The organism is Methylobacterium sp. WL1 (assembly GCF_008000895.1).
Lineage (GTDB): Bacteria > Pseudomonadota > Alphaproteobacteria > Rhizobiales > Beijerinckiaceae > Methylobacterium.
The window spans coordinates 3,642,146-3,753,935 of record NZ_CP042823.1 but is presented as its reverse complement, the minus strand read 5'-3'; the positions used below and the strand labels follow the sequence as shown (position 1 = coordinate 3,753,935).

Here is a 111,790-nt window from a genome sequence, read left to right as displayed (position 1 = left end):
GCCGGGCTCCTCGCTTTCGCCGACAGCGAGGCGGCGTTCCGGACCTTCTTCGGCCTCGTCGGCCGCGATATTCAGATCCGACTTCTGCTCGGCGAGGCGCTCGACCTCGATGCAGATGAGATCCGGCGCGATGCGGAGCGCGCCGTGGAGCAGTTCCTGGCCCTGTACGGCCAGGCCAAAGCCTAACCTCACCCGAAACCAGCACCTGAAGAGGAAACCGACATGCGGGTTTATTACGATCGCGACGCCGACCTGAACCTGATCAAGGGCAAGAAGGTCGCCATCGTCGGCTACGGCAGCCAGGGCCACGCCCACGCGCTCAACCTGCGCGATTCCGGCGTGAAGGACATCGTCATCGCGTTGCGCGAGGGCTCCGCCACGGCCAAGAAGGCCGAGCACGAGGGCTTCAAGGTCCTGTCGGTCGCCGAGGCCGCCAAGTGGGCCGACGTCGTGATGATGCTCACCCCCGACGAGTTGCAGGGCGACATCTACCGCGAGTCCCTCGAAGGCAACATGAAGCAGGGCGCCGCCCTCCTGTTCGCCCACGGCCTCAACGTCCACTTCAACCTGATCGAGCCGCGCAAGGACCTCGACGTCCTGATGGTCGCCCCGAAGGGCCCCGGCCACACCGTCCGCTCCGAGTACCTGCGCGGCGGCGGCGTGCCGACCTTGATCGCCATCGCCCAGGACGCTTCCGGCAACGCCCACGATCTCGGCCTGTCCTACGCCTCGGCCAACGGCGGCGGCCGCGCCGGCATCATCGAGACCACCTTCAAGGAAGAGTGCGAGACCGACCTGTTCGGCGAGCAGGCCGTGCTCTGCGGTGGCCTTGTCGAGTTGATCAAGGCCGGCTTCGAGACCCTGGTCGAGGCGGGCTACGCCCCCGAGATGGCCTATTTCGAGTGCCTGCACGAGGTGAAGCTGATCGTCGACCTCATCTACGAGGGCGGCATCGCCAACATGAACTACTCGATCTCCAACACGGCCGAGTACGGCGAGTACGTCACCGGCCCGCGCATCGTCACCCCTGAGACCAAGGCCGAGATGAAGCGCGTGCTCAACGACATCCAATCGGGCACCTTCACCCGGAACTGGATGCTGGAAAACAAGGTCAACCAGACCTCGTTCAAGGCGACCCGCGCCAAGCTCGCCACCCACCCGATCGAGGAGGTCGGCACCAAGCTCCGCGCCATGATGCCGTGGATCTCCGAGAAGGCGCTGGTCGACAAGACCCGCAATTGATTTGGGATTTGGCGGCCGGGCTTTGCCCGGCCGCATCTCGGGGGCCGGTCACGCGAAAGCGAGGCCGGCCTTTTCTATTGGCGGTTGCCGAACGCGACCCTTCCCGACAATAACCGCCCCAGCGGTCCCGGCTGCATGAGGACCGGACAGGGTTGGAGAGGACACGCCATGGCATCGCTCTATTCGGACGCCCACCGGGCGCTGCAGACCGAGTTCGGCACCACCAAGCTCGCCGTGCGCCTCGACGAGGATTGGGTCCACGAGAGCATCCAGCCGGACGAGGGCGCCTTCATCGCCTCCCGGGATATGTTCTTCCTGTCCACGGTCGATCCCGACGGGATGCCGACCGTCTCGTACAAGGGCGGACCCCCGGGTGTGGTGAAGGTGCTCGATGAGAACACGCTCGCCTTCCCGGGCTTCGACGGCAACGGCATGTTCTACTCGATGGGCAACATCGAGGGTCAGGCTAAGGTCGGCCTGCTGTTCATCGACTTCGAGACGCCGCACCGGATCCGCGTCCAGGGCCACGCCACGCTGCTGCGCGACGACGCCCTGATGGCCGAGTACACCGAGGCCAAGTACCTGGTGAAGGTCGCGGTGAAGAAGATCTGGGTCAACTGCCCGCGCTACATCCACAAGTACCAGAAGCTCGAGCAGAACAAGTACGTCCCGACCCCCGGCCGCGAGACCCCGCTGGCCTCCTGGAAGCGCCTTGACCTCGCCGGTGACGTGATCAGCGATGCGGACAAGGCCCGGGTCGCTCAAGAGGGCAAACTTGAAGTCGCCGAGTACGAGGCGCTCGTCGCCCGCGGCGAGGCCTGAACGAACACCCCACGCACGGCTCACCGTCATTGCGAGCGTGAGCGAAGCGACCCAGGGCAACGCACGATCGCCGGAAGGGGTGTATCGCTGGGCAAGGCGCGCAATGACGGTGCGGGACGATCCGATGGCGCGCGCGATGTCAGCCGTGCCCGCCGAAGCCGGAGCCGCTACCCGCCTTTGCGGGCCACGATGAACACCCGCGGAAAGGCCAGCAGGCGTCGCCCGTCGCTGCGGCGCGGGTAGCCGGTGTCGATGGCGGTCTCGTAGGCGGCCAGGAACCCGGCTGCCTGGTCCGGATCCAGCGGATCGAGGAACGGCCGCAGCCCTGTGGCGAGGACCCAATCCACGATGGCGGCGGCATCCGCCATCGGGTGGTGATAGGCGGTGCGCCAGACATCCACGTCGGCCGCCAGCGGCGCCAGCAGGTCGTAATAGCCGGCCGGGTCCAGCATCCGGCCGAGGCGCCCGGCCACAGCCGGATCTCCGATCGCCGCAGCCCAGGGGCCGGCGGAGGCGGTCTCGCGCATCAGGCGGTGCGACGGCTCGGCGAGGTTGTCGGGCATCTGCACCGCCAGCACGCCGCCGGGCCCTAGAAGGCCGAACAGCCGGGGCAGCAGCGCCGGATGGTCGGGCAGCCATTGCAGCACCGCGTTGGCGTAGATCAGGTCCGGCGCCCGCTCCGGTGTCCAGGTGGCGGCGTCGGCGAGCGCGAAGCCGAGGCCGGGCAGGCGGGCCCGGGCGCTCTCCAGCATCGCCGGAGATGTATCGAGCCCGATGACCTCCGCATCGGGAAAGCGCGCCGCGATCAACGCGGTGGAATTACCCGGGCCGCAGCCGAGATCGTAGGCGAGGCGCGGCCGGTCGAGGGGCACCTGGGCCAGCAACTCGGCCGCCGGCCGGGTGCGCTCGTCCTCGAAGCGGGTGTAGAGGGCGGGGTTCCAATCGGCCATCCTGCTCCCCCTCGTGTTCCGCCGTCAGCAGCCGAGTTGATTGGCCAGGTCCGCGAGGTCGCGGGCCGCGTACGTGACCGGGACAGTCGGCGCGGTCTCGCCGCTGGCCGGCCCGTGCTCGTGGGGCCGGGCGATGTGGGCGGTGGATAGGCCGTAGCTGGCCGCCGCCACGAGGTCGTTCGAATGGGCCGCGACCATCAGGGTCTCGCCCGGCGCGAAGCCGAACGCCGCCACCGCGTCGCGGTAGAGCGCGGGCTTGGGCTTGTAGTCGCGGGAATAGCCGGCGCCCAGGATCGCGTCGAAGATCAGGCCGTTGCGCCGGGCGAGGTCGGCCATGAGCCGGACATGGCCGTTGGAGTTGGGCGCCAGGAGGTAACGCTCCCGCAGCCGGCGCATCGCGTCCGGCACCTCGGGCCAAGCGTCGAGCCGGTGCCAGGCCTGGACCAGCTCCCGCTGCACGTCGTCCGGCACACCCGCGATGCCGAACTGCGCCAGCACGCCGGGGAGCGATTCCGCCTGCAGGGTATCGAGATCGACGTAAGCACGCGCGCCGGAGCGCACGGTCTCCATCGACGGGCCGTAACATCCGCGCCAGGCATCGGCGAAGGCGCCGGCATCGAGCGCCGGCGCTTGAGCGTTGAGCAGGCGCCCGGCCTCCCGGGCGACCCCGGAGCGCCAGTCGACGAGCGTCCCGAAGACGTCGAAGACGAGCGCCCGGACCGTCATCGCACCGCCTGAAGGTTCGGGCTCCGGCGTACGAAGCCGACGATGTCCTTGACCGCGTCCAGCGTTTGCGCCGCGATCGTTTCGGCCCGCCCGGCGCCGTCGGCCAGCACGGCGTCGATATGGCCCGGATCGGCGGTCAGCCGGCGCATCTCGCCGGCGATCGGCGCGAGGTTCGTCACCGCGAGGTCGGCCAGAGCCGGCTTGAAGGTCGAGAACTGCGCCCCGCCGAAATCGCGCAGCACCTCCTCGCGGGTGATGCCGGCGAGTGCGGCGTAGATCCCCACGAGGTTGTCCGCCTCCGGCCGCTCCTTGAGCCCCGCGATTTCAGAAGGCAGCGGATCGGAATCCGTTTTTGCCCGGCGGATTTTCTGGGCGATGGTGTCGGCCTCGTCGGTGAGGTTGATCCGCGCGTTGTCGGACGGGTCCGACTTGGACATTTTTTTGGACCCATCCCGCAGCGACATCACTCGCGCGGCTGGCCCGCCGATCAACGGCTCGGTCAGCGGGAAGAACGCCTCACCGTGGCCATGCGCTGCGATCGAGCCCGAAAAATCGGTGTTGAACTTCTGGGCGATGTCCCGGGTCAGCTCCAAGTGCTGCTTCTGGTCCTCGCCCACGGGCACGTGGGTGGCACGGTAGGCCAGGATGTCGGCCGCCATCAGCACCGGGTAATCGTAGAGCCCGATCGAGGCGTTCTCCCGGTCCTTGCCGGCCTTCTCCTTGAACTGGGTCATGCGGTTCAGCCAACCCAGCCGCGCGACGCAGTTGAACACCCAGGCGAGTTCGGCGTGCTGAGGCACTTGGCTTTGGTTGAACACGATCGCGCGCTTGGGATCGATGCCGGCGGCCAGGAACGCGGCCGTGACTTCGCGGATCTGGCCGCGCAGGGCCTCGGGGTCCTGCCAGACGGTGATCGCGTGCATATCCACAACGCAGTACAGGCACTGCGCGTCGCGCGCCTGCATCTCCACGAAGCGTTTCACCGCCCCGAGGTAGTTCCCGAGATGCAGGTTGCCGGTGGGCTGGACGCCCGAGAAGACCAATTCGGTGAACGCGGCCATCGGCGCCGATCCTGAGCAGTACATAGCCGGGGCTGCGCGCCTGCCGGGCGCGGGGTTACTCGCACCCGCGGCCGGGACCGGTCAAGGATGCGCTCACGGCTCCCGGGCCGCCAGCGCCGCACTCGGGCATAGATCGACCAGGACGCAGCGCCCGCAGGCCGGACGGCGATGATGGCAGACCTGCTGGCCGTGCAGCATCAGGATCTCGTGATTGTCGTAGAGGTCCTGCGCGCTCCAGTCCGCGGGCAGTTGCGCCCGAAGGATGGCATGCGAGGGTCCGACATCGATCCGCGGACCGATCAGCCCGAGGCGCTGGGCGACGCGGTGGTGGTGGCTGTCCACCGGCAGGGCCGGCATCCGCAGGGTCGAGAACGACAGTACCGCCGCGCTGGTCTTCGGGCCGATTCCCGGGATCGCCTCCAGCCAGGCCCGGGCCGCCGCGACGTCCATACCCGCCAGGAACGCCAGATCGAGGCTGCCGCAGCGATCGCGCACCGCCACCAGCACGTCGCGGATCCGGGGCGCCTTCAGCTCCGGCCAGGTCACGCCGGCGATCGCAGCCTGGATCTCCGCCATATCGGCGTCGATCACCGCCTCCCAGTCCGGGAACCGAGCGCGCAAGGCCTTGAAGGCCCGCCCGGATTCGGCGTTGCGGGTCCGGTGCGAGAGCAGCGACGAGATCAGCTCGCTCGCTGGATCGAGGCTGTGGAAGTACGGGATCGGGCAGCCGTAGACCGGGCAGAGTCTGGCATGGACCGCGCGCGCCTTGTCGGTGACCGCCGGGTCGGCCGGCGCGGCGACGGACTTACGACGCGGCGCGGACGCAGTGGCGGTCGGGAAGAGGGAGGTCGGCATGCACGGGGAATCCCCAAGCCGCCATCACTGTTCCGGGGTGCCAAATACAGCGGCGATCTGTCCATCGACCAAGGCTGCGAGATATTCGTAGGCGGTTACTGGGTCATCGTGCCGAGGAAGCGATTTCTGACAGATCGCGGCATCGCCGAAGCCCATTCGTCCTTCGGCGATTTTTCGATGACCGGATAAGGCGCATTGTCATTCCGGGACGCCGCAGGCGAGCCCGGAACCCCGAGCCGCCGACGGCGCGAGATCTTGAACGGTCATCGATCCCGGGTTCCGCTTCGCGGCCCCGGGATGACAGGGCTGCTGAGAGAGTCCCGGCCAGATCGCGCTCGCCGAAAGAAACAAGAATTCTTTTTGTGACCGCCTCTCGAAACCTACTTCACCAATGCAAAAATATTCACATCGAGGTTGTCGTCGGTGCCGTCCTTGAGGTCGGTGGCGTATTCCTCGATGAAGCGGTCTTGGACGACGATGTCCTTAGCGTCGAGATAGGCCGTCAGGGTCTCGTAGGTGCCGTCGATCGACTCGTAGGAGCCCTTGTGCGGGAAGCGCAGGGCCTTGCCGGATGGGGTCGTGCCGAAACGCAGGCCGTCGGCCTCCGCGGGTGCCGGGCTCGGGGGCGCGGCCACCGGGATCATCGCCTCGAACTCGAAGCCGTCGTCGTCGGTGCGGGTGAACACCGCCAGCGGCCGGCCCGCGGGGGCGATGCCGGCCTTGGCGAGATCCGCCTCGATCCGCGCGAAGGCCTGCCGCAGGTTGACGATGGCCTCCTCCCACTTGGTCTTGCCCGAGAGGATCGCGGCGGGCTTGGCCGGCAGGGTCACCTCGTCGACGTCGCCGGGCTCGCCGGGCTTCTCGATGAGGGTCGGGCGCCGGCGTGCCGACGGCCGCCTGGCCGGCGGGGGCGGAGCGATCGCCTGCTGCGGCGCCGGGGCGGCGCTCTTGGTCGGGTCGGCGACCGGGTTGGGCGCCGTGGTGGTCGGCAGCGGATTGGTCTGGGCCGGGGACGGGGCTGTGGAGGGTGGCGGCGCGGGTTGCTGCTGCGCTGCGACCGGTCCGGTGGCGAAGACCAGGGCGGTCGAGACGGCGACGAGGGAACGAAGGCGGATCACGGGGGCGCTCCGGTCGGGTCCCGGCGGATCGTCGCGTGGGCTCCCGCCGGCTAACCTAATGGCGATCCGGCCCGCCCGCGAGGGCATGGGTCACGAGAGTCGCGGGTGCGGCGCATCTGCCACGCCGCGCGCGCCCCTCGCGTCGGGCAGAGCGTTTTGCCATATAGCTGGCCGATCCCCTCAAACCCTCTGGCCGCATGAGCGCACTCGCCCATAGACGCTTCCTGAAGATGCACGGCGCCGGCAACGCGATCGTGGTGCTGGACCTGCGCGGCTCGGCGACCCAGGTCCGCCCGGAGGAGGCCCGGGCGATCGCGCAGGATCCCGGCTCGCGCTTCGACCAGCTGATGGTCCTGCACGATCCCGTGAGCGCCGGCACCGACGCGTTCATGCGGATCTACAACACCGACGGCTCGGAATCCGGCGCCTGCGGCAACGGCACCCGCTGCGTCGCCTACGCGATGCTCGACGACCCGGCCATGGCCCGCCCCGCCGAGGGCGGCCGCCTGGTCCTGGAGACCGCGGCCGGGCGCGTCGGCGTGCGCCGGATCTCGGAGCGCGCCTTCACGGTGGACATGGGCAGGCCCAAGCTCGCCTGGGACGAGATCCCGCTCTCCGAGCCGTTCCCCGACACGCGGCGGATCGAATTGCAGATCGGCCCGATCGACGATCCGATCCTGCATTCGCCGGGGGTCGTGAACATGGGCAACCCGCACGCGGTGTTCTTCGTCGACCGGGATCCCGCGTCTTACGATCTGGCCCGGATCGGGCCGATGCTGGAAAACCACCCGCTGTTTCCTGAGCGGGCCAACATCTCCGTGGCGCAGGTGACCGAGCGTGAGGCGATCACCCTGCGGGTCTGGGAGCGCGGCGCCGGGCTGACGCTGGCCTGCGGCACGGCCGCCTGCGCCACCGTGGTGGCGGCCTCCCGCCTGCGCATGATCGGCCGGCAGGCCAATGTCCGTCTCCCCGGGGGCGAGCTGTTCGTGGAATGGCGCGCCGACGACCATGTCCTGATGACCGGCCCGGTCGCGCTCGTCGCCGAGGGCAATCTGGCGCCGGAGCTGTTCTCCGGCATCGCCTGATGGCCATCGAGACCCTCACCTTCGGCTGCCGGCTCAACACGGTGGAGTCGGAGGCCCTGCGCGTCCACGCGGCGGCGGACGGGCGCGACCGGGTGGTGGTCAACACCTGCGCGGTCACCCAGGAGGCCGGCCGGCAGGCCCGCAAGGCGATCCGCCGGATCGCCCGCGAGCGGCCCGGGACCGAGATCGTGGTCACCGGCTGCGGCGCCGAGGTCGAGACCGAAGCCTATGCGGCGATGCCCGAGGTGTCGCGCCTCGTCGGCAACGCCGAGAAGCTGAGTCCCGCCGGCTGGTCGCCCACCGGCACCGGCCCCGGTGCCGTGATGGCAGCCCGCACGATCGCGCCGACGCGGATCGACTCCGTCACCGGCCACACGCGGGCGTTCGTGCCGGTGCAGAACGGCTGCGACCACCGCTGCACCTTCTGCATAATCCCGTTCGGCCGGGGCGCCTCGCGCTCGGTGCCGGTGCCCGACGTGGTCGCGCAGGTCCAGACGATCGTGGCCCATGGCGGCCGCGAAGTCGTGCTCACCGGCGTCGACCTCACCGCCTATGGCCGCGACCTGCCCGGACCGTCGGTCTCCCTCGGGACGCTGGCGCGGGCGATCCTGCGGGCGGTGCCGGACTTGGCGCGCCTGCGTATCTCCTCGATCGACTCCGTGGAGGTGGACGACGCGCTGCTGGCGGTGCTCGCCGAGGAGGAGCGGCTGATGCCGCACCTGCACCTCTCGCTGCAGGCCGGCGACGACCTGATCCTCAAGCGGATGAAGCGCCGGCACAGCCGCGCCGACGCCATCCGCTTCTGCGAGACCGTCCGCGACCTGCGTCCCGACGTGGTGTTCGGCGCCGACCTGATCGCCGGCTTCCCCACCGAGACAGAGGATCAATTCACCCGCTCGCTGGACCTCGTGATGGAATGCGGGCTGACGCACCTGCACGTCTTCCCGTACTCGCCGCGCCCGGGCACGCCCGCCGCCCGCATGCCCCCGGTGGCGGCCGACGTGATCCGCGACCGGGCCGCCCGCCTGCGCGAAGCCGGCGCCCACGCGCTGCGCCGGCATCTCGACGGGCAGGTCGGACGCGCGCTGACGGTGCTAGCCGAGCGCGGCGGGACGGGCCGCAGCGCGGATTTCACGGTCGTGCGGTTGGGTGGGGAGTTCGAGGCGGGGACGTTTCACACGGTCTCGATCGCGGGACATGACGGAGCGCGGCTGATCGCTGCCTGAAGCGTCAAAACCGCTCTTCCCACCCGCAATGATGGATCGCGCTTGGCCGAAAACGATCGGCTGCCTTACGTGCCCATTCCCGCCACGGCGTCCGCGATATGCCTCGGCGGCGGCGCCTCGACGGTGATCGCCTCCCGCTTCGGATAGAGCGGGATCGTGAGCGTCCGCGCGTGCAGGTACAGGCTGCCGCCGCGCGGGCCGATGCCGTAGATCGAGTCGCCCAAAATCGGCCAGCCTGAGGCGGCGCAATGGACCCGGAGCTGGTGCGTGCGGCCGGTGACCGGCTTCAGCTCCAGCCAGGTCCGGCCGCCGGCCCGGCCGAGCACCCGCCAGTGGGTGAGGGCCGGGTCGCCCGCCGGGTCGGCCTTCATCCACCAGGAGCGCGGATCGTCGGAGCGGCGCGCCAGCGGCAGGTCGATCCGGCCGGAATCCGTGTCAGGGCCGCCCTCCACCACCGCCCAGTAGGTCTTGTCCACGGCGCTGCCGGAGAACAGCTTTCCGAGCCGGGCCAGCGCCTTGGCGTGTCGGCCGAGCGCCAGGCAGCCGGAGGTGTCGCGGTCCAGCCGGTGGGCCGCCTCGGGGCGGCGCGGCAGGCCGAAGCGGAGGCCGTCGAGATGGTCGGTCAGGGTCTCGCCGCCGCGCGGACCGGGATGGACCGGAAGGCCCGGCGGCTTGTCGATGACGAGCAGCAGGGCATCCCGGTAGAGGAGGCGGGCACCTATATCGAAGGTGAAGGACATCCGGTCGGGCCAGGGCGCGCGCCGCCGGAGCGGCGGCCGGTCCGGTGCAGGCGGGCGCAGCGAACCGAGGACTTGAAACGAAGGGCTTGGAGTCGTTGCCGTTTGCAACGCGGTCGACATCGGCTCTAGGGGTTCGGCATCGGGTCGGCAAGCTGGGGCGAGGACGAGGTTTCATGGCGAGCGAGGATAAGCCCGGCTGGTTCGGGCGCCTGTTCGGGCGCAAGGGCCAGGGCTCTGGCGACGGCACGGCCGAGGACATTGCGGAGACGGAGCTGCCCGCGGATGCCCCGGCCTCGCCCGCCGAGGGTCAGCCCGACTATGCGAGCGGGGCCGAGGACGTCGCCCACATCCCGCTGCCGCCCGAGGAAACGGACGCGCCCGTCGCAGACGTGGTCGAAGGGGCGGATCTGCTGCCGATCGAGGGGGAGCCCGAGCGGCCGCCCGCCGGCACGGCCGGCGACGATCCCGCGCACGGCGCCGCCCCGGTCGATACCGGAGACGTGAACCGGGACCCGGTGGTCGAGCCGGCGCCCGACATCCAGCCGGTCGATGCCGCCGCCGCGCTCGCCCACGATGCCGGCGCGGGACCCGACCGGGAGCCCGAGGCCAAGGGCTGGTGGACCCGGCTCACCTCCGGAATGAAGCGGACCTCGTCGGCCCTGACCGACCGGGTCACCGGCCTGTTCACCAAGCGCAAGCTCGACGCCAACACCTTGGAGGATCTGGAGGACGCCCTGATCCAGGCCGATTTCGGCCTGGAGACCGCGACGCGGATCTCGGACGCGGTCGGCAAGGGCCGCTACGAGAAGGGCATCTCGCCCGACGAGGTCCGGGCGATCCTGGCCACCGAGGTCGAACGGGCGCTGGAGCCCGTGGCGGTGCCGCTGTCGATCGACGCGACGAAGAAGCCGTTCGTGATCCTCACCGTCGGCGTCAACGGCGCCGGCAAGACGACAACGCTGGGTAAGCTCGCCTCGAAGCTGCGCGCGGAGGGCCGGACCGTGATGCTGGCGGCCGGCGACACGTTCCGGGCGGCGGCGGTGGAGCAGCTCAAGGTCTGGGGGGCGCGCACCGGCACCCCGGTGGTGAGCGGCGGCGAGGGTGCCGACGCGGCCGGCCTCGCCTTCGATGCGCTGAAGCAGGCAACCGCCGCCGGGACCGACGTGCTGCTGATCGACACCGCCGGCCGGCTCCAGAACAAGGTCGGGCTGATGGCCGAGCTGGAGAAGATCGTGCGCGTGCTGCGCAAGCAGGACCCGGAGGCGCCGCACGCCACGATCCTCGTCCTGGACGCTACCGTCGGCCAGAACGCGATCTCGCAGGTGGAGTTGTTCTCCCAGGCGGCGCCGGTTTCGGGCCTGGTCATGACCAAGCTCGACGGCACGGCGCGCGGCGGCATCCTGGTCGCGCTGGCGGCCAAGTTCGGCATGCCCGTGCACTTCATCGGCGTCGGCGAGGGCGTGGAGGATCTGGAGCCGTTCGCGGCCCGGGATTTCGCCCGTGCGATCGCCGGATTGGAGAAGGATTAGAGCGCGCGCCGCCGAAGGGGATACCGGCTCGGCGTCAGCGAGCGCGTTGTATCAAGGATTGAGAGCCGTTCGAGATTGCAACGTGATCGGGAACGGCTCCAGGCGGCGATACGTAGGACATCAGTCCTGGCTACGTCGTCGCCCTTGAACAGGACCGGCGCATTCAGGGTCCGGGCCTGGGCGTAGGCGAAGCAATCGCCGAAGTTGAGCCCGGCCGGATGCCGGCCCTTGACATAGGGCGCGAAGGCGTCGGCCGCGACCTGCGAGGGCGTGGTCGACGGGAATGACTTTGCTCGGCTCGCGCAACAGCCAGTCGTCGAGTTCGACCCGACCGACCACCCAGCGCAAAATCACGATCGGACGTTCGAGATAAGACGCTGCCGCCAGGGAGCGGTAGCGGTAGTTGCGAATCGCTACGCTGAAGCGGCTCGCATCCGGCTCTTGGTCGAGGATCGCGATGAAGTACGGAGCTGTCGACGACAACGGCGGTTAAACCGGCAAACCGTTCTCGTCGTACGCCAGGATCTCGTCGATCGGCCGGGAAGCAATGAGCGGGCTCGCGTAGGTTCGCTCGTGCAGCAACCGTCCAGACGCAATGGCGTCGGCGCAGTCGCGCTCCCGATCCTCGGCCACCCGCGCGCGCTCCCGCCGGAGCAGCTCCAAGAGCAAATCCGGCGCTGCGCGATGGGTCGTTGCCGCGAGGTCGGCGAGGAGCGCCGCGACTTCGGCGTTGTCGATCGTGATGGACATCGCAAGCCCCCCGTTCCACACAGCCCCGAATCCGCCAGCCCGGCCTCCAGCCTAGTGCGGGTGCCGCATCCGAGCCAACTGACGCGCATGCAGATCGAATCCGTTCCTCCCCGCCGCCACCTGCCGCCGCTCGTGAAGCTGGCGCTGGAGCTTGGACCGCTCGTCATCTTCTTCCTGGGCAATGCCTATTCGGAAAGACTCGGCGTCGCGCCGGACCAGAAGCTGTTCGTGGCCACCGGGGTGTTCATCGCGGCGACCGTGGTGGCGCTGGCGGTTCATTTCGCGCTGGTGCGGCGGCTGCCGATCATGCCGCTCGTGTCCGGCGTGGTCGTGGTGGTGTTCGGCGGTCTGACGCTGGCGCTGCAGGACAAGACCTTCATCATGGTCAAGCCGACCATCGTGAACGCGCTGTTCGGCACCGTGTTGCTCGGCGGCCTGGTGTTCGGTCGCTCGCTCCTGTCGGTGGTGCTCGATTCGATGTTCAGCCTCACCGAGGAGGGCTGGCGCAAGCTCACCTTCCGCTGGGGTCTCTTCTTCTTCGTCCTGGCCGCGCTCAACGAGATCGTGTGGCGCACCCAGACCGAGGATTTCTGGGTCAACTTCAAGGTGTTCGGCATCATGCCGATCACCGTGCTGTTCGCCCTGGCACAGACGCCGCTGCTGACCCGCTACGAGCGCAAAGAGCCTCAACCGGGCGAATAAGCCTCTTGATGGCGTATCATCCTGTTCCGAGAGCCGGCGGCGACCTTTCGGGATGATACGTTAGCGCGCCTCCGCGACCTTCCCGGCCGCCCGGATCCGCGCCAGCACGCTGGCGTAGTTCTCCGGCGTGAGGATGCCGACGAGCTTGTCGCGGATCACCCCGTCGGGCCCGATCACGAAGGTCTCGGGTACGCCGTAGACGCCGAAATCGATCGCCGCGCGCCCGTCGGCATCGGCCCCGACCGCCCGGAACGGCACGCCGTGCCGGGCCAGGAAGCGCTGGCCGGCGGCGGGAGTCGGCTCCTTGTAGTCGATGCCGACCAGCTGGATCCCGGGCTCCCGGGCGAGCCGCATCAGCATCGGGTGCTCGACCTGGCAGGGTGCGCACCACGAGGCGAACACGTTGATCACCGTGATCTGGCCCTTCAGGTCGGCGCTGGAGAGGCCCGGCACCGGGGCGTCGCCGGCCTTGAGGCCCGGCACCGCCGGCAGGATGAAGCTCGGCACCGGCTTGCCGATCATCGCGGAGGGGAGGGCGGCCGGGTCGGCGCCCGAGCGCAGGCGCAGGAACAGCACCGCCGCCAGCGCGGCAAACGCCAGGACCGGCAGGACCAGCAGCAGAGAGCGGCGGACCGGGGGCGGCCGATCCAGGGGTTCGTCGACGCTCACCGCCGCTCCTCCCCGAAGCCCTTCAGGGCGCGCAGCTGCGCCCGCCGGTCGCGCAGGGCGTTGCCGATCAGCCCGGCCATGACCAGGGCCGTGAAGGCGTAGGCGGCGACGATGAAGCCGCCGTGAGACCCGAGATCCATCGATAAGGTCCTAGACCGGCTGCCCGACCGGCATCCCGGCGGGCTTCGGCGTGAGGCGCGGCTGCGCACGGTCCAGGCGCTCGGCCTCGCGGATCGTCAGCGTCCGCACCCGGCGGCGCATGATCTCGGTGCGCATCGCGTAGAGGTGGAGGGTGATCCCGCCCAACGTCGCGGCGCCGATCATGATCAGCAGCGGGTAGAGCATCGACGGGTCGATAGATGAGCCGCCCATGCGCAGGATCGAGGCCGGCTGGTGCAGGGTCGACCACCAGTTCACCGAGAACTTGATGATCGGCAGGTTCACCGCGCCGACGAGGGTCATGATCGCCACCGCGCGGGCGGCCCGGTTCGGCTCCTCGAGGGTGCGCCACAGGGCGATGATGCCGCAATAGATCAGCAGCAGGACCAGCATCGAGGTCAGCCGCGCGTCCCAGACCCAGTAGGTCCCCCACATCGGCTTGCCCCAGAGCGAGCCGGTGACCAGGCAGATCAGCGTGAACGCCGCCCCGATCGGCGCGGCGGCGCGCTGCGCCACGTCGGCCAGCGGATGGCGCCAGACCAGGGTCCCGATCGCCGACACGCTCATGGCGCCGTAGAAGAACACCCCGAGCCAGGCCGCCGGGACGTGGATGTACATGATCCGCACGGTCTCGCCCTGTTGATAGTCCGGCGGCACGGCGAAGAAGGTCAGGTACAGGCCGACCGCCAGCACGCCGAGCGACAGGGCGGTGAGCCACGGCACCAGCGCGCCCGACCACCGCATGAAGTGGCTCGGGTTCGACAGGCGGGTCCAGAGGGAGGGCGTCATGGCGTCTGTCTCGGACATCGTTCCGGCGGTCTAGCCCAGGGTGCGGTGCAGCAACAATGCGGCCTTTGTCCGTCGATACTGCATCGGCGTGCAGGCCATGTGCCGCCGGAAGGCGGTGCGGAACGCCGTCTCCGACTCGTAGCCGACGGAATACGCGATCGCGGCGACGCAATCGCCGGAGCGTCGCAGCCGGTCGGCGGCGCACTGCATCCGCCAGCTGGCGAGGTAAGCAAGCGGCGGCCGGCCGACCACGGCGCGGAACGTGTCCGCGAAGGTCGTGCGCGACATGCCTGCGCACGCCGCGAGGTCCGCCAGGGTCCAGCGCCGCGCCGGCTCCGCGTGCAGGGCCGTCAGCGCCCGCGCCAGCCGCGGATCGGCCAGCGCCCCGAGCCAGCCGGTCGGCCGCCCCGACGCGAGCCAGAGCCGCAGCACCTGGAGCAGCATGATCTGCGCGAGGTGGTCGGCCATCAGGGCGCCGCCAGGCGCGCCCTGGCGCAGTTCCGCGGCCAGCTGGTCCAGCGCCCAGCGCAGGATCGCGGCTTGGTTCGAGGCATCCCGGACCGGCACGATCGCCGGCAGCGCGTCGAGCAGCAGCCCGGCCGCGTCGCCTGCGAAGAAGAACCGCCCGCCGACCAGGAAGAAGCCGCCGCCGCCATTGCAGGTCGCGACCGCGTCGGCCGCGTGGTCGTAGATCGCGGCGGACTCGATCGCCGGGAGGGCCAGGTCGGTCGCGAGGTGGAACGGGCGGCCCCGGGTCAGCAGGAAGCAGTCGCCGGCTGCCATCCGAATGGGCTCGGGCTCGCCTTCGACCGCAACCCAGCAGGCGCCTCGCATCACGGCGTTGAACTTGATCCCGTCATGGGCGGGAAAGCGGATCGCCCAGGCGCCGCCGGCATCAAGGCCCGCACTGAGGGCGCTTCGGGGCCTGAGCAACGCGAGAACGTCGGAGAGCGGATCCATGGCGCGAACCGGACGCCCGCGCCGGATTCGCGGACGCTGCAGCATAGAGCGTCCGGCATCCCGGGGCCGTCGCCCTGACCGAGACCGCGGTCATCTGAGTGGTACGGTCGTCCCGCCGTCCGCTCGCGCGTCATCGCGGGTTCCGGGGTGACCACGCCACGGTTTGGAAAGCGCTCACCGCACGACCACCGGCATGCGATCCGCTTGACCGTGCCGAGGTCCGAAACGGCGCGCGGCGCTCGCCTCTCGGTCTCCGAACTCACAAACGCTGACGGACGGTGGCGGCGAGGAAGACAGCTAGCGAGCCGACGATGGCCATCCACCGGACTCCCAAACGGGTTCAAGCTTGCACGAAGCCGCAGTATAAATTACGGTCAGCATGAATAGGCGGTCGCGTTGATCGGCTTTGGCGCTGGCACGGCACGTGTCCGCATGCCGGGCGGTCGGCCACTCCAAGAGGTCCATCGATGGCCGAAGAAACGCCTGGCCCGCTGACCGCCTTCGGCCTGGTCTTCCATGCCAGAGGTCGGCACACCGGGTCCGAGGACCGCACCCGCGACGCGGCAGGCTGCCTCGTCGCGACCGCGCGCACGACCGGCCTTCCGTTCGATCGGTCCGGTGCCGGGACGCCACCCGCCGCCGGTCAAGCGACCGCGCCGTTCTCGACGGCGATCCGCCGGCCGGTGGCGTATCGGCCATCGTGCCCGCGCTGAAATCCGTGAGGCCGTGAGGGTTCTGCCATGGACATCCGAACGCGTCGCCTGCTCGAAGCGCCGCTCGTGCCGACCCTGGCTCGGATGGCCGGGCCGAACGTCGTGGTGATGGTCGTCCAGACCTCCATCGGCCTGATCGAGACCTACTTCGTCGCGAAGCTCGGCACCGACGCCCTGGCCGGCATGGCCCTCGTCTTCCCGGTCGTCATGCTCGTCCAGATGCTGTCGGCCGGCGGCATGGGCGGCGGCATCCAGTCGGCGGTCTCGCGTACCCTGGGCGCCGGCCGGAAGGCGGAGGCCAGCCTCGTCGCTTGGCACGCTGTCGCCATCGGCCTCGGACTTGGTCTCGTGACCAGTCTGCTCGCGGTGCCGCTGGGACCGCGGCTCTACGCCGCGATGGGCGGCACGGGGGAATCGCTCCGGGCTGCGACGGCCTACGCGAACGTCGTGCTCGGCGGAGCGGTCCTGATCTGGCTGTTCAACGCGCTGGCGGCCGTGATCCGCGGTACCGGCAACATGGCCCTCCCGGCCGGCGTCACCTGCGCCGGCGCCATCGTGCTGATCCCTCTCTCGCCGGCGCTGATCTTCGGCTGGGGGCCGTTCCCGAAGCTCGGGGTCGTGGGCGGCGGAGTCGCTTTCGCGGCCTACTACGCCGCCGGCACCGCCGTCTTCGCCGCCTCGATTTGGTCTGGCCGCGGCGTCCTGCACCCGAGCCGGCGCCTCCCGAGGCTTACCTGGGCGCCGTCCCGCGAGATCCTGCGCGTCGGCCTGCTCTCCGGCATCGCCAGTATCACGTCGAACGTCACGGTCATCGCCGCGACGGGCTTCGTGGGGACGGCGGGGCCGGCCGCGGTTGCCGGGTATGGAACCGGCGCCCGGCTGGAATACCTGCTGGTCCCCCTCGTGTTCGGGCTCGGTTCGCCCATTGCCGCCATCGTCGGCACCGCCCTCGGCGCCGGACTGCAGGCCCGCGCCCGTCAGGCTGCGCTCACCGGCGCCATCGTGGCCGGTCTTCTGACGGAGGCCATCGGCGTTGCGGCCGCCCTGTATCCTGAAGCTTGGCTCGGTCTGTTCGGGGGTGATCCGGCCATGTTGGCTACGGGCTCCTCCTATCTCCGCATCGTCGGACCGTTCTACGGGTTCTTCGGGGCCGGCCTTGCTCTCTACTTCGCGGCCCAAGGTGCAGGCCGTGTCGGCTGGCCGCTCACAGCCAGCGTCTTCCGAATGGGGGTGGCGCTGGGGGGCGCCTGGATCGCGGCTATCCTCGGGCTCGGCCCCGCGTGGATGTTTGTTGCCCTCGCGGCTGGGCTCTTCACCATGGGCATCGTCAACGCGGCTGCTTTTGCCACGGGCAAGATGTTCGTGGCCCAGCCCGCGCCGGAACCGGCTGTCCCGCCCCAAGTCCTCACGACGGCCGTTGAGTGACCTCGAAAGGCGTAGAGCCGCCGAACCTGCCGCTCGATGGATGGCCATCAGGGGCCGGCATCGACCCGCCAATACGGCGTGGCTGAGCGGATTTCCGCCTGTCTGCTTTTGGACCAAAGAGGCGTCGAAGTGGATATCACCGAGGCGCTCCCTCCTCGCCCCTTGCAAGCGGCCGTGAGAGTCAAGCGATGCGACCCGATCGCTACACTTACCGTCTTGGATCGATGACTACCCTGTAGTTGCTGGCCGATCCCCATACGTCTACCGGTAGGTTGCCGTCCCGAGCCCGGCCACGCGCGACTGGTGCGCCATCGAAGCCCTGTGCAACGTTTGTCGAATGGCCGGTCAGGTCGACCCGCCTGACCGACGATGCGCCGTTGTCGATGACGAAGGCGGCGTCAGGCCCCTGGGTCACAAGGCTCGGCTGTCGAACGCGCCGCGAACACTTCTTTGGCTGAGAATAATCCGTTTAATGCTGCTGGAAAGCTTGCATAAACGGCCATCTGCATGATGACTTCAGTGATCTCTTCACACGAGAGGCCGACGTTCAAGCCTGCCTCTATGTGTACCTTAAGTTGTGGTGCTGCATTGCCCATCGCCGTTAGTGCCGCGATAGTGGCTATCTCGCGGGAACGTAGTTCTAGGCCGGGGCGGCTGTAAATATCGCCGAAAGGGAACTCGATAAGGTAGGTCGCAAAGTCAGGGGCGATCTCTGCGAGCGAGGCGACGACCTTCTCTCCTGCTTGGCCGTCGATCTCAGCGAGTGCTCGCTGCCCGCGCTCTAGCCGGCTTTCGTCGCCGTTGCGGTGTTGTCGTGTCATACGCCTGCGTCCTCCCGTCAGAGCCGGCGTAGCCGGCGATCTTGGTGTCGAGGACGAGAAGGCAGGCTTGCAGATCGGCCACATGCGCGCGGACGCACTCGCGGTGCTCCCACAGCAAATCACAGCGCTCAGCCTCAGTGATGACGCCACGCTCGCGCAATGCTGCGTATCGCAGCATGTCCCGGATCGGCATACCGGTCGTCTTGAGACGATCTAAGAATGCGATCCACGCTAGGATAGACGCGTCGTAATCACGCTGGTTTGACTGATCTCGGTCAGCATAGGGGAGTAGCCCGATCCGCTCATAGTAACGAATCGTATGGGCAGACAATCCCGAACGCCTCGCGAGTTCTCCGATCTTCACGAATATCTTCTCATCACGACGCTAAGAATGCTGCGGGTTTGAGCGCACTCTAAGTCAAGAAAAAAATCTGGTCGGGCTACGACAGTCTGGTCCTCACCCCGAACTCGAGTTGCCGGGCGGCCAGAAGAGGGCCGCTGACCAGAAGGGCCGGCGGCCATCCAAAGGCCGGCACGGGTCGAAAGCATTGGTCCCATACATGATCGGATCAGATCCGGGCCCGTACTTGCTAGGCTGGTCTTGCGATGATGGCGAGGATCATCGCGAACCCGAACGTTCTCCCGCCTAACCCCGCATCCTGACGCGGGCGCTCCGAGATGAGGCGGTTGGATTGGCACAGGGTGATGGAGGCCGGACCCGTCGCCATCCTGAGCCGCGAAACGAAATCCGAAACGCCCGCGCCATCACCGCCTCCGCGGCAAACCGAGCCCCTGGATGCGTCCTGAGACGCCCCCGCACGCACTGACGCAGCCCCGTCTGATTTCCGCGGACAGCAGACCCCGACCCTTGCGCACGCCGCCGCGATCCCGCATATACGATGAAACAAAACAGGAACAAAAGAGCGTCGCCGTAGAAAACTGTGGATGACGCGGTTGCCTCTCACCGGAACGAGCCCCGCATGCGAACCGCCGACAAGCAGATCGCCGACATCCTGGTGCGTTACGGGGAGCCCTTCGGGGGCAACGTCTGGCGCGTGCAGGGCACGGCGGTCATCTACCACAAGACGTTGGAGCGGATCGCCGCCCAGGCCGGGATCGTGTTCGAGCCGCCGACGATCATCCGCGCCGAGCGCGACGAGGCCGTGCTGCTGGTCACCGGGCGCCTGCCCGGTGCCAAATCCGGTGCGAAGCCAGCCGCCGACCGGGTCGAGTGGTCGATGGGCGAGGCGCTGGTCAACGTGAACTACCGCGTCTCGGGCAAGCAGGCGGCCTACGTCTACGCCATGGCGGAGAAGCGCGGGAAGGACCGCGTCATCCTCAAGCTGATCGAACTGCACGGCCTGGTCTACTCGGAGGAGGAGGCCGACGAGTTCCGCGCCCACCTGCCCACGGTCCGGGCCGTGGACGAGGATTTCGAGGAGGCCCAGCCCTTCGACGAGGTCACCGAGGCCGAGGGCGACCTCAAGCGCCGCATCGACGGTGCCGAGACGATCAACGACGTGACCGACCTGATGCTCGACGGGGCCACCCAAGCGATCCTGGCGGCGATGCCGCCCGGCACCCGCGACGAGGTCCGCGACTACGCCAAGGCGCGCCTCGTGGCGCTCGGCTGGCCCAAGCGCACCGGCCGCCGCAGCGCCGCCTGAAGTTTCGAACGCTCAAACCCGCAGGAGACCGCCATGCATCGCACGACGCGCCGCCGTACCCTGAAGGCCCGCCGGGACCATCATCGGGGCTGGAGCATCGAGACCCTGTCGTACAGCCCGACCCGGATCGTGCGCCTGGGCGACGAGAAAGTCGCGATCCTGTTCCCGCCGGTCGAGCCCGGGGCTGAGTGGCAGCTCTACCCGCATCCCGACACGTTCCCGGGGCTCAACTTCGACGGGCTGCCCGAGCCGCTGCGCCCAGAGTTTCTGGGATTCTTGGATCTGCCGGCCGTCGAGCGGTTTCTCGGCATCGACGACGCGGTGCCGACGGCCCTCGCGGCCTGACCGGACGGCCCTTCACGCCCGAGGCCAGGGCGCGCCCCGGTGGAGCGCCTCGGCCTCGGGCGTGAAGCCTTGGGGGCCGTGCAGCACCAGCGGCGGCAGCAGGCTCGGAGCCGCGCGGCTGCCCCGGATGCCGGCGATCAGCACCCGGATCGCCGGCGCCTCGGCCCGGGCGTGGACCGGGCGGATCGCGATCCCGCCGTAGCGGCCCTTCATGGCGTCGAGGCAGGCCGGCAGGGCGTCTGCCCGGTGGATCAGCCCGAGCCGGCCCCCCGGTCGCAGGACCGCCGTGCAGGCGCGGATCCAGAGGTCCAGGCCGCTCTCGGGAAACGTGTGTGCCGTCGCCTTGCCGGGATGCGGGGAGGGGCGGTGGCGGCCCGCGGTGAAGAACGGCGGGTTGGTCAGGACGAGGTCGACGCTGTCGGGCTCCAGCCCGGCGGCGCGGCGCTCGGCCGCCGGCGCCAGAACGTCGGCCTCGATCACCGAAGCCGCGATGCCGTTGAGGACGGCGTTGGCCCGGGCCAGCCCGGCCAGTTCGGGGTCGCGCTCCACCAGGGTCGGGCAGGTTCCGGGATGAAGCGCCGCGCAGGCCAGACCCACCGCGCCGGTCCCGGCGCCGACATCGCACAACCGCTCCCCCGGCGCCGGGACCAGCAGCCGGGCGAGCAGCACCGCATCGGTCCCGGCCCGGTGCGCTCCGCGGGGCGGCTGGTGCAGGCGCAAAATCCCGCCCAGGAAGGCATCGGGCTCCGGGCTCACGGGTCACGCAACTCGTGCGCGAGCCCGGCATCCTTGAGCAACCGGCGGGCCTGGGGCGCCCAATCGCCCGGAACCATCAGGCGCTGACCGAACGCCCCGATCGAGCCTTCCATCACGCTCATATGGGTGTCGGCCACCAGGACCGGGATCTCGGCCGCCTCGAGCACCGTGCGGGCAAAGCCGATCAGCACGGGATCATTCGCGGAAATCAGCACGATCATCGCAATTCTTCGAAGGATGCCGGTCGTCCGGCGCATTCGTCGCGTTCGCTGCGCATTCCCTTCGCACCATATCCTCTCTGCGCCGATGTTGCGGCGCCGCGAGGCGCGTGCGAAGGGATCGCCCGCCCCCTGCGGGGGAACCGGACTGGAGGTCGCGGATCTTGGGTATGGCCCTCTCCATCGAGAATCCGAAGCCCGAGACCGAGGCGGGGTTGAACGACCTCGTCGCGCTGGTGGCGGACGGCATGGCGCGGGTCAACACCACGATCCTGTCGCGCACCGGATCCGACGTGGCGATGATCCCGGAGGTGGCCAACCACCTGATCGCCAGCGGCGGCAAGCGGCTGCGCCCGATCCTGACGCTCGCCTGCGCGCAGCTCTGCGGTTACGCCGACCCGTCGGACGGCGACGTGAAGCTCGCCGCCAGCGTCGAGTTCATGCACACCGCGACCCTGCTTCACGACGACGTGGTCGATGAGAGCGACATGCGTCGCGGCCGCGTCGCCGCCCGGATCAAGTGGGGCAACGAGGCCTCGGTGCTGGTCGGCGACTTCCTGCTCGGCCAGGCCTTCCGGATGATGGTCGAGGTCGGCTCCCTGCGGGCGCTCGACATCCTGTCCGCCGCCGCCACGGTGATCGCCGAGGGCGAGGTGATGCAGCTCACCAACGCCAAGAACCTCGAAACCGACGAAGCCGCCTACCTGGCGGTGATCCGCGGCAAGACCGCCGAGCTGTTCGCCGCCGCCTGCGAGGTCGGGCCGGTGCTCGCCGGCCGGCCGGAGGCCGAGCAGGTCGCGGCCCGCGCCTACGGGATGAACCTCGGCATCGCCTTCCAGCTGATCGACGACGTGCTCGATTACGGCGGTACCTCGGCTGCCCTCGGCAAGAATGTCGGCGACGATTTTCGCGAGGGCAAGATCACCCTTCCGATCGTGCTGGCCCACCGCCGGGCCAGCGAGGGCGAGCGCGGCTTCTGGCGGCGGACCCTGCAGCAGGGTGAGATCGGCGAGGACGACCTCGGCACCGCCCTCGACCTGCTGCAGCGGCACGGCGCCCTGGAGGAGACGGTGGCCCGCGCCCACGAGTATGGCGCCCAAGCCCGCGCCGCCCTCGACGTCTTCCCGGACGGTCCGGTCAAGGCCGCCCTCAACGGAGCCGTGGATTTCTGCGTGGCCCGGGCGCGCTGAAGGGCGCCCCTTTCGATCCGCGTGCCCCGGGGCTTTCGCCTACTATCGAGCAGGACGCCGACCATGACGCTGGCGCGCGTCTTTACTGGGCTCTGCACGAACTGAGCTTGGACGTCGTTCCGGTGAGCGAAAGGCGCCAAGCGGTCTGCATCCGTGTCGGAGATCTGCGCGCCGAGAGCTATTCGCGCCACGCTGAGGCAAAGATCGGGACCGGCCGCGTTGCCGGCCAGTTAGCCGTGCTCGCCTAATTAGAGCGTCATCCTAAAAGCCTGCACGTTGTGCCAGGTCCGATATGGAGCACGAGGCACCAGCCGCGGGACGCTTCATGGGTCGAGAGGCACCAATCGCCGCCATCGTGCCAGCAGCTTGCATCGGGCGGCGCGTCGAAGTGGATTGAACGAACCGCCGCGAGGGGACCCTGGGCGAAAGCATTGGACAAGCCCACTTCGCCCGCCTCCGACATGCCCTGGAAGGGAATGAAGCTCGCCATGGAGACGAAACGGGCCGGCCAAGCTGCCTCACCCGTGGCCCGGCGCAGCAAAAGCATGCCGCCCCGGCGGTTTGCGGCCTGGAGCGGGAACAGAAGTCGGCCCGCCGGCCGCAGCGCGTCGAGCCAGGCACGGGCCGGGCGCGGCGCCCCGGCATTGAGGCCGTCCGGCCCCACGAGATGGGCGAGGAGCGCCGTATAATACCCACTGCCGGTCCCGACCCGGACCACGGTCTCCCCGGGCCGGGGCGCGAGCGCATCGAGGCAGAGGGCGTGCAGGCTAGGCTGGCCGATATTGATGCCGCGTGCTGCGTCGAGGGCGACCAGCACGTCCTGATACAGAAAGGCGGGGTCGTCGACCGGGGTGGTCACGTAGAGTGGGCCGCGATCCTGAGATTGCCAGACATGCGCGGTGAGGATCGACCAGGGCCCCGGGCCGGCGAACGGCTCCCGGGGAACTGCCGCGAAGGCCGCCGTGACGCGCCGGTCGGCCGCATTCGGATTGGCTACCTGCGACGCGTAGAACCCGCGAAGCTTGGCGCTGAGCACCGCCGAACTGTAAGGATCCGGCATCTCCGTTCCCCCCGCGGAAACAGACCATCCAGTCCCCTATGCGTCAGGTCGCCGCGGGGGCGAGTGCGCCCGAGAGCGCCGGCGCTAGGCCGCGTAGCTCATCGAGATGCGCAGCGGTCAGATCGCGCAGCAGGTTTTCGGCCCGGGGCGTGAGCGCCAGCTCGCTCCGGCGTCGATCCTCGGCGGCGCGTCCCTTCGTGAGCAGGCCGCCATCGACCATCCGGGCGACGAGTTCGGCCGCCGTATGCGGAGCGATCAGGAGCTGCTCGGCCAGCAATCCGACGGTCGGTGGCGCGCGCCCGACATGCCCAGCCAGGGCCAGAAGCGCCTGATGCTGCTGGGGCGGGATGCCGGCCCGGCCTGCCGCCGCCTCGCTGAAGGCCAGGAAGCGCCGCAGCCGGTACCGGAACTCCGCCAGCGCGGCGTACTGTTCCTGAGACAGCGGCGCGGTCTGAGGATCCTCGGACGCCACGATGATCTCCCTGGTGCCGGGCTCAGGTCTTCGGCAGCACACCGTCCGGATCCATACGGGTTCCGCCGGCTCGCTGCACCCCGCTCCGAACGCGACGCGGTTGAATATATCGTATCACGATGTAATTAGGCCTCGTAGGACGGAGGGCTGTATGGACGGCGGACAGGATATCGCGCGCGGCTCCGAAAGGCCGCTGCGTCGGACGCTTGGCGATTTCAGCACGGATCGGCGCGTGCTGGCACTGGCCGGGCTCGCGGTGATCACTGGGACGGCCGCCACCGCAACCGCCTGGATCCTGCTCACGCTAATCGGTCTGGTGACCAATCTCGCCTGGTACGGCCGGTTCGACACCGCCCTGACGTCACTCGCCAGCGCGACGCCTAGCCCTTGGATGATCGCGATTCCCGTAATCGGTGCCCTGATCGTGGGCGCGATGGCACGTTACGGCTCTGAGAAGATCCGCGGCCATGGCATCCCGGAGGCCATGGAGGCGATCCTGATCGGCGGCAGCCGGATGTCGCCCAAGGTAGCCGTGCTGAAGCCGCTCTCCTCGGCGGTGGCGATCGGCACCGGCGGGCCGTTCGGTGCGGAAGGGCCGATCATCGTCACGGGCGGTGCGGTGGGCTCGCTGTTCGCGCAGTTCTTCCATCTGAGCGCGGCCGAGCGGAAGACCCTGCTGGTGGCCGGCGCCGCGGCCGGCATGACCGCGATCTTCGGCACGCCCGTGGCGGCCGTGCTGCTCGCCGTCGAGGTGCTGCTGTTCGAGTGGCGCCCGCGCAGCCTCGTTCCGGTCACGGTCGGTGCGGTGACGGCGGCATGCTGGCGGCCCGCCCTGTTCGAGGCCGGCCCGCTCTTCCCCTTCACCGACAATCCGGCGCTGCCGTGGTGGGGATTGCCGGCCTGTGCGGCACTCGGGCTAGCCTGCGGGCTGATCTCCGGTGTGCTTACGCGCGCGCTCTACGCCCTTGAGGACGGGTTCGGCCGGCTGCCGATCCACTGGATGTGGTGGCCCGCTTTTGGTGCCCTCGCGGTCGGCCTCGGCGGCCTGGTGGAGCCCCGGGCGCTCGGTGTCGGCTACGACGTGATCCGCGATCTGCTGTCCGGGCACATGTTGGCCGCAGCCGTGCTGACGATCCTCGTCGTGAAAGCGGTGATCTGGCTCGTGGCGCTGTCGTCGGGCACGTCCGGGGGCGTGCTCGCGCCGCTGCTGATCCTGGGTGGCGCGATCGGCTGGCTGATCGGCCTCGTCCTCCCCGGCGCGCATGGGTTCTGGGCGTTGCTCGGCATGGCGGCGATGCTCGGTGGGACCCTGCCGGCGCCGCTGACCGGAGTGGTGTTCGCCGTCGAGGTGACCGGCGACGTCGCCGCCCTGGCGCCACTGCTGGCCGCCACAATGGCGGCCTACGCGGTGACCGTGCTGCTGCTCAAGCGGTCGATCCTCACCGAGAAGATCGCCCGGCGCGGACAGCACGTGACCCGGGAATACGGCATCGATCCCTACGACCTGGCCCGGGTCGAGGCCGTGATGACCCGTGAGGTCGCCACCCTCGCGGGGGATCTCCCGGTGGCCGAGGCCGTGGCGGCGATCACCGCCGGTCCCCACCACGCCTATCCGGTGCTCGACGCCACCCGCCGGCCCGTGGGCTTGGTCACGCGCGACGACGCGCTCCGCTGGACGATCGAGATGCGGGCGGACGACGCGGCCGACGAGACCCTCGCCGAACGCGTCTCGGATGCCGGCTTGGCATTGGTCCATCCGGGCGATGTGGTCTCGCACGCCCTCGACGTGATGCTGTCGGCCGGCCAAGGCCGCCTGCCGGTCACCGATCCGCAGAGTGGTGCGCTGGTCGGGCTCCTCACCCGCAAGGACCTGTTGCAGGTGCGCGCCTCGACGGTCCGCGCTGAGGCCGAGCGCCGGGCGTATTTCCGCCGGAACCGCATCCGCGCGGGGGCAAGCGGGGGCTGAGGGCAGGGGGCAGGGGCCTGAGGGCAGGTGCGACGCGCCGTTCAGCGCAGGAAGGTCGGCGCCACCCACCAATCCGGATGTGCGGCCCTCAGGCCGGCGGCGGCCCGCACCGCCGCGCGGCGGTCGGTGAACAGCGCGAACACCGTCGCACCGGAACCGGACATCCGTGCCAGGCGGCATCCCTCCCGTTCACGCAGGGCCGCCAGGGCCTCGCCGATCACCGGGGCAACGGTGAGCGCCGGCGCCTCCAGGTCGTTCCGGGCCGGGGTGAGCGCTGCCAGGAGGGCGTCCGCGCCGAGCCCCCCGGCGATGCCAGGATGGGCCGCGCCGTCGAGCGTCTGCCCGACAGCGAGGCCCAAGGCCTTGAACACCGGAGCGGTCGGAACCGGCACGCCGGGATTGAGCAGCACGGCCGGCAGCGGCGCGAGCCCCAGCACCGGGCCGATCTCCTCCCCGGCGCCACGCATCATGCGGGCTCGCGGGTCGAGGCAGACCGGCACGTCGGCCCCGGTCCCGCGTGCGGCGGCGATCACGGTCGCGTGATCGAGCGGCAGGTGGTTGAGGCGCGCCAGCAACCGCAGGGCCGCGGCGGCATCCGACGAACCGCCGCCGATGCCGGCCGCGACCGGCAGGCGCTTGACCAGATGGAACGACCCCATTCGCAGGTTCGGCACCCGTGCCGCCAGCCCGCGAGCGGCGCGCAGGACGAGGTTGTCGTCCGTCGGACCGGCCGGACCGGCGGTCGGACCGCTGACGGTGAGGCCGAGCGCGGTGTCGGGGTCGAGGGTGAGGCGGTCGGCGGTTCCCGCGAAGGCCACCAGGCTCTCCAACTCGTGGTAGCCGTCTCCGGCCCGGCGTCCGAGTACGTGGAGCGTCAGATTGACTTTGGCGGGGGCGCGGTCGGCGAGCACGGGCACGGGATCTCGAACGGGTCGGGCAAGAACGGGGTTGACGCTCTACAGCCTCGTGGGCGCGAACAACAGCTCACCCAAAGTCCCCGTGAGACCGGTATGGCAAGGGATCGCCCACACGGATCGCGCTCAGATCCTCGGCGAGTTCCACCAGCCCGTCGCTGGCCGACAGGCCGGACAGGGCGCCCCCCGCACACGGAACCGCCTCCGCGACGCCGTCCGCTCCGATGCGGACGTGGACGCGCAGGTATTCGCGCCGGCCCGGGCGTTTCTCCTGGGCGAAGCCGCTGCGCACCGTCAGCGTCGGCGCTTCGTCGCGTGCGCCCGACAGGTGCAGGACGAGCGGGCGGAGGACGACCAGGGCGGTCACGTAGGCCGCGGCCGGGTTGCCGGGGAGCCCCGCGAAGGGCGTGCCCGCGACGGTGCCCAGGGCCACGGGCCGACCGGGCTTGATGGCCAGCCGCCAGAAGGTCAGCGCACCGGACGCCTCAACGGCGGCTCGGACGTGATCCTCCTCGCCGACCGAGACGCCCCCGGTGGTGAGGATCAGGTCGTGGTCGGCGGCCGCGGCTTCGAGGCGCTGCCGCAACGGGCCGGGCGCGTCGCGCAGGATGCCGAGATCGGCGGGCTCGGCACCGAGCCTGCGCAGCAGGGCGGCGAGCATAGGGCGGTTGGCATCGTGGATGCCGGCGGCCGGGAGGGGCCGGCCGGGCGGTGTCAGTTCGTCACCGGTCGAGAACAACGCCACCCGGAGCGGCACGCGCAGGCGCAGGGCAGGCAGGCCGAGCGCGGCGGCCAGCGCGAGGTGGCGCGGTCCCAGTCGGGTGCCGGCCGGAATCGCGAGGCTGCCGTGCGCGATATCCTCTCCCGCCCGGCGACGATTGGACCCCGAGGCGAGGCCCGCCGGCAGGATCACGGCGTCGCCGTCGATCCGCACATTCTCCTGCATCGCCACCGCGTCGGTCCCCGGCGGCATCGGCGCTCCGGTGAAGATCCGCACCGCGAAGCCCGGCCCGGGATCCACCGGCGCGTGCCCGGCCGGGACACGGCCGCCCAGGGGCAAGGGTGTCTCGCCCGTAGTCGCGACGTCCCCGGCACGCACGGCGTAGCCGTCGACGGCCGCGTTATCGAACGGTGGCAGATCGATCGGAGCGATCAAATCCTCGGCGAGGACGCGCCCGTCGGACCGGTCGACGGGGAGCGATTCGACGCCCGACAGGATCGGCAGGCGCGCGCGCAGCAGCGTCACCGCGTCGGCGACCCGCATGGGCGCGGGGGCAGCGTCGAAGCAGTCGCGACTCAGGCGTCCCATCGTGACGCGATGTCGGTCGTTGGCAGGAAGCGGGTCGGCACGGGTGCCTCGCGGGGCTGTGGTCCGCCGGCTTGCGGCATCGGGGCTGAGCGATCAAGCCCGGACGATGGCGGCTGCCCGTCCGATCCTCTACGCTCGCTTGCATCATGCCGCGTATCGAAGCGATTGCCAGTCTGCGCCACCTGTTCGAGGTGCCGGCGGACGTCAGCTACCTGGATGCCGCAGCCTGGTCGCCGCTGCCGCGGGTTGTCCGGGCCGCCGGCGAGGCGGGCATCCTGACCAAGAGCCGGCCTTGGGATCATCCCAGGACGGCGTTTCCGGCCCTCGCCGAGCGGGCCCGCGAAGCCGCGGCGCACCTGATCGGTGCGGGGGCGGACGATGTGGCGATCGTCGGCTCGGTGAGCCACGCCATGGCGACCGCCGCGTACAACCTCGCTCCCGCGCGGGGCGGGCGCCTGCTGCGGATCGCCGACGAGTTCCCGTCCCTGCGCTACGCCTTCGACCGGCTGGCGGCCGCGCACGATCTGGCCGTCGAGGAAGTCCCCCGGCCGCCGGACGGCGACTGGACCGCCGCCCTGCTGGCGGCGATCCACAAGCCGTCAGCCAAGCCGCTCGCGATCACCACCCTGACACCCCTGCACTGGACCGACGGCAGCCTGATCGACCTCGATCGGCTCGCACCGGCGGTGCATGCGGTGGGGGCGGCCCTGGTGATCGATGCGACGCAGGCGGTGGCCGCAACGCCCGTCGACGTGGGCCGCTGGCAGCCGGATTTCCTCGCCTTCCCGACCTACAAATGGGCGCTCGGCCCCTACGGCGTCGCGTTCCTGTACGCGGCCCCCCATCGGCAGGAGGGCCGGCCGATCGAGGACAACATCGGAAATCGCACGTCGGCGACCGGAGCCCGGCGCTACGACCGCGGCGAGTTGAACGATCCCGTAGCCCTCTCCATGGCCGCGACCGGTCTCGAGCTCACCGCCGGGTGGGGCGTCCCGGCCATCGCGGCGCAGCTTCGGGACCTGACCGGTCGACTCGCCGAGGGCGTGACGGCGCTCGGCCTCACCGTTGCGCCCCCGCATCTGCGCGCAGATCACATCCTCGGCGTTCGCGCCCCCGGCGGCCTGCCCGATGGGCTTCTGGATCGCCTGCAGGCGGCACGGATCTACGCGAGCGAGCGCTCGGGCGCACTGCGCCTCAGCCCGCATGTCTGGACCGACCCGGACGATATCGCGCGCTGTCTCGCCGCACTTCCGGATGCGCTCGGGCACGGGACCCGGAACAATACGGACTGGACCGGCCGATAGAATCCGTGCCTCCGTCGGGCGCGCGGATGCCGTGCGGACCGCTGCCCCGTGTTCCCGGAGCCGAGACGTGGCCATCGCCCCCCCGGGACGACGGCGCCCCCACCATCAGTCGAGACCCATGCCGCGCTCCGGTGACACCCTTCCCATGCCGGCCCGCGGACGACGCCTGACTGCCTCTGTGCGCGCAGCCCTGTCGGGACGGTTCGCCGTGATCCTGTCCGGCGAGCTGATCCAGAGCCTGTTCCACTTTGCGCTGAACATCCTGCTGGTGCGCGAACTCGGCGCCCACGATTACGGGCTGTTCGCGATCGTGTTCACGGTCGGCGCAGTCGGCATCACCTATATCCGCGCCTTGGTGACGGTGCCGGCCACGCTCCACCTCACCCGAAGTCTCGGCCGGCCGGCGGTACTGGGCTACGATGTGATGTTCGGCTCCGGCGCAGCCCTGGTCTCCGTGCTGATGGCGTTCGCCACCGGCGTGGCGCTGCTCCCCGCGATCGGTCTCGGCGCGCTGGCCGCGGGGGCGTTCGTGGGTCTCTATGGCTTCCGCAGCTATCTACGGATCGTGCTGCTTGCCCGTGGAAAGCCGCGGATCGCAGGCTTGAGCGACCTCGTCTACGCTGTTTGCGGCGCCGCGTTCATCTGGCAAGGGCTCAGCGGCGAGGAGGGTACGGCGCTGCTGGACCGGGCCTTCCTGGCTATCGCGCTGGCCCATGCCATCGCGATCGCGGTGGCGTACGGAGCGCTGCGCGAGCGTCTGAGACTCTCGCTCCATGCACGGGCCCGGGCGCGTTACCGGGCGATCTGGCGGACCCTGGCGTGGTCGCTGGCCGGGGTGACCAGCCTCACCGTCCAGGGACAGGGCCTGACGCTCCTGTTCGCCCTGCTGGCCGGTCCGGCCGCCTATGCGCCGATCGCCGCGACGCTGGTGCTCTACGCGCCGCTGCGCATCCCCACCGCCGCTCTGATGAACATGGTCCTGCCGGAGATCAGCGGCCTTCTGGCCGCCGGGCAGGTTCAGGCCGCCCGTCGGCTCGTCACGCGCTACGTCCTGCTGATCGCCGGCGCCTGCCTGGTCTACGGGCTGGTGATGGCCGCGACCCTGCCGCTGATCGAGCAGGTGCTCTTCAAGGGCCGCTTCACTGGTGAGCCCATGGGTTGGATCGGCCTCGGCATCTGGAGCGTGGTGGCCGTGTCGCTGCTCTACGCGATCCCCCGTGCCTACCTAGAGGCCTCCGCGGCCTTCCGGACGATCACGGCGGGAGCCGTGGCGAGCGCCACCCTCGGCTTCGCCCTCATGGTGCCGCTTCTCCTGCTGCTGCCCCCCGCCACGGCGCTCCTTGGACTCCTCGCCTCTGAGATCGCGACTTTGGCCTGGTCGATGGGTGCGTTCCGAAGCTTGTCGCGGGGGCAGCGGGTGGCGGCGGCGATGCCCTGACGGGTCTCGGACGTCGTGTCTTCCAGTCCGCCCGGAAAGCGTCAGTCCGTTACGCCGCGGCCTCGGTCGGCGCCCCTTCCGCGGCGCCGTCCTTGCCGAAGCGCCGCTGCCACGCGTGCCGTGTGCGGTCGACAAGATGTGCGGCCGCGCCCTGGGGGGTGCACCCGCCCATCATTGAGGTCAGGGTCAGGGACTGCGTGCCGAAGCGGCCCTTGAAGCCCTCGTCGCCGCACAGGAAGTCGACCGTGTGCAGCCCGCGGTCGATCGACCACATGATGTAATCCATCATCAGGACCATGCCGGGCGAGCCTCGCTCGAAGGCCGGATCGTAGGTGGTAACGAACGCCATCATCGTGCCGGCCTGGACGAAGTTGATCGAGACGGCGACGACGGCGCCGCCGCATTCGAGCACGAAAGCGTGCAGCAGCCCGGTCGCGGCCAGCACCTGGACCATCGCGGGCAAGGCCTGCGAGCCCTCGTCGTAGAACGCCGTGGAGGGCAGGTCGTGGGTTGCCAGCCAGGCCCGCTTGAACTGGGTCAGCCTGTCGAGAACCGGCCCGAGCGGTTCCTCGGGGCCGAGCAGCCGGAACGTGAGTGGCCCGTGCTCGCCCATGGTCTTCTGGCCGCGGCGGTAGTTCTGGCGGGTCTTCTTCGACTGTGCGTCGAACCAGGCTTGCCCGGTCGGCCAGGGGCCGCGCACCCGCCAGTTCGCCTCGTCGCGGTGGTTCAGGCGCAGCCGGACGCCCCCGGTGGCGGGGGCGAGCAGCACCCGCGCGGCAGCGTCGGGCAGAAGGCGGTTGAGATAGGCCAGATCGAATCCGCCGTCCCGGCTGGCCTGCTGCCACATCCGGCGCACCAGCCCGGCATTCGTGCGGTCGGCCAGCACGGCGTCGCCGAAATCGGAGCAATCCTTGGCGGCCCATTCGAGCACGCGAAAACCCTTCCGCCGCACCGTTGCGAGCGGCAGCACGCCAACCAAGGTCTCGCCCCGCCACGCCAGCACGATCGCCAGCGCCCGGCGATCGCGGTCGGGGGCGCTCGCCCACCAGGCCGAGATCCAGGCATGGCTCTGGAACACCAGGGCATTGCTGCGGGTCCACAGGTCGGTCCAGGCCGGTCCGACGGCCGCGAGTCGGTCGGTGGAGCGGACGATCTCGAAACGTTCAGGAGACATGGTCAAGCGCCCGAGCGAGGCTGGGTCGGAATACCGCGCAGGCGCCTGACCTGCCGCACGATCCGCCGGCCCAACTTTTTCAACGGAAGCACGTAGAGCCCCGACAGCGATTGATAGTCGGCGACGTCGCGGTCGACGAGGCCGAAGGTGAAATCCTCGTTCGGATCCGGGACGTGAAGGGTCCCGAACAGACGGTCCCAGAACGAGAACAGCAGCCCGAAATTCTTGTCGTAATGCTGGGGCGCGGTCGAGTGGTGAAGCTGGTGCCAGTGCGGGCAGAGGATGACTGCGTTGAGCCGGCCGAACGAGATCTTGAAGTGCGTGTGCCGCACGAAGTCCATCATCAGGATGTTGCGCATGATGTAGACGTTGATCCCGAACACCGTCAGCTCGACGGGGTCGAGCGCGAGCAGGCTCCAGATCCCGAAGCAGATCCCGGGGATCACCCCGTCCCAGGCGCGATTCATCAGCTCGTCGAGCGGGTGGACCCGGTCCTTGGTGATGCCGACCATCACCTCGGCGGAGTGGTGAACCTTATGAAGCTCCCACAGGAACGGATAGCGGTGCTGGGCCGTGTGGTAGAGGTAGTAGGACAGGTCGTAGGCCAGCAGCATCGTGAGGGTGAACAGCACCACGGTCACGGGTCCGGGATCACCGAAGACCGGCTGGTCGATCCCGAAGACGGTGCCGAGTACCCGGTTGGTCGCGTAGCCGACCGCCACCACGAAGGTCACGCCGGCCGGGATCAGCAGGAACGGCATGATCGCCTTGCGGGTGACGTAGAACAGCAGGTCGGCCCGCGCGGAGGGGTGCGTCATCACTTCGTGCGGCAGCACGAATTCGAAGAACTCGGTGAACGAATAGCGTTCGGCCGTCCGCAAGTAGGCGATCAGCGCGCAGCCGAACGCGGTCGCGAACAGCAGGCCGGCGGCGACGAGGTTCTCTGCCGAGACCCTGTCGATGATCCGGGTGACGAAGCCGACGACATCCATGACGAGGCGTTCCTCCGCCGGTCCGGTCCGCTCGCCGGCGGGGACCGCCGACCCTACCGTGCAATGTCCGACGCTTGAACGGTGCGGATGACCGCTCCCGATCCGACGCTTCGAGATTCGCCAAAACGCGTACGTTCTGGCCGTCGAGCTTTATCGACGACTGGTACTTACCGAATCTGACTGAGGCGTCGATTGTCCACCGGAGATCGGTCGCGACGGATGATCGCTGGCCCGGCTCGGGTGTCCGCCGACGAGCGCTTGAGCCCGCGGGCTCCGCTCACGCCGTCGGGCGCGGGGCCTGTTCCGCCGTCACCGCCTTGTCGGCACTGAACGCGCCCCGCAGGGTCGCGCGAACCATGCCGTTGATCCCTTCGGCCGCCGAGGCTTCCGAGAACAGGGTCTCGTAGCGCGCCCGCGCCGCGGCGCCGAAGCCGCGCCAGCTGGCTGGATCGGTGGCGATGCGGGCCAGCAGATCGGCGATCGGCTGCGGACCGCCCGGCGGCACGATCCAGCCGGTCTTGCCGTCGGCGACCACCTCGGGAAGTCCGCCGATGTCGGTCACCAGCGGCGGCACCCCGTAGGACATCGCCTCGATCGCGACCCGTCCCAGGGATTCGGGCCGCTGCGACGGCATCGTCACCACGTCGGCCCAGCGGTAAAGCGCGGACGGATCGTCCACGAACGGCTGGAGCGTGACCTGCTTCGACAGACCCGTCTCGGCGATCCGTGCGGCGAGGGCTTCCTCGCGCGCGGCATCTTCGAAGGCGCTTCCGACGATCCGCAAGTCGATCCGGTTGCGAACGGCTTCCGGCAGGGAGGCGAGCGCCTCGACCAGGACGTCCTGGCCCTTGATCCGGCTGATCCGGCCGAGCATCAGCACGCGCAGCGGACGCGTGCCGTCGTAATCCCGGTCGTTCGGCTCGGCCGGGCCCGCGATGCCGTTATAGACGACCCGGGCCGTGGCTTCCGGGGGCAGCGTGTAGGCGCGCTCGGTGGCGCGCGAATTGAAGACCACGTTGGCCCCGCTCCAGCGGATCAGCCCGCGCAGGACCTTCAGCACGGCGCCTTCCGGGATCTCGTGCACATGCACGATGCTGCGCCCCGGCAGCAGGCGGGCGGCCAGCAGGTAATCGGCCACCACGGTCGTGTTGACGTAGACGAGGTCGCTGTCGCGGATGCGCCGAAGCGCCCGGGCCACCGCGAAGGGCAGCGCCATCATCCCGAGCGTCGCGAGCCGGGCGAGGTTCTTGCGCCGCAGAATCCACAGGGGCTCGATCACGATGGCGCTGGCATAGGGCTCGAGCGCCGCCACGATCGGGCCGCTACGGGGCAGAACCACGTCGATCCGCGCGCTCGGATGGGCGGCCCGGATTGTCCGTACTGTCTCAATGAAGCAGCGATCCGAGCCGTAGAGCTCGAAACCCTGATGCACGCAGGTGATTCGGGTGACCGGTGCATCGCCGCGGTCGCGGCTGAATATGAACCGGCGCGTCGTCCCGGCGGAGCCCGGCTCGGCGAATGCATCACGCTGAAGAGTCTGTGCCGTCTCCGGCCCAAACGCGAACGGATGCGATGCCCCGTGAGCACCGACTGGGCTAGAAGATGTCGTGAGTATCGAGAAATCTACCATAAGATGAATACTTATCAGTCTATAACAACCTTGAGTTGTATCGCCTGTTTAGGCGACCGTTATTCCTGTCTCCGTACAATATGAATCGCTGACAAGAAAGGAAGAGCCGTGCCCGTTGATGTGCCCACACTACTTATTCTTGGGACACGCGGGATTCCGGCCGCCCATGGCGGCTTCGAGACTTTCGCGGAACGACTCGCGCTCTATCTGGCGGGTCGCGGCTGGCGCGTGAGCGTGTATTGCCAGGCAGAGGTCGACCGGGTGGGGGACCGAATCTCGACCCGAACCTGGAACGGCATCGAACTGATCACCGTGGAGGTCGCCCTGCGCGGCCCGGCCGCGACGCTGGCCTTCGATGCGTTCTGCGTGAAGGACGCGGCGTCGCGGGGCGGCGTCTGCCTCGTGCTCGGCTACAACGGCGCGGCGTTCCTGCCCTATCTGCGGGTGCGCGGCGGCCGGATCCTGACCAACATGGACGGGATCGAGTGGCGTCGGCCGAAATGGTCGCTGCCGGTCCGGACGTTCTTCTACCTGAGCGAGGGGATCGCCGCCTGGGCGTCGCAGCGCCTCGTGGCCGACCATCCGGCGATTGCGGACCATCTCGCCCATCGCCGCCCACGGCGCGCCATCGCGACGATTCCCTACGGGGGCGACCCGCCGCCGGCGGATCTCGGGCCGCCTCCGCTCGGTCTCACGGCGGGTCGCTACCTCGTGTCGATCGCCCGCATCGAGCCCGACAACAACATCCTGACGCTCGTCGAGGCGTTCTCACGCAAGCCGCGGGGCATGCGGCTCGTGGTGCTCGGAACGTTGAAGGTCGGCAATGCCTATCACCGTGCGGTCGAGGACGCCGCGGGACTGGAGGTGCTGATGCCGGGAGCGATCTACGAGCCGGAACTGGTCCAGAGCCTCCGGGTCCACGCCCGCGCCTATCTTCACGGCCACACGGTCGGCGGCACCAACCCGTCGCTGGTCGAGGCGCTGTGGGCCGGCAACGCGGTGATCGCCCACGACAATCCCTTCAACCGCCACACCGCGGGCGATGGTCAGTTCTACTTCACGGACGGGGACAGCTGCGCCGCCGCCATCGAGCGCGTGATCGCCGACGACGATGCGGTCGCGGCGGCCGGTGCGGCGGCGCGGGTGCGTGCCGAGAGCTTCCGCTGGGACGACGTGCTGGCAGCCTACGAAGGCGAGCTGCGCCGGGTCGGCGGCTACCCGGCGCTCGCCGCATCGCCGATCCGGATCGACGCCAGCCCGGCTCGCGCGACGGTTGGGACCGACATGTGAGCGCGAACCGGCGCTCGGTGCTGGCCGGCGGCCTCGCGCTCGCCGGCGCCGGTCCTTTCCGGCTGCGGCCGTGGCCGAACCGCTTCCGCTGCGCCGCGGCATCGCCCTGTGGCCCTGGTTCTCGCTGACCACGGAGTTTCCGGCGCCGCGCATCGATTACGCCTGGCCGCCGTTCCAGGCCGACCGTCCGACCCCGACCCGTGGCGACCTGCGCCGGCTGGCCGTGCTGGGCTTCGATTTCGCGCGGCTTCCCCTGGATCCCGGACCGTTCGTGGCGTTCACGGGCGGGCGCCGGGCCGACCTCATGGCCATGCTCTCGGCCGCGATCGACGACGTGCTGGCTGCCGGGATGCGCGTCCTCGTCAACGTGCAGGCGAATGCCGCCACGCATCATTACACGCCCGACGCGTTCTACGGATCGGACCGGGCGCCGCTGTTCCCCGCCTATCGCGATCTCATCGCGGACCTCGCCCGGCTCTGCGTCCGGAAGGGTATCGGGCGGGTGGCGCTGGAGCCGGTCAATGAGCCGCCGCAGGGCTGTGGGGCCGAGGCCTGGAACCGGGTCCAGGCCGGGCTCCTCACCGCAGCGCGGGGCGCCGCGCCGGGCCTGACCCTGGTGGCGACCGGCGCCTGCGGCAGCCTCGTCTCCGGGCTGACGGTCCTCGACCCGGAATCCCTCGCCCGGTTCACGCCGCTGCTCTACACCTTCCACTTCTACGAGCCGTACCTGTTCTCCCACCAGGGCGCGACATGGCTCACGGAAGAGCCGTTCTATCGCTGGCTGAACGCCGTGCCCTGGCCCGGCACCCCGGGGCGCCAGCCAGAAACCCTGGCGGCGGTCCGGGCGCGGATGGCTGCCGACCGCGCGGTCCCGGAGGCCGAGAAGGCCCGGGACCGCGCGGTGATCGAGGGGAAGCTGCGCGACTACTTCGCAGCCGAACCGGGACCGGCCTACCTGGCGAAGGAGCTGGCCCCGGTCGCGGCCTGGGCCGACCTCTACGGGATCCCGGCGCGGCAGATCCTGATGGGCGAGTTCGGGGCTTTGCGCACCGATGCCCGGTACACCGCATCCCGGGCGCCCGACCGCGCGGCCTATCTCGGCGACGTGCGGCGGGCGGCGGAGCAGGCGGGCTTCGGCTGGTCGTTCTGGAACCTGTTCGACGGGCTCGGCCTGATGGACGACGCGCACAGGATCGATCCCGCCCTTGTGGCCGCGCTGGGTCTCACGCCGCGGCCGTGAGCGGCCGTCAGGCCCGCGCGCGCAGGGAATTGGGCGGAAACAGCACGATCAGCATCAGGGCGAACTTCGCCAGCATGGTGGTCTTGCCGGCCAGACCCTCGAAGGTGTTGACCAGGATCACGAAGGTAAGGATCGGCAGCCAGACGCCGCGTCGGCAGTTGCGCGCGATCTCCGTGAGATAGAGACTCACTGCCACGACCAGCAGCGTCGTCACCAGGATGCCGTGGTACAGCACGTCGGAAACGATCGAGTTCTCGATGCCCCATTCCAGGCCGTAGATCCGCCGCAGGGTGCTGACCTGCAGGAGGTCGGGCGCCAGCAGCAGCTGCCGGAACGGGACGGCATCGAAGATCGCCAGCATGTCGACCCGGGCCTGGGCGCTGCCGCCGTCCGAGACGAAACGGCTGAGCAGCGTGTCGAAGAACCCCACTGCTGCCAGCACCGCGACCATCACCGGCAGCGCCGTCAGCACGAAACACGCGCAGGCCGCCCCGATCAGGGGGATGCGGTTGCTCCGCAGCGTCCGGTTCAGGGCGAAGAGGCCGACCGCCCCGCCGAGCGCGAGGGTCGTCACCGTGGCCGACCGGCCGCCGAAGGTCACCAGCGCGACGAGCTGCAGGGCGATCACTCCGGCCCGGAGCGCCGGGTTCAGGCGGCCACCGCCGTTGGCGAGCGCCAGGATGTAGCAGGCGGTGAGCGTCGCGTTGACCAGCGGGTGGCCCTGGAGCGCGGCCGAGCGCGTGTCCGTCTCGAACGCCATGCCGTCGAACCGGAACGGGAAGAACCGCTGGCCGCTGGCGAACTCGAACAGGCCGAGCAGCGCGTTGGCCAGCATCATCAGGTGGAAGACGGCCTCGATCCGCCGCAGCGTCGCGGCATCCCGGTCCATCAGCAGGATCGGGACGAGCCCGGCCAGCACGAAGGTGTCGATCGAGCCGGCTAAGCCCGTGCCGCCGCGGGCCGCGATCAGTATGAGCAGCAGCACGCCGCAGAAGGCCAGCAGCACGCAGGCCGGCCGGCGGTTGAGGGCCTGTGCGACCGGGATCACCGGGTTGCCTGCGCGCAGCATCGTCCAGCCGACCAGGGCGACGACCATGTAGGTCGCCGGATGGATCTTCGCGGGTGCCGAACCGCTGATGCCGTCGTAGTTGAGGCCGAGCGCCCAGAGCAGGCCGCCGGATACGCCGACCAGAACCACGGTCAGCAGGATGAAGGCCATCGATTCGAGCCGCGCCAGGCCGCGCAGGCGCGTGTCCGGCCTTGAACGCGCCGCCTGCCGGTGCGCGAAGCCCGCGGGCCGCGCCGTGCTCACGCGCTACGCCGGTCGAGCAGCAGGGAGCCGGAGACGGGCCGGCCCAGGGCTTCCGAGGTGTCGACCAGGTCGATCAGGTCGCGCTGGCGGGTGGCGCCGTTGCAGACGACCAGGAGCAGCCGGTCCGCCGCCGCCGCGATCGGGCCGAGACGCAGGTTCTCGGAGAGAACGCCGCCGTCGACGAGCACCAGCTCGAACCGGCCCTTCACGCCGGCCAGAAAGCGCTCGATGTTGGTCGGGACCAGCGCGTCGCGGATCGGCTTCTGGGTATCGCCGAGTCCGATCCGCCGGGCACCTGTCTTCGCATCGACCTGCGTGACAGCGTTGAGGCTCTGCTCACCGCGCAGCACGTCGAGGAGCCCGGCTGTGCCGGCGCTGTCGGTTCGGAGATCGGCATCGATCAGCAGCACGCGGTCGCCGCGTGCCACGGCCACAGAAGCGAGCAGCGCGATCACCGCCCGGCGCTCGGTCGCCTCGGCCTGGCCCGACGTCACCAGCAGCGCCAGCGAGCGGCCCCGCGTACCCGCCGTGGTGGCGAGGTGGTCCAGGGTGAAGCTCGCGGCTGCCGTGCTGGCGCCGCCCGGCTGGACGCCCGGGATCACTGCGACGACGGGGGCGTTCGACAGCCGCTCCAGTTGACGCGACGACAGGACCGTCGGCTCCAGGTATTCCCGGGTCAGCGCGAGGCCGGCGCCGAGGCCGAGGCCGCCTGCCAGCGCGGCGGCGACCAGGATCAGCCGCGGCGGCCAGCTCGCATCCTGCGGCGGCCGGGCCGATGTGATGATGCGGGCATTCGAGCTGTCGATCCCAGACTGCTCCTTGATCTCGCGGGTACGCACCAGGAAGGTGTTGTACACGGTGCGGGCTGCCTCGACCTCCCGCTCCATCTCGCGCAGCTGAACCGAGGATTGCGCGGTCACCGCCGATTGCCGCTGCAGCCGCTCCAGGTCGGCTGCGAGCGACTTCTCGTTGGCCTGGGCGCGCTGGTACTCGGTCTCGGCGGCGCCGGCGATGCGGTTCAGTTCTGCGTCGATCAGGCGGCGGACATCCTGCATCTGCGTGCGTACGGCGGCGATGTAGGGATGGCGCTCGCCGAGGTTGGTGCGCAGGTCCGCTTCCTTGGCGGCGAGCTCGGCATACTGGCCGCGCAGCCGGTCGACCGCCGAGGATTGGACGGCCTCCGGCATCGCCCCGGAGCCGATTGCCTGGCCGCGCGCATCCTTGATACCCTGAAGGCGCGCCTTCGCCTCGGCGGTCCGGGCCCGCGCCGCCACCAGACGGGCGTTGGAATCGGTGAGCTGCTGCTCGTTCACGAGCCGACCGCTCGACGCGATCAGGCCGTTGCGCGCCTTGTAGTCCTCGAGCTTCTTGTCGGCGGCGTTGACCGCGTTGCGCAGCTCGTCGAGGCGTCCGCGCAGGTCGCCGGAGGCGCGCTTGGCGGCGTCGGAGCGCGCCTCGGTCTGGTCGGCCAGGTAGGCGCTCGCGATCGCGTTGACGATGCGGGCCGACAGGTCGGGATCCACCGTGGTGACGACCACGTCGATCACGAACACCTTGTCGGCGCGCTTGACCGCAAGCTTGCGCCGCAGCTGGTCGAGCGCCCGGCCGCGCGCATCGACCGGCCGCTCCGGCTTGGGACCGAGCACCAACTCCCGGAGCGAGGCGATGCTGCGCGCGACCAGGCCGTCCTGAGCCGCGCCGAACCCGGGCTCGCTCTCCAAGCGCGCCTGCGTCACGGCCCGGCCCAGGACCGCGTCGGATTCGATCACCTTCACCTGGCTCTCGACCTGGGCGATGCCGCCGTCCGGCGACAGCGCGGCGGGATTGACGTCGTTCAGGACGACCTGCCGGTCGCGCGGGTCGATCAGGATCTGCGCGGTCGCGGTGTAGAGGGACGGGGTGATCAGAGCATAGGCCAGGACCAGCAGACCGAGCACCAGGGCGGTCCCCAGCACCGTGCGCTTGCGCCGCCACAGGATGCGCCACAGGTCGCCGAACTCGGCGGTGGTGTCGGGCCGGGTCGGGCCCGTCCGCTCCGGCTGTGCCGGATGGACCGGCGCGAGCCAGCTCGCCACGGCAATGTTACGGTCGATCTGTGCCACGATCGGTCACCATCGTCTCGAACTCGGTCGGTCCCTCGCGGGCTCCACCCCCACTGCAAGTGTCGCGCAGACTGCTGACAATCCCTCAAGACTGCCGAGGGTCGTGGCCGCACGCACCGATTACTCAGCGTCTGGTAAACGCCCTCTACCGAAGTTTGCTGCCGCCAGGATTATCCGTCCCGTTAGGGTTTGGGAATTAGGTCGTAGCCGCAGCCGTGATCTGCCGGACTGCTACACTGCGCAGGGGCGCTCCATCATGCATGTGAGAGTTCGCCTGGACGGCGCCGAACCACGCCGCTGGCAGATCGCCCTGTTGGAGCGAATCGCCGCGACACCCGGCATCCGCGCCGTCAGCATCGACGCCGCGCAGGTCCCGAACGGGTGGCCCGACACGGTCGAGCTGCTGTTCCGGCTGGAGGCACTGATCCACCGTCTGCCGCGTATCGGCTCGGAGCGCCTGCCGCCGACCGCCCTCGACCCATGGCGGCGGCAAGACGCCTGGCCCGATCTGACGATCGACCTGTGCGGTGACCTACCTGCCGGGCCCCGCATCTGGCATCTGGCCTTCGACGGCCGGCGCGGCGACGACGCCCTGCTGGCGAGCTTGCTGGCCGGTGCCGTCCCGCGGGCTACGCTGATCGCGGATGGGCGCATTCAGGCCGAAGGCCGGCTCGGCACCGACCGGCCCGGCATCCTTCTCGCCGGCATCGACGACGCGCTGGCGCGGACGGTGACCCTGATCGCCGCAGCAACCGCTCGCCGCGCCGCCGGGCGCAGCGCTCCGCCCTCGGCCGTGCCCGAGCCGTCCCCGAGGCCCGAGCGGACGTTGCCGGGCAGCGAACTCGGTTCGCGCGCAGCGCGGATGCTGGCCGGCGCGGTCATCCGCCGCCTGTACCATCTCTGCTACCGCGCTCCGCACTGGCGCTGCGGCTGGCGGCACCTCGACGGACCGGACCTGATCGACCTCGGGCGTCACCCCCAGACCGGGTGGACCGATCTGCCGGATGACGGCCACCGCTTCTACGCCGACCCGTTCCCGCTCGCCTACGCCGGGAGCACGCACGTCTTCGTCGAGGAATTTCCGCACGCGACCGGCAAGGCGATCATCTCAGCCGTCCGGTTCGGCCCGGACGGCCCGGAGGGCACGCCCGTGCCGGTCCTGGAGGAGCCCCATCATCTCTCCTATCCGTTCGTCTTCGAGCGTGACGGGGCGGTCTGGATGGTCCCGGAGAGTTCCGCGGCCGGCCGGGTCGATCTCTACCGGGCGACCCGCTATCCCGGAGGTTGGGTCAAGGAGGCGACGCTGCTCTCCGACGTGGTCGCCAGCGATGCGACGCTCCTCGAACACGGCGGCCGATGGTGGCTGTTCGCGACCGTGCGCGATGCCGCCACCGAGGCGCCTGCCGGCTCCGGATCCTACCACGACGCGCTGTGCCTCTGGTCGGCTCCCGATTTCCGAGGTCCCTACACGCCGCATCCGGCCAACCCGGTCCTGATCGATCCTGCGACCGCCCGGCCGGCCGGGCGCATCGTCGAGCGCGGCGGCCAGCTGATCCGCCCGGTCCAGGACTGCGCCACGGGTTACGGCCGCGCCCTCGGGCTGGCGCGAATCGATCGCCTGGACCCGGACGGGTTCGCCCAGACCCTGATCGGCCTCATCGAACCAGGCCCGGCCTGGGCCGGGACACGGCTCCACACCGTCAATTCGGGTGGCGGCATCGAGTGCATCGACGGCTCGGCGCGAGCCCCTCGGATCCGGATGCCGGGCCGTTCCTGATCGCTTCGCAGCGTTGCCGGCGTCGGTAGCCCCCAAACCCATGGGTTCAGCCTGTTGCAACAGGGCTTCAGGGGTCAAAACGCTGTCCCAGCGCTTGTTGCCTACCTCGATGGTGGATAACGCAACTTGTGCGTGCCTTAAGCCGGATGGACTAATTGCATAGATTGTATTTTGGTTTGAGGATGTCTGATATCCCGTGCGTCCGATCAATCGGAGTGACTGTTTCATGAGTGCAAGCGCCACGATCGGAACCGACATGCCTGCGTGCAACGCCCTGAATGTCAGGCTCTCGCGGATCGCCGCCGTTGCCGGCATCCCGGTCGAGGCGTTCTTCACTGAATCGGTTTCTGCGACCCATGGCGGTCTGATCGAGCTGATCCGCCTCTGGGACGCGGCCGAGACGGAGACCGTGCGGGCCGAGATCCTGGCCGGCACCCAGGCGGTCGTCGCCGGGGCGAGCGACAACCTTCGCTGAGGAACGCTCGGCCGCCGCGATACGGAGCTGAGCCGACGCGTCCGATGCCGCATCGGATCGATCCCTGCCCATCGATATTTCCATGTCGTCGGCCCTGGCGGGAGCCCCACGAGATCGCTACATTGCGAAGGCGGGGCTGCAGAGTTCGTCAGGAGCACTTTCCCCGGGGCCTTATCGACTCCCTCGGGAGCTGTCCCTGGCCTCGTCCCTGGACTTGGTCAACACGGCGCCCACCTACTCTGTAGGTTTCCCGGGATCGATCCTCCAACGGCTCACGTGGCTCCGCACTCATCGTCTTCAGATACCGGATCTCCCTGCCCGGACGCGGTCCTCAAGGCCGCACTGCGCAGTTCGGCACTGGCCGCCCGGGACGCGCTGGATCCGGCCGCCCGGCTGGACGCCTCCGCTCGGATCGCCCGCGCGCTGCTGGCTCTGCCGGAACTGGCCGAGGCCCGGCTGGTCGGCGCCTATTGGCCCATCCGCAGCGAGGTCGATCCGCGTCCCGCTGCCGAGGGGTTGCTCGCCCGTGGCCAAGCGGTCGCACTGCCGCACGTCACCCCCGAGGGACTGATCTTCCGGGAGTGGCGGGCCGGGGACGCGCTGGTCGCCGGCCGCTTCGGCCTGAGCGAGCCGGATCCGTCGCTTCCGCCCGTGGAGCCCGACGCCCTGATCGTGCCGCTCGCTGCCTTCGATCGCGACGGCCAGCGCATCGGATACGGTCGCGGGTACTATGACGGCGCGATCGCGCGCTTATCCGCTCGGCGACCCGTCCTCACGGTCGGGGTCGGCTTCTCCGTCCAGGCGGTTGAACACGTGCCGGCCGAGCCGCACGACCGGCCGCTCCAGTTCGTGATCACCGAGATGGGCGTGATCCGGTTCGACAGGACATCCTGATCCATGCGGCTGCTCTTTCTCGGCGACGTGATCGGTCGCCCGGGCCGTACCGTCGTGTGCGAGCGCCTGCCCAAACTCCGGGAGCGCTGGCGGCTCGACTGCGTCGTGGTCAACGGTGAGAACGCCGCCGGCGGCTTCGGCATCTCCGAGACGATCTGCGACGAGCTGATCCAGGCGGGCGCCGATGCGGTGACGCTCGGCAACCACAGCTTCGACCAGCGCGAGGCGCTGGTGTTCATCGCCCGTCAGCCCCGTCTGGTGCGGCCGGCGAACTATCCCCCGGGTACGCCGGGCCGCGGCGCCACCGTGGTGGAGACGCAGGGCGGAGCCCGGGTGCTCGTGGTCAACGTGATGGGCCGGGTCTTCATGGACGCCATGGACGACCCCTTCACCGCAGTCGAACGCGAGATCTCCGCTTGCCCGCTCGGGGCCGCCGCCGACGCCGTCGTGGTGGACGTGCACGCCGAGGCGACCAGCGAGAAGCAGGCGTTAGGCCATTATCTCGACGGCCGTGCCAGCCTCGTGGTCGGTACCCACACCCACACGCCGACGGCCGATCACCGGATCCTGCCCGGCGGCACGGCCTACCTGTCGGATGCCGGCATGTGCGGCGACTACGACTCAGTCATCGGCATGCAGAAGGATGAGCCGATTCGCCGGATGATCCAGAAGACGCCGGGTTCCCGCTGGGAGGTCGCCGGCGGCGAGGCGACGCTGTGCGGCTTCGCCGTCGAGACGCAGGCGGACGGCCTGGCGACCCGGGTCGCGGCGGTCCGCCTCGGTCCGCATCTCGAGGAGAGCTGGCCTCGGTTCTGGGACTAGCGCCCTCGCAGCCGAAGCGGGTGCCGGCACGCGCCGCCCCAGGAACTTCAGCGGCCCGCACCCGTAGATTGCAGAGATCCTCTGAACCAGGGAGCTCCGCATGCCTCAGATGTTCGACTGGATTTTCTTCGCCATCATGCTTCCGTTTCCGGCCTATCTGGTCTGGGACTGGTACCAGCACCGCTGAAGCCACCGATCGGGCCGGCTCCGCCATCCCGCGTCCGACCACCTGAGATCGAACCCGCCTAAGTCGAATGGGCCGCTTGTGCAGGGCTGATGCCTACCTCATGCCACGGGTGGGTCCGGTCCCGCCCGGTCTGGCGCCACACAAGCGTGTCCGCGGTGAGACTTGATCGCAGGTGGGGCTGCCCCCACAGTGGCCGTGACGGGCCCCGCTTCTTGGCGACCCCATGTTGAGATCAGGTTAGAGCGACCGATGGCCGCCCGCGACAACAGTGAGAATAGCAGTCCACCGCTGGCGCGACCCGGGATTTATCTCGGGCGTATGGTGATATTCCTGATCCTGGTGGGCTTCCTGGCCTTCATCCTGTTCAAGCAGATCACCCCAGCCTTCCTGGCCAATCCCGGGCTCAACGGGCTGATCCTCGGGGTTCTGCTGATCGCGGTGCTGATCGCCTTCGGGCAGGTCGTCCGGCTGTTCCGCGAGGTCGGCTACGTCAACGCGGTGGCGACCGGTGCTCAGGCCCGGAAGCCGCCGGCGCTGCTCGCCCCGATGGTGCCGATGATCGCGGCCCGGAAGACCGGGGCGCTGCTGCCGGGGACCTCAGGCTACCTCGATACGATCGCGGCGCGCCTCGACGAAGGCCGCGAGATGCTGCGCTACATCGCCGGCATCCTGATCCTGTTGGGCCTGCTCGGCACGTTCTGGGGCCTGATCGACACGCTTTCGGCGGTCGGCGGGGTGATCAAGGGCATGCGTGGCGGCGGCGATGCCGGGGTGATGTTCGACGAGCTCAAGTCCGGGCTCGCCGTGCCGCTCTCAGGCATCGGCCTCGCCTTCTCGGCCTCGCTGTTCGGTCTCGCCTCGTCGCTGATCACCGGTTTCCTGGAACTGCAGGCCGGCCAGGCCCATGCCCGTTTCCACAACGAATTGCAGGATTGGCTGCTGTCCGGAACGGCGTCCGAGCCGGCAGTGGCGGGCGCTGTCCGGCCTGTTGCCGCCGCCGCCGGTGCGCAGGATCTCAAGGAGGCGGTCGAGCGTCTGACCACGATCGTATCCGAGGGCGGGGGCGGCCGTGCCGCGACGCTGGCCATGACCAACCTGGCCGAGGGCATCCAGGGCCTCGTCCAGCACATGCGCGCCGAGCAGCAGATGATCCGCGACTGGGTCGAGGCCCAGGCGAGCCGCGAGCGTGAGCTGAAGCAGGTGCTCGACCGGCTCGGCCGGGAGCGGGTGTAGTGGCCTCGACCGCGGCCCGCGCCCGGCGCCCCCTCAACGTCTGGCCCGGCTACGTCGATGCCCTGGCGACGCTGCTGCTGGCGGTAGTGTTCCTGCTCACGGTGTTCGTGGTCGGCCAGTTCTTCCTGTCGCAGGAATTGACCGGGCGAGACGCCACGCTGGTCAAGCTCAACCGCCAGATCGCCGACCTCACCGATCTTTTGGCCTTGGAGCGCTCGAACCGCCGCGGCCAGGAGGACGAGGTCCGCAGCCTTCGCACCACGCTCGCCGGCGTCGAGGCCGAGCGTGATCAGGCCAAGTCGCAGGCCGAGGCCGCGACTGTCAGCCAGGGGGCCGCGGGTGCCCTCGACAAGCAGCTGGAGGCCGAGCGCGGCGCGACAAAGCGGGCGTTGTCCCAGGTCGATCTCCTGAACGAGCAGATCAGCGCCATGCGCCGCCAGCTCGCAGCCCTCGAGGATGCGCTGGCCGCCTCGGAGACCCGCGACCGGGAATCGCAGGTGCGGATCGCCGAACTCGGCAGCCGACTGAACGTCGCCCTGGCCCAGAAAGTCCAGGAGCTGGCGCGCTACCGCTCGGACTTCTTCGGGCGCCTGCGACAGATTCTCGGCAACCGGCCGGACATCCGGGTGGTCGGCGACCGCTTCGTGCTGCAATCCGAGGTGCTGTTCCCCGGCGGCTCCGCGACGTTGAAGCCGGAGGCAGGCCCGGAGCTCGACCGGATCGCCGCGGCCATCGCCGACCTTGCCCGGCAGATCCCGGCGGACCTGCCGTGGGTCCTGCGGGTCGACGGCCACACCGATGCGCGGCCGATCATCACCGCGCAATTCCCGTCGAACTGGGCGCTCTCGGCTGCCCGGGCGATCGCGGTGGTGCAGTATCTCGCGAGCAAGGGCATCCCGCCGCAGCATCTCCTGGCCGGGGCCTTCGGCGAGTTCCAACCCCTCGACGCCGGCACCACCGAGGATGCCTATGCCAGGAACCGCCGGATCGAGATGAAGCTGACGGAGCGGTAGGCGCTCGCCCGTCCGATAGACCGGACCGAACGACGCGCTTCGAGAGCCCCGCCCGCAATGGCGCACACCGACGGCGATGTCCTCGGGGGCGGACTCATCGCTCGGCGCCGACCAGGTCCAGGGTGGCATGGGACGTCCCCAGCCCCTCGGCCCGAGCGTGGCCGTCTTCGGCGACCATCGTGTGGGAGATCTCGCCAGCATCGGATTGCTGCCCGTGGCGTCGGCCTGCGCGAGCATCTCGGAAGCGGCATTGGCGTAGCCGAGGCAGTCGACCGGGCTCTATCCACCGGACGGGAGACACGTAGGCACGGCGGGGCCTAGACCTTCAAGGCGGCCGCCCGTTGAAGTACGATCACGGTCCTGTTCCGGCTCTCGGCGACGGACACGAGCCTTCCGTCCCCGAACCCTACCCAGCCAAGTCCCAAAACTACTCGGCGGCGGGGATGCGCTCGCCGCGCGTACGAAGCCCCTTGCCGCGGGCGGTCTCGTCCAGGGCGTCGGTGAATTGCAGGCTCGCGAGCTGCGCGTAGAGCGCGCCCTGGGCCAGCAGGCTCTCGTGGGTGCCGGTCTCGACGATGCGACCGTCGTCGAGGACGAGGATCCGGTCCGCGGCGCGGATCGTGGCGAGACGGTGGGCGATCACCAGGGTGGTGCGCCCACGCATCAGCGTGTCGAGGGCGGCCTGGACGGCGCGCTCGGATTCCGCGTCGAGGGCCGAGGTCGCCTCGTCGAGTAGCAGGATCGGCGAATCCTTGAGGATCGCCCGGGCGATGGCGACGCGCTGACGCTGCCCGCCGGAGAGGGTCACGCCGCGCTCGCCGACCTGGGTGTCGTAGCCCTGCGGCAGGGCCGCGATGAAGCCGTGCGCGTTGGCAAGTTCGGCGGCGTGCCGCACCTCGGCCTCACCGGCCTCGGGGCGCCCGTAGCGGATGTTCTCGGAGACGGTCCCGGAGAACACCACCGGATCCTGCGGGACCAGGGCGATGCGGGCGCGCAGCGCCTCCGGATCGACCCGCGCGATGTCGATGCCGTCGATCAGCACGCGGCCGCCCTGCGGATCGTAGAAGCGCAGGAGCAGCTGCAGCACCGTCGACTTTCCGGCACCGGACGGTCCCACGATGGCGATGCGCTCGCCGGGGGCCGCCGCGAAGGTCAGCCCGTCCAGGGCAGCGTGACCGGGCCGGGTCGGATAGGTGAAGCGCACGGCCTCGAAATTTACGGCGCCGCCGGCCGGCACGGGAAGGGGCAGGGCCGGGGAGGGCGCACGGATCGCGGGCTCGGACGCGAGGATCTCGGTCAGCCGCTCGGCCGCGCCGGCCGACATCGCGAGGTCGCCGTAGACCTCGGAGAGCTGGCCGAGCGCGCCTGCGCCGAACACAGCGTAGAGCACGAATTGCGACAGCTCACCGCCGGTCATCGTGTGGTTAAGTACGCCCTGGGCGCCGTACCACATCACCCCGACCACCGAGGCCGAGATGAGGAAGATCGCCACACCGGTGAGCAGCGCCCGCGCCCGGATCGAGTCCCGGGCGGCCGTGTAGGCGTCCTCTGAGGCGGCCGCGAACCGGGCCGCAGCCGTGCCGGAGCGCCCGAAGGCTTGCATGGTCCGCACTGCTCCGACCGCCTCGGCGGCGTAGGCTGAGGCGTCCGCCAGCCGGTCCTGCGCGGCCCGGGAGCGCCGCCGCACGCCGCGGCCCGAGACGATCAGCGGGAACACGATCACCGGGATGGCGGCCAGCACCATCACCGACAGGCGCGGGCTGGTGATCACCATCATGGCGGTCGCGCCCACGAACAGGAATAGGTTGCGCAGCAGGATCGAGACGGAAACGCCGAAGGCCGACTTGATCTGCGTCGCGTCCGCGGTGAGGCGAGAGACGATCTCGCCCGATTGCGAGCGGTCGAAAAAGGCGGGGTCGAGGATCGTCAGCCGGGCGAAGACGGCGCTGCGCAGATCCGCGACCACGCGCTCGCCCAGCGTGACCACGGTGTAGACCCGGGCCGCGCTGGAGAGCGCGAAAGCCGCGACCACCCCGAGCAGCGCGAGGAAGTAGGCGTCGATCACGTTCGCGCCGTCGGCCGTGAAGCCGTGGTCGATGACGCGCCGCATGGCGATCGGCACCACCAGGGTCGAGGCCGAGGCGCAGACGAGGGCCAGGATGCCGGCAACGATCCGCCCGCGATACCGCAGGGCGAAGGGCAGGAGCGGCCGGAGCGCGCTCAATGGGGCCTTCGGCCGGCCGGAAGCCGCCGCTTTGGTCTTACGGGCCATCACGCCTCACGCGTCTCTTCCCACCCGGTCCACGGCGCTTGTTCCCGGAGAGAGCCTGCGATATACGCCGCCCCTCATCCGATTGCGCGTGTTCAATGGCCGCGGGCCGCCACCACGGTCGGCTTGGACGTGCCGTTGCCACGAACCTACGGTTCGGTGCAACCGCTGACACCTTCCGCATTCCGGGCCGGGCGGCGCCTCCTGCGCTCCCCGCCGGCATGCCAGAACAGGAACGACAGGTCATGGCGAAGGACGCGGCCGCAAAGGCCAAGGGGACCGAGCACCCCGACTACCACTTCATCAAGGTCGTGATGACGGACGGTACCGAGTACCGGACCCGTTCGACCTACGGCAAGGAGGGTGACACCCTCAACCTCGACATCGATCCGCTCACCCACCCGGCCTGGACCGGCGGCGAGCAGAAGATGCTCGATCGCGCTGGCCGTGTCTCGCGCTTCAACTCGCGGTTCGGCAACCTCGGCAAGCGCTGATCCCGGACGGATCGCGCCGAAACGAATCAGAACGGGCGGTCCCTCGCGGGGCCGCCCGTTTTTTCGTGCCTGTTCTGCGCCGTCGCAGAGCGGGGCGAGAATTTTCTGGCGGAATGGTCTGGCGAATTTTCCAGCTCGCCGACGCGTTCGATCTTGTCTGACGCCGCAGAGAGAAAATATTCTTCTGTCTCGGTGCGCACCGGTCGTACCACCCGGCCGGCCCGTTCGGCGCGGCCTCTTTTCCAGCCAAGCCGAGCCGTCGTAATGTCCGGTGCCGTCGACGATCCGCCCGGTCACGATCCTCGGTCGTCACGGTCTCGCACGGACCCGGTGGCGGCTGTTTGTCTCGAGGTCTTCGTCGCGCGGAGCCTGAGTAGTTTCAAATTTAAGTCGATGCATCTTCTTGCGCCCTTGAGCTTTGCAAGCGGCGACTGTGGAGTTTTTCATGAAACGCAGGCTGTTTTCCGTCGTCGCCGTTCTGCTGACCTTCGCCGCACCGGCCTTGGCGGGTGAGAAAATCAAGGTCGGCATCATGAGCGATGCCGAGGACGTCTGGGCGAAGGTCAAGATGATCGCCGCCAAGGACGGGCTCGATCTCGATCTCGTCGTGTTCTCGGACTACCTCCTGCCGAACGCCGCCCTGGATGCCGGGGACCTTCAGGCCAACGCCTTCCAGCACAAGCCTTTCCTGGAGAACCAGATCGCCGCGAAGGGTTACAAGATCGCGCCGGTCGGGGCCACGATCGTCTCGCCGATCGGGCTCTATTCCCGGCGCGTGAAGGCGGTCGGCGAACTCAGGAACGGCGCGTCGGTCGGCATCCCGAACGACCCGTCGAATGGCGGGCGCGCCCTGCTGCTGCTTCAGGCGCAGAAGCTGATCAAGCTGAAGGACGGCGTCGGCATCCTCCCCACGGTGCTCGACGTGACCGACAATCCGAAGAGGCTTCAGTTCCGTGAGATCGACGCGGCCCAGTTATCGCGCAGCCTCGACGATCTCGATGCTGCGGTGATCAACACCAATTACGCGGTCGAGGCAGGCCTGAAGCCGGGCAAGGACTCGATCGCGATCGAGTCGTCGGTCGACAATCCCTACAGCAACTTCATCGCGGTTCGGGAGACGGACAAGAACGCTCCGTGGGTACCCAAGCTCGTCCGCGCCTATCAGAACGATACGATCCGGGCCTACATCACGGACAAGCGGCCGGGGGAAGTGCCGGCCTTCTGAGGTCTGCGCGCGGTCGGAGCCTTCGGGACCGACCGCGCCGCCCTCCTCAGCCCTCGCCGAGGCGGAACGCCATGCGCAGCAGACCCTGCTGGGCCGCCACCGGACTCTCCACCGGCATCGGCGTCGGGCGGTCGTCGGTGATCAGCGAATCCAGGTGCAGGATGCGGGCATGCAGCCGGCGCGCCCGCAGGATCAGCTGCTGGAGGCGCATCGGCAGCAGGGAGAAGTCCGACTGCTTCGGCGGCTCGGACTTGCCGAGCTTGACCCGATGCTTCTCCTGCAGCGCCTCCGCCGGGGTCATCTCGCCCTCCGACACCGCGCGCTGCACGAGCAGCCACGACGCGATCTGCATCAGCAGCGTCGTGAGGCGCATGCTCTCCGCCGCGTAGCTGAGCGTGGCATCCCGGGAAACCAGGCGCGACTCGTCCCGGCCCTGGCCGTCGAGATAGGCCGCCGTCTCTTCCACGAGCAGCATGCCGTCGCGGAACAGCGTCTTGAACGCCTCGGAATTGACGTAGGTCTTGCCGAAATCGACCCAGTCCCGATCGTCCCGGAACGTGACATCGAAGCCGTTCATGTGCCTCTCCTGTGCCGCCGACGGGCCAAGCCGTCCCGGACCGGGACATTCCGGCCATGGCTCTCGGGCGACGCCGCAATCCTAGCGCCGAACCGCGGCGGCATCAGGGTTAGATCTTCCTTAACCTTAATGAGCCGGCCGATGGTTAAGATATGGCGTACACGGCCGGCTGCAAGCATTCAAAAGGTGACCTGGACACCACCGAATACACGGTGCCTTGGACCGGTCTTGGAATCGGGCTCCCCTCGGGCGCGCAGGCCTTGAACAGGGGCGCGTCGGCGACGCCAGGATCAGTTGCATGACCCATTTCGAGACACCCGGAAGGTGTATCGCCGTCCGGGCTCGGCAGAGCCGGAGGCCCGAGCCGCTCGCGACAGCCGCGCAATCGTGAACGGGTCCAAGGGCTTGGTTCAGCACGTCGGCTCATGCCGAGCCGGTAGTCACCCCGGCGGTGGCCGTTTTAATGCTGATGCTGGTGACCGCCACCGGGCGCGCTCGCCCCGATCGGTGCGACCGAGAAGGTGACCGGCACGGTGCCGGCACGCTGGAACGTGAGCGTCCCGGACACGCTGTCGCCGGCCTTCGGGGCGCCCGAAAGGCCCTCGAACATCAGGTGATAGCCGCCGGGCTTCAGCTCCACGGTCTCGCCTGGCTTGACCGTCAGGCCTCCGGAGACCGGGGCCATCTTCATCACGCCGCCCTCCATCGACATGGAGTGGATCTCGCCCAAGCGCGCGAACGGCACCGCGGCGCCCGTCAGCGTGTCCGGGGCGGTGCCGGAGTTGCGGATCGTCACGTAGCCGCCAGCGACCTTGGCGCCGTTCGGCGTGGCGCGCAACCAGGGCGTGTCGATCGTGAGGTCGCCGGCCTTGATCGGGTCGGCCTGGGCCGCCCCCGTGAACACGCTGAGGCCGAGGAGGGCCGCGCAAAAGATCTTCATCGGCATGCTTCCGTCCTGAGGATGATGATCGACCGAGACGACACGTCAGGCCCGCGCGGCCGGTCCTTATGAGGAAGGCGGAATCCTGCGCCGGCCCGCGTTGCGGTGACATCTCTGCCACACTGGTCCACCCAGGACTGTTGTCGCCGTGCCGCATCCAGTCGCCACGTGCGCTGGCGCACGCCGACGCCACAATCCGGCCCCTTCGATAGGGAGTCTTAAGGCCATCCCGACACCGTGGCGACCGAGTACACCCGCTCTCGCCATGAACTGACGAACTCCGGACAAGAGCCAGCGACTGATGCGCATCAAGGCAACAAACCGGTTCACCGCCATGCTGGGCGTCGCCGCGCTCGGCACGCTCGGCCTCGGTGCCGCCGAGGCCCGCGACCAGGGCAACTATGCCCAGGCCGAATGGGCGCAGGACTACGCTTCGCCCGCCGCCATGCAGGTGCAGCGCGAGACCGTACCGATCCTGTCGCCCCAGACCGTGTCGGCGACCGAGCAGATGGTCGAGCGCTACCGGGACATCGTCAACCGCGGCGGCTGGCGCCCGGTCTCCGGCGCCGACCGCCTGCGCGTCGGCGCCAAGGGCCCGGCCGTGGCCGCGGTGCGCCAGCGCCTGATCGTCACCGGCGACCTCGATCCGGCCGCCGGCGGCTCCGGCGTGTACGATTCCTACGTCTCGGCCGGCGTGAAGCGGTTCCAGGCCCGCCACGGCCTCAGCCAGACCGGCGCCATGAGCCTCGCCACCCAGCAGGCGATGAACGTGCCCGCCGACGTGCGGCTGCATCAGCTCGAGACCAACGTCGTCCGCCTGCGCTCCTATTCGGGCGATCTCGGCCGGCGCTTCGTGATCATGAACATCCCGGCCGCCCTGGTGGAGACCGTGGAGAACGGCCAGGTCGTCACGCTGCACGCCGCCGGCGTCGGCAAGATCGACCGCCAGTCGCCGATCATGAACACCAAGGCGACCCAGATCAACTTCAACCCGACCTGGACGGTCCCGGCTTCCATCGTGAAGAAGGACCTGATCCCGAAGATGCAGAAGGATCCGAACTACCTCACCGACAACAAGATCCACATCCTGTCGGGCAACGGCGAGGTCTCGCCGCGCTCGATCAACTGGAACTCGGACGAGGGCACGCGCTTCACCTACCGGCAGGAATCGGGCGCCGATTTCAACTCGATGGGAATCGTGCGCATCAACATCCCGAACCCCTACGGCGTGTTCATGCACGACACGAACACCAAGGGCGTGTTCGGCGACGATTTCCGCTTCATCTCGTCGGGCTGCGTGCGCGTGCAGAACGTGCGCGAGTACATCACGTGGCTCCTGAAGGACACGCCCGGCTGGGGCCGCGAGCAGGTCGAGCAGGCGATCGAGAGCGGCAAGCGCGTCGACGCCAACATCGCCCAGCCGGTGCCGGTCTACTGGACCTACATCACCGCCTGGGCGACCCCGGACGGCCTCGTGCAGTTCCGTGACGACATCTACAAGCGCGACGGCGTGAACGTGCCCTCGACCATCGGGGCGCCGACCCCGGTCGCCAGCGCCGAGCCGCTGCCCCAGACCTTCGAGCCCGGCGACGAAGAGTAAGTTCGCCGCGCGCCGCGCTTATCGGGTTCAGCCGAGGCCCGCACCCCGACCCGGGGTGCGGGCCTCGCGCGTTTGGGGCCGCTCTGTCATCCGGCAGTCAAATGCCTCTGCTTGGCCTTTGCCGCCGAGTAGGAGCCCCCGATGCCACGCGATTCGATCCCAGCGTCCGGACGTCTGACCCGCCGGGAGACCGTCGCCGGCGCCGCCGCCCTCTCGCTCCTGGCCGGCCGTGCCGGCGCGCAGGGATCCGCTGAGGCCACGGGCATCGTCTATGCCGTCGGGGCGGCCGGTTCCACGCGCGCGCCGCTGCCGGGCGTGCTGGTCTCCAACGGCCGGGAGGTGGTGCGGACGGACGGGGACGGCCGCTACCGCCTGCCGATGCCGGGAGACGGGGTGGTGTTCGTGATCAAGCCGCCGGGCTATGCCCTGCCGCGGGACGCCGACAACGTGCCCCGCCACTCCTACATCCACCAGCCCGGCGGGACGCCCGCGGGCCTCGGCCTGCGCTACAGGGGCCTCGCGCCTACCGGTCCGCTCCCGGCCTCGATCGACTTCACCCTGACGAAGGCCGACGAGCCGGCGGATTTCGACGTGATCCTGTTCACCGATCCGCAGCCCGAGAGCCGGTTCGAGCTCGACCACGTGCGCGACACCGCAGTCGCCCGGGCGATGGCGATCCCGGCGGCCTTCGGCCTCACCACCGGCGACGTGCTGTTCGACGACCTCTCGCTCTACGGCCGCTCCAACCGCATCGTCGGGCGGATCGGCCTGCCGTGGTACAGCCTGCCCGGCAACCACGACCTCAACATGCAGGCACCGGACGCCCGCCACAGCCGCGAGACCTGGAAGCGCGTGTTCGGGGCGCCGACCTACGCGTTCCGTCACGGGCGGGCGCTGTTCGTGATGATCGACAACGTCGAGTGGATGGGGCCGCCGGTGCCCGTGGGGGCCAACACCTACCGGGGCCATGTCGGAGAGCGCTCGCTCACCTTCCTGAAGAACCTTCTGGCCGAAATCCCGCCGGACGATTTGATCGTGCTGGCGACCCATATCCCGCTGGTGACCGATACCGGCGACGACCCGCGCAGCGCGACGATCGACCGGGCCGCGCTCCTCGACCTGTTGGCCGGCCGGACGGTGCTGAGCCTCGCCGGCCACACCCACACCACCGAGCACCATTACCTTGCGGAGCGGCACCACCACCACGTGATGACCGCCGTGTCCGGCTCGTGGTGGAGCGGGCCGGATACCCGCACCGGCATCCCGTCCGCCGACAGCCGCGACGGCACGCCGAACGGCTTCCACGTGCTCTCGATCCGCGGCACCGACTACACCACTCGCTTCGTCCCCGCCCAGGGCGAGCCGGACGCGGCGATGCGGATCGCCTTCGAGAGCGAATTGCGCCCGGCCGCCCCCGAGATCGTCCGGGCGAGCCACCCGATGCAGGGGCTGCGCCCGCCGGTCCCGCAGGACGCGCTGACGGCGACCAATCTCGTGGTCAACGTGTTCGACGGCGGCCCGCGCACGAACCTCGCGATTCGGATCGGCGACCGCGCGCCGGCGCCGATGGCGCGGACGCGCCGGCTCGATCCGTTCGTGACCGAACTCTACGCCCGCTATCCCGAGACCAGGAAGAGCTGGGTGCAGGCGACGCCCTCGACCCACATCTGGACCGCGGGCCTGCCCGACGACCTCGCGCCGGGCGCCCACCGGGTCACGGTCGCGGGCACCGACGAGTACGGCCGGCCGATCCGCGCCTGCGTCGTGCTCGAAGTCACGGGCGACGGCGCGCGCGGTTAGGAGGTCACGTCGGTGCGAGCATGAACGCGGCCTGCGTCGCACGCGTCAACGCCGCGCGGAGGACCGTGATCGCGGCCATCAGGACGATGGTGAGCGCCGCGGCCTCCCACGGGCTTCGAGCGATCGGACCCCAGACGTTTTGGACGGCGAACAGGCTCAAGTTCGACGCGACCAGATAGATCAGGACGTGCCGACCGGGGCTGGTCCAGAGGCGCGGGACCGCGATGCGCCGCACGATCGCCATGCTGGCCGCCCGGTAGAGCAGCAGGAACAGCGCAGGCCCGATCACCCACACGGTCGATGGCGGGAACCGCAAGGCAGGCTCCCGGTGATCGACGCGACGGTCAGGAGGGCGTAGGTCGCCGACGCGGCGAGGCAGAGATCGATGCCGCCGAAAGGCTCCGTCCTGTCGGCGTAAAAGGCCCCCAGGAACAGCCACATCGCGTACGGGGCGAGTGGGAAATACGTGTTGTCCGGCGCGGGGACGAAGATCGCCAGCCAGGGCAGATCGGGACCGTCGAACGGGAGACATCCGAACGCGGCCGAGGCTGCAACGCACGCCATCAGACAGGCCGGCCTGCGGACGACGTGCCCGAGCCCTCTGCCGAGCCAAACCATCGCGAGGCTCAGGACGAAGAACGAGGCGAGGAATTCGCTGTGGCCCGGCAGGTCCATCAGCGTCACCACGCCGAGGATCCGCGCCGCCGACCACCCGTTGCCGTCGGTCAGGATTACGGCTCCGATCCCGGACAGGTAGAAGGCCAGCAGGATCTTGGCCGGCCCCTGCAGCCGCTCCCACACCGGCCTAACCCGGCCGGACCGGGCGGACAGGGCCGTCCCCCAGCCGAATGCGAACAGAAATCCCGAGAAGCTCACGAGGTTGATGACGTTGGACAGGCCCGCCGTGAACCCGTCGATCGGGGCCTGGACGATCTGGACGACGTGGGCGAACACCATGCCCAGTACGAGGAACGTCTTGAAGACATCGAGTTCGACGCACCGATCCGTACGGACATTCCGGATGGACAAGACGTGGCCTCGGACTGCGACATCGAAGCGGCGGCGAGGCCACGCTGTGCAGTCCCCATGGTCGTCGGGAAGGGTAAAGATCGCATGCTGTGGGCCTGCCGCGCGATCCCTGGGCAGCTCCGTCGAGGCTGCTGCGCAGCACACGGTCGAAAGATGCGGTCGGATATCCGCCATGACCGGCCTCAGCCGGCCCGGCCGATTGGACCGGAACCCGTCGAAGTCGCGTTGATGGCGACCGTGGCGTTGCGGTCGGGAACGCCGCGACGCCGGGGATCCGACACCGCGGACGCGATGGCGTTCCGCGAGGCCGCATTCCTGGGACGGCAGCCGACGCAACCCGGCGATCACGCCCGCAACGGCCATCAGCGGGCGACGATCAGATCCTTGATCCGCGCGGCGAGCGCCTCCATCGGGAAGGGCTTGGTCAGCACCTGCATGCCGGGCTCCAGGTGGCCGTGCCCCAGCACCGCGTTCTCGGCGTAGCCGGTGATGAACAGAACCTTGAGGTTGGGGCGCCGCTCGCGGCCGGCATCCGCCATCTGCCGGCCGTTCATCCCCCCGGGCAGGCCGACATCGGTGACGAGCAGGTCGATATGCACGTCCGACTGCAGGACCTTGAGCCCCGCGGTGCTGTCGGCCGCCTCGATCGCGGTATAGCCGAGATCCTCCAGCACCTTGGTGACCAGCATCCGCACGGACGGCTCGTCGTCCACGATCAGCACGGTCTCGTCCTGGCCGGCCCGCGCCACGCTGGAGAGCTGCAGGGCGACTTCGCCGCCTTCGGCCTCACCGCAATGACGCGGCATGTACAGGCACACGGTCGTGCCCCTGCCGACCTCCGATTCGATCCGCACCTGGCCTCCCGATTGCTGCGCGAAGCCGTGGATCATCGAGAGCCCGAGGCCGGTGCCCTGGCCGATCGGCTTCGTGGTGAAGAACGGCTCGAACACCCGGGCGATCACCTCCGGGGGCATGCCGGTGCCGGTGTCGGTCACGCTCAGCACGAGATACGGGCCTTCGGGGAGGTCGTGCCGGAGGGCCGCGGCCCGATCCAGGTGGGTGTTGGCGGTCTCGATGGTGATGCGCCCGCCCGCCGGCATGGCGTCGCGGGCGTTGATGCACAAGTTCAGGAGCGCGTTCTCGAGCTGGCCCGGATCGATCAGCGCCGGCCACAGCGCCGGAGCTCCTACGACGTCCAGGCCGATCTCCGGCCCGATGGTGCGCCGGATCAATTCCTCCATGCCCAGGATGAGCTGGTTCACGTTGGTCGGCTTGGGGGTCAGCGTCTGCCGGCGCGAGAAGGCGAGCAGGCGGTGGGTCAAGGCGGCCGCGCGCTTGGCCGCCCCCTGGGCCACCGTCATGTAGCGGTCCAGTTCGGCGAACCGGCCCTGGCCCATCCGGGTCTGCATCAGCTCCAGCGCGCCGGAGATGCCAGCCAGCAGGTTGTTGAAGTCGTGGGCCAGGCCGCCGGTGAGCTGGCCGACCGCCTCCATCTTCTGCGACTGGCGCAGGGCCTCCTCGGTCTGGCGCTGGCTGGTCGTGTCGATGCCGACGCCCGTGCGCCGGAGCGGCCGCCCCTCGGCGTCGTGGTAGGTATGGCCGCGGGACAGGACCCAGTGGACGGTGCCGTCCGGGTGGCACAGGCGGTACTCGAGTTCGAGGTCGCCGGCATTCGCCAATCCGCCCGCCATCGTCGTCTTGAGCGCCGGTCGGTCGTCGGGGTGGACGTTGGCGAGGAAGTCCGGACGCGGGATGCCCTCCGATCCCCGGTCCGGATCGATCGCGTAGAGCTTGGCGATGGCGGCGTCGTAGAAGAATCGGTCGCTGTCCAGCTCGTAGGTCCAGACGCCGACCCCGCCGACCGCCGACAGGGCGAGGCGCGCGAAGTCCTGGGCGTCGCGCAGGAGGGCGTCGCGCTCCTTCTCGGCCGTGACGTCCCGGCCGGTGGCGTAGAGCATGTCTCCCGCCGGGACCGCGACCCAGGAGATCCAGCGCAGCGACCCGTCCTTGTGGCGGTAGCGGTTGACGATCCGCGGCTGGGCGCCCTCAGCCGCCGCGGTGTAGGCGTCGATGGTCTCGGCATGGTCGTCCGGGACCACGAACGCGTTGACGTGGCGGCCAAGGAGTTCCTCGGGCGTGTAGCCGAGCATCTTCGTCCAGGCGGGATTGACCCGCCGGAAGACCCCCGCGAAATCGATGACCAGCAGGAGGTCCGGCGACGTGTCCCAAAGGGTGTTCAGCTCCAGGGTCCGTTCCTGCACCTGCTGCTCGAGCGTGTCGTTGAGCGTCCGGAGTTCCGCTTCCGCGACCTTGCGCGCGGTCACGTCGTTGAAGAAGATCGCGATATGCCGGTCCGCGGGCTCGCCGACCCGGATGGCGCGCACGTCGAACCAGCGCTCGAAGTTGTTGGCGTAGCTCTCGAAGTTGGCCGGCTCCCCCGTCCAGGCGACGCGGCCGTAGGTCTCGAACCAGAACCGCTCCAGGTCGGGGGCGAACTCCGTGACCCATTTTCCGCGCAGGTTGACGCCGGCCTGACGCTCGAAGGCCGGGTTGGCCTCGAGGAAGCGGTAATTCACCGGGTGGTCGCCGTCGAACTTCACCTCGACGATGGCGAAGGCCGTCTCCACCGTGTCCAGCAGCGTCCTGAACAGATCCTCCGTCTTGCGCAGGCGCTCGCCGGCCTCGCGCGGGCCGGTGCGGTCGCGCAGGATCTTAACGTAGCCGTGCCGCGTGCCGTCCTCGCGGCGCAGGGGCATCAACTCGCCGGAGGCCCAGAACTCGGAGCCGTCCTTGCGCACGTGCCACCGCTCGTCGGCGGCGCGGCCCTCGGCGAGGGCGACGTGCATCTCCTCGCGCGGCCGCCCGGCCGCCCGGTCCCGCGCGGTGAAGATGCGGTCGGCCGAGGTACCGAGGATCTCGCCGCTTCGCCAGCCGAAGATGTTCTCCGCGCCGGCGTTCCAGTCGGTGACGATGCCATCCAGGTCGGTGACGACGATCGCGAAATCGATCGCGCTCTCGATGACATGCTGGAGATGGCTGCGTTCGGGCATGACACCGTGTAGCGGCTTCCGCGGCAAAAGTTAGGTCGGCTCCTGGACTCCGACATCCATTATAAACTGCTCCGTTCGGCGCCTTGCCTAACCCATATTGGTATTCGTTCCTGGGCTCGGCGCGACGGGCCCGACGGACACCTGCGCGGCGATCAAACTGGACCGTGATCGGCATCCCCGTTGACGCCGTCGCCCCCCGGCGCGAAGCCGGCGCGAGGGTTTAAGATCGCGGGAAGGTCGGAACGATGCTGGGGACGGTCGGGTTCGCGTTCCTGGCGGGGCTGCTGTCGGTGCTGTCGCCCTGCGTCCTGCCGCTGGTGCCGATAGTCCTCGGCACCGCGGCGTCGGAGCATCGGCTGGGGCCGGTGGCGTTGGCGTTCGGCCTTGCGCTGTCGTTCACCGCCATCGGACTGTTCGTGGCCACGATCGGCTTCTCGATCGGGCTCGACGGGGACGTATTCCGCGGTGTCGGCGCCGTGTTGCTCGTCATCCTGGGCGTGGTCCTGACGCTGCCGCGTCTGCAGGCGCGGGTCGCCACCGCGGCGGGACCCGCGGGGGCCTGGGCCGAGGAGCGCTTCGGCGGGTTCGGGTCCGGTGGCTTGTCCGGTCAGTTCGGCGTGGGCCTGCTGCTCGGGGCGGCCTGGAGCCCCTGCGTCGGGCCGACTTTGGGCGCAGCGTCGCTGCTGGCGGCCCGGGGCGAGCATCTCGGGGACGTCGCCGCGACCATGCTGGCCTTCGGGATCGGTGCCGCCGCGCCGCTGATGCTGCTCGGCCTCGTCTCGCGCGAGGCGCTGATGCGCTGGCGGGGCGGGCTCGCGGCGGCCGGCACGCGCGTCAAGGCGGCCCTGGGGGTCGTGATGGTGCTGCTCGGCTTGCTCGTCCTCACCGGCACCGACAAGCGCGTCGAGGCCGCGGCTGTGGCGGCCTCGCCGGATTGGCTGAACGCGGTGACAACCCGGTACTGACACGCTCTGCACCGGCGGCCTCGGCCGGAACGGAGCCCCGCGATGACCGACGCGCCCTGTCCGGTCGGCCTATGCCATGGCGGCCCGCACCGCCCGAATCCGCGTCGAGGGCCGACGGATGGCCCGGTCCGAGAGGCAATCTTCATCCTTCACGATCACGGTGCACGCCCCTTCGAACCCACGAACCGCCTTTGACCGACGCCCCCGCATCACCGCCCGCTCACGGGGTCGCCGGCTGGCCGTTCGGGGCCGCCGCGCCCTGGATGCGCCGACCGGACACCCTGCCGGACGGACGCCCCTGGCCGCGGATCCGGATCGTGACGGTCGCCGCGGCCGGGGCGGATCTGCACGAGACCGCCGCCTCGGTCCTGCGCCAGGATTATCCCGAGCTGCGGCACGACGTCGTGCCGGCGCATCTCGGGCATGCCCATGTTGCGGCGCTGGTGGCCGATGCCGCCTGCGACGCTGTGCTCTGGCTCGCCGCCGGCGACCTGCTCGCCCCCGGGGCCCTCACCGCACTGGCGCTCGAGGCCGCGCTGACCGGCGCGGTCGCCGTGGCGGGCCTGCGCGTCCTGTTCACCGACAGGGTGCTGGCGCTCGACACGCCCGGGACGGCATCGTCGGACGCGCCGGACGACCTGCCGTTCACCGGCGGCGAGGTGTTGTGGATGCGTGGTTCCCTAAGCGCGCAGACGATGCTCGACGCGAACGGCCGCTTGAACGCGGCTGCCGCATGGTCGGCGGTGACGGACGCCGTGCGCGGGACCATCGGCCGCCCGGTGCTGCTGCAGCGCGTGGACCGTGCGCCGGCTGAGGCGCCCGATGCCCTGTCGATCGTCTCGCTCACGGGCACCAGCACCCAGGGCGGTGCCGGCGTGGCCCAGCGACGGCTCGCCGAGGCTCTGGCGCTCGCGGGTCACCGGGTGACGCATGTCGCCCTGAGCGACCGACCCGAAGCCGCCGAATGGACCGACGATTTCCCGACGGCCGAGGCCACGGTCGCGGGTGCCGGCCCCGACCTGATCCTTGCCGGCAACCTGCACGGGGCGACCCGCAGCCTCGACGTGGTCGGGCGCCTCGCCCGGGGCGGCCCGGTGGCGCTGGTGCTGCACGATCTCTATCCACTCACGGGCCGCTGCTGCCATCCGCGCGCCTGCACCCGCGCCATCGCCGGATGCGACGCGACCTGTCCCGGCCCGGACGAGTACCCGCAACTCGCTCCGAACCGGATCGCCGGGATGCACGCTCGCAAGCGTGCCGTCCTGTCCGGTCCCGCCGGGCCGTGGCTGCTGGCCAATTCCGACTGGACTTTGGCTCGCGCGCTGGACCTGGCACCGCCCGGTACCGTGGCCGAACGGATCCGGCTGGCCTTCCCGACCGCCGCGTTCCGTCCCGGCGACTGCGCCGCCCTGCGCCGCCGGCTCGGCCTGCCCGCAGACGATGTGCTGATCCTGGTCTCGGCGGTGATCGTCGATGGGCCCGACAAGGGTTTTTCCGATCTGCGCGACGCGCTCCAGGCCGTGGCGCGCCCGGGCGTCGGCGTCGTGGCGATCGGCCGGCTCGACGATCCCGCCCGGCTCGGCGTGCCGAACCTGTTCGCGCCGGGGCTGATCGCGGACGAGGAGATCCTGGCCGCCTGGTACGGTGCCTGCGACCTCCACGTCACCGCGAGCCGGCATGAGACCCTGGGGCAGACGCCGATCGAGGCCGGCCTGTGCGGGGTGCCGACGCTGGCCTATCGCACGTCCGGCCTGACCTCGTCGGTGATCGACGGCGTGTCCGGCCGCCTCGTCCCGCTCGAGCCCGGCGCCCTGTCCCAGGCCCTGGCCGAGCTGGTGGAGGATTCCAGGGCGCGGGCGCGGCTCGGGGCCTTCGCGCGCATCGCCCTGGAGAGTCGCCATAGCCCGGCGGCCGCCGTCCTGTCGCTCGACCGCATCGTCCGGGCGTGCGGGCTGCTGGCCGGCTCCGGGCGGCCTACCTTCACGCCCGCGATGCTCGGCCATTTCCCGTTCGCGGCGCAGCGGCAGCCGGGTGCGTCCGGCACGGTGCCGGCGCCCTCCCGGCCCCTCGTGCGCCGGCTGCGCCGAGCCAAGCAGATGCTGCTCGGACGGCGCATGCCGTTGTTCGTGCGCCGCTGCCTGTACCTCGCCGGCACCCTGCGGCGGAGCGTTCCGTGAGGCCGAGCCCAGAACCACAGGGCGTCCGGCGGATCTATCTCGACCAGACCCATCTGCGCGGCCACGTCACCGGGATCGAGCGGATCACCCTCGATCTGTTCGCCCCGGACCGGCTCGCGCCGCACCATGTCCGGCCGGTCACCAGCGGCTCGCTGCCCGGAATGATCGCGCAACAGCAGTTCGGCCTGCCGCTGCGCGCTCTGGCCGACCGTGACGCGCTCTTCCTGTTCCCCGGTTTCCCGCCCGGTCCGCTCTGTGCCGTCGCGGCCGAACGCTGCCTGTTCTACGTCCACGACACCTTCCTGCTCGACCGGCCGGAGGATCTGAGCCTGAAGAGCCGGCTCTACATGAGCCCGAGCTTCGCCCGGGCGCTGCGCTGGTGCCCGAACCTGTTCGTGAACAGCCGCACCACCGGACACGCCGTCCGGGCCGTCTGCCCGCCGCACGCACGGGTCGCCCTGCTGAGGCCGTCCGTGCGGGACGCCTTCGGGCTCGCCGACCTGCCGGGGCCGGCATCCTATGGTGCGGGCATGCCGCTGCGCCTGCTGGCGATCGGCACGATCGAGCCGCGCAAGGATTATGCGGCCTCCCTGGAACTGGTCGCCGCGCTCAACCGGGCCGGCATGCCGGCGGAACTGCACCTAGTCGGGCGGGTCGGCTGGGGCCGCCACGCCTTCCTGGACGACCCGCCGCCTTACCTCCACCGGTACGGGTACCTCGCCGACGCGGCGTTGCGGGCGCTGGCCGCCTCCTGCCACCTGCTGCTCTCGACATCGAAAGCCGAGGGGCTCGGCCTGCCCCTGCTGGAGGTCCAGCATGGCGGCTTGCCGGTGGTGGCGCCGGACGCGCAGGTGTTCCGCGAGGTGCTGGGCGCCTCCGCCCTGCTGGTCTCCCCCGAGGATCCGGCGGCCGCGGCGGCGGCGCTCGCCGTCTGGGTCGGCGAAGGCGGCCTTGTCCGGTCGGCGGCGGCAAGCCGCGGGAACGTGGCGCGGTGGAACGCGGCGGCGTCGGAGGACAAGGAGCGCTTCCGCCGCTTCCTGGGAGGGGATCCGGGCGCGTACGCGGAACCGGACACCACGCGAATCGGATGAGTCCGTTTACGTAGTCCCCAACATTTAAAGGCCTGATCGGGCCACAAAATCGTGACAGAGCGTTCTCGTTCTAGCGACGATATCTATACGGTTGCTGCTGCAGGGTGTGCATCAAGGCGAGAGTACTGGTTCGGTATGCTGGTTGCTGGAGTGTCGAGGAAGACACCGCCTCGGTGGAGGTTCTGTCCCGGATCGGCACGGTGGTGACCGGAATGGGGACGGGAGCAGGATGGCGGTGGAAGACGGCACCGGTCGTCGTCCGACAGGTCAGGAGCGAGGCGCATGTTCGACTTCTCGACACGCATGAGCGGTGAGCAGCCCGTCCGCATGGTGCTGCCCCAGGTGGAGTCACGGCCGGAGCCGCGCGTGATCCTGCGCCGCCTCTGGCGGGGTAGCGGCTTCATCGTGCTGGGCGCCCTGTTCATGGTGGCGGCCGCGGTGGCGCTGCTCGGCCTCATCCCGCCGCGCTACACCTCGTCCATCCAGGTCCTGGTGGATCCCAGCGACCTGCGGGTCGTCGAGAACGACGTGAACGCCCGCCAGCCCCAGGCCGATAGCGGCGTCTCCATCGCCGAGAGCCAGGTGCGGGTGATCCAGTCCGACAACGTCCTGCGCCGGGTGATTGCCAAGCTGCATCTCGATCAGGACGACGAGTTCGTGCTGCCCGACGGCAACAATCCGACGATCGCCTGGATCAAGGGGGCGCTCGGCATGATGCCGCCGGCCGCGAGCCGCGACCCGGTCAACATCGCCCTCGATACACTCCAGACCAAGCTCAGCGTCCGCCGGGCCGAGCGGACCTTCGTGATCGACGCCTCGGTGCAGTCGCGCGATCCCGAGAAAGCCGCCCGGATCGCCAACGCCATCGGCGACGCCTACTTCGCCGAGGAAGCCGCCGCCCGGACCGACACGGCCCGACGCGCCTACGACGCGCTGACCGGACGGCTGGGCAGCCTGAAGCGCGACGTCGAGCAGGCGGAGGGCGAGGTGGTGCGCTACCGCGAGGCCCACAAGCTCGTGGCCTCGAGTGGCCGCCTGCTGACCGATCAGCAACTCGGCGACCTGAACCAGCAGCTCGTCACTGCGTCGATCAAGACCGCCGAGGCGAAGTCGCGGCTGGACCAGGCCCGAAAGATGCGCACCTCGGACCCGAGCACCGCCCTCCCGGAGATGCTGCAATCCCTGGAGATGCAGGCGCTGCGGCAGCAATACGCCACGCTCTCGCGCAACACCGCCGAGCTCGCCACCCGGCTCGGCGAGCGCCACCCGGCCATGGCCGAGCAATACGCCCAGCAGCGCGACCTCCAGCGCCTGATCCAGCGCGAGAAAGAGCGGATCATCGATACGACCCAGAAGGATTACGACCGGGCCGCCGCCAGCGAGGCGGCGATCCGCACCAATCTCGACCGGGTGAAGACCGAGACCGTGAGCAGCGACCGCGCCTATGTCGGCCTGCGCGAGCTGGAGCGGACGCTGGAGGCCCGCCGGGGGGTCTACGAGGCCTATTTGAAGCGCGCCCGCGAGGCGAACGAGCAGGAGCGCCTCAACACCACCAACGTCCGGATCATCTCGGTGGCCACGCCCGCCCGCCAGCGGACCTTCCCGCCCTCGCCGAAGATCGTGCTGCCGGTGGCCCTCGTGCTCGGCCTGCTGCTCGGCGGAGCCATCGCGTTGGCGCTCGGCGCCGACAGCGACCGTCGGCGGTTCCGCCGCGCCGTCGCCCGCCCCGGGACCAGCTTCCGGGCCGCCGATGCGTGATGTCGAGGCTCCGAGCCTGGCAGACCCGGAGGCGGCGTTGCGGGACCGGGCTGCGCCGGAGCCGTCCACGACTGCCACGCTGTTCGGCTACGGCTTCCACGTCGGCACCGCGTCCGCGATCGTGACCGCGGTGGCGGCACGGCGCTCGGACGGTCCCCGGACGATCGTCACCGCCAACGTCGACCACGTCGTCCAACTGGCCGAGGACGCGGATTTCCGGGGCGCCTACGCGCGCGCCGCTGCCCGGACCCTCGACGGCATGCCTCTGGTCTGGCTCGCCCGTGTCGCGAGCGGCCGGCCGGCGGAACGGATCACCGGCCACGACCTCCTGGCCTGCGTCCTGGCCGACCCGCCGCCCTACGCCCGCCGGGTGTTCTTCGTCGCTGCACGCCAGGACGTCGCCGACACGCTGACCACGCGCCTGCAGGCCGCCGGTCTGCCGGACGGCGCGGTGGCGAGTGCGGTGCCGCCCTTCGGCTTCGAGGACGACGCGTCTTACGGCAGCGCCCTGGCCGAGCGGATCCGCGCCCACGGCACCACCCTGCTGGTGATGGGCGTCGGCGCACCGAAATCGGAAGTGTGGGTCGATCGCCAGGGCCGGGCGCTCGGCAACCCGGTGGTGTTCTGCGTCGGCGACGCTCTGTCGGTCGCGGCCGGCTGCCTCCCCCGCGCCCCGCGGCTTATGCAGCGGCTCGGCCTCGAGTGGGTGTTCCGCTTCCTGTGTGCCCCGCGCCGGCTCTTCCGGCGCTACTTCATCGAATCCTGGCGCTTCATCGGCATCGCCGTGCGCGACCGCGTTTCGGGCCGGCGGGATTGAGGGGGCGGGCCGGCGCCGGGTGCGCAAGCCCGATCCCATCGACGCCCAGATCGTCGGCGTGATTGGATGGAGGTTCGTCCGGGTTCGCTGCGCTCGCAATGACGGCGAGAAGCGTGGTCTGTCATTCCAACGTGTCGCGGGCGAGCTTCAGTCGGCTACGCAAACAGCTCCGGCCGTCGCAGTTGAAGCGCGAAGAGCAGCAGCAGCGACTTCATGTCGGTGAGGGCGCCGCGGCGGGTCATGGCCAGGAGTTCCGGCAGTGGGATCTCGTGCACGGCCACCGCCTCGCCCTCCGCGGCCAGGCCGCCGCCGGCGCCGGTACGGTCGGATTCGCCGTAGGCGGCCAGGAACAGGTCCATCCGCTCGGTCGAGATGCCCGGCATCGTCCAGGCGCTGGCCACGAGGTCGAGGGCGCCGAGGCGCAGTCCGGTCTCCTCGGCGGCCTCGCGCCGAACCTCGTCCTCCGGCGCGCCGTCGTCGAGCAGCCCTGCCGGCACCTCGACATGGCTCGGCGGACCGCCGGAATAGAGCACCGGCGCCCGGAACTGCGAGACCAGCGTCGCCACGCGCCGGACCGGATCGTACGGCAGCACCGCGACGGCGCGGCCGTGATCCTCCATCTCGCGCGTGATGCGCGTGCCATCGTCCTGCATCACCTCGGCCACGAGGTAGCGGGCCCAACCCTCGTGCACGAGGCGCACGCCCCCGATCCGTGGTGCCATGCCGTCTCCACCCTATCCCTGAGAAACGGACGGATCGCTCAGGAATGCGGCGGCTTCGCGGAGGCGGTCATGCGGAAACACAGGCGATCTCCGCAGCGCTCGGCCGAATCCAGCCGGACACCCTCCTCACGCACGAGGTTCGGGATGTCGATCATCGCCATCGGATCCGTGCAGACGACCACCAGGACCCGCCCGGTGCCCAGCGCGCGCAGGGCCTTGCGGGTGCGCAGGACCGGGAGCGGGCATTTCAGCCCGGTCAGGTCGAGTTCGACACAATCCGGTTCGTCGTCCTGCACGGGGTCGGCCTCATCCCGCACCGAGACCCGCGCTCGCGACGACTGACTACCACTCGTGATAGCCGAAGACCGGACCGCGATACGTGTCCGGCGCGAACACATAGTAGGTCGGACCGTAATAGCCGTATTCCATGCTGCGGCCAGGGGTCGGCGCGTAGCCGTATCCGTAACCGAACGGCGCCGGATAGCCGTACTCGCCGTAATAGCTGTATTCCGGACGGACCGGGACCGCGGCGACGAACCTGCCGCCCACGTGCGGGCGTGCCACCGGGACGGCGCGTTGGGCACGATACGGGCCCAGATCCGCGGCGCAGCAAACGCCGCCGGCCGTCACGGCGGATAATACGCCGGCCGCGAGAGCGACGGTGTGGCGAGTCATGGCGTCGGTCTCCTGACGAGGACGATTCGGCCTCGGGGGGATCCGATCACATGGCCGGCGACAGACTAGCATCGCGGGCCTTGGCCGAAGCTTGCGCCTCCCGTTTAAGGTGATTCGGAGAGCGGGCCAGGCCTCGGGCGACCGCGTCCGACAGGCGGCAAAAAAACTCCCGGCCGCGATTGGACCGGGAGTGTGGGGCAGGCTCGAATTTGGGCTTACCAGCCGTAATTGTCGTAGCCGTAAGCTGGGTAGCCATAAGCGGGATAGCCGTAGCTGCGGACCGGGGCGTAGCCGTAGGCCGGATACCCGTAGCCGCTGTCATAGCCGTAGCGGGGAGCCGCACTGGCGGCCAGCGCACCGCCGATGATGCCGAGGGCGGCACCGGCCGCGACGGCGCCGGCGACACGGCCGCCGTAGCCGCGACGGTATCCGTAGCCGCCACCGTCATAGCCCCGGCGCCAGCCGACGGTGTCGATCTGGGTGCTCGGGCCGCCGACCTGCACGGAATTCTGCGCCGGAAGGGGAGCCGCCTCAGCGGCGGTGAATGAACCGGCGATCATGGCCAGGGCCGAGGCGCCGGCGACGAGCGATGTGGTGATGCGAGACATGGACACTTCCTCCACGCGCTGAACCAACGGCGTGAGGACCGTCAGATATCGCACTTCGTTCCGCGCCACGGTGTGCGGCCGCACGGTCCCGGGAGTTGCCGGTTCAGAACACGCATTCCGAGAAGGCCGGGCGCACGCAGGCACCCCAGCGGCCCTCGTAATCGGCCAGCAGGTCGTCGGCCCGGGTGCGCCCCGCCGTGACGATCGCCTCCAGGGGCTGGAGGTAGACGGTCTCGTCGCGGCCCTCGGCATCGCGGCGGGCCCGGGCGCGCAGACCCGCGCGGGCGATGGCCAGCGCCTCGGCGGCGACCGCGCCCAGCGTGGTGTTGGCGACCGGCGTGGCGAGCCCCAGACGCGGCGCCGTCGCCCGGGCGGCCTCGCGGTTGGCCGGGCTCCAGCCCTTCACCAGGTCGAGGGCCGCGTCGAGGGCCGATTCGTCGTAGAGCAGGCCGGCCCAGAACGCGGCCTGGGCGGCGATCATCCCGGGATCGCCGACATCGGCGCCGCGCATCTCCAGGAAGCGCTTGAGCCGGACTTCCGGGAACGCCGTGGAGGCGTGGTTGGCCCAGTCTGCGACCGTAGCGTACTCGCCCGGGAGCTGCGCCAGCTTGCCGGCCATCAGGTCGCGGAAGGAGGCGCCAGACACGTCGTGATAGATGTCGCCGCGCTTGACGAAGTACATCGGCATGTCGAGCAGCCAGTCGACATAGGCCTCGTAGCCGAAGCCGGATTCGAACGCGAAGGGCAGCATGCCGGTGCGATTGGGATCGGTGTCGCGCCAGATCTCCGAGCGGCGGGACAGGAAGCCGTTGGGCCGCCCGTCGGTGAACGGCGAGTTGGCGAACAAGGCGGTGGCCACCGGCTGCAGCGCCAGGGAGGCGCGCATCTTGCGCACCATGTCGGCCTCGGAGGCGAAGTCGAGATTCACCTGTACGGTGGCGGTGCGCAGCATCATGTCGAGGCCAAGCGAGCCGACCTTCGGCATGTAGCCGGCCATGATCTTGTAGCGGCTCTTGGGCATGACCGGGGTCTCGTCCCGGCGCCAGCGCGGGCTCATGCCCAATGTGAGGAAGCCGATATCGAGGGGATCGGCCGCACGCTTCGTGGCCGCGAGATGGGTGGCGAGTTCGGCCGCGGTGCCGTGCACGTCCGGCAGAGCCGCGCCGGACAGCTCGAACTGTCCACCCGGCTCGATCGAGATCGCCCCGCCTTCCTCGGCCGACAGGCCGATGATCTTGCCGAGGTCGAGGATCGGCTCCCAGCCGGTCTCGCGGGCGAGCCCCTCCAGCAGGGCGCGGATGCCGCGCTCGCCGTCATACGGCACGGGCTCACGGGTCTCCCGGTAGAACGGGATCTTCTCGTGCTCCGTGCCGATGGCGAATCGCGCGCGCGGCTTCTCGCCGGCGGCGAACCAGTCGATCAGTTCAGCGCGCGTGGTGAGCGGCGTGTTGTCGTTGCTGTCGCGCGCCATGCGCTGCCTGCCCGTGCCTGTGAACTATGCCTGGGATGGGAGCGCACCGGACTGCTCCAGCGTGTCCGTCCGGTTCGACCTCGTCCCGCCCCATCCAGCGGGCGGAGTCCGGACGGACACCCGCACCGGCCCTCTGGGGAGAGCGGCGCGGGCGAACATCCGTTCCGGGACATAATCGAGGCGCTCGGAACCGACAACGCGGCGCCGTGGACCCGGACGCCCGTTCGACCCGGTTCGACGGAACAATCCCGCGCCGCACCGCTCCGATGTGCGTCTGCACACATGCGCTCGGTCGGTGGCGACGTCAGCGCGCGTCGCCGAGCACTGCCTGGACCAGGGTCAGCGCCACGACCGCGGCCGTGTCGGCACGCAGGATGCGCGGACCCAGCGAGAGGGCCACGGTGTTGGGCCGGGCCCGGATCGCCGCCCGCTCCTCCTCGGAGAAACCGCCCTCCGGCCCGACCAGAACGGCCAGCGGCGGCGGTGCGGCGGGGTCGGCGGTCTCCCGGAGCGCCCGCACCGGGTCGCTCACCGGGGCGTCCTCGTCGCAGAACACCAGCAGCCGCTCGGGCGCCAGGCCCGCAAGCGCGGGGCCGAGCTTGTCCGGATCGCAACACTCGGGGATCGCCAGGATGCCGCATTGCTCGGCCGCCTCGACGGCATTGGCACGCAGGCGGTCCATGTTGATCCGCTCGCCCTGGGTGTAGCGCGTGATCACCGGATGAATCGTCCCGGCGCCCATCTCCACGGCCTTCTGGGCCAGGTAATCCAGGCGCGCACTCTTCAAGGGCGCGAACAGGTAGTGCAGGTCGGCGCGTGGCGTCTGCGCGCGGGTACGCTCGGCGACGTGGAGGTCCGCGCCCTTCCGGCCGGTCTGGACCAAATGCGCGCGCCACTCGCCGTCCCGTCCGTTGAACACCAGCACGGGATCGTCGGGTCCCCGACGCAGGACGTTGAGCAGGTAATTCGCCTGGGCGCGGTCGAGCGGCAGCACGGTTCCGGCGGCGAGGTCCGGTTCGACGTGGAGGCGCGGGGCGGTGAAGTCGTAGGCCGGCATGGCCGGGTGGTCGCGCGGCCCGGCCGGGCTGTCAACGCACCGCGCCGTCGACCTGCGTCCAACGACATGTTGCCGAAAGGTTACGAGGGCGACTTTTTGGCGCTTCTCCCACACGCGCAACGCCTCGCCGGTTTGCCGCTCGATTGACGCCACATTCCTATGGCGAACCCAACGGAACGGAGTGGAGCCGGCGTCACGCGGGTTCCGGCAGGCGTCGAGGGAGTCGCAGGATGGCACACGGGAGCTTGAGTCTGGGGGCGGCGGCGCTCGTCGGCGGTCTGCTGTTCGGAACGGCGGCCTTCGCGCAGGGTGCCGCGCCGGAATGCGGCACGATCCAGAAGACCCTGGCCGAGCGCAAGGCGCTGGTCTCCCGCGCAAACGCGGCGTCGAACAGCAAGAAGAAGATGACCCCGCAGGAGGCCTGCGCGCTGTTCGGCAAGCTGCAGTCCAACGGCGCAGAAGGCATCAAGTGGATCGCCGCCAACAAGGAATGGTGCTCGATCCCGGATTCCTTCGCCGAAGGCTTCAAGGCCGACCACCTGAAGGTCAGCGGCATCCGCACCAAGATCTGCAGCGTCGCCGCTCAGGCCACCAAGATGGAGGCGCAGGCCCGCGCCCAGGCGCAGAACGGCGCCAGCAGCGGCCTTCTCGGTGGACCGGGCTTGACCGGCAGCTTCAAGCTGCCGCAAGGCGCGCTGTAGAGCCGTCCGGGAGGATTGCGGGCGGCGCGACCCCCTCCGGGGCGGGGGGGATGCGTACGTGGGACGACCGGAGATCCGACCGATGAGCGGGACGGCAGCGGGGGACGGGCGTCCGGCCGACGCGGTCACCGGACATTGGGTCGAGCGCGCGGCGCCACGGTCCTGGCGGCCCTATCTGCGCCTGGCGCGGATCGACCGGCCGATCGGCTGGTGGCTCCTCCTCCTGCCGTGCTGGTGGTCCTCCGCGCTGGCGGCGATCAAGGCGGACCTGTCCTTTCCCGATCCCTGGCACTGCCTGCTGTTCCTGGTGGGTGCGGTGGCGATGCGCGGGGCGGGTTCGACCTACAACGATATCGCCGACCGCGACCTCGACGCGCAGGTCGAGCGCACGCGCCAACGCCCACTTCCCTCCGGACAGATCCGGCCGCGCCACGCGGCCCTGTTCCTGCTGGCTCAGGCGCTGGTCGGGCTGGCGGTACTGCTGCAGTTCAACGAGCAGGCCGTGATCGTCGGGCTCTGCTCCCTTCTCCCGGTGGCGATCTATCCGTTCATGAAGCGGGTGATGCCGATGCCACAGGCGGTGCTGGGGCTGGCCTTCGCGTGGGGCGCGCTGATGGGCTGGGCGGCCCTGTTCGCCCGGCTCGATGCCCCGGCGCTGCTGCTCTACGCGGGCACGATCTGCTGGGTGGTGGGCTACGATACGATCTACGCGGTCCAAGACATCGAGGACGACGAGATGGCCGGGATCCACTCCTCGGCCCGGCTGTTCGGCCGGCACGTGAGGGGGGCCGTCGGCCTGTGCTACGCGCTCGCGGCGGCCTTCGTGGCGCTGGCGGCCCGGGATGCGGGGGCTGGACTGGTCGGATCGATCGGGGTCGCGGCCTTCGCCGGGCACCTGGCCTGGCAGGTCCTCTCGTTCCGGGAACGTGACGGGCGCGGGGCGCTCACGCTGTTCCGCTCGAACCGGGACGCCGGCCTGATCCTGTTCGTGGGCCTCGCGGCGGACGCTGTGGTGCGCAGCCTGTCCTGAGTTCCGGCCGGGGTCTCAGGTGCGGGCGATGATCTCGTTCTCACCGCGAAAGATCTGCGGCCGGGCCGGCAGACGGCCGGTCTTGCGGCGGGCGAGGAAGCGCGGCCGACGGGCACCGAGTCCGGCATGCCGGCGGCGGATGCGCACGCGCCCAAGGATCAGCCGGCCGATCTGCTCGGAGACCGGCACCAGGACACCGTCCTCCCGGACGATCATGCGGACCAGCCCGGCCCGGGCGGCGATGTCGCGCCAGACGGCGACCACGTCGTCCTCGTCGAAGCAGCCGAGGCGATCCAGCTCCTCGCCCTCGGCATCGACCAGGATCAGGCTGAACCGGTCGGCGCCGCAGATCTCGGCATCCTCAGTGGCGTAGGCCAGGGCGATTCCAGCGGCCTTGCGGGCGCCGGAGATGCGGCCGATCACCGGAAGCGGCGATGCGACGATGGCGAAATCGGCCAGAGCAGCGGCCCCACGGGCATCCATCGAAGGTCCTTCGCGGCGTTCGTCCGTGAACGAGGAAGTGTTCATCTGTGCGCGTCCCTGGAGCAAGTGGCGACCCGCTCGGGGCCGTCCGTTATGCCAAGCAAAATCGCACCCGAACTCCTCCGCACAGCTTAATCACCGTCGTTAAGCGATTCTGGACGGGGATGTCATTTGAGGAATGCTCAATGCTTCCTTGAATGCTCAACACTTCCTTGCGAAGATCGATCGGTCTTGATCGATCCAGGGGGCAGAGTGCGGATCCTTGTGGCCGTGCCGGCTGCGCCCTACAACGGACGGTACCGGGCGGCATGGCCTTCCGGTACCCAACACCGCCTGCCGAGCCGGCTCACTTCATCCGACCTGCCGGGCGGAGGCCCCGATGTGGCCCGATCCCGGGCCTGACGCATGCCCCGCGGAGCGCGATGCCCGAGCCCATCACCGACGCGGCCGTCTCCGCCCTGATGCCGGACCTGCGCGCGGTCATGCGCGAGGCCGCCGACATCGCCCGCCCGTACTTCAAGCTGGGCGGACAGACCTCCGCGCGGATCTGGTCGAAGGCGGGCGGGTCTCCGGTGACGGAGGCGGATGTCGCGGTCGACACCTTCCTGAAGATTCGCTTGAGCGCCCTGGTGCCCGCGGCCGCGTGGTTGTCCGAGGAGACCGCGGACGATCCGGCGCGCCTCGGCCACGACCTCGTGTGGATCGTCGATCCGATCGACGGCACCCGGGCGTTCCTGTCCGGGCATCCCGACTGGTCAATCGCGGTCGCCCTGCTGGCCGGCGGCCAGCCGCGGATCGGCTTCGTCCACGCCCCGGTGGGGAACGCCGATTACGAGGCCGTTCTCGGACGCGGCGCGACCCGCAACGGCGAGCCGATCCGGGTCGATCCCAAGGAGACGCTTCAGGGCGCGCGCATCACCGGCCCCAAGCCGATGCTCGACCGGCTGTCGCGCGGGGCCGGCGCCGGCGTCGATTTCGAGCGGATCGACCGCATCCCATCACTCGCCCTGCGGCTCGCCCGGGTCGCGGAAGGCTCGGTCGATGTCGGGCTGATCTCCGGCAATGCCCGCGACTGGGACATCGCCGCGGCCGACCTGATCCTGCGCGAGGCGGGCGGAACGGTCTGCGACCTCAAGGGCGAGGCGACCACCTATAATCGGCCGGACCCCGTCCACGGCGAATTGCTGGCCACGCCGGTCGTGCTGCGCGACCCGGTCCTGGCGGCCTGGGACCGATAAGGTCGAACCAACCCGCACCGGGCGCGACCCCTTTCCCGGACACCCGGCACGTTCGTGGACGGTGATCCGAACCGGCAGTCAAAGCGCTGCATGCGACGGGGAAAGCGACGGCGCGAGAGGAGCAGCGCCGCTGCACGACCTATCGCACGTAAGAAGCCGCGTTCGATCCGAGATCGAACACGGCCCTGTACGTCAGGCGTGCCTGGCAGATCCGCTGAGGAACGTCGGCCCTCAGGCCGCCGCCGCCTCGCGGATGACCACAGCGTTGGGGGCCAGCCCCAGACGCTCGGCCAGATGCCAGCGCAGTTCGCGGGGGGAGTGATAATTGTAGGACCGATCGATCAAGTTGCTCAGATCGGTCTTGGCCTCATTCGCGGAATTGGCCCGTGCCAGCCGACCGACCCGGAAAGTCGATGCATCGGTGACGGGAGAGCGGACGCCGCGGCGCCGCGTGTATTCGAACATCATTATCGCGTGTGTCTTTTCTTTTCTGGACCGAACGTCTGTGTGCGCCCGGCGTCGTTTCTGCTGGTTGCCTCCGACGCCCCCTCGACCGAGCGGTCTCGCCCGGATGGAAGCGTCGGAAGGGGGAGCCGCCGCGCGGCCGGTAAGAACCCGCTGGGGTTCAGGCCGCCTGAAGGTTGCCGGCGGCGTCCTTGCCGCTGCGCTTGTCCGTCAGGATCTCGTACGAGAGCCGCTGGCCCTCGACCAAGTTGCGCATCCCAGCCCGCTCTACAGCGGAGATGTGAACGAAAACGTCCTTGCCGCCGTCATCGGGCTGGATGAAGCCGTAGCCCTTGGTCTCGTTATACCACTTCACAGTGCCGGTGTTCACGTAGGATACCTCATCGTCCATAGGCCATGCGCACGGCGAAAAAGCCGCGCGATGCACCACGGTCTTGCTGGGTTGGCCAGTGTGGCAGGGCGCGAGACGCTGGGCGTTAAAAAGCACCGGTCTCGGTGGGTAAGCCCCCCGGGGCTCTATTTAGGCGTTGGCTGCGGCGGCAACAAGGCGTTTCGGGCACAACTTCTGCGTCGCAGGCCGCGACTGGGCCGGCGCGGCGGCGTGACGCCCCCTGGGATTTCCGCCGGGCCCGATGCATATACGGAACGCGGACAGGCAGTTAAGGCGCGAGGCTCCCGGGCGATACATGGCAGGCATTTCGGTCTCGCTGGACGGTGCGAACATCCAGCTGTCCTTTCAGAAGGACGATCAGGCGACGGCGGTGGTGATGGATGCCCGCGCCGCGCGCGCGCTGGTGCGCGCCGTCGGCCAGCTTCTCACGGCCATCGACGACACGGACGAGCCGGACCTGGGCGATGGCCTGGGCGACGAGGAGATCGCCATGCTGGACGTGACATCCTCGGCGATCGAGATCGGCACCGACGAGGAGGGCCAGGCTGTCGTTGCGCTCCAGGCGGGCGCGTTGCCGCCGTTCCAGCTGCGCCTGACGGACGAAGAGGCCCGCCACGTGGTGACGAGCCTCTCCGAGATCCTCAGCGCGCCGCGCGACGTACGCACCTCACACGGCGGCCATTGATCACATCCGGGTCGATTACATCCGGGTTCCCGGGTCGGTGGGCGCACCCGGGAAGACATCGGGCTCCGAGCCCGGCCCGCCCGGCTCGCCGATGCCGGGATCGTTCACGGGATAGGGCGAGCGCGGCCCGGTCGGACCGATATCCGGCTCCTCATCGGGCGTAGGCGGCGGAGGCGGCAGATCGCCGGGCGTAGGCTCGGGGAGGCCTGGATTAGCCATGGCGGTCTCCTGTTGGTTTTCGAGATGCCGGACCAACGGGCCGATTCTCCGGCGGTTCCAGGCGACGGCCTCGCGATCCGCCGCCATCGGAACACGGCCAATCGACCTCGGTTGTCCGGGCAAACCCCCAGAAGGAGGCTCGCCATGCCCGATATCCGCCAGGCCAAGATCCTGATCCTCGCAACGGACGGCTTCGAGGAGAGCGAACTGACCGTTCCGCAAGCCAAGCTGGCCGACGCTGGCGCCTCGGTCGCGGTGTCCGCACCGCAATCGCGCGAGAGCAAGGGCACGATCCGCGGCTGGGACAAGACCGACTGGGGCAAGGAGGTCGCGGTCGACATTGATCTCGAGCGCGTCGATCCCGCCGACTACGACGCCCTGGTGCTTCCGGGCGGCCAGATCAATCCCGACAAGCTGAGGCTCGAGCCCAAGGCGCTTGAGGTGATCCGGAGCTTTTTCACCTCCGGCAAGGTGGTCGCCGCCATCTGTCACGCGCCGTGGCTGCTGATCGAGGCCGGCGCGGCCAAGGGCCGCGACATGACCTCGTTCGCGTCCATCCGAACCGACGTGATCAACGCCGGCGGCCGCTGGCACGACCGGGAGGTCGTGACCGACCAAGGCGTCGTCACCAGCCGCAACCCAGGCGACCTCGATGCCTTCTGCGCGAAGATCGTCGAGGAGATCCAGGAAGGCGGCCACGGCACCCGGCAGCTGGCGGCCTGAGGATTTCGCACGGCGCAGGTCCTGCCGATCCCGCGGCGTGAACGCGGGGTCGGCCGCACCCGATGCGGTTTCCGATGGCCATCGCCATGGTCGGTCGTATGGACATCGGGACGAACGCTGAGGGATCGCACAGGTGGCCACCTTCTTCACGGGCGATACCCATTTCGGCGACCTGCGCGCCCTGCGGTTCGACCACAGGCCCTACCCGGATCTGGACGCCCACGATGCCGGCCTGATCGCCGCCTGGAACGCCGCGGTCGCGCCCGGCGACACAGTCTGGCACCTCGGGGACTTCGCCCTCGGCCCGAGCGGTGCGCGGATCCGCGAGATCCTCGACGGGCTCAACGGCGAAAAGCACCTGATCGTGGGCAACAACGACGGCCCCGACACCCTCGCAGCACCCGGTTGGGCCTCGGTGCGCCATTACGCCGAACGCGTGGTCGACGACCGGATGGTGGTGCTGTGCCACTACGCGTTCCGGACCTGGAACGGGATGGGCCGGGGTGCCCTCAACCTGCACGGCCACAGCCACGGCAAGCTCAAGCCGATGCCGAAGCAGTACGATGTCGGCGTCGACCCGATGGGGCCGGCCCCGGTGGGACTCTCCGCAATCCTCACCTCACGGCTCCGTCGGAAGGCGTAATCCGGTCGGAACCTTCACGCCAGCTTCACCGTTTCAGCGGACAGAGAGGGGGCGGACTTGATCCGCTCCAGAGAAACCCGGCGCCCCGCCTGCGGGGCTACCGAATTGACCGTTCCGTGAGTGATCCCGTGCGTATCCGTTCGGCCTCTCCCAAGACCGGCTTCTCCACCCTGTCCGGCCTCGCCAAGTCGGCGTTGGTCGGGGGTCTGTCTCTCCTCGCTCTGAGCAACGCGGTGCTGGCCCTGCCGGCATGCCTCGACGCTCAGCGCAAGGTGGACGAGGCCAGCGCCCTCCGCTTCCAGGCGCGCCAGGAGGCGCGGCTGGGGAACCATGACCGCGTCTGCGATACGCTGGACGAGGTCGGCGACCGCTACGACGACGCCCGTGACGCCTTCGAGCGCTGCGGCGAGGGCGTGGTGGCCATTGACCTGCGCAGCGAGCTGCGCGGTCTCCGCATCGCCAAGAAGATCAACCGCTGCGACTGATCGGGTGCGTTCACGCACCGCATACGTTCAGGCCCTGCAGCATCATCCCGACACGAGCGACGCACGTCGCCGACAAGGTTATGCGCCGATGACCACCGCCCTGCTGTCGTCCGACCTCCAGGCGCCCACCGCCAACCGCACCGGACCATCCTTCGCAGCTGCCCTCTGCGGCTTCATCAGCACGACCGTCGCTACGACGATGCTGCTGGTCCTGATCGGCACTCTCTGAGCGCTCGCCGCGGAAGTGGGTACTGGTTCGGCGTGCGCGAGTGCGTCGACACAAGGGCTGAGTGCGGTGGCAGCCGCATCACGCTGCACTTGATCGACGGGACGAACAGATTTGGGGTTGGTTCTGTGAAACCCTCATATCTCTGTTGTCACACGTAATATCTGCCTAGTTGGGCGTCAGTACAGACGGTCATGCGCCCTTGAGCGGGCATGGGCGCTACTTGTGCGACTGTTGTGCTGCACCGCGCGTAATGGATTCGAACCACCACTGGCGTTGCCGTTCCGGTTTATCGCGCGCCAGCTTCATCGGAGCAGTACAGGATCCGCTGCCGCTTTGGCGGGTGGAGCCGGTCTTTAAAGCTGCCGCGCAAGCTGAAGATCAGGCGGCCTGATGTCCGACAAACCGGTATCCGGCATCCTGACCGTGTGTTGCGCATGAAAAAGGCGCCGCTTCGATTGAAGCGGCGCCTTCCTTCGTTCTGTCGAACGATAGACGTCTTAGTTGAATGTGTCGATCTCAGCCGACTCGTAGCTGGTGACTTCCATGCCGACGCAGATTTCGGACACGATGGGGGCGGACCAAGCCATGATATGACTCCAAAATGGAAATGATGGGACGAACAAGGCCTAACTCCCCGGGTCGCAGAGCCAACCCAGGGTAGGGCCTGCTCAGTTGAAGGTGTCGATCTCGGCCGACTCGTAGCTGGTGACTTCCATGCCGACGCAGATCTCAGACACGATGGGGGCGGACCAAGCCATGGCGTTTCTCCTCGTTGTTGCTGAGATCCATATAGGCAATATCTTGGGCGCAATACAAGCGAGCACAACACTTATATTTCTCATAGGGAGCTGGGGCGTAGGGCGCGGGTGCCGTCGCGGCTTCTCGGCCACGCCCCGGCGCGATCGTGAAAGCGAACTGGGAACACGCAGTGGTTTCGGCTTGACGGACTATTCCCGTAGGGGCACGAGGCAGCCGCGTCGGGCCTCCATGCGGGTGGCCCGCGCTCCCTTTCAGCATCGACAGCGAAGCGACGTGCCAGACCGATCGTGCCTGCCGTGCCCGGCGACGCGCCGTCATCCCGCCTGAGCCGCTGAGAGGCCCGGCCGCGGGGTGAGCGGCGTTGGCCGCCGGTCGCGGCCCTCAACCAGCAAGACCGGCGGCGCGCCGTCTCGTCATCCGCGAGGCGAGGCCATGAACGAGATCGCCCCCATCGACGCGCGCGTCGACCCCTCCGTGCTGGCCGCACGCCTCTCGGACGAGCGCGCCCCCGACATCGTCGAAGCATTGAACGACGAGGCCCCCGAGGTCGCTGCCGCGATCATCCTTGGCCTGCCGATGGATCGGGCGATCGAGGTGCTGGACCAGCCTGAACTCGATATGGCCGCCGACATCATCGAGATGCTGCCGCGCGACCGGGTGGCGGCCTACCTTTCGGGCATGTCGGCCGACCGGGTCACGGACGTGTTCCGGGAGATCGAGGAACCCGGCCGTTCCGACCTGCGCGCCCGCCTCGACGCCGAGACCCGCGGCGCCGTCGATCGGCTGTCGGCCTACGGCGAGGAGACGGTCGGCTCGCTGATGACCACCGAGTTCGTCACGGTGCCGGGCACCTGGACGGTGGGCCAGACGCTGGAGCACATCCGCCACGTCGAGAAGACCCGCGAGACCATCTACGCGATCTTCGTGCTCGATCCGCGCACCCGGGCGCTGACCAAGGCGGTACCCCTGCGCCGCCTGATCTCGGGCGACCCGAGCGACAACGTGCTCAGCGTCGCCCCGGGGCGGCGGCCGCTGGCGGTGTCGCCCACGGCGAGTCGCGAGGAGGCCGCCCGGCTGATCTCGAAATACGACCTGCTGGCGCTGCCCGTGGTCGACGCGGTCGGGCACCTGATCGGCATTGTCACGGTGGACGACATGATCGACGCCATGGTCGAGAAGCAGACCCAGGACGTGCAGCGCTTCGGCGGCATGGAGGCGCTGCCCGAGCCCTATATGGATATCGGCTTCTTCACGATGATCCGGAAGCGCGCCGGCTGGCTATGCGCGCTGTTCCTCTCCGAAATGCTCACCGCCTCGGCGATGCAGGGTTTTGAGGGCGAACTGGAGAAGGCGATCGTCCTGACCCTGTTCATCCCGCTGATCATGAGCTCGGGCGGCAATTCCGGCTCGCAGGCGACCTCTCTGCTGATCCGGGCACTCGCCCTGCACCAGATCCGCCTCGGCGACTGGTGGCGGGTGGCGCTACGCGAGCTGCCCACCGGCATCGTGCTGGGCAGCATCCTGGGGGTCATCGCAGTGATCCGGATCGTGGCCTGGCAGAAGCTCGGCCTCTACGATTACGGCGAGCATTGGCCGCTGGTGGCCGCCACGGTGGGTTCGGCCCTGATCGGGATTGTGATGTTCGGCTCGCTCGCCGGCTCGATGCTGCCGTTCATTCTGCAACGGATCGGCTTCGACCCCGCCACCGCCTCGGCCCCGTTCGTGGCCACGCTGGTCGATGTGACCGGGCTGGTGATCTACTTCTCCGTGGCGCTGCTGATCCTGCGGGGGACGCTGCTGTAGGGGCGCGTTTGCGGTTGCTTCCGGCCGGGAATGACAGGGCGGATGTCCGGAGCGCTCCGGATGTATTCCTCGGAGCTCTCCTTCCGCGGAGAGGTTTGAAGAGGCCGCTTCACCCCATGGCCTCGGCCAGCCGCTTGCGCTGCACCTTGCCGTTGGCCGTTCGGGGCAGCGCGTCCAGGAACCGGATCTCCCGCGGCCGCTTGTAGGCGGCAAGCCGGGCCTCGCACCACGCGAGCAGGGCCTCGGCGTCGGGTTCGGCACCGGGCTGAAGCACCACGAAGCCGCAGATCACCGAGACATCGGCGCGCACCGGCAGCTCGGCCACCCCGACTTCCGCCACGGACGGGTGGGCCGAGAGCACGACCTCGACCTCGTTCGGCGAGACCCGATAGCCCATCGCCTTCATCAGGTCGTTGTTGCGGCCCTCGAACCAGACGTAGCCGTCGGCATCGAGCCGGGCGAGGTCACCGCCGACGAACCAGTCGCCGCGCATCACCTCGGCTTCCTCGTCGGGGCGGTTCCAATAGCCGAGCATCAGCGCGGGCTCCGAGCGGTGGACCGCCAGGAGGCCGGTCTCGCCGGCGGGCAGCGGCACGGGCTCCCCCCTCCACCGGGGAGGATCGCGACGCGCCGGCCGGGCTGCGGCCGGCCCGGGGAGCCGGAGCGCACCGGGATGGTGGGCCCGCTGGAGATGTAGGTCGAGATCTCGCTCATCCCGAGCGCCTCGTAGAGGGGCTTGCCGGTGGCGCGGGTCCAGGCCTCGAGCAGCTCGATCGACAGCGGCTCGCCGGCGGTGCAGCCGTGGCGCAGGCTCGACAGGTCGTGGCTTTCGAGGGCGCCGTACTTCAGGATCTGGCGGTAGAGGGTCGGGACCGCCGCGAACAGGGTGGCGCGGTATTCCGCGATCAGGCGCGGCCAGACCGACGGGTCGCGGGGGCCGTTGTAGAGCACCGCGGTGGCGCCCACCGACCACGGATCGCTCAGGCCGACGCCCAGCGTGTAGGTCCAGTTCATGGTGCCGGCATGCAGCATCACGTCGGACTCGCCGAGCCCGATCCAGTGCTCGACCATGGGCCAGCGGCCATGGGCGGCCCTGTGGGCATGGAGCACCCCCTTGGGCCGGCTGGTCGTGCCGGAGGTGTAGATCAGCATCGCCGGGTCGTCTGCGGCGGTGTCGGCGTAGTCCGGAAGCGGGGCGGTGCCCTTCAGGGCGGTGATCGCGGCGGCGTCGAGCAGGATGCGGCTGCCCAGGGCCGCGGGCGGCACCGCGCAGCCGCCGCCGACCACGATCGCCCGGGCGCCGGAATTCTCCATCAGGAATTCGGCTTCGCCCTCGGTCAGCTGGGGCGAGGACGGCAGGGCCACCAGGCCGGCCGCTAGGGCGCCGAAGTAGATCAGGACGTAATCGGCCTCGTTGCCCATCCGGATCATCACCCGGTCGCCGGGCGTCAGCCCGAGCCCGAGCAGCCCCGCCGCGATGCTGCGCACCGCGCGGTCGACATCGCCGAAGCTGAGCCGGCTCGCGGTGCCGTCGCCGACCAGCACCAGCGCGGTCTTGTCTGGGCGCAGCCGCGCATTCTCCGCCAGGCAGTACCGGGCCGCGTTGAAGCGGGCCGGGGGATGGCGATGATCATGGAGCCGGAGGGCGTCGGACAAAGGGCGTTCCCCGCATCTTGGGTTTTGCCCGGGTGTCCCGCATCGGCGCGCCGCCCGTCAACCTCGGGTGAGGACAGCGCCGATGCGGAGCGCGTCAGGTCCGGCGTTGGGCCTGACCCTCCTGCTCCTCGAACCCCTCGAGCACCTTGTCGAGGGTCATGGGATACGCGCGGATCCGGATGCCGGTGGCATTGTGGATCGCGTTGGCGAGGGCCGCCCCGGCGCCGCAGATACCGAGCTCGCCGAGACCTTTGCTCTTCAGCGGGTTCGTCTTGGCGTCCAGTTCGGGCAGGAACACCGCGTCGATCACCGGCACATCGGCGTGGACGGGTACGTGGTACTCGGCCAAGTCGTGGTTGACGAAGAAGCTGTAGCGGGAATCCACCACCGCATCCTCCATCAACGCCGCGCCAACGCCGAAGGTCATGCCGCCGATCGCCTGACTTCGCGCCGTCTTCGCATTGAGGATGCGCCCGCCGGTGAAGACGCCCAGCATCCTGCGAAGCCTGATCTCCCCGGTATCGGCATCGACGCCGACTTCCGCGAAGTGTGCGCCGTAGGAGTACTGTGAAAATTTCTGCTTCATCTCCCCCGGCTTGATCTCGCCGGAGGCCTCCAGGCCGGTGCCCGCGAGGTCTTTCAGCGAGTCCGTGCGGTTGCCCGAAGTCACGGCGCCGTCCCGGAAGGTCGCGCCCTCCGGGTTCAGGTCGCCCGCCTTCAGCAGCGCCTGCCGGAGGTTGTCGCAGGCGACGTAGAGCGCGGATCCGGCCGATCCGGCCCCGAACGAGCCTCCCGAGCCGGACGCGAACGGGAAGTCGGTATCGCCCATCTCGACCCGGACACGCTCGACCGGAAGCCCCAGCATCTCGCCGGCGATCTGCGTGAGGATCGTGTAGGTGCCGGTGCCGGGATCGGTCATGGCCATGCGGACGACCAGCACCCCGTCGGGCCCAAGCCGCACCTTGGCCGAGGACGGCATCAGCGGGTTGAGCCTGGCGGCGGCCGACATGCCCATGCCGACGAGCCAGTTGCCCTCGCGCCGGCTGCCCGCCGCCTGCCGCTTGTCCCAGCCGAACAGGCGGGCGCCCTCGCGCATGCAGGGCACGAGCTGGCGGGTCGAGAACGGCACCTTCTTCTCGGGGTCCTCGGCGGGCTCGTTGCGCACCCGCAGCTCGACGGGGTCGATCTTCAGGTGCTCGGCCAACTCGTCCATGGCGCATTCGAAGGCGAGCTGCCCCACGGCCTCACCCGGCGCGCGCATGGCCGAGGCGATCGGCATGTTCAGGTTGACGAGCCGATGGCGCGTCACCCGGTTCTGCGCCGCGTAGAGCGAGCGGGTGACGTTGGCGGAGGTCTCGAAGAAGCCGTCGCCCTCGGCGGTGTCGGACCAGGATTCGTGCCCGATCGCCGAGAGACGTCCGTCCTTGTCGGCTCCCAGGCGAATCCGCTGGATCGTGTCCGTGCGGTGGGTCGCGACGTGGAATTCCTGCTGCCGGGTCATCGCGACCTTCACGGGCCGACGGATCACCTTGGAGGCCAGGATCGCCAGGGTCGCCTCGGGCTGCACCTGCAGCTTGGCACCGAAGCCGCCGCCAATATACGGGCTGACGATCCGCACCTTCTCGGGCGGCAGCTTGAGCACCGAGCCGAGGGCCTTCTGGCCGCGGTTCGGCATCTGGTTGGCGGTGTGCAGCACCACGCCGTCATCCTCCCAGGAGGCGATCGTGGCGTGCGGCTCCATCTGGGCGTGGATCTGCGGCGGCGTGGTGTATTCCACGTCGAGCTTCACGGGTGCCGCCACGAAGGCGGCATCGAAATCGCCGAGCTTCGAGTCCGGGGGCGAGTTGACCGGCTTCGGCTCGTAGGCCGCCGCCATGTTGTCCTTCAGCAGCGCCTTGGGCTTGGCCGCATCGTAGCGGACCTTGACCAGCATGGCGGCGGCCCGGGCCTGCTCGAAGGTCTCAGCGACCACGAACGCCACGGGCTGCCCGTAGAACTTGATGTCGGTGCCCTGGAGCTGCGGCCAGACCTGCTCCTTCTTCTCACCCTGCTCCGGCACGTTCTCGTGGGTCAGGACCAGGATCGTCCCCGGGGCTCGGCGCGCGGCCTCGGCGTCGATCGCCCGGATCGTGCCGGCCGCGATGGTCGCCGGGACGATGTAACCGTAGGCGGGGTTCTTGAGCGCCCTGGTCTCGTAGGCGTAGGGCGCGTGCCCAGTGACCTTCAGCGGTCCGTCGACCCGGTCCAGCGGTTTACCGACGAGGCCGTCGGGACGGTCGTCGAGGGGCGTCCGGCCGATCGGCTGGTTCATCTCCATGGGACTTGTCCTTGCCGGGTTCTCTACGCGCGGGTCGCCTGCGCCATGACGGCGCGCAGGGTCCGCCGCGTCAGCGGGATCTTGAAGTCGTTGGCGCCGTAGCCGCGGGCGCCCTTCAGCACCGCGTCGGCGGCGGCATCGGCGGAGCCGGTCCGTACCAGCACCTCCTCGGCCTCGGCCACGCGCCAGGGCTTGTGCGCCAGGCCGCCGAAAGCGAGTCGCGCCGCAGTCGGCTTACCGCCCTCGGCACCCGTGATGATCGCGGCCACCGACACGGTCGCGAAGGCGTAGGACGCCCGGTCGCGGACCTTGCGGTAGATGTGCTGACCGGCCACCGGCTTCGGCAGCGTCACCGCGGTGATGATCTCGCCCTTGCGCAGGTCGGTCTCAACCTGCGGCGTGTCGCCCGGCAGCCGGTGGAAGTCGGCGATCGGGATGTTCCGCGCCTGCCCGGCCGGATCCATGGTCTCGATGGAGGCATCCAGCGCCCGCATCGCGACATTCATGTCGGACGGGTTGGTGGCGATGCAGGCCTCGCTGGCGCCCAGCACGGCCATGATCCGGTTGAACCCGCCGATCGCGGAGCAGCCGGAGCCGGGCTCGCGCTTGTTGCAGGGCATCGCGGTGTCGTAGAAATAATAGCAGCGCGTACGCTGCAGCAGGTTGCCGGCGGTGGTCGCCTTGTTGCGCAGCTGGCCCGAGGCGCCGGCCAGCAGGGCCTTCGCCAGAACTGCGTAATCCTTGCGCACGCGCACGTCCGCGGCGAGGTCGGCGTTGCGCACCAGTGCGCCGATGCGCAGGCCGCCCTCCGGCGTCGCTTCGACTTTGTCGAGGGGCAGCCGGTTGACGTCGATCAGCGTCGCCGGGGTCTCGATCTGAAGCTTCATCAGGTCGAGCAGATTGGTGCCGCCCGCGATGAACTTCGCGTTCGGCCGCTCGGCCGCAAGCTTGGCTGCGTCCTGCACGGTGGCCGGACGCTCGTACGTGAAAGCCTTCATGTCCGCCCCCTCAGAGGTTGCTGGCGGCGGTATCGCGGATCGCCGCGACGATGTTCGGATAGGCACTGCAGCGGCAGATGTTGCCGCTCATCCGCTCCCGGATCTCGTCGTTGCTGAGGCTCGGGGTGGACGCGACGTCTTCGGTGACGTGGCTGGGCCATCCGGCCTTCGCCTCGCTCAGCATGCCCACCGAGGAGCAGATCTGGCCGGGCGTGCAATAGCCGCACTGGAAGCCATCATGCGCGATGAAGGCGGCCTGCATCGGATGGAGCGTGTCCCCGGTCGCCAGTCCCTCGATCGTCGTGACCGCGTCACCGTCGTGCATCGCTGCGAGCGTCAGGCAGGAATTGATCCTCCGGCCATCCACCAGCACCGTGCAGGCACCACACTGACCATGGTCACAGCCCTTCTTGGTGCCGGTGAGGGCCAGGTGCTCGCGCAGGGCGTCGAGCAGGGTCGTGCGCGTGTCCAGGACCAAGTCGCGCGCCTCGCCGTTGATCGTGAGGCGCACAGGCATCGTCTGCGCGGCCGGATCGCCGGGGGCCGCAGTCGCGGCGGCCGCCGGCCGGAAGCCGAGGGCGCCGAATGCCCCGGCTGCGGCGCAGCCTTCCACGACAGCACGCCGCGTGAGAGCGAACGGCTTCGTCGGAGTGTCGTCTGTCATGCTGCTATCCCGCCCATGCGCGACGCTCACGGCGAAGCGCAGCCTGGAATTCAGTGTCCCAACGTCAGCGTCCGTAAATTAGATCCGGTCCAGACTGCGCCCCTTCACCGCGGCCATTCCCCGGGGCGTCAGATTTCAACCCTGGTCGATCCCTCGGCTCGATCCAGGTGACGCGGGCGCAACACCTCGTCCGGAGTGCTCAGTATGGCCGTCACAATCCCGACCTTGCCCCTCAACGACGGGCGTCGCATCCCGCAGATCGGCTTCGGATGCTGGCAATTATCGGAGTCACAGGCGCCCGATCTCGTCGGCCACGCGCTCAGGGCCGGGTATCGCCTGATCGACACCGCCGCCGCCTACGGCAACGAGGAAGGCGTCGGCCGTGGTATCCGCGCATCGTCGGTCCCGCGCGAAGACGTGTTTCTCACCACCAAACTGTGGAACGACCGCCAGGGCCGGGATGCGACGCGGCAGGCCTTCGACGAGAGCCTCAAGCGTCTCGGCCAGGATTATGTCGACCTCTACCTGATCCATTGGCCCTGTCCGCAGCGGCGCCTGTTCGTGGAGAGCTGGCGGACCATGATCCAGCTGCGCGACGAAGGCCGCGCGAAGTCGATCGGGGTTTCGAACTTCACCCCGGAGCACATCGTCACGTTGATCGGCGAGACCGGCGTCGCGCCAGCCGTCAACCAGATCGAACTCCACCCGCATTTCCAGCGGAAGGAGCCCCGCGCCGATGATGCCCGGCACACGATCGTCACCGAGTCGTGGAGCCCGCTCGGCCAGGGCAAGGAGCTGAACGACCCGGTCATCGTCGCCATCGCCCAGGCGCACGGCAGGAGCCCGGCCCAGGTGGTGCTGCGCTGGCAGGTGCAGATCGGCTGCGTCGCGATCCCGAAGACCGCCCGACCCGAGCGCATCGTCGAGAACGTTTCGGTGTTCGACTTTGCGCTCAGCGATCAGGAGATGACCCAGATCGCCGCCCTCGACCGGCCCGACGGACGGATCGGGCCCGATCCCGCGACCTTCTGCTGAGCGCACGGGCCCTTTTGCGCCGCCGCATAACACTGCGCCGCAAAAGATTTATGCTCAAGGCTAGCATATCTAGACAGACGGGTGCGGCGCCCATAAGTTAGACGGCACAATGCTCAAACTGAGCATAATGGAGGACGCCATGACGGCGACCGTGTCACCCGTCTCCCGTACGTTGGTTCCAGGCCTGCCGCTGCCGGAACTCTACGCCCGTGTCAGCCGTCACGTTCCAGCAATCGAATGGCCGGCGCTCGCCCCCGATATCGAGGCGATCCTGCGGCTGAAGCGCGAGCGCAACGCGGTGATCCTGGCGCACAATTACCAGGCGCCGGAGATCTTCCACACGGTGGCCGACATCGTCGGCGACAGCCTGGCGCTGGCGCGCGAGGCGGTGAATGTCGATGCCGACGTGATCGTGTTGGCCGGCGTGCACTTCATGGCCGAGACCGCCAAGCTCCTGAACCCGAGCAAGACCGTACTGATCCCCGACATGGGCGCGGGCTGCTCGCTGGCCGATTCGATCACGGCCGCCGACGTGCGCGGCCTGCGGGCCAAATACCCGGGCGTGCCGATCGTGACCTACGTGAACACGTCGGCCGCCGTGAAGGCCGAATCGGACCTGTGCTGCACGAGCGGCAACGCCGTGGCCGTCGTGCGGTCGCTGAACGCGCCCCGGGTCCTGATGATCCCGGACGAGTTCCTGGCCCAGAACGTCCAGGCCGAGGTTCCCGAGGTCGAAATCCTGACCTGGGCTGGCCATTGCGAGGTGCACGAGCGCTTCACGCCCGCCGACATCCGCGACGTGCGGGACAGCTATCCCGGCGTCACGGTGATCGCGCACCCGGAATGTCCGCCCGACGTCGTGGCCGAATCGGACTTCTCCGGTTCCACCGCGATGATGATGGATTTCGTGCTGCAGAAGCGCCCGAGCCAGGTCGTCCTGGTGACCGAGTGCTCCATGGCCGACAACATCGCGGCGGCAAACCCGGACATCGAGTTCATCAAGCCCTGCAACATGTGCCCGCACATGAAGCGGATGAGCCTGAGCAACATCCGCAGGGCCCTGGAGACGTTGACCCACGAGGTTACCGTCGATCCCGCCTTGGCCGACCGCGCCCGGGCGGCGGTCGAGCGCATGCTGCTGGTGCGCTGACGATGAACGCCGTCACTCCCAACATGGCCGACCGCATCGTCGTGGTCGGCGGCGGCGTCGCCGGCCTCAGCGTCGCGTTGCGGCTCGCGCCGCGCCCCGTGACGCTGATCACCGCTTCGGCCCTGGGCCTCGGCACCGCTACCGGCTGGGCCCAGGGCGGCATCGCCGCCTCGGTCGGCGCCGACGACGCGGCGTCTCTCCACGCCGCCGATACCGTAGCCGCGGGCGCCGGGCTGACCGAGCCCGACGTGGCGCTCCGGGTCGCCCAGGCGGGCCCGGGGCTGATCGACTGGCTGGTGCGGATCGGCGTCCCGTTCGATCGCACCGAGGATGGCGCCCTGGCGCTCGGCCTGGAGGCGGCGCATGGCCGCCGCCGCATCGTCCGCTCGGGCGGTGATGCCACCGGGGCCCGCGTCCTCGAAGGATTGGTCCGCGCTGTCCTGGCCACGTCGTCTGTGGAGGTGGTCGAAGCCCGTGCCTGCGACCTGCTGCGGGACACGCGCGGCGCGGTCGCCGGCATCGTGGCCGAGCGCGACGGCGCCCGGTTCCGCATCTTGGCGCGCGCCGTGGTGCTGGCCACCGGCGGCGTCGGCGCCCTCTACGCGGCGACCACGAACCCGCCCGGCGCCGTCGGCGGGGGGCTCGCGCTGGCCGCGCGGGCGGGGGCGGTGATGCGCGACATGGAGTTCGTGCAGTTCCACCCCACCGCGATCGCGGCCGGGGCCGATCCGATGCCGCTGGCCACCGAGGCGTTGCGCGGGGAGGGCGCCCGGCTGATCGACGGGGCCGGCGAAGCGGTCATGGCCGGAATCACCGGCGGCGACCTCGCCCCGCGCGACGTGGTTGCCCGGGGCATCTTCCAGGCGCTCCAACGCGGCCGCACGGTCTATCTCGATGCCCGCGGCGCCCTCGGGGCCGCGATGCCGAAGCGGTTCCCGACGGTGGCCGGCCTGTGTGCCGCCGCCGGCATCGATCCCGCCGTTCAGCCGATCCCGGTCCGCCCGGCGGCGCACTACCACATGGGCGGCGTGAAGGTGGATGCGCATGGAGCCACGTCGGTGCCGGGCCTCTATGCCTGCGGCGAGGTCTCCTCCACGGGCCTCCACGGTGCGAACCGGCTCGCCAGCAATTCCCTGCTGGAAGGGCTCGCCTATGCCGGCTTCATCGCCGACGCCCTCGACGTGCCGCTTCCAGGCGCGGTCGCACCCGAGACGATAACTCCCCGTTCGGTCGCGGATCTGTCGTCGATCCGCAGGCTCATGGAGGCCCAGGTCGGCGTGGTCCGCGATGCCGCCGGCCTCGAGCAGGCGGTCGCCACGCTCGAAGCTCACAGCGAGACCTGCGACGCCTCCCTGGTGGCGCTGATGATCGCCCGCGGAGCGCTCACCCGCCGGGAGAGCCGCGGCGCCCACTGGCGCAGCGACTTTCCGCATGTCGCCCCGGCAGCCCACACGGACACGACGCTCGCCACGCTGAAAGCCGAGTACCGCGAAACCACGACCGCCGGGACGGAGTTGGCATCATGACGCAATCGGTCCTGACGGAAGAGATCCTGCCCTTGCCGCGGCTCCTGGTGGAGCCGGTGGTGCGTGCCGCCCTGATCGAGGATCTCGGCCGGGCCGGCGACATTACCACCGACGCGATCGTGCCGCCCGGCGAGCGGATGCGCGGCGTCATCGCGTCCCGCCAGGACGGGGTAATCTCCGGCACCGACGCCGCCGCGATCGCGTTCGCGCTCATCGACCCGGCCGTGACCGTGACGGTCGAGCGCGGCGACGGGGCCCGGGTCGCGCCCGGCGACGTGGTGTTGCGCCTCGACGGCCCGGCCCGGGCGATCCTGACCGCCGAGCGCGTCGCCCTGAACCTGCTCTGCCGGATGTCGGGGGTCGCGACGGCGACGAACGGCCTCGTGGAGGCGGCTCGCCCGCACGGCAAGGCCTCGATCGTCTGCACCCGCAAGACGACGCCGGGCCTGCGCGCGCTGGAGAAGCACGCCGTGCGGGCCGGGGGTGGTTCGAACCACCGCTTCGGCCTCGACGATGCGGTTTTGATCAAGGACAACCACGTGGCGGTGGCCGGCGGCATCGTGCCGGCGATCCAGCGGGCCCGCGCACGGGCCGGCCACCTCGTGAAAATCGAGTGCGAGGTCGATAGCCTGGAGCAGCTCGAGGAAGCCCTCTCGGTCGGCGTGGATGCGGTCCTCCTCGACAATATGGGCCCCGACCTGCTGACCCGCGCCGTGGCGATGATCGACGGCCGTGCCCTCTCGGAAGCCTCCGGCCGCATCACCCGCGAGACCGTGGGCGCGGTCGCGGCCTCGGGCGTGGACCTGATCTCCTGCGGCTGGATCACCCACTCGGCGGCGATCATCGACCTGGGGCTGGACGCCGCCTGATCGACAGAACCCTCTCCCGATGTGCGGGGGAGGGGGCCGCGCGCTTCATGCGGCCGTCATCACGTTTGGGTGACAAGTCTTCACCGTGTTGGTGGCGGCGACAGATCAAGTCTTTCGCACCGCATCCGGCTTGCTAAGGTCGCGCACGTCAGTGCCGCCCTCGACTGGATACGCCCGTGCGCCAAGTCTTCAGTCCCGCGGCTGGTCCTGCGGTCGTTCTGCCTGCTGCGCCGGTGGCGCGAAAGCCGGGCGCCGTTCGGCACGGGCCCGGGCCCGCGCTGATGATGGGGGCGCTCGGCGTCGTCTACGGGGATATCGGCACCAGCCCGCTCTACGCCTTCAAGGAGGCCGTGAAGGCGGCCACCGCCGGAGGCGCCGCGGTGCCGGCTGCGGCGCTCGGGGCCGTGTCGCTGATCCTGTGGTCGCTGATCCTCATCGTGTCGTTGAAATACGCGGTGCTGATCCTGCGCGCGGACAACCGGGGCGAGGGCGGCATCGTCGCCATGCTGGCGCTGCTGGGCGCCCGGCAGGCGCAGCCCGGCACGTGGAAGGCCGTGCTCCTGGTGGTCGGCCTCGTCGGCGCGGCTTTGCTCTACGGAGACGGCGCGATCACCCCGGCGATCTCGGTGCTCTCGGCGATCGAGGGGCTGAAGATCGATGCGCCGGTGCTGACACCGTTCGTGGTGCCGATCACCTTGGTGATCCTGGTCGCGCTGTTCGCCGTGCAGCACAAGGGCGTGGCGGCGATCGGCCGGGTGTTCGGTCCGGTGATGCTCGTCTGGTTCACGGTGCTGGTCCTGCTGGCGATCCCCAGCATCCTGCGGGCGCCGGAGATCCTGGGGGCGGTCAATCCGTGGCGGGCCGTGGACTTCCTGGCCCATGCCGGCTGGCACGTGAGTTTCATGATGCTGGGCGCGGCCTTCCTGGCGGTTACCGGCGGCGAGGCGATGTACGCCGATCTCGGCCATTTCGGCGCCCCGGCGATTCGCGCGGCCTGGTTCGGCCTGGTGCTGCCGGCCCTGCTGATCCACTATTGCGGCCAGGGCGCCCTGCTGATCGCCGACCCGGGCGCGATCGAGAACCCGTTCTACCTGCTGGCCCCCGACTGGGCGCATTACCCGCTGGTGGCGCTGGCCACGATGGCCACCGTCATCGCCTCGCAGGCGGTGGTCTCGGGCGTCTACTCGCTGACCCAGCAATCGATCCAGCTCGGCTTCATGCCGATGATGCGGGTGGTCCACACCGATCAGGACGAGCGCGGCCAGATCTACGTGCCTGCGGTGAACTGGCTGCTCGCCATCGGTACCCTCACGGCCGTGGTGGTGTTCGGCTCCTCCGATGCGCTGGCCGGCGCCTACGGCATCGCGGTCTCGGCGCTGATGGGCATCACCACCCTGCTGGCCGCCCTGATCGCCCTGCGGTGGGGTTACAACCCGATCCTGGTCGTGGCGGTCAATGGCTTCTTCCTGGCCATCGACGCTTTGTTCTTCGCGGCCAACAGCGTGAAGCTGTTCGAGGGTGGCTGGTTTCCCCTGGTACTGGCCGCGGCGGTCGCGTTCCTGATGCTGACCTGGATGAAGGGCAACCACGTCCTCGAGGCGGTGCGCGAGACCATGCGCCAGCCCGAGGCGACGTTCTTGGCCCGCCTCGCCTCGCACCCGCCGGTGACACTGCCGGGAACGGCGGCCTTCCTCACCGCAGCCACCGAGGGCATCCCCATGGCCCTGGGCCGGCTGGTCGAACGCAGCCGATGCCTGCACGAGCGCATCCTGCTGATCACCGTGATCTACGAGGAGGCGCCGATGATCCCCGCCGAGGAGCGGGCGCAGGTTACCCTGGTCGCTCAAGGCATCCGTAAGGCGATCTCGCAATACACCCCCGGGATGGAGCGCGTCGTGTTGCGCTACGGCTTCATGCAGACCGCCTCGATCCCCGAAGGCCTGCAATGCGCCGTGAGGAGCGGCCTGCTCCCGCCGGAATACCTGGAGGACCTGACCTTCTTCGTCGGCCACGAGGTGGTCATCCCGTCGGCCAAGCCCGGCATGGCGCTGTGGCGCCAGGGGCTGTTCGCCTTCCTGAAGCGCAACGCCGAGCGCACCGGCGCCCATTTCTGCCTGCCGACCCGGCAAATCGTGGAAGTGGGAACAGAAATCGAGATCTGAGCCGCGCGCGTCCCGCCGAACCCGTCGCCGCCTCATTGAAAACGGCCGGCCGGGCGGGCATATCGCCACCGCATTTTCCCCTATGCGGAGGCATTGCCCGTGAGCGAGACGATTGAGCGGCACGAATTCGGGGCGGAGGTGGGTCGACTCCTCGACCTCGTCGTGCACGCGCTCTATTCCGACCGCGAGATCTTCCTGCGCGAACTCGTCGCCAACGCCGCCGACGCCATGGACCGGCGCCGGTTCGAGGCGCTGACCTCGGCGGCGAGCGCCCTGCCGCCGGACGCCAAGGTCCGGATCGTGCCCGACAAGGAGGCGCGCACCCTGACCGTCTCGGATGCCGGCATCGGCATGACCAAGGAGGATCTGGCGTCCAACCTCGGCACCATCGCCCGCTCCGGGACGCGGGCCTTCTCGCAGACGCTGGATGCGGCCAAGGCCGAGGATCGTCCGAGCCTGATCGGCCAGTTCGGCGTCGGCTTCTACTCGGCCTTCATGGTCGCCGACCGGGTCACGGTCACGTCGCGCCGGGCCGGCAGCGACGAGGCCTGGACTTGGGCGTCCGAGGGCCAGGGCAGCTACACCCTGGAGCTCGCCGATCGGCCTGAGCCCGGCACCGACATCGTGCTGCATCTCAAGGCGGACGCCGACGAGTACCTCGAACCCTACCGCCTCGACCACTTGGTGCGGAAATGGGCCGACTTCATCACCGTGCCGATCGCCATTGCGCGGGATGGCAAGGACGAATCGGCCAACCAGGGCACCGCGCTCTGGCGCAAGCCGAAATCCGAGGTGACCGAGGAACAGTACGAGGCGTTCTACCACGCCCTCGGGATGAACTTCGACAAGCCGTGGGCGACCCTGCACTGGCGCGCCGAGGGCCAGCTGGAATTCTCTGCGCTGTTGTTCGTGCCCGGCGCTAAGCCGTTCCAGGCGCTGGAGAACGACCGGCAGAGCAAGGTCCGCCTCCACGTCCGCCGGATGTTCATCACCGACGAGGCCGAGTTGCTGCCGCCGTGGCTGCGCTTCGTCCAGGGCGTCGTCGACACCGAGGACCTGCCGCTCAACGTCTCCCGTGAGATGCTGCAATCGACGCCGGCGCTCGCCCGGATCCGACGCGCCGTCACGGGCCGCGTCGTGTCCGAGCTGACCACCCGCGCCAAGGATGCCGAGAGCTACCAGACCTTCTGGGAGAATTTCGGCGCGGTGCTCAAGGAGGGCATCTACGAGGATTTCGAGCGCCGCGGCGAGATCGCGCCCCTTCTGCGCTTCCGCTCCTCGGCCGAGGACGGCTGGACCTCCCTGCCGGACTACGTGGCCCGCATGAAGGACGGCCAGGAGGCGATCTACTACCTCGTGGCCGACGATGCCGAGGCGCTGAAATCGTCGCCGCAGCTCGAAGGCTTCAGGGCCCGGGGCCTGGAGGTGCTGCTGCTCTCCGACCACGTCGATGCCTTCTGGCCCGACCAGCTCGGCAACTTCGAGGAGAAGCCGCTCAAGTCGATCACCAAGGGCGGCCTCGACCTGTCGAAATTCGCACCCGAGGGTGAGCAGCCGGAGGCGCCGGAAGGCATCGACGCCTTCGTGGCGGCTGTGAAGGTGGCGCTGGCCGGTGAGGTCTCGGACGTGCGCACCACCGACCGGCTGGTGGACTCGGCCGTGGTGCTCTCGTCCGGTACTGCTGGACCCGACCTGCAGATGCAGCGGCTGATGCGCCGGGCCGGCCGCGGCGGTGCCGGGCAGCCGGTGCTGGAGATCAACCCGCGTCATCCGTTGATCCGGGCGCTTGCGGCCTCTGCCGAATCGGAGATCCCCCAGGAAGCGGGCACGCTGCTTGATCTCGCCCGGATCCAGGACGGCGACAGCCCCCGCGATCCGGCGGCCTTCGCCCGGACCATCGCGGCGGCGCTGGCCGCAGCCCGAAGCACTTCGCGCTGACGGTCCGGTCGCGGCCCGGCATCCGCCCGAGCCGCGGCGCCGGGCTCTTCGCGCCCACGATGCTTCACGATGTGCGTGTGTGCTCACGCACATCGGCGTCGAAAGTTTCTAAGTTCGGTTGATCATTCCGAAACGGGCGAGCCATAACTTCGCCACTGGTCGGGACCATTTCCCGACCGGAGGCGCGGGCGCGGTGGGGGCCGCAGGCGTCTGAGCCGATTCCTCACTCGCGCGCGGCCTGCGCGCCTCACGGACGCTGCATGAACCCGGTCGAGGCTCAAGCCGGCAACGGACAGGCGGTCTTGGCGGCACGCACGCGGGCTCACGCCCGGGCGTACCGCCACAGCGGCCGCGTGCGCACGATGCGCCGACTCATCCCGGTCGCTGCGGGCGGCGCGGTGGCGCTGCTGCTCGCGTACCTGTTCAATCCGTTCGGGACGAGCCTGCCGGGAGTCTCGGTCGGCCCCGTGACGGTGGCCGGCTCCAAGGTCCGCATGGAGAACCCCCGGCTCGCGGGCTTCCGCCAGGGCAACCGCGGGTACGAGGTGACGGCCGATGCTGCCCTGCAGGATGTGCGCAAGCCGAGCCTGATCGAGCTGGAGCGGATGCGCGGCCACCTCGCCACCGACGATCAGGGCGGCGTCGCCCGACTCTCGGCGGCCTCTGGCCTGTTCGACACCGCCCGCGAGGCGCTCGACCTCAAAGACGACATCCGCATTTGGACCGACAAGGGCGAGGAAGCGCGCCTGCGCTCGGCCGCCGTGGTGTTCAAGACCGGCTCGGTGAGCTCCCAGGAGCCGGTCACCGTCTCGACCCCGCGCGCCACCGTGAACGCCAACGCCCTCGACGTGGTCGAGAACGGCAAGCGGATCTCCTTCGTCGGGAACGTGCATGTCGTGATCGCGAACGACGACCCGGCCGACAAGGCGCCCCCGCGCATCCTGACCTCGAACGCCGAGCCCGCGGAAACCGGCCGATGAGCGCGCGCGCAACCCTCTGCGTGGCCCTGGCCGGTTGCCTGGCACTCGCCGGCCCCGCGCTGGCCGAGAAGCCGGCCAAGAAGGACTCGCCCTTCGGCAATATCGGCGGCGGCGGCAAGGATCCGATCAAGATCGACGCCGACCGCCTCGACGTGTTCGACCGGGAGAACCGGGCGGTGTTCGTCGGCAACGTCGTGGCCGTGCAGGGGGAGAGCACGATCCGCTGCTCGACCATGACGGTCTACTACAAGCGCGGCAAGGACGGCGCCGGCAAGGCCTCCGCGAGCAAGGATGCGGACGGCAAGGCTGCGGACACCGCCGACGAGGCGCCGGCGCCGAAGAATCCGGCCGAGAACGGCATTCAGAAGGTCGATTGCGCCGGTCCGGTCACGGTGGTCCAGAAGGACCAGGTCGCCACCGGCGATCACGCGGTGTTCGATCAGGACGCCAAGCGCATCGTGCTCACCGGCAACGTCGTGCTGAGCCAATGCCAGAACGTCACCCGCGGCCAGCGGCTGGTCTACGACATGGGCACCGGGCGCGCGAACATGGATCCGGTGGCTGGCGGCCGCGTCTCGGCGCTGTTCGTGCCCGGCGAGAAGGCCGACGCCAAGGATGGCAAGGGGAAGGGCTGCGCTCAGCCGCCGGTCAAGCCGCGGGCGCAGGTCAATTGAGCGGCGCGGTTGCGTTCCGGGCGGAGCCGCAGGACGCGGCGGGCCGCCCGACACTGCTCGGTCGCCTGTTCGGCCGTCGCGCGAGCCCGCCTGTCGCGGATGCCGACGAAGTCGCCGCCGCGGAAGAGGGCGGACCCGGGATCCTCAGCGTGCGCGGCCTGCGCAAGAGCTACGGCGCCCGCACCGTCGTGCACGAGGCCGGGCTCACGGTCCGCACCGGCGAGGCGGTCGGGCTGCTCGGGCCCAACGGCGCCGGCAAGACCACGATCTTCTACATGATCACCGGTCTGGTGGTGGCCGATCGCGGCCACATCACCCTGGATGGCCTGCCGATCACCCATCTGCCGATGTATCAGCGGGCGCGCCTCGGCATCGGCTACCTGCCGCAGGAAGCCTCGATCTTCCGCGGGCTGACCGTCGAGGACAACATCCGCGCGGTGCTCGAAGTGGCCGAGCCCGACCGCAAGGCGCGGGCCCGCAAGCTCGATTCCCTGCTCGAGGAGTTCGACATCGCGCGGCTGCGCAAGTCGCCCTCGATCGCCCTGTCGGGCGGTGAGCGGCGGCGCTGCGAGATCGCCCGGGCGCTGGCCTCGTCGCCGACCTTCATGCTGCTCGACGAGCCCTTCGCCGGCATCGACCCGATCGCGGTGGGCGACATCCAGGACCTGGTGAAGCACCTCAAGCAGCGCGGTATCGGCGTGCTGATCACCGACCACAACGTCCGCGAGACCCTGGGCCTGATCGACCGCGCCTACATCGCCCATTCCGGCCGCATCCTCACTGAGGGGACCCCGGAGGAGATCGTGGCGAACCCCGACGCCCGGCGGCTGTATCTCGGCGAGGATTTCAGGCTCTGACAGCCTGGACCTGATGCTCGGACGCGGAGCAGATCCGCGACGGTCCTGCTCCGCTCCGAAGCCAATCACCCCTTCCAGTTCTTCAGCGCCGCGAACGGGCTATCGGCCTCCGGGGGCTTGTCCGGGTTCAGCACCGGCTCGACCTGCGCGATGGCGTCCGCCATCGAGAAGACGGATCCGCTCTGGAGCCGGCCGCCGGCGGCGTCGCGATGGCCGCCGCCGCGGAACAGGCGGGCGCCGTCGAGGGCCGTGCCGTCGTTCGAGCGGAACGACATGGTGCCCATCCGCTGTACGTTGACGACGCGCTTGGCCCGGCCGGCATCCATGATCAGGTCCGAGACCCGCTGGAACGTGCCCGAATCGAGGGCGAAGGACAGGAGCGTGCCGTCCTTGAGCGGGCGGAACAGCGCGTCCGAGCGGGCGAGCGCCCGGGCGAGACGCATGCGCGTTGTGAGCGCCCGGTCGTCGTCCGGCGCGTCGCGCAGGAGGGTCTCGACCACCTCGGAGCGGATCGCCAGGGCACGCCGCTCCAGGTCGGCCGGGGTGGCGCCCTCGCGCAGGGAAACGGCGGCCGCACGCAGCAGCCCGGACATGAAGGCCTCATGCCAGGGATGGCCGACGGGCACGAAGCTCGACACGCTCTCCCAGAACAGCTCGTCCAGTGCCAGGCCCCCCGGGAAGGCTGGGCTGTCCTTGCGCCAGAGGTCCACCGCATCGATCGCCGCCACCAGGGCGGAGAGGTCGGTCTCGGGCTCGTGGGTGGCGAACAGGGCCCGGTGATCGAAGGTCATCCGGGTGGCGCAGACGTTTTCGTCGATCAGCACGACGCAATCCGGATCGCCGAGATCGATCCGGCTCAAGCCCGGACGTTCGGGATCGGCCACGGGCTCCAGTCCCTGGCGGCGCAACTGGTCCAGCGAGGAGGCGTGGTGGTCGAGGACCACGAGCTTATGCTTCCTTCCGTCCTCGCGGCGGCGGTTCATGGCCGCGAACTTCTTCAGGCCCGCGATGGTCTGCTCCTCCAGGCCGAGGTCGGTCATGAGCAGGATCTCGCCCTCGCCCGCCCGGGCCAGGCGTTTGGTCTCGTCCTCGAAGACGGGGCCGACATCGCTGTAGCGGGGTACGTGGACGACGCGCTCGACCGCCGTGCAGGCTGCGGCGACCGTGGCGGCGCCGTAGCCGTCGAGGTCGTGGTGGGTGATCTGGATCAGGCGCACGCGGGACGGTCTCGGTCGGTGACGGGTGCGAGCGGTCTACGACGCCCGGCGCTGCGACGCGAGGCCCCCGACTGTCAGCCGGCACCTTCCCCTCGCCGGCATTCGGTGCAGAATATCGCTCGGACGCCGTGAGTCGCGGACGCGCGATCGGTCCCGAAGCACCCTGAAGAGTGCGCGTCAGCCAAGGGGGAAGCAGTGACTCCAGTCGCAACGCCGCGCGTGAAGCGCATCCAGACGATCTCGCTCGCCCTTCTGGTGACGGCCGGAGTGGTCAATTACGTCGACCGCGCCACGCTGGCGGTGGCCAACCCGCTGATCCGGCAGGATCTCGGCCTGTCGATCCCCGACATGGGATTGCTGCTCTCGGCATTCCTGTGGGCCTATGCCTTCGCGCAGCTCCCGGCCGGCGCCCTGGCCGACCGGCTGGGTCCGCGGCTGACGCTGACCATCGGGCTGAGCTGCTGGTCGCTCGGCCAGATGCTCGGTGGAGCCGTGACCTCGTTCTGGCAGTTCGTCGGCGCGCGTATCGTGCTCGGCCTCGGCGAGGCGCCGCATTTCCCGACCTGCGCCCGGGTCTCGCGGGACTGGTTCAACATCCGCCAGCGCGGCACCGCCACGGGGATCTGGAACTGCGCATCCTCCCTCGGCACCTTCCTGGCCCTGCCGCTGCTTACCTTCCTGATGGTCGCCTTCGGCTGGCGGGCCATGTTCATCATCATGGGTGTGGCCGGGCTGGCGCTCGCCGGGATCGTCTACCTGGTGTTCCGCAACCCGCCGGAGATAGACCTGACCCCGGCCGAGCGCGCCTTCCTGGAGGAGGGCGATGCGCCCAACACCGACCGCCGCGTCACCTGGAACGCGTGGAAGCGGCTGTTCCGCTACCGCACCAGCTGGGGCATGATCATGGGCTACTTCGGCTGCATCTACATGACCTGGCTCTACACGGCCTGGCTGCCGAGCTACCTCGAGATCGAGCGCCACTTCACCCTGCAGAAGACCGGAATCGTCGGGGCGATCCCGTTCGCCTTCGGGGTGCTGGGCGGCATCCTCGGCGGCCGGATCGTCGACATCCTGATCCGGCGCGGGGTCGATCCGATCCGGAGCCGCAAGATCCCGATGGTGGTGGGCCTTCTGGCGACCGCGGCCTGCACCGTGGTGGCGGCACTGACGCCGAGCGACACGCTCGCCATCGCGTGCATTTCGGCGTCACTGTTCCTGGTCTACGTGAGTTCGTCGGCCGCCTGGGCGATGGCCTCCGTGGCGGCGCCGGCCAACGCCACCGCTTCGCTCGGCGCCATGCAGAATTTCGGCGGCTATATCGGCGGCGCCCTGGCCCCGATGATCACCGGCTTCATCGTTGGCGGGACCGGTCATTTCTCCATGGCCTTCATCACCGGCGCGGTGATCGCCGTCGTGGCGGCGCTCGGATACTGGACGCTGATCCAGGACCCGATCGCCGCGGAGGCGCCCGCGGAGACCTTCATCGCCGGGCTTAAGCCGGCCGCTTAGGCGGCGGTCAGCCGCGCAGGTGCGGCACCGGTGCGTGGAGATCGCGCGCCGGCGTCCGGGCCGGGAAATTCCGGCGCATCAGGTCGACGAAGGTCGCGGCGGGCCCGTCCCAGTCGTGCCGGGCGGCATGCGCCCGGGCGGCGCCCGCATCGAACGGCAGCCGCCCGTCGATCGCGGCGCCCATCAGCTCGGCCAGCCGCTCGACCCGGTCCGGGGCGTCCGGATCGAAGTAGCTCGCCGCGCTGCCCCCCGCCTCCGGGATCGCGGTGAGGCTCGAGGCGATCACCGGCGTGCCCCGGGCGAGGCTGTCGAGCACCGGGATCCCCCAGCCTTCGCCGCGGCTCGGGAAGACCAGCGCGGCGGCCCGGCCGTAGAGGTCGGACAGGCCGTTATCATCGATCCCGGCGATGTGCACCGCGTCCGGGGTCCGGGTCAGCCGGTCGAGGGTCTCGGGCCGCTCGCCGTCGCCCTTGCCGACGACGATCAGCCGGGCCGCGCCCTCCGGCAGGCGTGCGAACGCATCGAGCACCAGGCCGAGATTCTTGCGTGGCTCCAGGCGGCCGACCATCAGCAGGTACGGGCGTCCGTCCGCGAGCGGATGCCGCTCGGCCGAAGCCCGTGGCGGGGTCGATCCGCAGCGCACCTCGGCGATCCGGCTGCGATCGATGCCGTAGACCTTCGCGATGGAATCGCGGCTGTAATCGGAGATGGTCAGGACCAGCTTGGCGCGCCGGGCCGAGAGCCGCGTGAGGATGCGGTTCCGCCAGCGCATACGCCACGTGAAGAACTCGGGATGGGTCTCGAACAGGATGTCGTGGACCACCACCACCTGGCGGTCGCCCGGCACCAGCGGCGGGGCGATGTAGGTGGTCAGCAGGGTATCGAGGCGGTCGCGGAAGACCAGCCACGGCCAGATCGCGAGCAGGCGCAGGCTCGCCAACACCCGCGGCAGCTTCTGGTGCTCGATATTGGCGCCCGAAACGAGGCGGGCGCAGGCCTCCGGGTCTCCGGAATAGACCACGTAGGTCGCGTCCGGATGGCGGGCGGCGGCGCGCCCGATGATGTTCACGAGCCAGGTGCGGCTGCCCTGGGGCTTGCCGGTGAGCACGTGCGCGTCGATACCGATGCGTAGCATGTTACGGGCTCCTGTAGGCGCCGAAGGTCGGGGCTTCGCCGGCCACGTAGGCTTGACCGGCGAGGTCGCGGGTTGCGCCGAGCGGGATGCCGGCGCGGGCGGGGGGCTTGGTCAGCGCGAGGCCGCCCGAGAGTGGGGCGGCCGGGTCGCGGAAGGCGGGGGTGCCGGTCAGGTCGGGGCCTTGGCCGTGCAGCGGCAGGCTCGCCCCGTCGCTGGTGGTCGTGGCGGCCCAGCGATAGAGCGGCGCGCCGACGCGGCTGCCGATGAAGTTCGGCCCGATGGCGTTCCCGTTGTCGGCGGTGGTCGCCTCGACCGCGATGGCTGCGATGCCGGGCCGGGTGGCGAAGGCGATGTTGTTCAGCACCCGGTTGCCCGCGGTGCGGTCGACCGACTTGGTGTAGTCCGAGGCCAGCACGATCTCGCCGCGGTAGACGTGCTTGCCGCCGGAATCGCGCATGTTGCCGGTGACGGTGTTGTTCACCACCGTGTTCGAGCCGGCGTCGAACAGGTTGATGCCGGCACCGTCGTTGTCGGTCGCGACGTTGAACGCGACGGTATTGCCGTCGCACCATTGGTCGATCTGGATGCCGTTGCCGTCCTGGCCGGTGGTTTCCTTCTGGCCGGTGACGATGTTGTACCGGATGGTATTGCGGTCGCCCGCGTCCTGGGCTGCATCCTTGGCGTAGACGTGGATGCCGGAGGTGCCCGACATGCCGACGCCGTTGCCCGAGACCCGGTTGCCCTCGACCACGTAGCCGGAGCCGTTGATCTCCATCCCGTGGATGCCGTTGCCGGTCACCGTGTTGGCCAGGATGTAGCTCGGATCCTCCGGCGGCACGTTGATCACGTCGATGGCGACGCCATGGGTCTTGTTGTCGGAGAGCGTGTTGCCGGTGATGCGGTGGCCGGCCCCGGCGCCGTCGCCGATCCAGATGCCGAGACCGGATCTCGAAACCGTGGAGTCCGCCACCGTCACGTGGTGCGAGCCGCGGCGGATGATGAAGCCGGAATTGACCGCGCCCTGCACGGTCAGGCCGGTCACCGTGACGTAGGCGGCGTTCTCGAACACCACCGAGTTCGACAGGACCGGCCTGGTCCCGGCGACGGCCGCCACGGTGACCGGTGCCTCGGCGCTGCCGCGGGTGCCGATCACCGCCACGTCGCCGTAGCTGCCGCCGCGGATCAGCACGCTCGATCCGGGCCCGAGGCTCGCGAACGGGACGTCTGCGAGCCGGGCCACCGTGCGGTAGTTTTCCATCGCGCCGCCTGCGGGATCGACCAGGATGCGCTGCTGTGATTGCGCATCGGCCGCGCCGCAGGCGGCAAGCGCCGGTAGCAGCAGGGCGGCGAAAAGGTTCTGAGCGTGCATCCGGGAGCCGCTCACGCCGCCAGCGCCCGGGCGATGGCGAGGCGTTTCTGGCGCTGGAACAGGCGGCGCCAGACCGTGCGGCCGGCCTCGGGACTGATCCGAGTGAGGACACGTGCCGCCATCTGCCAGCCGGGCAGCAGCGCCGTGGGCATCGCCAGGTCGGCGACGCGGTGGCGCGGGGCGGCGGCCAGCGGCGGCGGGCCGACGAGGCCGAGCCGGGTGAGATCGGGCGCGAGGTCCGGGCGCTTCCGGTACCACAGCACCAGCGCCGCCCCCTCGCGCTCGGCGATGCGCAGGTAGGCCGTCTCGTCCAGGAGGTGGTGGTGATAGGCCAGCGCCTCCGGCTCATAGAACAGGTGCATGCCGCGCCGGGCCAGCCGCTCGCCGAGTTCGATGTCCTCATGCCAGGTCAGGCGCGGATCGAAGCCGCCCGCCTCTTCGAGCAGGCGGCGATCAACGCTGACGTTGCAGGTCAGGAAGGCGTCCCAGCCCACTTCCACCCGGCCCGCGAGCGCGTCGTACGACGCGTCGTGGTGCAGGGCGGAGAACGGCGAGAACGGCAGAGCCGGGTCGATGGTCATGCGCCCGAGGATCGCGGTCTCGCGTCCGCCCCGCCTGGCATGGGCGGCGAGATGCGCATCGACGAGGCTGGGGGCCGGGATCGTGTCGTCGTTGACGATCAGGAGCCGCGCGCCCCGGGCCGACGCGATCGCCCGGTTCCTGGCCGCGTTGGCGCCGGCATTCTCCTGGCGCAGGTGCACGACCGGTATGCGGCCGGTGGCGACCGCGTGGCTGATCACCGTGCCGGTGGCGTCGGCGGAGCCGTCGTCGCAGACGACGATCTCGAACGGCCGGTCGGTCGTCTGTCGGTCGAAGGCCCGCAGGCACAGGCGCAGCGTGTCGGCGCGGTTGTAGGTCGGGATGATGACCGAGAGCACGGGGACGTCGCTCATGACGAAGCTTCCGGGATCGAGAGGGGGAGGGGAGCGGCGGTGGAGCGGCCGCGCAGGCACAGCCAAGCCGCCACCGCAGCGGAGAGGACGGCGGCGAAAGGCACCGTGATCGGCGCGAGCGTCGCCGGGCCGGCGGCCCAGGCGAGGGCGGTGACGAGGCCGGGGCCCAGCACAGTCGGGGCATCGCCGGGCGCCAGTGGTGCGCCGGCTTCGCGCCAGAAGGCGTGGGCGACCACCGCCAGCATCGCGACCTCGGCCAGGAGGGCGGCCCAGGCCGCGCCGAGCAGCGGATCCAGGGGGATCAGCACCGCGCAAGCGGCCAGATTCGTGGCGCAGGCGGCCGCACTGCCGCGCACCGCGAAGCCGGTCCGACCGAGGGGAACCAGACCGGCGAACAGCACCGTGGCGGTAATCAGCAGGGCGCTCATCGCGGCTGCGATGCGCAGGACCGGCGCGGCCGCAGCGAAATCCGGCCCGAAGATCACACGCACCAGAGGATCGGCGACCGCGCAGGCCGCCACGGTTCCGGCCACCGCGGCCGCCAGGATCACGATCAGTGCGGGGCGCACGCTGGAGCGCAGCCGATCGGTGCCGGAACGTGTCGCGCCGGCATCGATGGCGCCGACTGCCCGGCCGAACACGGGCACGAGCGGCGCGCACAGGGTGATCGCCACCGCGGCGCCGAGCTCGAAGAACCGGAAGCCCGCGGTGAACTGGCCGAGTTCCGCCGCACCCGCCAGCGCCGCCAGCATGATCAAGCTGATGCGGCCGTTGAGTGAGCCGAGGGCGTTCGAGATCCCGACGCCGGCCGCGGCCCGGATCGTCGCCCAGCCCTGCGACAGGGAAGCGGGACGCAGAGGCAGAAGCTTGGCGGCCAGGATCAGCCCGACCACGCCGTAGACGATGCCCGAGGCCACCGCGACGATGCTCAGGGCCGCCTCGGGGAGCTGCAACCAGAGCGCGAGTGCCGTGCCGCCGACCAGGACCACGGCGTTGGCCAGGGACGGCCAGACCGACCAGCCCGGCCTCCCGCAGACCTGGAACAGGGAATCCTGGAAGCGCGCGGCCGCGAGCGGCATCAGCACGGCGGCGAGGGCCAGCGCCGGCCGGATCTCCCCGGGCAGCAGCGGCAGGGCGCCGAGCAGCAGCAATCCGGTGCCGCCGCCGAGGAGCAGCCGGGCCGATATCATGCGGCCGAATTCCGCAGCCCGCATCTCCGGCGCGCCGGCGCCGAGGCGTGACCCGAAGGTCAGCGTGGTACCAAAATCGGCCGCGATGAGCGCCACCGCCAGCACCGCGAGGGCCAGGCCGTAGCGGCCGAGCGCCGCCGGGCCGACGCCGTGCCCGACCATCACGAAGGCGGCGAAGCCGGCGGCCAAGTAAACCCCGCGGCCCGCGGCCTGTCCAAGCAGATTGGCGCCGTACCGCATGCCGCCCGGGCGGCCACGTCCGCGCAATCGATTTACCAAGCGGACCATCTCTCGGTGGAGCCTTACTGAAAACCGCGACCTACGATTGCATCGTGGCAGGGTGCGTATGGCTTGCAACCGTATCTTCAATTTATGGTTGCAGAGATAAAGCGTCTGAGGAAACCGGAGGACTGCGTATGTCCGAGCGCGCAGAGACTGACGCCGCCCGAGGGATCCCCCTCGCGGGCGCATCGAAATTCGCAGACGGGCGGCGACAATGCTGGGCACAGATGCGCATTGCGCTCGCGGCCGACCGTGCCCACTGGCATCGCCGGGGCCACGGTTCGGCGCGACTGTACCGGGGCTATCACGCGGTCTGGCTCTATCGGCTCTCGCGCTACAGCCACGAGCGCGGCTGGCGCATGGCGGCCTGGCTGCTGTGGCTGTTCAACGGCTGGTGGACCGGCTCCGATATCCCCCCCTCGAGCCGGATCGCCGGGGGATTGTTCCTCCCGTATCCGTTCGGCGCGGTCATCGCGGGCGCCGTCGGGCGTGACGCGGCCTTCGGCGTGCAGGCCTCGATCGGCGGCCTGTTGAAGGAGCCCGATCAGGATATCGGCGGGGGCCCCGGCCTGCCGCTGCTGGGCGACGGCGTGGTGCTGGAGGCCGGCGCGATCGTGCTCGGTGCGGTGCGGATCGGCGATCGGGCCCGGCTCGGCCCCCGCACCACCATCCTCAAGGACGTCGAGCCCGGCGAGACGGTGATGCCCCAGCCCTGGCGTGCCCTCCCGGGCCGGGGAGCCGCGGCATGACCGGCGCCGTCGTGAACACCGATCCGCACGGTCCGACCGGCTACGCGGAGGTGCGCCGGCTGCTCTCGGCCGACTTCGCCCGCGTCCTGCGCCAGACCACGGGCGGCAAGCCGACCTCCCGGCTGCGACGCCTGATGCACCTGACGCTGCCCGCCATGCAGGTCGCGATCTTCCACCGCGTGGCGCATCTGCTGCACGGACACGGCTGGCGGCGATGCGCGGCCGCCGTCTCGAACCTGTCGCTGCGGTTGACCGGCGCGAGCCTGCATCCCGGATCGCCGATCGGGCCGGGCCTGTTCGTGCCCCACCCGGCCCGCATCGTTTTCTGCGGCAGCGCGGGGATCGACCTGGTGCTGCTTCCCGGGACGCTCGTGGGGCCGCGGGATTGGGTTTTCCCCGGCGCGCCATTCCCCGCGGACGCGCCGCGCCTCGGGGACAATGCCGTGGTCGGGGCCCACGCGGCCGTCCAGGGTGCTGTCACGGTCGGGGCCGGAGCCACGATCGGGATCGGCGTGTGCAGCCTGCGGGAAGTCCCCGCCGGCACCGTCACGATGGTGGCGCAGCGGCAGATCCGCAGCCGCTCCGATGTTCCGGAGGGCGGCGATGCAGTTTAGCGCCCACCCTCCAACGTCGGCCAGCCGGTCAGGCCGGCCCGTGCTCGTGTCGGCGGATGGCTTCCCGGCCTCCGCGGGCGGCGCGCCGGGACGGGAGCTGACGGCGGAGCACACCCTCGTAGGCATCGACGATGCCGCGCCAGCCGAACGCGTCCGCGTGCCGGTCGCGAGAGGCCGCCGACATCGCGTCGAGCCGGCTCGGCGCAGCGCGCACAAGGTTCAGGATGCCCCGGCGCAACTCGGTCTCGTCGCCGAAGAACACGGCGCCGTCGCCCGCCACCCAACGGTTGAACGGATTGTCGTGCGCCAGGATCGGCGAGCCGGCGCCGAGGGCCTCGACCAGGGACGGGTTGGTGCCGCCAACCGTGTGGCCGTGGATGTGGAAGCGGGCGTGGAGACGGAGGGCGGACACCCGGTCGGCCTCGTAGATCGCGCCCGCGAAGATCACGTCCGGCCCGCCCGCGGCCTTCACGGCACGGTGGTAGGAATCCGAGTCCATCAGCTTGCCGAGCACGACGAGGGGCAGGCCGGGGCGGATCTCGCTCCAGGCGCGGACGATCTGGAGCACCAGGTTTTCGGGCACGACCCGGGCGATCAGCAGCCCGTAGTCGCGGGGGCGGACGCCGAACGCGGACAGCGGCGTCGTCGACGCCTCCAGCACCGGGTCGGCGCCGTACGCGATCGTGGTGATCCGCTTCGCCGCGGTGTTGCGGGCGAGGTGCTTCGCGATCTCCGGATGGTCCGCGACCAGATACGTGGAGAACAGGCTGCCGAGGCGCTCGTTCAGCCAGAACCACGCCTTTGCGGGCTTCGACCAGCGGTCGCGCTTCCACTCGATCCCGTCCATGTTCATCACGCTGCGCTTGCCCGTGAGGCGGTACAGGATCGAGAACAGGGCCGTGTTGTAGCCGAGCACCAGCGGCAGGGCCGGCCGGAACGCCGCCCGCAGGGTGCATTTGAGGTCAAACACGATCGTGGCGAAGGCGCCGTCGCCCCGCACCGCGACCGGGATCAGCGCGACGCCGCGCCAGACGCTCGGCGGGGTCGGCGTGCTCACCTGGCAATAGACCTCGACCCGCCAGCCCCGCTCGACGAGATCCAGCGCCAGACGCTCGGCCAGGGTCTCGAAGCCCCCATGCGCGGCCGGCACCCCGCGGGTGCCGAGGATCGCCACCGCCGGGCGCCCGTCCGGCCCATCCCAATTCACCACTCCGGCGCGCGTCGCGTCCTCAGAGGAGCCTGAAGTATGGTCACCGTCGAACAGCGCCTGTTCCGGGAGATGGGGGCCGGGGGTTACTCCCGGCAGGACCACCGGATGGAGTACATCGTGCGCGTCAACGCGCTGCTCCGGCCGGATATGCGGGTGATGGAGTTCGGGGCCGGGCGCGGCAAGTGGACCGATGACCCGGTTCCACTCCGCCGGCACCTCGGCGACTTCCGCGGGCGCTGCGCCCACGTCATGGCCTGCGACGTGGACGAGGCGGTCCTCGAGAACAAGTCGGCCGACGAGGTCCGTCTGATCGGCCACGACGGGATCCTTCCATTCCCGGATGGGAGCTTCGACCTGATCTCGGCGTTCTCGGTCCTCGAACATATCGAGCATGCCGATGTCACCGCGGCCGAGCTCGGCCGGGTCCTCGCTCCGGGGGGCTGGCTCTGCGCCTGGACTCCCAACCGCTGGGGCTATGTCGGGGTCGGCGCGCGGCTCATCCCGAAGCGCCTGCACGCACAGGTCCTGCGCTGGGTCGAGCCGCGGCTGGTCGAGATCGACTCGTTCGTGCCGCTCTACACGATGAACACGGAGGCGGCGCGGAAGCGGCTTTTCCCAACTGATCGGTTCGAGCACTTCACCTACAGTTTTGACGGGCAGCCGTTCTATCATGGCGAGAACATCGTCCTGGGCAAGTTCTGGGAGCTGCTGTTCCGGCTCACGCCGGGTCCGTTGAAAGGCTACCACATGGTTTTCATCCGCAAGAAGCCGTGAGCATTTGACGGGATCAAATTCGAAGACTGCGCAGGTGGTTGGAAAACCTGCGCATGTCCTCGGCCTTGCGGGCGAGTTCCGGCTGCCGTTTCAGGCGGCCGGCGAGGCCGTAGGCCAGCGCCCGCAGCGTGAAGCCGAGGCGCAGCGGGGCTACGAAGAAGGCCGGAGAGGACAGGAGCCGGCCGGCGTTGCGCAGGCGGTAGATCCCCGCCAGACCGTCGAGCCAGCGGGCCGAGCGCGTGCCGGCCGAGCCGCCTTGGAGGTGGACGACCGCGATCCCCGGCAGGTAGGCGACCCGCCAGCCGGCATCGCGCAGGCGGCAGCCCCAATCGACGTCCTCGCCGTAGAGGAACAGCGCGCTTTCCAGGCCACCGATCGCCTCGATCGCCTTCCGACGCATCAGGATGAACGCGCCGCAGACCCAGTCCACGTCCAGGGCCTCGCGCCCCCGGGCCTGCCGGCTCGCGAGGTAGAGGCCGCGCAGGCCGAAGCGCCCGGACAGACCGGCGGCATGGACCAGGGTCGAGAGCGGGCGCGGCTCGTAGCCGGCATCGCCGACCTGATGGCGGCCGTCCGGGAAGATCAGGCGCGGACCGACTGCGCCGACATCGGGGTGCGCGTCGAGATGGGTAAGCGTTCCGGCCAGCGCCTCCGGGTCGCGCAGGAACGCGTCGGGGTTCAGAAGCAGGATCGTGTCGCCCCGCGCCGCAGCCAGCGCGACGGCATTTCCCCCAGCGAAGCCGTGATTGGTCCGCTCTGCGATGAGCCGTACCCACGGGAAGGTACCGGCGATCCGCTCCGGCGTCCCGTCCGACGAGGCGTTGTCGACGACGATCACCTCGTAGGATCGGTCGATCCGGCTGGCCGCCAGCAGGCGCAGGCAGGTCTCGATGTCGGCGCCAGTGTTGTAGGTGACGATCAGGACGCTGAGGCCGATGCCGCTCATTGTCGATCTCTCCGCGCTCTGACGGCTGGGCGGTTATGGGCAGCGGACGGTCTCGGACGGATACCCAACGCGGTCGCGGCTCCTTGCTCCTGCGCCGAGAGGGAGCGCGTCGCGCTGCCGATCTCCGCAGCGGCACGGCGCTGCGCCGCCCGCACGCCCGCGATCAGCCCGAGGCCGGTGTAGAGCAGTTCGGCGATGCCGAGGTTCAGGCGGAAGCCCGGGTCGACGAGCCCGTGCAGCAGGTGGGCGATGAGGCCGACCGCGCAGGCGGCCGCGATGGCCGCCAGCGGATCGCCCACCGGTGCGCGCCACGCCGCCCGGAACCCGCGGAAAATCCCGACCGAAAAGACCAGCGCGAAGGCGGTGTAGCCGACGATCCCGACCTCGGTGAGGATCAGGATGTGCAGGTTGTGCACGACGTGGTTCGAGCGGTCGAACAGGCCGGCGAGGCGGGACAGGCCGGTCTGATCGAGCACCGCGAACTGGTTGCCGAAATTGTTCAGCCCGACGCCGAAGATCGGGAATTGCGCGAACAGCGCCAGGGCGGCCGCGTTGAGCGGTCCACGTTGCGCCGCGGAGCCGCCGTCATCCGCGGTCAGGCGTTCCCAGACCAGCGGCCCGGCATAGATCGCCCCGATCCCGGCCGCGACGACCAGAAGGGCGAACACGATCAGGCTCGCCCGGGTGAACAGCCGGTCCCGGTAGACCAGCAGGATCACCAGGGTCGCCGAGAGCGGATAGGTCAGCCAGGAGGCGCGCGACAGGGTCAGCACCACGCCGACGACGGCCGAACCGGCCCCGGCGGCGCCGACGAGGCGCAGGAGTTTCGGGCCCCGAGAGAGGGCTAGCGCCAGTGCCAGCGGCCAAACGAACTCGTAATAGTACCCAAGAATATTCGGGTGGACCTTCAGACCGCCGGCGCGGCGCTGCGCGGAGAAGTTGATGTTCTCCTCGACGATCTGCTCCTCGCCGAGCACGGAAAGGCCGAGTTCGGACCCGGAGACGTATTGCAGCCCCGCCACCGCAGTCTGCACCAGGCACAACGCGCAGATCGCCAGCGCGAGGGTGCGGATATCGGCGCCGGACAGGTTCGAGACGGCCACCGAGACGAGGAGCAGTCCGAGGAACCGCCACGCATCGAACCACAGGTAGGCGGTGTCGGTGGCGTTGGCCAGCGAGAGCAGGCCGGCGGTCAGGAAGGCGAGCTGCGTGAGCACGAGCGGCCGGTCGAGGCGCAGCCCCGAGACCCGCTCTCCGATGCCTGTGACCTTCGAGAGGATCAGCGTCAGCGCCACCAGGAGCGCCACGCTCACGGTCAGTCCGGCACCGCCGCCGATGCTCGGCAGGTATTGGCCGACGGCTTCGAAATGCTGGAAGAAGCTGACATCCAGCTTCACGGTCAGCCCGACCGCGAGGGCGACCAGCAGCAGGGGCGTCAGGCGGTAGCGCTGCCCGGCGATCAGGGCGCCGACCCCGCCGAAGGCCGCGGCCAACCCGACCACGGCGAACTTCAGCGGTGCAGCGCTCAGCGCCACGGCACCGGCCGCCGCCGCGAGGCCGAGGCCGGCCACCGGCAGTGCGCGGAGTGCGCGAACCGGGGCGCCGCTCATCCGAGCCACCGGTACAGCCATTTCGGGATCGGCCGCCGGGTCCCGTTGAGGACGATGCCGAGCGGTGCGCCGCCCGCGGCCTTGAGGTCGGCAAGCGCCCGCTGG

General features: G+C 69.8%; 107 protein-coding genes, 1 other RNA gene and 2 pseudogenes (2 of these 110 cut by a window edge). 55 read left to right on the top strand and 55 right to left on the bottom strand.

Annotated features, from left to right (window positions below; translation table 11 throughout):
* The 3 genes from FVA80_RS18205 to FVA80_RS18195 all read left to right on the top strand — a co-directional run.
* A protein-coding gene (locus tag FVA80_RS18205; RefSeq protein ID WP_147907211.1) for a TetR/AcrR family transcriptional regulator C-terminal domain-containing protein crosses the window boundary here: on the top strand, window positions 1-186 show its end. It extends 447 nt beyond the left edge of the window; 186 of the gene's 633 nt are visible here — the last part of the coding sequence; its start codon lies off the left edge, out of view; its stop codon occupies window positions 184-186.
* Between the two features lie 36 nt (window positions 187-222).
* A complete protein-coding gene (gene ilvC / locus FVA80_RS18200) occupies window positions 223-1,242 on the top strand; it encodes a ketol-acid reductoisomerase (protein WP_147854888.1) in 1,020 nt (339 codons plus the stop codon).
* 168 nt (window positions 1,243-1,410) lie between these two features.
* Window positions 1,411-2,064, top strand: a complete 654-nt coding sequence (locus FVA80_RS18195; protein WP_147907182.1) for a pyridoxamine 5'-phosphate oxidase family protein — start codon at window positions 1,411-1,413, stop codon at window positions 2,062-2,064.
* Between the two features lie 167 nt (window positions 2,065-2,231).
* Here the strand turns inward: FVA80_RS18195 and tam are convergent, their stop codons facing one another.
* The 5 genes from tam to FVA80_RS18170 form a co-directional block, all read right to left on the bottom strand.
* Window positions 2,232-3,014, bottom strand: coding sequence for a trans-aconitate 2-methyltransferase (gene tam, locus FVA80_RS18190; protein ID WP_147907183.1), 783 nt, complete (start codon window positions 3,012-3,014; stop codon window positions 2,232-2,234).
* 24 nt (window positions 3,015-3,038) lie between these two features.
* Window positions 3,039-3,740: a haloacid dehalogenase type II gene (locus FVA80_RS18185; RefSeq protein WP_147907184.1), complete on the bottom strand. Its 702-nt coding sequence runs from the start codon at window positions 3,738-3,740 to the stop codon at window positions 3,039-3,041.
* The gene (gene trpS / locus FVA80_RS18180) at window positions 3,737-4,801 is read right to left on the bottom strand and encodes a tryptophan--tRNA ligase (protein WP_147907185.1); all 1,065 of its coding nucleotides are present in this window, start codon (window positions 4,799-4,801) and stop codon (window positions 3,737-3,739) included. The genes FVA80_RS18185 and trpS overlap by 4 nt, the downstream gene beginning before the upstream one ends.
* Window positions 4,802-4,894: 93 nt before the next feature.
* Complete coding sequence (locus tag FVA80_RS18175; RefSeq protein WP_147907186.1) at window positions 4,895-5,656, bottom strand: Fe-S cluster assembly protein HesB; 762 nt, start codon at window positions 5,654-5,656, stop codon at window positions 4,895-4,897.
* A gap of 380 nt (window positions 5,657-6,036) precedes the next feature.
* Window positions 6,037-6,774, bottom strand: coding sequence for a GyrI-like domain-containing protein (locus FVA80_RS18170; protein ID WP_147957852.1), 738 nt, complete (start codon window positions 6,772-6,774; stop codon window positions 6,037-6,039).
* A 197-nt stretch (window positions 6,775-6,971) separates the two neighbouring features.
* Here FVA80_RS18170 and dapF point away from each other — a divergent pair, with 197 nt between their 5' ends.
* A complete protein-coding gene (gene dapF, locus FVA80_RS18165; RefSeq protein WP_147899233.1) occupies window positions 6,972-7,859 on the top strand; it encodes a diaminopimelate epimerase in 888 nt (295 codons plus the stop codon).
* The gene (mtaB, locus tag FVA80_RS18160; RefSeq protein ID WP_147907188.1) at window positions 7,859-9,085 is read left to right on the top strand and encodes a tRNA (N(6)-L-threonylcarbamoyladenosine(37)-C(2))-methylthiotransferase MtaB; all 1,227 of its coding nucleotides are present in this window, start codon (window positions 7,859-7,861) and stop codon (window positions 9,083-9,085) included. The genes dapF and mtaB overlap by 1 nt, the downstream gene beginning before the upstream one ends.
* A gap of 65 nt (window positions 9,086-9,150) precedes the next feature.
* Here the strand turns inward: mtaB and FVA80_RS18155 are convergent, their stop codons facing one another.
* A complete protein-coding gene (locus tag FVA80_RS18155; protein WP_147907189.1) occupies window positions 9,151-9,825 on the bottom strand; it encodes an RluA family pseudouridine synthase in 675 nt (224 codons plus the stop codon).
* Window positions 9,826-9,998: 173 nt separating this feature from the next.
* On the opposite strand from FVA80_RS18155, the gene ftsY reads away from it, so the two are divergent.
* Window positions 9,999-11,354, top strand: a complete 1,356-nt coding sequence (ftsY, locus tag FVA80_RS18150; RefSeq protein ID WP_147907190.1) for a signal recognition particle-docking protein FtsY — start codon at window positions 9,999-10,001, stop codon at window positions 11,352-11,354.
* Window positions 11,355-11,843: 489 nt separating this feature from the next.
* Here the strand turns inward: ftsY and FVA80_RS18140 are convergent, their stop codons facing one another.
* Window positions 11,844-12,104 carry a hypothetical protein gene (locus FVA80_RS18140; RefSeq protein WP_147907191.1) on the bottom strand — a complete coding sequence of 87 codons (261 nt, stop codon included), beginning with the start codon at window positions 12,102-12,104 and terminating at the stop codon, window positions 11,844-11,846.
* Window positions 12,105-12,191: 87 nt separating this feature from the next.
* On the opposite strand from FVA80_RS18140, the gene FVA80_RS18135 reads away from it, so the two are divergent.
* Window positions 12,192-12,806 carry a septation protein A gene (locus tag FVA80_RS18135; RefSeq protein ID WP_147907192.1) on the top strand — a complete coding sequence of 205 codons (615 nt, stop codon included), beginning with the start codon at window positions 12,192-12,194 and terminating at the stop codon, window positions 12,804-12,806.
* A gap of 60 nt (window positions 12,807-12,866) precedes the next feature.
* Here the strand turns inward: FVA80_RS18135 and FVA80_RS18130 are convergent, their stop codons facing one another.
* Genes FVA80_RS18130 through FVA80_RS18115 form a run of 4 tightly spaced genes read right to left on the bottom strand, consistent with a single transcriptional unit; the run spans window position 12,867 to window position 15,383 of the window.
* Window positions 12,867-13,475, bottom strand: a complete 609-nt coding sequence (locus FVA80_RS18130; protein WP_147907193.1) for a DsbE family thiol:disulfide interchange protein — start codon at window positions 13,473-13,475, stop codon at window positions 12,867-12,869.
* Window positions 13,472-13,615, bottom strand: a complete 144-nt coding sequence (gene ccmD, locus FVA80_RS18125) for a heme exporter protein CcmD (protein ID WP_147907194.1) — start codon at window positions 13,613-13,615, stop codon at window positions 13,472-13,474. The genes FVA80_RS18130 and ccmD overlap by 4 nt, the downstream gene beginning before the upstream one ends.
* Before the next feature lie 10 nt (window positions 13,616-13,625).
* Window positions 13,626-14,423, bottom strand: coding sequence for a heme ABC transporter permease (locus tag FVA80_RS18120; RefSeq protein ID WP_147907195.1), 798 nt, complete (start codon window positions 14,421-14,423; stop codon window positions 13,626-13,628).
* Between the two features lie 30 nt (window positions 14,424-14,453).
* Complete coding sequence (locus FVA80_RS18115; protein WP_147907196.1) at window positions 14,454-15,383, bottom strand: AraC family transcriptional regulator; 930 nt, start codon at window positions 15,381-15,383, stop codon at window positions 14,454-14,456.
* Between the two features lie 467 nt (window positions 15,384-15,850).
* On the opposite strand from FVA80_RS18115, the gene FVA80_RS18110 reads away from it, so the two are divergent.
* A complete protein-coding gene (locus FVA80_RS18110; protein ID WP_147907197.1) occupies window positions 15,851-16,096 on the top strand; it encodes a hypothetical protein in 246 nt (81 codons plus the stop codon).
* Window positions 16,097-16,123: 27 nt separating this feature from the next.
* Window positions 16,124-17,521 carry an MATE family efflux transporter gene (locus FVA80_RS18105; RefSeq protein WP_147907198.1) on the top strand — a complete coding sequence of 466 codons (1,398 nt, stop codon included), beginning with the start codon at window positions 16,124-16,126 and terminating at the stop codon, window positions 17,519-17,521.
* A gap of 398 nt (window positions 17,522-17,919) precedes the next feature.
* Here the strand turns inward: FVA80_RS18105 and FVA80_RS18100 are convergent, their stop codons facing one another.
* Both FVA80_RS18100 and FVA80_RS18095 read right to left on the bottom strand, forming a co-directional pair.
* Window positions 17,920-18,342 (bottom strand): carboxymuconolactone decarboxylase family protein, encoded by a 423-nt coding sequence (locus tag FVA80_RS18100; protein WP_147907199.1) that lies wholly within the window; start codon window positions 18,340-18,342, stop codon window positions 17,920-17,922.
* Window positions 18,278-18,706, bottom strand: coding sequence for a MerR family transcriptional regulator (locus tag FVA80_RS18095; RefSeq protein WP_147907200.1), 429 nt, complete (start codon window positions 18,704-18,706; stop codon window positions 18,278-18,280). The genes FVA80_RS18100 and FVA80_RS18095 overlap by 65 nt, the downstream gene beginning before the upstream one ends.
* A 616-nt stretch (window positions 18,707-19,322) precedes the next feature.
* Between FVA80_RS18095 and FVA80_RS18090 the strand changes: the two genes are divergently transcribed.
* Both FVA80_RS18090 and FVA80_RS18085 read left to right on the top strand, forming a co-directional pair.
* The gene (locus FVA80_RS18090) at window positions 19,323-20,009 is read left to right on the top strand and encodes a trna delta -isopentenylpyrophosphate transferase (protein WP_147907201.1); all 687 of its coding nucleotides are present in this window, start codon (window positions 19,323-19,325) and stop codon (window positions 20,007-20,009) included.
* Window positions 20,010-20,042: 33 nt separating this feature from the next.
* Entirely contained in the window at window positions 20,043-20,354 is a 312-nt protein-coding gene (locus FVA80_RS18085; RefSeq protein WP_147907202.1) for a hypothetical protein, read from the top strand.
* Window positions 20,355-20,366: 12 nt separating this feature from the next.
* Here FVA80_RS18085 and FVA80_RS18080 read toward each other — a convergent pair whose 3' ends face one another.
* Together FVA80_RS18080 and FVA80_RS18075 are read right to left on the bottom strand one after the other, a co-directional pair.
* Complete coding sequence (locus FVA80_RS18080; RefSeq protein WP_147907203.1) at window positions 20,367-21,110, bottom strand: methyltransferase; 744 nt, start codon at window positions 21,108-21,110, stop codon at window positions 20,367-20,369.
* Window positions 21,107-21,331 carry a DUF2007 domain-containing protein gene (locus tag FVA80_RS18075; RefSeq protein WP_147907204.1) on the bottom strand — a complete coding sequence of 75 codons (225 nt, stop codon included), beginning with the start codon at window positions 21,329-21,331 and terminating at the stop codon, window positions 21,107-21,109. Before FVA80_RS18075 ends, FVA80_RS18080 begins: the two co-directional genes overlap by 4 nt.
* A 167-nt stretch (window positions 21,332-21,498) precedes the next feature.
* Between FVA80_RS18075 and FVA80_RS18070 the strand changes: the two genes are divergently transcribed.
* Window positions 21,499-22,518, top strand: coding sequence for a polyprenyl synthetase family protein (locus tag FVA80_RS18070; protein ID WP_147907205.1), 1,020 nt, complete (start codon window positions 21,499-21,501; stop codon window positions 22,516-22,518).
* A 256-nt stretch (window positions 22,519-22,774) separates the two neighbouring features.
* On the opposite strand, the gene FVA80_RS18065 is transcribed toward FVA80_RS18070, so the two are convergent.
* Window positions 22,775-23,578, bottom strand: a complete 804-nt coding sequence (locus tag FVA80_RS18065; protein WP_147907206.1) for a methyltransferase — start codon at window positions 23,576-23,578, stop codon at window positions 22,775-22,777.
* Between the two features lie 43 nt (window positions 23,579-23,621).
* On the bottom strand, window positions 23,622-24,050 hold the full coding sequence (locus FVA80_RS18060; protein ID WP_147907207.1) for a helix-turn-helix domain-containing protein: 429 nt from the start codon (window positions 24,048-24,050) through the stop codon (window positions 23,622-23,624).
* A gap of 151 nt (window positions 24,051-24,201) precedes the next feature.
* On the opposite strand from FVA80_RS18060, the gene FVA80_RS18055 reads away from it, so the two are divergent.
* Entirely contained in the window at window positions 24,202-26,016 is a 1,815-nt protein-coding gene (locus tag FVA80_RS18055) for a chloride channel protein (RefSeq protein WP_147957851.1), read from the top strand.
* Between the two features lie 41 nt (window positions 26,017-26,057).
* Here FVA80_RS18055 and FVA80_RS18050 read toward each other — a convergent pair whose 3' ends face one another.
* Window positions 26,058-26,933: a 4-(cytidine 5'-diphospho)-2-C-methyl-D-erythritol kinase gene (locus FVA80_RS18050; RefSeq protein ID WP_147906292.1), complete on the bottom strand. Its 876-nt coding sequence runs from the start codon at window positions 26,931-26,933 to the stop codon at window positions 26,058-26,060.
* A 67-nt stretch (window positions 26,934-27,000) separates the two neighbouring features.
* Window positions 27,001-28,239, bottom strand: a complete 1,239-nt coding sequence (gene glp, locus FVA80_RS18045) for a gephyrin-like molybdotransferase Glp (RefSeq protein ID WP_147906291.1) — start codon at window positions 28,237-28,239, stop codon at window positions 27,001-27,003.
* A gap of 146 nt (window positions 28,240-28,385) precedes the next feature.
* Here glp and FVA80_RS18040 point away from each other — a divergent pair, with 146 nt between their 5' ends.
* Both FVA80_RS18040 and FVA80_RS18035 read left to right on the top strand, forming a co-directional pair.
* A complete protein-coding gene (locus FVA80_RS18040) occupies window positions 28,386-29,543 on the top strand; it encodes an aminotransferase class V-fold PLP-dependent enzyme (protein WP_147906290.1) in 1,158 nt (385 codons plus the stop codon).
* Window positions 29,544-29,721: 178 nt separating this feature from the next.
* Window positions 29,722-30,981 carry a hypothetical protein gene (locus tag FVA80_RS18035; protein ID WP_246692013.1) on the top strand — a complete coding sequence of 420 codons (1,260 nt, stop codon included), beginning with the start codon at window positions 29,722-29,724 and terminating at the stop codon, window positions 30,979-30,981.
* Window positions 30,982-31,030: 49 nt separating this feature from the next.
* On the opposite strand, the gene FVA80_RS18030 is transcribed toward FVA80_RS18035, so the two are convergent.
* The 3 genes from FVA80_RS18030 to FVA80_RS18020 form a co-directional block, all read right to left on the bottom strand.
* Complete coding sequence (locus FVA80_RS18030; RefSeq protein WP_147906289.1) at window positions 31,031-32,155, bottom strand: GNAT family N-acetyltransferase; 1,125 nt, start codon at window positions 32,153-32,155, stop codon at window positions 31,031-31,033.
* Between the two features lie 2 nt (window positions 32,156-32,157).
* A complete protein-coding gene (locus FVA80_RS18025; RefSeq protein ID WP_147906288.1) occupies window positions 32,158-33,147 on the bottom strand; it encodes a sterol desaturase family protein in 990 nt (329 codons plus the stop codon).
* 277 nt (window positions 33,148-33,424) lie between these two features.
* Window positions 33,425-34,627, bottom strand: coding sequence for a glycosyltransferase family 4 protein (locus tag FVA80_RS18020; protein WP_147906299.1), 1,203 nt, complete (start codon window positions 34,625-34,627; stop codon window positions 33,425-33,427).
* Between the two features lie 258 nt (window positions 34,628-34,885).
* On the opposite strand from FVA80_RS18020, the gene FVA80_RS18015 reads away from it, so the two are divergent.
* Window positions 34,886-36,067, top strand: coding sequence for a DUF1972 domain-containing protein (locus tag FVA80_RS18015; RefSeq protein WP_147906287.1), 1,182 nt, complete (start codon window positions 34,886-34,888; stop codon window positions 36,065-36,067).
* Between the two features lie 70 nt (window positions 36,068-36,137).
* Window positions 36,138-37,307: a cellulase family glycosylhydrolase gene (locus tag FVA80_RS18010; protein ID WP_246692012.1), complete on the top strand. Its 1,170-nt coding sequence runs from the start codon at window positions 36,138-36,140 to the stop codon at window positions 37,305-37,307.
* A gap of 7 nt (window positions 37,308-37,314) precedes the next feature.
* On the opposite strand, the gene FVA80_RS18005 is transcribed toward FVA80_RS18010, so the two are convergent.
* Window positions 37,315-38,619 carry a VpsF family polysaccharide biosynthesis protein gene (locus FVA80_RS18005; protein ID WP_147906285.1) on the bottom strand — a complete coding sequence of 435 codons (1,305 nt, stop codon included), beginning with the start codon at window positions 38,617-38,619 and terminating at the stop codon, window positions 37,315-37,317.
* Window positions 38,616-40,721 carry an exopolysaccharide transport family protein gene (locus FVA80_RS18000; protein WP_147906284.1) on the bottom strand — a complete coding sequence of 702 codons (2,106 nt, stop codon included), beginning with the start codon at window positions 40,719-40,721 and terminating at the stop codon, window positions 38,616-38,618. The genes FVA80_RS18005 and FVA80_RS18000 overlap by 4 nt, the downstream gene beginning before the upstream one ends.
* Window positions 40,722-40,977: 256 nt before the next feature.
* Between FVA80_RS18000 and FVA80_RS17995 the strand changes: the two genes are divergently transcribed.
* The 7 genes from FVA80_RS17995 (at window position 40,978) to FVA80_RS17965 (ending at window position 47,122) form a co-directional block, all read left to right on the top strand.
* Window positions 40,978-42,498, top strand: a complete 1,521-nt coding sequence (locus tag FVA80_RS17995; RefSeq protein ID WP_147906283.1) for a formyl transferase — start codon at window positions 40,978-40,980, stop codon at window positions 42,496-42,498.
* 226 nt (window positions 42,499-42,724) lie between these two features.
* A complete protein-coding gene (locus FVA80_RS17990; protein ID WP_147906282.1) occupies window positions 42,725-42,973 on the top strand; it encodes a hypothetical protein in 249 nt (82 codons plus the stop codon).
* A 130-nt stretch (window positions 42,974-43,103) separates the two neighbouring features.
* Window positions 43,104-43,260, top strand: a non-coding RNA gene (gene ssrS, locus FVA80_RS17985) — 6S RNA.
* Complete coding sequence (locus tag FVA80_RS17980) at window positions 43,250-43,867, top strand: 5-formyltetrahydrofolate cyclo-ligase (RefSeq protein ID WP_147906281.1); 618 nt, start codon at window positions 43,250-43,252, stop codon at window positions 43,865-43,867. Before ssrS ends, FVA80_RS17980 begins: the two co-directional genes overlap by 11 nt.
* A 3-nt stretch (window positions 43,868-43,870) precedes the next feature.
* On the top strand, window positions 43,871-44,689 hold the full coding sequence (locus FVA80_RS17975) for a TIGR00282 family metallophosphoesterase (protein ID WP_147906280.1): 819 nt from the start codon (window positions 43,871-43,873) through the stop codon (window positions 44,687-44,689).
* 436 nt (window positions 44,690-45,125) lie between these two features.
* On the top strand, window positions 45,126-46,109 hold the full coding sequence (locus tag FVA80_RS17970; RefSeq protein WP_147906279.1) for a MotA/TolQ/ExbB proton channel family protein: 984 nt from the start codon (window positions 45,126-45,128) through the stop codon (window positions 46,107-46,109).
* On the top strand, window positions 46,109-47,122 hold the full coding sequence (locus FVA80_RS17965) for a peptidoglycan -binding protein (protein ID WP_147906278.1): 1,014 nt from the start codon (window positions 46,109-46,111) through the stop codon (window positions 47,120-47,122). Before FVA80_RS17970 ends, FVA80_RS17965 begins: the two co-directional genes overlap by 1 nt.
* 427 nt (window positions 47,123-47,549) lie before the next feature.
* Here FVA80_RS17965 and FVA80_RS17960 read toward each other — a convergent pair whose 3' ends face one another.
* Window positions 47,550-49,394: an ABC transporter transmembrane domain-containing protein gene (locus FVA80_RS17960; protein ID WP_147906277.1), complete on the bottom strand. Its 1,845-nt coding sequence runs from the start codon at window positions 49,392-49,394 to the stop codon at window positions 47,550-47,552.
* Window positions 49,395-49,636: 242 nt separating this feature from the next.
* Between FVA80_RS17960 and rpmE the strand changes: the two genes are divergently transcribed.
* Window positions 49,637-49,885: a 50S ribosomal protein L31 gene (gene rpmE, locus FVA80_RS17955; protein ID WP_007565880.1), complete on the top strand. Its 249-nt coding sequence runs from the start codon at window positions 49,637-49,639 to the stop codon at window positions 49,883-49,885.
* Window positions 49,886-50,330: 445 nt separating this feature from the next.
* Window positions 50,331-51,110, top strand: coding sequence for a MetQ/NlpA family ABC transporter substrate-binding protein (locus tag FVA80_RS17950; protein ID WP_147906276.1), 780 nt, complete (start codon window positions 50,331-50,333; stop codon window positions 51,108-51,110).
* A 46-nt stretch (window positions 51,111-51,156) separates the two neighbouring features.
* On the opposite strand, the gene FVA80_RS17945 is transcribed toward FVA80_RS17950, so the two are convergent.
* Window positions 51,157-51,687: a DUF1465 family protein gene (locus tag FVA80_RS17945; protein ID WP_147906275.1), complete on the bottom strand. Its 531-nt coding sequence runs from the start codon at window positions 51,685-51,687 to the stop codon at window positions 51,157-51,159.
* 460 nt (window positions 51,688-52,147) lie between these two features.
* Window positions 52,148-52,579, bottom strand: a pseudogene (locus tag FVA80_RS17940) (copper chaperone PCu(A)C); the annotation flags it as partial.
* A 349-nt stretch (window positions 52,580-52,928) separates the two neighbouring features.
* On the opposite strand from FVA80_RS17940, the gene FVA80_RS17935 reads away from it, so the two are divergent.
* The gene (locus FVA80_RS17935; protein ID WP_147906273.1) at window positions 52,929-54,227 is read left to right on the top strand and encodes a L,D-transpeptidase family protein; all 1,299 of its coding nucleotides are present in this window, start codon (window positions 52,929-52,931) and stop codon (window positions 54,225-54,227) included.
* A 141-nt stretch (window positions 54,228-54,368) separates the two neighbouring features.
* On the top strand, window positions 54,369-56,027 hold the full coding sequence (locus FVA80_RS17930) for a calcineurin-like phosphoesterase family protein (protein WP_147906272.1): 1,659 nt from the start codon (window positions 54,369-54,371) through the stop codon (window positions 56,025-56,027).
* Window positions 56,028-56,031: 4 nt separating this feature from the next.
* Here the strand turns inward: FVA80_RS17930 and FVA80_RS17925 are convergent, their stop codons facing one another.
* The 3 genes from FVA80_RS17925 to FVA80_RS17915 all read right to left on the bottom strand — a co-directional run bounded on the left by FVA80_RS17925 (window position 56,032) and on the right by FVA80_RS17915 (window position 60,106).
* The gene (locus tag FVA80_RS17925; protein ID WP_147906271.1) at window positions 56,032-56,343 is read right to left on the bottom strand and encodes a hypothetical protein; all 312 of its coding nucleotides are present in this window, start codon (window positions 56,341-56,343) and stop codon (window positions 56,032-56,034) included.
* Window positions 56,313-57,056 (bottom strand): heparan-alpha-glucosaminide N-acetyltransferase domain-containing protein, encoded by a 744-nt coding sequence (locus tag FVA80_RS17920; protein WP_187193397.1) that lies wholly within the window; start codon window positions 57,054-57,056, stop codon window positions 56,313-56,315. The genes FVA80_RS17925 and FVA80_RS17920 overlap by 31 nt, the downstream gene beginning before the upstream one ends.
* A gap of 362 nt (window positions 57,057-57,418) precedes the next feature.
* Window positions 57,419-60,106, bottom strand: coding sequence for a PAS domain S-box protein (locus FVA80_RS17915; protein ID WP_147906269.1), 2,688 nt, complete (start codon window positions 60,104-60,106; stop codon window positions 57,419-57,421).
* Between the two features lie 245 nt (window positions 60,107-60,351).
* Here FVA80_RS17915 and FVA80_RS17910 point away from each other — a divergent pair, with 245 nt between their 5' ends.
* From FVA80_RS17910 to FVA80_RS17890, 5 genes are all read left to right on the top strand, one after another.
* Window positions 60,352-61,071, top strand: a complete 720-nt coding sequence (locus FVA80_RS17910; RefSeq protein WP_147906268.1) for a cytochrome c biogenesis protein CcdA — start codon at window positions 60,352-60,354, stop codon at window positions 61,069-61,071.
* A 191-nt stretch (window positions 61,072-61,262) separates the two neighbouring features.
* The gene (locus FVA80_RS17905; RefSeq protein ID WP_147906267.1) at window positions 61,263-63,248 is read left to right on the top strand and encodes a glycosyltransferase; all 1,986 of its coding nucleotides are present in this window, start codon (window positions 61,263-61,265) and stop codon (window positions 63,246-63,248) included.
* Window positions 63,245-64,339 carry a glycosyltransferase gene (locus tag FVA80_RS17900; protein WP_147906266.1) on the top strand — a complete coding sequence of 365 codons (1,095 nt, stop codon included), beginning with the start codon at window positions 63,245-63,247 and terminating at the stop codon, window positions 64,337-64,339. Before FVA80_RS17905 ends, FVA80_RS17900 begins: the two co-directional genes overlap by 4 nt.
* Window positions 64,340-64,621: 282 nt before the next feature.
* Complete coding sequence (locus tag FVA80_RS17895) at window positions 64,622-66,097, top strand: GumC family protein (RefSeq protein ID WP_147906265.1); 1,476 nt, start codon at window positions 64,622-64,624, stop codon at window positions 66,095-66,097.
* The gene (locus FVA80_RS17890) at window positions 66,090-66,914 is read left to right on the top strand and encodes a WecB/TagA/CpsF family glycosyltransferase (RefSeq protein WP_147906264.1); all 825 of its coding nucleotides are present in this window, start codon (window positions 66,090-66,092) and stop codon (window positions 66,912-66,914) included. Before FVA80_RS17895 ends, FVA80_RS17890 begins: the two co-directional genes overlap by 8 nt.
* Window positions 66,915-67,069: 155 nt before the next feature.
* Here the strand turns inward: FVA80_RS17890 and FVA80_RS17885 are convergent, their stop codons facing one another.
* From FVA80_RS17885 to FVA80_RS17860, 6 genes are all read right to left on the bottom strand, one after another.
* Window positions 67,070-67,636: an NUDIX hydrolase gene (locus tag FVA80_RS17885; protein WP_147855938.1), complete on the bottom strand. Its 567-nt coding sequence runs from the start codon at window positions 67,634-67,636 to the stop codon at window positions 67,070-67,072.
* 38 nt (window positions 67,637-67,674) lie between these two features.
* The gene (locus FVA80_RS17880; protein WP_246692011.1) at window positions 67,675-67,932 is read right to left on the bottom strand and encodes a sulfurtransferase TusA family protein; all 258 of its coding nucleotides are present in this window, start codon (window positions 67,930-67,932) and stop codon (window positions 67,675-67,677) included.
* Between the two features lie 46 nt (window positions 67,933-67,978).
* Complete coding sequence (locus FVA80_RS17875) at window positions 67,979-68,200, bottom strand: hypothetical protein (RefSeq protein ID WP_246692010.1); 222 nt, start codon at window positions 68,198-68,200, stop codon at window positions 67,979-67,981.
* A 326-nt stretch (window positions 68,201-68,526) separates the two neighbouring features.
* Window positions 68,527-68,919, bottom strand: coding sequence for a hypothetical protein (locus FVA80_RS17870; protein ID WP_147906261.1), 393 nt, complete (start codon window positions 68,917-68,919; stop codon window positions 68,527-68,529).
* Between the two features lie 103 nt (window positions 68,920-69,022).
* A complete protein-coding gene (locus FVA80_RS17865; RefSeq protein ID WP_147906260.1) occupies window positions 69,023-70,390 on the bottom strand; it encodes a glutamate--cysteine ligase in 1,368 nt (455 codons plus the stop codon).
* A gap of 304 nt (window positions 70,391-70,694) precedes the next feature.
* Window positions 70,695-71,447 carry a 16S rRNA (uracil(1498)-N(3))-methyltransferase gene (locus FVA80_RS17860; RefSeq protein ID WP_147906259.1) on the bottom strand — a complete coding sequence of 251 codons (753 nt, stop codon included), beginning with the start codon at window positions 71,445-71,447 and terminating at the stop codon, window positions 70,695-70,697.
* Window positions 71,448-71,677: 230 nt separating this feature from the next.
* Here FVA80_RS17860 and FVA80_RS17855 point away from each other — a divergent pair, with 230 nt between their 5' ends.
* Window positions 71,678-72,148 carry a hypothetical protein gene (locus FVA80_RS17855; protein WP_147906258.1) on the top strand — a complete coding sequence of 157 codons (471 nt, stop codon included), beginning with the start codon at window positions 71,678-71,680 and terminating at the stop codon, window positions 72,146-72,148.
* An 82-nt stretch (window positions 72,149-72,230) separates the two neighbouring features.
* Entirely contained in the window at window positions 72,231-73,178 is a 948-nt protein-coding gene (gene ubiA / locus FVA80_RS17850; protein WP_147906257.1) for a 4-hydroxybenzoate octaprenyltransferase, read from the top strand.
* Between the two features lie 15 nt (window positions 73,179-73,193).
* Here ubiA and FVA80_RS17845 read toward each other — a convergent pair whose 3' ends face one another.
* Complete coding sequence (locus FVA80_RS17845) at window positions 73,194-73,661, bottom strand: DUF6101 family protein (RefSeq protein WP_147906256.1); 468 nt, start codon at window positions 73,659-73,661, stop codon at window positions 73,194-73,196.
* Window positions 73,662-74,083: 422 nt separating this feature from the next.
* Here FVA80_RS17845 and FVA80_RS17840 point away from each other — a divergent pair, with 422 nt between their 5' ends.
* A complete protein-coding gene (locus tag FVA80_RS17840; protein WP_147906255.1) occupies window positions 74,084-74,899 on the top strand; it encodes a 3'(2'),5'-bisphosphate nucleotidase CysQ in 816 nt (271 codons plus the stop codon).
* A gap of 231 nt (window positions 74,900-75,130) precedes the next feature.
* Here the strand turns inward: FVA80_RS17840 and FVA80_RS17835 are convergent, their stop codons facing one another.
* Together FVA80_RS17835 and FVA80_RS17830 are read right to left on the bottom strand one after the other, a co-directional pair.
* The gene (locus FVA80_RS17835; RefSeq protein ID WP_147906254.1) at window positions 75,131-75,367 is read right to left on the bottom strand and encodes an AsnC family transcriptional regulator; all 237 of its coding nucleotides are present in this window, start codon (window positions 75,365-75,367) and stop codon (window positions 75,131-75,133) included.
* 157 nt (window positions 75,368-75,524) lie between these two features.
* Window positions 75,525-75,734 carry a cold-shock protein gene (locus FVA80_RS17830; protein WP_007565868.1) on the bottom strand — a complete coding sequence of 70 codons (210 nt, stop codon included), beginning with the start codon at window positions 75,732-75,734 and terminating at the stop codon, window positions 75,525-75,527.
* A 316-nt stretch (window positions 75,735-76,050) separates the two neighbouring features.
* Here FVA80_RS17830 and FVA80_RS17825 point away from each other — a divergent pair, with 316 nt between their 5' ends.
* Entirely contained in the window at window positions 76,051-76,440 is a 390-nt protein-coding gene (locus FVA80_RS17825) for a hypothetical protein (protein ID WP_147854655.1), read from the top strand.
* A gap of 15 nt (window positions 76,441-76,455) precedes the next feature.
* Here the strand turns inward: FVA80_RS17825 and FVA80_RS17820 are convergent, their stop codons facing one another.
* Window positions 76,456-76,659 (bottom strand): hypothetical protein, encoded by a 204-nt coding sequence (locus tag FVA80_RS17820; RefSeq protein ID WP_147854656.1) that lies wholly within the window; start codon window positions 76,657-76,659, stop codon window positions 76,456-76,458.
* A gap of 144 nt (window positions 76,660-76,803) precedes the next feature.
* Here FVA80_RS17820 and FVA80_RS17815 point away from each other — a divergent pair, with 144 nt between their 5' ends.
* The 4 genes from FVA80_RS17815 (at window position 76,804) to FVA80_RS30595 (ending at window position 78,739) form a co-directional block, all read left to right on the top strand.
* Window positions 76,804-77,382 (top strand): type 1 glutamine amidotransferase domain-containing protein, encoded by a 579-nt coding sequence (locus tag FVA80_RS17815; protein ID WP_147906253.1) that lies wholly within the window; start codon window positions 76,804-76,806, stop codon window positions 77,380-77,382.
* A gap of 133 nt (window positions 77,383-77,515) precedes the next feature.
* A complete protein-coding gene (locus FVA80_RS17810; protein ID WP_147906252.1) occupies window positions 77,516-78,025 on the top strand; it encodes a metallophosphoesterase in 510 nt (169 codons plus the stop codon).
* 170 nt (window positions 78,026-78,195) lie between these two features.
* A complete protein-coding gene (locus FVA80_RS17805) occupies window positions 78,196-78,510 on the top strand; it encodes a hypothetical protein (RefSeq protein ID WP_147906298.1) in 315 nt (104 codons plus the stop codon).
* A gap of 88 nt (window positions 78,511-78,598) precedes the next feature.
* Complete coding sequence (locus tag FVA80_RS30595; RefSeq protein ID WP_187193395.1) at window positions 78,599-78,739, top strand: hypothetical protein; 141 nt, start codon at window positions 78,599-78,601, stop codon at window positions 78,737-78,739.
* Between the two features lie 497 nt (window positions 78,740-79,236).
* On the opposite strand, the gene pqqA (FVA80_RS17800) is transcribed toward FVA80_RS30595, so the two are convergent.
* Both pqqA (FVA80_RS17800) and pqqA (FVA80_RS17795) read right to left on the bottom strand, forming a co-directional pair.
* Complete coding sequence (pqqA, locus tag FVA80_RS17800; RefSeq protein ID WP_007559223.1) at window positions 79,237-79,326, bottom strand: pyrroloquinoline quinone precursor peptide PqqA; 90 nt, start codon at window positions 79,324-79,326, stop codon at window positions 79,237-79,239.
* A gap of 81 nt (window positions 79,327-79,407) precedes the next feature.
* Complete coding sequence (gene pqqA, locus FVA80_RS17795) at window positions 79,408-79,497, bottom strand: pyrroloquinoline quinone precursor peptide PqqA (RefSeq protein ID WP_007559223.1); 90 nt, start codon at window positions 79,495-79,497, stop codon at window positions 79,408-79,410.
* A gap of 433 nt (window positions 79,498-79,930) precedes the next feature.
* Here pqqA (FVA80_RS17795) and mgtE point away from each other — a divergent pair, with 433 nt between their 5' ends.
* Complete coding sequence (gene mgtE, locus FVA80_RS17790) at window positions 79,931-81,301, top strand: magnesium transporter (protein ID WP_147906251.1); 1,371 nt, start codon at window positions 79,931-79,933, stop codon at window positions 81,299-81,301.
* A gap of 109 nt (window positions 81,302-81,410) precedes the next feature.
* Here mgtE and FVA80_RS17785 read toward each other — a convergent pair.
* The 4 genes and pseudogenes from FVA80_RS17785 to paoA form a co-directional block, all read right to left on the bottom strand.
* A pseudogene (locus FVA80_RS17785) lies at window positions 81,411-82,957 on the bottom strand (AMP-binding protein).
* Between the two features lie 94 nt (window positions 82,958-83,051).
* Window positions 83,052-85,274: a xanthine dehydrogenase family protein molybdopterin-binding subunit gene (locus FVA80_RS17780; RefSeq protein ID WP_147906249.1), complete on the bottom strand. Its 2,223-nt coding sequence runs from the start codon at window positions 85,272-85,274 to the stop codon at window positions 83,052-83,054.
* 23 nt (window positions 85,275-85,297) lie between these two features.
* A complete protein-coding gene (locus tag FVA80_RS17775) occupies window positions 85,298-86,272 on the bottom strand; it encodes a xanthine dehydrogenase family protein subunit M (protein WP_147906248.1) in 975 nt (324 codons plus the stop codon).
* Window positions 86,273-86,282: 10 nt separating this feature from the next.
* Window positions 86,283-86,936, bottom strand: a complete 654-nt coding sequence (gene paoA / locus FVA80_RS17770; RefSeq protein ID WP_147906247.1) for an aldehyde dehydrogenase iron-sulfur subunit PaoA — start codon at window positions 86,934-86,936, stop codon at window positions 86,283-86,285.
* A gap of 204 nt (window positions 86,937-87,140) precedes the next feature.
* Here paoA and FVA80_RS17765 point away from each other — a divergent pair, with 204 nt between their 5' ends.
* The 9 genes from FVA80_RS17765 to lptB all read left to right on the top strand — a co-directional run bounded on the left by FVA80_RS17765 (window position 87,141) and on the right by lptB (window position 98,127).
* Window positions 87,141-87,971, top strand: a complete 831-nt coding sequence (locus FVA80_RS17765) for an aldo/keto reductase (protein WP_147906246.1) — start codon at window positions 87,141-87,143, stop codon at window positions 87,969-87,971.
* 139 nt (window positions 87,972-88,110) lie between these two features.
* The gene (gene nadA, locus FVA80_RS17760; protein ID WP_147906245.1) at window positions 88,111-89,121 is read left to right on the top strand and encodes a quinolinate synthase NadA; all 1,011 of its coding nucleotides are present in this window, start codon (window positions 88,111-88,113) and stop codon (window positions 89,119-89,121) included.
* 2 nt (window positions 89,122-89,123) lie between these two features.
* Window positions 89,124-90,647, top strand: coding sequence for an L-aspartate oxidase (locus FVA80_RS17755; RefSeq protein ID WP_147906244.1), 1,524 nt, complete (start codon window positions 89,124-89,126; stop codon window positions 90,645-90,647).
* Window positions 90,644-91,516, top strand: a complete 873-nt coding sequence (gene nadC / locus FVA80_RS17750; RefSeq protein ID WP_147906243.1) for a carboxylating nicotinate-nucleotide diphosphorylase — start codon at window positions 90,644-90,646, stop codon at window positions 91,514-91,516. Before FVA80_RS17755 ends, nadC begins: the two co-directional genes overlap by 4 nt.
* A 281-nt stretch (window positions 91,517-91,797) precedes the next feature.
* Window positions 91,798-93,678 carry a KUP/HAK/KT family potassium transporter gene (locus FVA80_RS17745; protein WP_246692429.1) on the top strand — a complete coding sequence of 627 codons (1,881 nt, stop codon included), beginning with the start codon at window positions 91,798-91,800 and terminating at the stop codon, window positions 93,676-93,678.
* Window positions 93,679-93,777: 99 nt separating this feature from the next.
* Window positions 93,778-95,616: a molecular chaperone HtpG gene (htpG, locus tag FVA80_RS17740; RefSeq protein WP_147906241.1), complete on the top strand. Its 1,839-nt coding sequence runs from the start codon at window positions 93,778-93,780 to the stop codon at window positions 95,614-95,616.
* A 260-nt stretch (window positions 95,617-95,876) separates the two neighbouring features.
* Window positions 95,877-96,596 carry an LPS export ABC transporter periplasmic protein LptC gene (gene lptC / locus FVA80_RS17735; protein WP_147906240.1) on the top strand — a complete coding sequence of 240 codons (720 nt, stop codon included), beginning with the start codon at window positions 95,877-95,879 and terminating at the stop codon, window positions 96,594-96,596.
* A complete protein-coding gene (locus FVA80_RS17730) occupies window positions 96,593-97,270 on the top strand; it encodes an LptA/OstA family protein (RefSeq protein ID WP_147906239.1) in 678 nt (225 codons plus the stop codon). Before lptC ends, FVA80_RS17730 begins: the two co-directional genes overlap by 4 nt.
* A complete protein-coding gene (lptB, locus tag FVA80_RS17725; RefSeq protein WP_147906238.1) occupies window positions 97,267-98,127 on the top strand; it encodes an LPS export ABC transporter ATP-binding protein in 861 nt (286 codons plus the stop codon). Before FVA80_RS17730 ends, lptB begins: the two co-directional genes overlap by 4 nt.
* Before the next feature lie 65 nt (window positions 98,128-98,192).
* Here the strand turns inward: lptB and FVA80_RS17720 are convergent, their stop codons facing one another.
* Window positions 98,193-99,344 carry a dimethylmenaquinone methyltransferase gene (locus FVA80_RS17720; protein WP_147906237.1) on the bottom strand — a complete coding sequence of 384 codons (1,152 nt, stop codon included), beginning with the start codon at window positions 99,342-99,344 and terminating at the stop codon, window positions 98,193-98,195.
* A 219-nt stretch (window positions 99,345-99,563) separates the two neighbouring features.
* On the opposite strand from FVA80_RS17720, the gene FVA80_RS17715 reads away from it, so the two are divergent.
* Window positions 99,564-100,853 (top strand): MFS transporter, encoded by a 1,290-nt coding sequence (locus FVA80_RS17715; protein WP_246692009.1) that lies wholly within the window; start codon window positions 99,564-99,566, stop codon window positions 100,851-100,853.
* Between the two features lie 7 nt (window positions 100,854-100,860).
* Here the strand turns inward: FVA80_RS17715 and FVA80_RS17710 are convergent, their stop codons facing one another.
* Genes FVA80_RS17710 through FVA80_RS17695 form a run of 4 tightly spaced genes read right to left on the bottom strand, consistent with a single transcriptional unit; the run spans window position 100,861 to window position 105,689 of the window.
* Window positions 100,861-101,988, bottom strand: a complete 1,128-nt coding sequence (locus FVA80_RS17710) for a glycosyltransferase family 1 protein (RefSeq protein ID WP_147906235.1) — start codon at window positions 101,986-101,988, stop codon at window positions 100,861-100,863.
* Window position 101,989: 1 nt separating this feature from the next.
* Window positions 101,990-103,357, bottom strand: coding sequence for a right-handed parallel beta-helix repeat-containing protein (locus tag FVA80_RS17705; RefSeq protein WP_147906234.1), 1,368 nt, complete (start codon window positions 103,355-103,357; stop codon window positions 101,990-101,992).
* A gap of 11 nt (window positions 103,358-103,368) precedes the next feature.
* Window positions 103,369-104,310: a glycosyltransferase gene (locus tag FVA80_RS17700; protein WP_147906233.1), complete on the bottom strand. Its 942-nt coding sequence runs from the start codon at window positions 104,308-104,310 to the stop codon at window positions 103,369-103,371.
* The gene (locus FVA80_RS17695) at window positions 104,307-105,689 is read right to left on the bottom strand and encodes an oligosaccharide flippase family protein (RefSeq protein ID WP_246692008.1); all 1,383 of its coding nucleotides are present in this window, start codon (window positions 105,687-105,689) and stop codon (window positions 104,307-104,309) included. Before FVA80_RS17695 ends, FVA80_RS17700 begins: the two co-directional genes overlap by 4 nt.
* A gap of 320 nt (window positions 105,690-106,009) precedes the next feature.
* Here FVA80_RS17695 and FVA80_RS17690 point away from each other — a divergent pair, with 320 nt between their 5' ends.
* The gene (locus tag FVA80_RS17690) at window positions 106,010-106,531 is read left to right on the top strand and encodes a serine acetyltransferase (protein ID WP_246692007.1); all 522 of its coding nucleotides are present in this window, start codon (window positions 106,010-106,012) and stop codon (window positions 106,529-106,531) included.
* Window positions 106,528-107,145 carry a serine acetyltransferase gene (locus tag FVA80_RS17685; protein ID WP_147906230.1) on the top strand — a complete coding sequence of 206 codons (618 nt, stop codon included), beginning with the start codon at window positions 106,528-106,530 and terminating at the stop codon, window positions 107,143-107,145. Before FVA80_RS17690 ends, FVA80_RS17685 begins: the two co-directional genes overlap by 4 nt.
* 28 nt (window positions 107,146-107,173) lie before the next feature.
* Here the strand turns inward: FVA80_RS17685 and FVA80_RS17680 are convergent, their stop codons facing one another.
* On the bottom strand, window positions 107,174-108,355 hold the full coding sequence (locus tag FVA80_RS17680) for a DUF1972 domain-containing protein (protein ID WP_246692006.1): 1,182 nt from the start codon (window positions 108,353-108,355) through the stop codon (window positions 107,174-107,176).
* A 36-nt stretch (window positions 108,356-108,391) separates the two neighbouring features.
* Here FVA80_RS17680 and FVA80_RS17675 point away from each other — a divergent pair, with 36 nt between their 5' ends.
* Window positions 108,392-109,129 carry a class I SAM-dependent methyltransferase gene (locus FVA80_RS17675; protein WP_147906229.1) on the top strand — a complete coding sequence of 246 codons (738 nt, stop codon included), beginning with the start codon at window positions 108,392-108,394 and terminating at the stop codon, window positions 109,127-109,129.
* A gap of 13 nt (window positions 109,130-109,142) precedes the next feature.
* On the opposite strand, the gene FVA80_RS17670 is transcribed toward FVA80_RS17675, so the two are convergent.
* The 3 genes in view from FVA80_RS17670 to FVA80_RS17660 are tightly spaced (each overlapping or abutting the next) and all read right to left on the bottom strand, a layout consistent with a single transcriptional unit that may run on beyond the window.
* Window positions 109,143-110,075, bottom strand: a complete 933-nt coding sequence (locus FVA80_RS17670) for a glycosyltransferase family 2 protein (RefSeq protein WP_147906228.1) — start codon at window positions 110,073-110,075, stop codon at window positions 109,143-109,145.
* Window positions 110,072-111,685 carry an O-antigen ligase family protein gene (locus FVA80_RS17665; RefSeq protein WP_246692005.1) on the bottom strand — a complete coding sequence of 538 codons (1,614 nt, stop codon included), beginning with the start codon at window positions 111,683-111,685 and terminating at the stop codon, window positions 110,072-110,074. Before FVA80_RS17665 ends, FVA80_RS17670 begins: the two co-directional genes overlap by 4 nt.
* Window positions 111,682-111,790, bottom strand: partial view of a CpsD/CapB family tyrosine-protein kinase gene (locus FVA80_RS17660; protein ID WP_147906227.1) — the 3' end only. It continues 530 nt past the right edge of the window; the window shows 109 of its 639 coding nt (coding positions 531-639); its start codon lies beyond the right edge, outside the window; the stop codon is at window positions 111,682-111,684. The genes FVA80_RS17665 and FVA80_RS17660 overlap by 4 nt, the downstream gene beginning before the upstream one ends.

Bases quoted from the DNA above. Each gene is read 5' to 3' on its own strand.
- ilvC (WP_147854888.1), top strand. From the start codon at position 223: ATGCGGGTTTATTACGATCGCGACGCCGACCTGAACCTGATCAAGGGC.
- FVA80_RS18195 (WP_147907182.1), top strand. From the start codon at position 1,411: ATGGCATCGCTCTATTCGGACGCCCACCGGGCGCTGCAGACCGAGTTC.
- tam (WP_147907183.1), bottom strand. From the start codon at position 3,014: ATGGCCGATTGGAACCCCGCCCTCTACACCCGCTTCGAGGACGAGCGC.
- FVA80_RS18185 (WP_147907184.1), bottom strand. From the start codon at position 3,740: ATGACGGTCCGGGCGCTCGTCTTCGACGTCTTCGGGACGCTCGTCGAC.
- trpS (WP_147907185.1), bottom strand. From the start codon at position 4,801: ATGGCCGCGTTCACCGAATTGGTCTTCTCGGGCGTCCAGCCCACCGGC.
- FVA80_RS18175 (WP_147907186.1), bottom strand. From the start codon at position 5,656: ATGCCGACCTCCCTCTTCCCGACCGCCACTGCGTCCGCGCCGCGTCGT.
- dapF (WP_147899233.1), top strand. From the start codon at position 6,972: ATGAGCGCACTCGCCCATAGACGCTTCCTGAAGATGCACGGCGCCGGC.
- mtaB (WP_147907188.1), top strand. From the start codon at position 7,859: ATGGCCATCGAGACCCTCACCTTCGGCTGCCGGCTCAACACGGTGGAG.
- FVA80_RS18155 (WP_147907189.1), bottom strand. From the start codon at position 9,825: ATGTCCTTCACCTTCGATATAGGTGCCCGCCTCCTCTACCGGGATGCC.
- ftsY (WP_147907190.1), top strand. From the start codon at position 9,999: ATGGCGAGCGAGGATAAGCCCGGCTGGTTCGGGCGCCTGTTCGGGCGC.
- FVA80_RS18140 (WP_147907191.1), bottom strand. From the start codon at position 12,104: ATGTCCATCACGATCGACAACGCCGAAGTCGCGGCGCTCCTCGCCGAC.
- FVA80_RS18135 (WP_147907192.1), top strand. From the start codon at position 12,192: ATGCAGATCGAATCCGTTCCTCCCCGCCGCCACCTGCCGCCGCTCGTG.
- ccmD (WP_147907194.1), bottom strand. From the start codon at position 13,615: ATGGATCTCGGGTCTCACGGCGGCTTCATCGTCGCCGCCTACGCCTTC.
- FVA80_RS18120 (WP_147907195.1), bottom strand. From the start codon at position 14,423: ATGACGCCCTCCCTCTGGACCCGCCTGTCGAACCCGAGCCACTTCATG.
- FVA80_RS18115 (WP_147907196.1), bottom strand. From the start codon at position 15,383: ATGGATCCGCTCTCCGACGTTCTCGCGTTGCTCAGGCCCCGAAGCGCC.
- FVA80_RS18110 (WP_147907197.1), top strand. From the start codon at position 15,851: ATGGCCGAAGAAACGCCTGGCCCGCTGACCGCCTTCGGCCTGGTCTTC.
- FVA80_RS18105 (WP_147907198.1), top strand. From the start codon at position 16,124: ATGGACATCCGAACGCGTCGCCTGCTCGAAGCGCCGCTCGTGCCGACC.
- FVA80_RS18100 (WP_147907199.1), bottom strand. From the start codon at position 18,342: ATGACACGACAACACCGCAACGGCGACGAAAGCCGGCTAGAGCGCGGG.
- FVA80_RS18090 (WP_147907201.1), top strand. From the start codon at position 19,323: ATGCGAACCGCCGACAAGCAGATCGCCGACATCCTGGTGCGTTACGGG.
- FVA80_RS18085 (WP_147907202.1), top strand. From the start codon at position 20,043: ATGCATCGCACGACGCGCCGCCGTACCCTGAAGGCCCGCCGGGACCAT.
- FVA80_RS18075 (WP_147907204.1), bottom strand. From the start codon at position 21,331: ATGATCGTGCTGATTTCCGCGAATGATCCCGTGCTGATCGGCTTTGCC.
- FVA80_RS18070 (WP_147907205.1), top strand. From the start codon at position 21,499: ATGGCCCTCTCCATCGAGAATCCGAAGCCCGAGACCGAGGCGGGGTTG.
- FVA80_RS18065 (WP_147907206.1), bottom strand. From the start codon at position 23,578: ATGCCGGATCCTTACAGTTCGGCGGTGCTCAGCGCCAAGCTTCGCGGG.
- FVA80_RS18055 (WP_147957851.1), top strand. From the start codon at position 24,202: ATGGACGGCGGACAGGATATCGCGCGCGGCTCCGAAAGGCCGCTGCGT.
- glp (WP_147906291.1), bottom strand. From the start codon at position 28,239: ATGGGACGCCTGAGTCGCGACTGCTTCGACGCTGCCCCCGCGCCCATG.
- FVA80_RS18040 (WP_147906290.1), top strand. From the start codon at position 28,386: ATGCCGCGTATCGAAGCGATTGCCAGTCTGCGCCACCTGTTCGAGGTG.
- FVA80_RS18030 (WP_147906289.1), bottom strand. From the start codon at position 32,155: ATGTCTCCTGAACGTTTCGAGATCGTCCGCTCCACCGACCGACTCGCG.
- FVA80_RS18025 (WP_147906288.1), bottom strand. From the start codon at position 33,147: ATGGATGTCGTCGGCTTCGTCACCCGGATCATCGACAGGGTCTCGGCA.
- FVA80_RS17995 (WP_147906283.1), top strand. From the start codon at position 40,978: ATGCATGTGAGAGTTCGCCTGGACGGCGCCGAACCACGCCGCTGGCAG.
- FVA80_RS17990 (WP_147906282.1), top strand. From the start codon at position 42,725: ATGAGTGCAAGCGCCACGATCGGAACCGACATGCCTGCGTGCAACGCC.
- FVA80_RS17975 (WP_147906280.1), top strand. From the start codon at position 43,871: ATGCGGCTGCTCTTTCTCGGCGACGTGATCGGTCGCCCGGGCCGTACC.
- FVA80_RS17970 (WP_147906279.1), top strand. From the start codon at position 45,126: ATGGCCGCCCGCGACAACAGTGAGAATAGCAGTCCACCGCTGGCGCGA.
- FVA80_RS17960 (WP_147906277.1), bottom strand. From the start codon at position 49,394: ATGGCCCGTAAGACCAAAGCGGCGGCTTCCGGCCGGCCGAAGGCCCCA.
- rpmE (WP_007565880.1), top strand. From the start codon at position 49,637: ATGGCGAAGGACGCGGCCGCAAAGGCCAAGGGGACCGAGCACCCCGAC.
- FVA80_RS17950 (WP_147906276.1), top strand. From the start codon at position 50,331: ATGAAACGCAGGCTGTTTTCCGTCGTCGCCGTTCTGCTGACCTTCGCC.
- FVA80_RS17945 (WP_147906275.1), bottom strand. From the start codon at position 51,687: ATGAACGGCTTCGATGTCACGTTCCGGGACGATCGGGACTGGGTCGAT.
- FVA80_RS17935 (WP_147906273.1), top strand. From the start codon at position 52,929: ATGCGCATCAAGGCAACAAACCGGTTCACCGCCATGCTGGGCGTCGCC.
- FVA80_RS17930 (WP_147906272.1), top strand. From the start codon at position 54,369: ATGCCACGCGATTCGATCCCAGCGTCCGGACGTCTGACCCGCCGGGAG.
- FVA80_RS17915 (WP_147906269.1), bottom strand. From the start codon at position 60,106: ATGCCCGAACGCAGCCATCTCCAGCATGTCATCGAGAGCGCGATCGAT.
- FVA80_RS17910 (WP_147906268.1), top strand. From the start codon at position 60,352: ATGCTGGGGACGGTCGGGTTCGCGTTCCTGGCGGGGCTGCTGTCGGTG.
- FVA80_RS17895 (WP_147906265.1), top strand. From the start codon at position 64,622: ATGTTCGACTTCTCGACACGCATGAGCGGTGAGCAGCCCGTCCGCATG.
- FVA80_RS17890 (WP_147906264.1), top strand. From the start codon at position 66,090: ATGCGTGATGTCGAGGCTCCGAGCCTGGCAGACCCGGAGGCGGCGTTG.
- FVA80_RS17885 (WP_147855938.1), bottom strand. From the start codon at position 67,636: ATGGCACCACGGATCGGGGGCGTGCGCCTCGTGCACGAGGGTTGGGCC.
- FVA80_RS17870 (WP_147906261.1), bottom strand. From the start codon at position 68,919: ATGTCTCGCATCACCACATCGCTCGTCGCCGGCGCCTCGGCCCTGGCC.
- FVA80_RS17865 (WP_147906260.1), bottom strand. From the start codon at position 70,390: ATGGCGCGCGACAGCAACGACAACACGCCGCTCACCACGCGCGCTGAA.
- FVA80_RS17860 (WP_147906259.1), bottom strand. From the start codon at position 71,447: ATGCCGGCCTACGACTTCACCGCCCCGCGCCTCCACGTCGAACCGGAC.
- FVA80_RS17855 (WP_147906258.1), top strand. From the start codon at position 71,678: ATGGCACACGGGAGCTTGAGTCTGGGGGCGGCGGCGCTCGTCGGCGGT.
- ubiA (WP_147906257.1), top strand. From the start codon at position 72,231: ATGAGCGGGACGGCAGCGGGGGACGGGCGTCCGGCCGACGCGGTCACC.
- FVA80_RS17845 (WP_147906256.1), bottom strand. From the start codon at position 73,661: ATGGATGCCCGTGGGGCCGCTGCTCTGGCCGATTTCGCCATCGTCGCA.
- FVA80_RS17840 (WP_147906255.1), top strand. From the start codon at position 74,084: ATGCCCGAGCCCATCACCGACGCGGCCGTCTCCGCCCTGATGCCGGAC.
- FVA80_RS17835 (WP_147906254.1), bottom strand. From the start codon at position 75,367: ATGATGTTCGAATACACGCGGCGCCGCGGCGTCCGCTCTCCCGTCACC.
- FVA80_RS17825 (WP_147854655.1), top strand. From the start codon at position 76,051: ATGGCAGGCATTTCGGTCTCGCTGGACGGTGCGAACATCCAGCTGTCC.
- FVA80_RS17820 (WP_147854656.1), bottom strand. From the start codon at position 76,659: ATGGCTAATCCAGGCCTCCCCGAGCCTACGCCCGGCGATCTGCCGCCT.
- FVA80_RS17815 (WP_147906253.1), top strand. From the start codon at position 76,804: ATGCCCGATATCCGCCAGGCCAAGATCCTGATCCTCGCAACGGACGGC.
- FVA80_RS30595 (WP_187193395.1), top strand. From the start codon at position 78,599: ATGACCACCGCCCTGCTGTCGTCCGACCTCCAGGCGCCCACCGCCAAC.
- pqqA (WP_007559223.1), bottom strand. From the start codon at position 79,326: ATGGCTTGGTCCGCCCCCATCGTGTCCGAAATCTGCGTCGGCATGGAA.
- pqqA (WP_007559223.1), bottom strand. From the start codon at position 79,497: ATGGCTTGGTCCGCCCCCATCGTGTCTGAGATCTGCGTCGGCATGGAA.
- mgtE (WP_147906251.1), top strand. From the start codon at position 79,931: ATGAACGAGATCGCCCCCATCGACGCGCGCGTCGACCCCTCCGTGCTG.
- FVA80_RS17780 (WP_147906249.1), bottom strand. From the start codon at position 85,274: ATGGAGATGAACCAGCCGATCGGCCGGACGCCCCTCGACGACCGTCCC.
- FVA80_RS17775 (WP_147906248.1), bottom strand. From the start codon at position 86,272: ATGAAGGCTTTCACGTACGAGCGTCCGGCCACCGTGCAGGACGCAGCC.
- paoA (WP_147906247.1), bottom strand. From the start codon at position 86,936: ATGACAGACGACACTCCGACGAAGCCGTTCGCTCTCACGCGGCGTGCT.
- FVA80_RS17765 (WP_147906246.1), top strand. From the start codon at position 87,141: ATGGCCGTCACAATCCCGACCTTGCCCCTCAACGACGGGCGTCGCATC.
- nadA (WP_147906245.1), top strand. From the start codon at position 88,111: ATGACGGCGACCGTGTCACCCGTCTCCCGTACGTTGGTTCCAGGCCTG.
- FVA80_RS17755 (WP_147906244.1), top strand. From the start codon at position 89,124: ATGAACGCCGTCACTCCCAACATGGCCGACCGCATCGTCGTGGTCGGC.
- nadC (WP_147906243.1), top strand. From the start codon at position 90,644: ATGACGCAATCGGTCCTGACGGAAGAGATCCTGCCCTTGCCGCGGCTC.
- FVA80_RS17745 (WP_246692429.1), top strand. From the start codon at position 91,798: ATGATGGGGGCGCTCGGCGTCGTCTACGGGGATATCGGCACCAGCCCG.
- lptC (WP_147906240.1), top strand. From the start codon at position 95,877: ATGAACCCGGTCGAGGCTCAAGCCGGCAACGGACAGGCGGTCTTGGCG.
- FVA80_RS17730 (WP_147906239.1), top strand. From the start codon at position 96,593: ATGAGCGCGCGCGCAACCCTCTGCGTGGCCCTGGCCGGTTGCCTGGCA.
- FVA80_RS17710 (WP_147906235.1), bottom strand. From the start codon at position 101,988: ATGCTACGCATCGGTATCGACGCGCACGTGCTCACCGGCAAGCCCCAG.
- FVA80_RS17705 (WP_147906234.1), bottom strand. From the start codon at position 103,357: ATGCACGCTCAGAACCTTTTCGCCGCCCTGCTGCTACCGGCGCTTGCC.
- FVA80_RS17700 (WP_147906233.1), bottom strand. From the start codon at position 104,310: ATGAGCGACGTCCCCGTGCTCTCGGTCATCATCCCGACCTACAACCGC.
- FVA80_RS17690 (WP_246692007.1), top strand. From the start codon at position 106,010: ATGCGCATTGCGCTCGCGGCCGACCGTGCCCACTGGCATCGCCGGGGC.
- FVA80_RS17685 (WP_147906230.1), top strand. From the start codon at position 106,528: ATGACCGGCGCCGTCGTGAACACCGATCCGCACGGTCCGACCGGCTAC.
- FVA80_RS17675 (WP_147906229.1), top strand. From the start codon at position 108,392: ATGGTCACCGTCGAACAGCGCCTGTTCCGGGAGATGGGGGCCGGGGGT.
- FVA80_RS17670 (WP_147906228.1), bottom strand. From the start codon at position 110,075: ATGAGCGGCATCGGCCTCAGCGTCCTGATCGTCACCTACAACACTGGC.
- FVA80_RS17665 (WP_246692005.1), bottom strand. From the start codon at position 111,685: ATGAGCGGCGCCCCGGTTCGCGCACTCCGCGCACTGCCGGTGGCCGGC.